This is a genomic window from Aliinostoc maniaoense, from assembly GCF_058172895.1.
The window spans coordinates 2305241-2420583 of sequence record NZ_CP187952.1; the positions used below are offsets into that span (position 1 = coordinate 2305241).

Annotated in this window: 94 protein-coding genes, 1 tRNA gene, 1 pseudogene and 1 riboswitch (1 of these 97 cut by a window edge); of the genes and pseudogenes, 46 read left to right on the plus strand and 50 right to left on the minus strand. The window is 40.8% G+C overall.

The annotated features are described in order from the left end of the window. The 4 genes from ACPZ3T_RS10300 to argF all read right to left on the minus strand — a co-directional run. Nucleotides 1–905 carry the 5' portion of a DNA phosphorothioation system restriction enzyme gene (locus ACPZ3T_RS10300; RefSeq protein ID WP_490275904.1) on the minus strand. The gene continues 574 nt to the left of window position 1, outside the view, so 905 of the gene's 1479 nt are visible here — the first part of the coding sequence; its start codon is at nucleotides 903–905; its stop codon lies off the left edge, out of view. 13 nt (nucleotides 906–918) lie between these two features. Continuing rightward, nucleotides 919–1170 carry a hypothetical protein gene (locus ACPZ3T_RS10305; RefSeq protein WP_490275906.1) on the minus strand — a complete coding sequence of 84 codons (252 nt, stop codon included), beginning with the start codon at nucleotides 1168–1170 and terminating at the stop codon, nucleotides 919–921. After that, nucleotides 1167–1772 (minus strand): transcriptional repressor LexA, encoded by a 606-nt coding sequence (gene lexA, locus ACPZ3T_RS10310; protein ID WP_490275908.1) that lies wholly within the window; start codon nucleotides 1770–1772, stop codon nucleotides 1167–1169. Before lexA ends, ACPZ3T_RS10305 begins: the two co-directional genes overlap by 4 nt. A gap of 326 nt (nucleotides 1773–2098) precedes the next feature. Then, entirely contained in the window at nucleotides 2099–3019 is a 921-nt protein-coding gene (argF, locus tag ACPZ3T_RS10315; RefSeq protein WP_490275910.1) for an ornithine carbamoyltransferase, read from the minus strand. A gap of 26 nt (nucleotides 3020–3045) precedes the next feature. On the opposite strand from argF, the gene ACPZ3T_RS10320 reads away from it, so the two are divergent. The 6 genes from ACPZ3T_RS10320 (at nucleotide 3046) to ACPZ3T_RS10345 (ending at nucleotide 9968) form a co-directional block, all read left to right on the plus strand. After that, a complete protein-coding gene (locus ACPZ3T_RS10320) occupies nucleotides 3046–3354 on the plus strand; it encodes a hypothetical protein (protein WP_490275913.1) in 309 nt (102 codons plus the stop codon). A gap of 54 nt (nucleotides 3355–3408) precedes the next feature. Next, a tRNA-Thr gene (locus tag ACPZ3T_RS10325) sits at nucleotides 3409–3480 on the plus strand. A 396-nt stretch (nucleotides 3481–3876) separates the two neighbouring features. Then, entirely contained in the window at nucleotides 3877–4800 is a 924-nt protein-coding gene (locus ACPZ3T_RS10330; RefSeq protein WP_490275916.1) for a DUF4007 family protein, read from the plus strand. Nucleotides 4801–4882: 82 nt separating this feature from the next. Further along, nucleotides 4883–8386 carry a hypothetical protein gene (locus ACPZ3T_RS10335; RefSeq protein ID WP_490275918.1) on the plus strand — a complete coding sequence of 1168 codons (3504 nt, stop codon included), beginning with the start codon at nucleotides 4883–4885 and terminating at the stop codon, nucleotides 8384–8386. A 269-nt stretch (nucleotides 8387–8655) separates the two neighbouring features. After that, complete coding sequence (locus ACPZ3T_RS10340; RefSeq protein WP_490275922.1) at nucleotides 8656–9312, plus strand: type I restriction endonuclease subunit R; 657 nt, start codon at nucleotides 8656–8658, stop codon at nucleotides 9310–9312. Nucleotides 9313–9335: 23 nt separating this feature from the next. Then, nucleotides 9336–9968 carry a Uma2 family endonuclease gene (locus tag ACPZ3T_RS10345; RefSeq protein WP_490275924.1) on the plus strand — a complete coding sequence of 211 codons (633 nt, stop codon included), beginning with the start codon at nucleotides 9336–9338 and terminating at the stop codon, nucleotides 9966–9968. 129 nt (nucleotides 9969–10097) lie between these two features. On the opposite strand, the gene ACPZ3T_RS10350 is transcribed toward ACPZ3T_RS10345, so the two are convergent. Next, a complete protein-coding gene (locus ACPZ3T_RS10350; protein ID WP_490275926.1) occupies nucleotides 10098–10994 on the minus strand; it encodes a DUF4351 domain-containing protein in 897 nt (298 codons plus the stop codon). Nucleotides 10995–11460: 466 nt separating this feature from the next. On the opposite strand from ACPZ3T_RS10350, the gene ACPZ3T_RS10355 reads away from it, so the two are divergent. Next, nucleotides 11461–11910, plus strand: a complete 450-nt coding sequence (locus tag ACPZ3T_RS10355; protein WP_490275928.1) for a phosphoadenosine phosphosulfate reductase family protein — start codon at nucleotides 11461–11463, stop codon at nucleotides 11908–11910. Here the strand turns inward: ACPZ3T_RS10355 and ACPZ3T_RS10360 are convergent. Next, entirely contained in the window at nucleotides 11907–12155 is a 249-nt protein-coding gene (locus ACPZ3T_RS10360; protein WP_490275930.1) for a hypothetical protein, read from the minus strand. The two genes, ACPZ3T_RS10355 and ACPZ3T_RS10360, sit on opposite strands and share 4 nt — an antisense overlap. A gap of 98 nt (nucleotides 12156–12253) precedes the next feature. Between ACPZ3T_RS10360 and ACPZ3T_RS10365 the strand changes: the two genes are divergently transcribed. The 5 genes from ACPZ3T_RS10365 to ACPZ3T_RS10385 all read left to right on the plus strand — a co-directional run bounded on the left by ACPZ3T_RS10365 (nucleotide 12254) and on the right by ACPZ3T_RS10385 (nucleotide 16778). Further along, on the plus strand, nucleotides 12254–13627 hold the full coding sequence (locus tag ACPZ3T_RS10365; protein ID WP_490275932.1) for an HNH endonuclease domain-containing protein: 1374 nt from the start codon (nucleotides 12254–12256) through the stop codon (nucleotides 13625–13627). A gap of 44 nt (nucleotides 13628–13671) precedes the next feature. Beyond that, nucleotides 13672–14199: a DEAD/DEAH box helicase gene (locus ACPZ3T_RS10370; RefSeq protein WP_490275934.1), complete on the plus strand. Its 528-nt coding sequence runs from the start codon at nucleotides 13672–13674 to the stop codon at nucleotides 14197–14199. Continuing rightward, nucleotides 14192–16015, plus strand: coding sequence for an ATP-binding protein (locus ACPZ3T_RS10375; RefSeq protein ID WP_490275936.1), 1824 nt, complete (start codon nucleotides 14192–14194; stop codon nucleotides 16013–16015). Before ACPZ3T_RS10370 ends, ACPZ3T_RS10375 begins: the two co-directional genes overlap by 8 nt. Nucleotides 16016–16155: 140 nt before the next feature. Then, entirely contained in the window at nucleotides 16156–16425 is a 270-nt protein-coding gene (locus ACPZ3T_RS10380) for a hypothetical protein (protein ID WP_490275938.1), read from the plus strand. After that, nucleotides 16395–16778: a hypothetical protein gene (locus ACPZ3T_RS10385; RefSeq protein WP_490275940.1), complete on the plus strand. Its 384-nt coding sequence runs from the start codon at nucleotides 16395–16397 to the stop codon at nucleotides 16776–16778. The genes ACPZ3T_RS10380 and ACPZ3T_RS10385 overlap by 31 nt, the downstream gene beginning before the upstream one ends. Nucleotides 16779–16817: 39 nt before the next feature. Here the strand turns inward: ACPZ3T_RS10385 and ACPZ3T_RS10390 are convergent, their stop codons facing one another. Further along, nucleotides 16818–17093, minus strand: a complete 276-nt coding sequence (locus ACPZ3T_RS10390; RefSeq protein WP_490275942.1) for a hypothetical protein — start codon at nucleotides 17091–17093, stop codon at nucleotides 16818–16820. A 161-nt stretch (nucleotides 17094–17254) separates the two neighbouring features. Between ACPZ3T_RS10390 and ACPZ3T_RS10395 the strand changes: the two genes are divergently transcribed. Next, nucleotides 17255–18403, plus strand: coding sequence for a cysteine desulfurase family protein (locus ACPZ3T_RS10395; protein ID WP_490275944.1), 1149 nt, complete (start codon nucleotides 17255–17257; stop codon nucleotides 18401–18403). A gap of 35 nt (nucleotides 18404–18438) precedes the next feature. Here ACPZ3T_RS10395 and aroH read toward each other — a convergent pair whose 3' ends face one another. The 3 genes from aroH to ACPZ3T_RS10410 form a co-directional block, all read right to left on the minus strand. After that, on the minus strand, nucleotides 18439–18852 hold the full coding sequence (gene aroH / locus ACPZ3T_RS10400) for a chorismate mutase (RefSeq protein WP_490275946.1): 414 nt from the start codon (nucleotides 18850–18852) through the stop codon (nucleotides 18439–18441). A gap of 235 nt (nucleotides 18853–19087) precedes the next feature. Beyond that, nucleotides 19088–19909, minus strand: coding sequence for a signal peptide peptidase SppA (sppA, locus tag ACPZ3T_RS10405; protein ID WP_490275948.1), 822 nt, complete (start codon nucleotides 19907–19909; stop codon nucleotides 19088–19090). Nucleotides 19910–20351: 442 nt separating this feature from the next. Then, nucleotides 20352–20591: a hypothetical protein gene (locus ACPZ3T_RS10410; protein WP_490275950.1), complete on the minus strand. Its 240-nt coding sequence runs from the start codon at nucleotides 20589–20591 to the stop codon at nucleotides 20352–20354. Nucleotides 20592–21114: 523 nt separating this feature from the next. Here ACPZ3T_RS10410 and ACPZ3T_RS10415 point away from each other — a divergent pair. The 7 genes from ACPZ3T_RS10415 (at nucleotide 21115) to ACPZ3T_RS10445 (ending at nucleotide 26061) form a co-directional block, all read left to right on the plus strand. Continuing rightward, the gene (locus tag ACPZ3T_RS10415; RefSeq protein WP_490275952.1) at nucleotides 21115–21249 is read left to right on the plus strand and encodes a hypothetical protein; all 135 of its coding nucleotides are present in this window, start codon (nucleotides 21115–21117) and stop codon (nucleotides 21247–21249) included. After that, complete coding sequence (locus tag ACPZ3T_RS10420; protein ID WP_490275954.1) at nucleotides 21246–22043, plus strand: MlaE family lipid ABC transporter permease subunit; 798 nt, start codon at nucleotides 21246–21248, stop codon at nucleotides 22041–22043. The genes ACPZ3T_RS10415 and ACPZ3T_RS10420 overlap by 4 nt, the downstream gene beginning before the upstream one ends. Nucleotides 22044–22104: 61 nt before the next feature. Then, on the plus strand, nucleotides 22105–22491 hold the full coding sequence (locus tag ACPZ3T_RS10425; RefSeq protein WP_490275956.1) for a DUF3119 family protein: 387 nt from the start codon (nucleotides 22105–22107) through the stop codon (nucleotides 22489–22491). 52 nt (nucleotides 22492–22543) lie between these two features. After that, a complete protein-coding gene (locus tag ACPZ3T_RS10430; RefSeq protein WP_490275958.1) occupies nucleotides 22544–23773 on the plus strand; it encodes a DUF3086 domain-containing protein in 1230 nt (409 codons plus the stop codon). A 140-nt stretch (nucleotides 23774–23913) separates the two neighbouring features. After that, nucleotides 23914–24564, plus strand: coding sequence for a Uma2 family endonuclease (locus tag ACPZ3T_RS10435; RefSeq protein WP_490275960.1), 651 nt, complete (start codon nucleotides 23914–23916; stop codon nucleotides 24562–24564). Between the two features lie 291 nt (nucleotides 24565–24855). After that, nucleotides 24856–25536, plus strand: a complete 681-nt coding sequence (gene plsY, locus ACPZ3T_RS10440; RefSeq protein ID WP_490275962.1) for a glycerol-3-phosphate 1-O-acyltransferase PlsY — start codon at nucleotides 24856–24858, stop codon at nucleotides 25534–25536. Between the two features lie 60 nt (nucleotides 25537–25596). Then, entirely contained in the window at nucleotides 25597–26061 is a 465-nt protein-coding gene (locus ACPZ3T_RS10445; RefSeq protein ID WP_490275964.1) for a DUF4189 domain-containing protein, read from the plus strand. Between the two features lie 3 nt (nucleotides 26062–26064). Here ACPZ3T_RS10445 and ACPZ3T_RS10450 read toward each other — a convergent pair whose 3' ends face one another. The 10 genes from ACPZ3T_RS10450 to der all read right to left on the minus strand — a co-directional run bounded on the left by ACPZ3T_RS10450 (nucleotide 26065) and on the right by der (nucleotide 37301). Beyond that, on the minus strand, nucleotides 26065–26739 hold the full coding sequence (locus ACPZ3T_RS10450; RefSeq protein WP_490275966.1) for a hypothetical protein: 675 nt from the start codon (nucleotides 26737–26739) through the stop codon (nucleotides 26065–26067). 74 nt (nucleotides 26740–26813) lie between these two features. Next, nucleotides 26814–29486: a DEAD/DEAH box helicase gene (locus ACPZ3T_RS10455; RefSeq protein WP_490275968.1), complete on the minus strand. Its 2673-nt coding sequence runs from the start codon at nucleotides 29484–29486 to the stop codon at nucleotides 26814–26816. Nucleotides 29487–29560: 74 nt separating this feature from the next. Beyond that, nucleotides 29561–29743, minus strand: a complete 183-nt coding sequence (locus tag ACPZ3T_RS10460) for a hypothetical protein (protein ID WP_490275970.1) — start codon at nucleotides 29741–29743, stop codon at nucleotides 29561–29563. Beyond that, complete coding sequence (gene proC, locus ACPZ3T_RS10465; RefSeq protein WP_490275972.1) at nucleotides 29694–30509, minus strand: pyrroline-5-carboxylate reductase; 816 nt, start codon at nucleotides 30507–30509, stop codon at nucleotides 29694–29696. Before proC ends, ACPZ3T_RS10460 begins: the two co-directional genes overlap by 50 nt. 99 nt (nucleotides 30510–30608) lie before the next feature. Continuing rightward, entirely contained in the window at nucleotides 30609–31202 is a 594-nt protein-coding gene (locus ACPZ3T_RS10470) for a cell division protein SepF (protein ID WP_490275974.1), read from the minus strand. A gap of 449 nt (nucleotides 31203–31651) precedes the next feature. After that, a complete protein-coding gene (locus ACPZ3T_RS10475) occupies nucleotides 31652–32320 on the minus strand; it encodes a YggS family pyridoxal phosphate-dependent enzyme (protein WP_490275975.1) in 669 nt (222 codons plus the stop codon). Further along, entirely contained in the window at nucleotides 32317–32595 is a 279-nt protein-coding gene (gene pipX, locus ACPZ3T_RS10480; RefSeq protein WP_490275977.1) for a transcriptional coactivator PipX, read from the minus strand. Before pipX ends, ACPZ3T_RS10475 begins: the two co-directional genes overlap by 4 nt. Nucleotides 32596–33309: 714 nt before the next feature. Then, nucleotides 33310–34860 carry an anthranilate synthase component I gene (locus ACPZ3T_RS10485; RefSeq protein ID WP_490275979.1) on the minus strand — a complete coding sequence of 517 codons (1551 nt, stop codon included), beginning with the start codon at nucleotides 34858–34860 and terminating at the stop codon, nucleotides 33310–33312. A 76-nt stretch (nucleotides 34861–34936) separates the two neighbouring features. Further along, nucleotides 34937–35857, minus strand: a complete 921-nt coding sequence (locus ACPZ3T_RS10490; protein ID WP_490277185.1) for an energy-coupling factor transporter transmembrane component T family protein — start codon at nucleotides 35855–35857, stop codon at nucleotides 34937–34939. Between the two features lie 82 nt (nucleotides 35858–35939). Beyond that, a complete protein-coding gene (der, locus tag ACPZ3T_RS10495; protein ID WP_490275981.1) occupies nucleotides 35940–37301 on the minus strand; it encodes a ribosome biogenesis GTPase Der in 1362 nt (453 codons plus the stop codon). A 225-nt stretch (nucleotides 37302–37526) separates the two neighbouring features. On the opposite strand from der, the gene ACPZ3T_RS10500 reads away from it, so the two are divergent. From ACPZ3T_RS10500 to ACPZ3T_RS10545, 10 genes are all read left to right on the plus strand, one after another. Further along, a complete protein-coding gene (locus tag ACPZ3T_RS10500; RefSeq protein ID WP_490275983.1) occupies nucleotides 37527–38444 on the plus strand; it encodes a metallophosphoesterase in 918 nt (305 codons plus the stop codon). A gap of 340 nt (nucleotides 38445–38784) precedes the next feature. Further along, nucleotides 38785–38991 (plus strand): hypothetical protein, encoded by a 207-nt coding sequence (locus ACPZ3T_RS10505; RefSeq protein WP_490275985.1) that lies wholly within the window; start codon nucleotides 38785–38787, stop codon nucleotides 38989–38991. Between the two features lie 185 nt (nucleotides 38992–39176). After that, a complete protein-coding gene (locus tag ACPZ3T_RS10510) occupies nucleotides 39177–39431 on the plus strand; it encodes a hypothetical protein (protein ID WP_490275987.1) in 255 nt (84 codons plus the stop codon). Between the two features lie 93 nt (nucleotides 39432–39524). Continuing rightward, nucleotides 39525–39752 carry a hypothetical protein gene (locus ACPZ3T_RS10515; protein ID WP_490275989.1) on the plus strand — a complete coding sequence of 76 codons (228 nt, stop codon included), beginning with the start codon at nucleotides 39525–39527 and terminating at the stop codon, nucleotides 39750–39752. A gap of 531 nt (nucleotides 39753–40283) precedes the next feature. Beyond that, nucleotides 40284–42434 carry a peptidase domain-containing ABC transporter gene (locus ACPZ3T_RS10520; protein ID WP_490275991.1) on the plus strand — a complete coding sequence of 717 codons (2151 nt, stop codon included), beginning with the start codon at nucleotides 40284–40286 and terminating at the stop codon, nucleotides 42432–42434. A 114-nt stretch (nucleotides 42435–42548) separates the two neighbouring features. Then, nucleotides 42549–43955, plus strand: a complete 1407-nt coding sequence (locus tag ACPZ3T_RS10525; protein ID WP_490275993.1) for an HlyD family secretion protein — start codon at nucleotides 42549–42551, stop codon at nucleotides 43953–43955. A 195-nt stretch (nucleotides 43956–44150) separates the two neighbouring features. Next, complete coding sequence (locus ACPZ3T_RS10530; protein ID WP_490275995.1) at nucleotides 44151–44801, plus strand: hypothetical protein; 651 nt, start codon at nucleotides 44151–44153, stop codon at nucleotides 44799–44801. A 189-nt stretch (nucleotides 44802–44990) separates the two neighbouring features. After that, nucleotides 44991–45668 (plus strand): response regulator, encoded by a 678-nt coding sequence (locus ACPZ3T_RS10535; RefSeq protein ID WP_490277186.1) that lies wholly within the window; start codon nucleotides 44991–44993, stop codon nucleotides 45666–45668. A 156-nt stretch (nucleotides 45669–45824) separates the two neighbouring features. Next, entirely contained in the window at nucleotides 45825–47723 is a 1899-nt protein-coding gene (locus tag ACPZ3T_RS10540) for a sensor histidine kinase (RefSeq protein WP_490275997.1), read from the plus strand. Between the two features lie 443 nt (nucleotides 47724–48166). Continuing rightward, entirely contained in the window at nucleotides 48167–48910 is a 744-nt protein-coding gene (locus tag ACPZ3T_RS10545; protein WP_490275999.1) for a DUF928 domain-containing protein, read from the plus strand. 95 nt (nucleotides 48911–49005) lie between these two features. Here the strand turns inward: ACPZ3T_RS10545 and ACPZ3T_RS10550 are convergent, their stop codons facing one another. Together ACPZ3T_RS10550 and ACPZ3T_RS10555 are read right to left on the minus strand one after the other, a co-directional pair. Further along, nucleotides 49006–49239: a hypothetical protein gene (locus ACPZ3T_RS10550; protein WP_490276001.1), complete on the minus strand. Its 234-nt coding sequence runs from the start codon at nucleotides 49237–49239 to the stop codon at nucleotides 49006–49008. Continuing rightward, nucleotides 49220–50410 carry a CHAT domain-containing protein gene (locus ACPZ3T_RS10555; RefSeq protein WP_490276003.1) on the minus strand — a complete coding sequence of 397 codons (1191 nt, stop codon included), beginning with the start codon at nucleotides 50408–50410 and terminating at the stop codon, nucleotides 49220–49222. Before ACPZ3T_RS10555 ends, ACPZ3T_RS10550 begins: the two co-directional genes overlap by 20 nt. A 506-nt stretch (nucleotides 50411–50916) precedes the next feature. Between ACPZ3T_RS10555 and ACPZ3T_RS10560 the strand changes: the two genes are divergently transcribed. Continuing rightward, nucleotides 50917–53079 (plus strand): beta-propeller fold lactonase family protein, encoded by a 2163-nt coding sequence (locus tag ACPZ3T_RS10560; RefSeq protein WP_490276005.1) that lies wholly within the window; start codon nucleotides 50917–50919, stop codon nucleotides 53077–53079. Between the two features lie 106 nt (nucleotides 53080–53185). Here ACPZ3T_RS10560 and ACPZ3T_RS10565 read toward each other — a convergent pair whose 3' ends face one another. From ACPZ3T_RS10565 to ACPZ3T_RS10585, 5 genes and pseudogenes are all read right to left on the minus strand, one after another. Further along, the gene (locus tag ACPZ3T_RS10565) at nucleotides 53186–53890 is read right to left on the minus strand and encodes a precorrin-2 C(20)-methyltransferase (protein ID WP_490276007.1); all 705 of its coding nucleotides are present in this window, start codon (nucleotides 53888–53890) and stop codon (nucleotides 53186–53188) included. Between the two features lie 2 nt (nucleotides 53891–53892). Next, nucleotides 53893–54519, minus strand: coding sequence for a precorrin-8X methylmutase (locus ACPZ3T_RS10570; RefSeq protein ID WP_490277187.1), 627 nt, complete (start codon nucleotides 54517–54519; stop codon nucleotides 53893–53895). Nucleotides 54520–54633: 114 nt separating this feature from the next. After that, a pseudogene (cobG, locus tag ACPZ3T_RS10575) lies at nucleotides 54634–56019 on the minus strand (precorrin-3B synthase); the annotation flags it as partial. A 129-nt stretch (nucleotides 56020–56148) separates the two neighbouring features. Continuing rightward, nucleotides 56149–56246, minus strand: a riboswitch (adenosylcobalamin-variant (AdoCbl-variant) riboswitch). 107 nt (nucleotides 56247–56353) lie between these two features. Continuing rightward, nucleotides 56354–56977, minus strand: a complete 624-nt coding sequence (locus tag ACPZ3T_RS10580; RefSeq protein WP_490276009.1) for a class I SAM-dependent methyltransferase — start codon at nucleotides 56975–56977, stop codon at nucleotides 56354–56356. A 199-nt stretch (nucleotides 56978–57176) separates the two neighbouring features. Beyond that, complete coding sequence (locus tag ACPZ3T_RS10585) at nucleotides 57177–58235, minus strand: SGNH/GDSL hydrolase family protein (RefSeq protein WP_490276011.1); 1059 nt, start codon at nucleotides 58233–58235, stop codon at nucleotides 57177–57179. Nucleotides 58236–58399: 164 nt separating this feature from the next. On the opposite strand from ACPZ3T_RS10585, the gene cbiE reads away from it, so the two are divergent. Next, nucleotides 58400–59611, plus strand: a complete 1212-nt coding sequence (cbiE, locus tag ACPZ3T_RS10590) for a precorrin-6y C5,15-methyltransferase (decarboxylating) subunit CbiE (protein WP_490276013.1) — start codon at nucleotides 58400–58402, stop codon at nucleotides 59609–59611. Nucleotides 59612–59638: 27 nt separating this feature from the next. Here cbiE and ACPZ3T_RS10595 read toward each other — a convergent pair whose 3' ends face one another. Then, nucleotides 59639–59767 (minus strand): hypothetical protein, encoded by a 129-nt coding sequence (locus ACPZ3T_RS10595; protein WP_490276015.1) that lies wholly within the window; start codon nucleotides 59765–59767, stop codon nucleotides 59639–59641. Between ACPZ3T_RS10595 and ACPZ3T_RS10600 the strand changes: the two genes are divergently transcribed. After that, nucleotides 59761–60147: a hypothetical protein gene (locus ACPZ3T_RS10600; protein WP_490276017.1), complete on the plus strand. Its 387-nt coding sequence runs from the start codon at nucleotides 59761–59763 to the stop codon at nucleotides 60145–60147. The genes ACPZ3T_RS10595 and ACPZ3T_RS10600 overlap by 7 nt on opposite strands. A gap of 104 nt (nucleotides 60148–60251) precedes the next feature. Here the strand turns inward: ACPZ3T_RS10600 and ACPZ3T_RS10605 are convergent, their stop codons facing one another. The 3 genes from ACPZ3T_RS10605 to ppsA all read right to left on the minus strand — a co-directional run bounded on the left by ACPZ3T_RS10605 (nucleotide 60252) and on the right by ppsA (nucleotide 65254). Further along, the gene (locus ACPZ3T_RS10605) at nucleotides 60252–61766 is read right to left on the minus strand and encodes a pyruvate kinase (RefSeq protein ID WP_490276019.1); all 1515 of its coding nucleotides are present in this window, start codon (nucleotides 61764–61766) and stop codon (nucleotides 60252–60254) included. 343 nt (nucleotides 61767–62109) lie between these two features. Next, on the minus strand, nucleotides 62110–62631 hold the full coding sequence (locus tag ACPZ3T_RS10610) for a universal stress protein (RefSeq protein ID WP_490277188.1): 522 nt from the start codon (nucleotides 62629–62631) through the stop codon (nucleotides 62110–62112). A gap of 169 nt (nucleotides 62632–62800) precedes the next feature. After that, nucleotides 62801–65254: a phosphoenolpyruvate synthase gene (ppsA, locus tag ACPZ3T_RS10615; protein WP_490276021.1), complete on the minus strand. Its 2454-nt coding sequence runs from the start codon at nucleotides 65252–65254 to the stop codon at nucleotides 62801–62803. Nucleotides 65255–65406: 152 nt separating this feature from the next. Between ppsA and ACPZ3T_RS10620 the strand changes: the two genes are divergently transcribed. Then, nucleotides 65407–65538 (plus strand): hypothetical protein, encoded by a 132-nt coding sequence (locus tag ACPZ3T_RS10620; protein WP_490276023.1) that lies wholly within the window; start codon nucleotides 65407–65409, stop codon nucleotides 65536–65538. A 406-nt stretch (nucleotides 65539–65944) separates the two neighbouring features. On the opposite strand, the gene ACPZ3T_RS10625 is transcribed toward ACPZ3T_RS10620, so the two are convergent. From ACPZ3T_RS10625 to ACPZ3T_RS10650, 6 genes are all read right to left on the minus strand, one after another. Beyond that, complete coding sequence (locus ACPZ3T_RS10625; protein WP_490276025.1) at nucleotides 65945–66070, minus strand: hypothetical protein; 126 nt, start codon at nucleotides 66068–66070, stop codon at nucleotides 65945–65947. A 626-nt stretch (nucleotides 66071–66696) separates the two neighbouring features. Then, on the minus strand, nucleotides 66697–66918 hold the full coding sequence (locus tag ACPZ3T_RS10630) for a DUF4327 family protein (RefSeq protein ID WP_490276027.1): 222 nt from the start codon (nucleotides 66916–66918) through the stop codon (nucleotides 66697–66699). Nucleotides 66919–67172: 254 nt separating this feature from the next. Next, entirely contained in the window at nucleotides 67173–69266 is a 2094-nt protein-coding gene (locus tag ACPZ3T_RS10635) for a hybrid sensor histidine kinase/response regulator (RefSeq protein WP_490276028.1), read from the minus strand. Continuing rightward, on the minus strand, nucleotides 69263–71155 hold the full coding sequence (locus ACPZ3T_RS10640) for a CheR family methyltransferase (protein ID WP_490276030.1): 1893 nt from the start codon (nucleotides 71153–71155) through the stop codon (nucleotides 69263–69265). The genes ACPZ3T_RS10635 and ACPZ3T_RS10640 overlap by 4 nt, the downstream gene beginning before the upstream one ends. A 308-nt stretch (nucleotides 71156–71463) precedes the next feature. Next, nucleotides 71464–72333, minus strand: coding sequence for a polyphosphate kinase 2 family protein (locus ACPZ3T_RS10645; RefSeq protein WP_490276032.1), 870 nt, complete (start codon nucleotides 72331–72333; stop codon nucleotides 71464–71466). A 346-nt stretch (nucleotides 72334–72679) separates the two neighbouring features. Next, nucleotides 72680–73141 (minus strand): hypothetical protein, encoded by a 462-nt coding sequence (locus tag ACPZ3T_RS10650; RefSeq protein WP_490276034.1) that lies wholly within the window; start codon nucleotides 73139–73141, stop codon nucleotides 72680–72682. Nucleotides 73142–73508: 367 nt separating this feature from the next. Between ACPZ3T_RS10650 and ACPZ3T_RS10655 the strand changes: the two genes are divergently transcribed. Continuing rightward, entirely contained in the window at nucleotides 73509–75404 is a 1896-nt protein-coding gene (locus ACPZ3T_RS10655; protein ID WP_490276036.1) for a DUF1565 domain-containing protein, read from the plus strand. Nucleotides 75405–75534: 130 nt separating this feature from the next. On the opposite strand, the gene ACPZ3T_RS10660 is transcribed toward ACPZ3T_RS10655, so the two are convergent. The 3 genes from ACPZ3T_RS10660 to ACPZ3T_RS10670 all read right to left on the minus strand — a co-directional run bounded on the left by ACPZ3T_RS10660 (nucleotide 75535) and on the right by ACPZ3T_RS10670 (nucleotide 78259). Further along, nucleotides 75535–76701 carry a helix-turn-helix domain-containing protein gene (locus tag ACPZ3T_RS10660; protein WP_490276038.1) on the minus strand — a complete coding sequence of 389 codons (1167 nt, stop codon included), beginning with the start codon at nucleotides 76699–76701 and terminating at the stop codon, nucleotides 75535–75537. Between the two features lie 715 nt (nucleotides 76702–77416). Continuing rightward, nucleotides 77417–77800, minus strand: a complete 384-nt coding sequence (locus ACPZ3T_RS10665; protein WP_490276040.1) for a protein tyrosine phosphatase family protein — start codon at nucleotides 77798–77800, stop codon at nucleotides 77417–77419. A 291-nt stretch (nucleotides 77801–78091) separates the two neighbouring features. Then, on the minus strand, nucleotides 78092–78259 hold the full coding sequence (locus ACPZ3T_RS10670; protein WP_490276042.1) for a hypothetical protein: 168 nt from the start codon (nucleotides 78257–78259) through the stop codon (nucleotides 78092–78094). A 980-nt stretch (nucleotides 78260–79239) separates the two neighbouring features. Here ACPZ3T_RS10670 and nifJ point away from each other — a divergent pair. Then, complete coding sequence (nifJ, locus tag ACPZ3T_RS10675) at nucleotides 79240–82950, plus strand: pyruvate:ferredoxin (flavodoxin) oxidoreductase (RefSeq protein ID WP_490276044.1); 3711 nt, start codon at nucleotides 79240–79242, stop codon at nucleotides 82948–82950. On the opposite strand, the gene ACPZ3T_RS10680 is transcribed toward nifJ, so the two are convergent. Continuing rightward, nucleotides 82947–83150 carry a hypothetical protein gene (locus tag ACPZ3T_RS10680; RefSeq protein ID WP_490276046.1) on the minus strand — a complete coding sequence of 68 codons (204 nt, stop codon included), beginning with the start codon at nucleotides 83148–83150 and terminating at the stop codon, nucleotides 82947–82949. The two genes, nifJ and ACPZ3T_RS10680, sit on opposite strands and share 4 nt — an antisense overlap. Nucleotides 83151–83248: 98 nt before the next feature. Between ACPZ3T_RS10680 and ACPZ3T_RS10685 the strand changes: the two genes are divergently transcribed. Both ACPZ3T_RS10685 and ACPZ3T_RS10690 read left to right on the plus strand, forming a co-directional pair. Beyond that, nucleotides 83249–84280 (plus strand): dihydroorotate dehydrogenase-like protein, encoded by a 1032-nt coding sequence (locus ACPZ3T_RS10685; protein ID WP_490276048.1) that lies wholly within the window; start codon nucleotides 83249–83251, stop codon nucleotides 84278–84280. A gap of 152 nt (nucleotides 84281–84432) precedes the next feature. Continuing rightward, entirely contained in the window at nucleotides 84433–85533 is a 1101-nt protein-coding gene (locus ACPZ3T_RS10690) for an ATP-dependent 6-phosphofructokinase (RefSeq protein WP_490276049.1), read from the plus strand. A gap of 138 nt (nucleotides 85534–85671) precedes the next feature. On the opposite strand, the gene ACPZ3T_RS10695 is transcribed toward ACPZ3T_RS10690, so the two are convergent. After that, nucleotides 85672–90162 carry a CHAT domain-containing protein gene (locus ACPZ3T_RS10695; RefSeq protein WP_490276051.1) on the minus strand — a complete coding sequence of 1497 codons (4491 nt, stop codon included), beginning with the start codon at nucleotides 90160–90162 and terminating at the stop codon, nucleotides 85672–85674. A 211-nt stretch (nucleotides 90163–90373) separates the two neighbouring features. On the opposite strand from ACPZ3T_RS10695, the gene ACPZ3T_RS10700 reads away from it, so the two are divergent. The 4 genes from ACPZ3T_RS10700 to ACPZ3T_RS10715 all read left to right on the plus strand — a co-directional run bounded on the left by ACPZ3T_RS10700 (nucleotide 90374) and on the right by ACPZ3T_RS10715 (nucleotide 96151). Continuing rightward, a complete protein-coding gene (locus tag ACPZ3T_RS10700; protein WP_490276053.1) occupies nucleotides 90374–92155 on the plus strand; it encodes a tetratricopeptide repeat protein in 1782 nt (593 codons plus the stop codon). Between the two features lie 531 nt (nucleotides 92156–92686). Then, nucleotides 92687–94462 (plus strand): sensor histidine kinase, encoded by a 1776-nt coding sequence (locus tag ACPZ3T_RS10705; RefSeq protein ID WP_490276055.1) that lies wholly within the window; start codon nucleotides 92687–92689, stop codon nucleotides 94460–94462. Between the two features lie 64 nt (nucleotides 94463–94526). Continuing rightward, nucleotides 94527–95990 (plus strand): D-alanyl-D-alanine carboxypeptidase/D-alanyl-D-alanine endopeptidase, encoded by a 1464-nt coding sequence (gene dacB, locus ACPZ3T_RS10710; RefSeq protein ID WP_490276056.1) that lies wholly within the window; start codon nucleotides 94527–94529, stop codon nucleotides 95988–95990. Further along, nucleotides 95984–96151 (plus strand): hypothetical protein, encoded by a 168-nt coding sequence (locus ACPZ3T_RS10715; RefSeq protein WP_490276058.1) that lies wholly within the window; start codon nucleotides 95984–95986, stop codon nucleotides 96149–96151. The genes dacB and ACPZ3T_RS10715 overlap by 7 nt, the downstream gene beginning before the upstream one ends. A gap of 45 nt (nucleotides 96152–96196) precedes the next feature. On the opposite strand, the gene ACPZ3T_RS10720 is transcribed toward ACPZ3T_RS10715, so the two are convergent. The 4 genes from ACPZ3T_RS10720 to ACPZ3T_RS10735 form a co-directional block, all read right to left on the minus strand. Continuing rightward, nucleotides 96197–96406: a hypothetical protein gene (locus ACPZ3T_RS10720; RefSeq protein ID WP_490276060.1), complete on the minus strand. Its 210-nt coding sequence runs from the start codon at nucleotides 96404–96406 to the stop codon at nucleotides 96197–96199. Between the two features lie 305 nt (nucleotides 96407–96711). After that, on the minus strand, nucleotides 96712–97014 hold the full coding sequence (gene rbp / locus ACPZ3T_RS10725; RefSeq protein WP_490276062.1) for an RNA-binding regulator: 303 nt from the start codon (nucleotides 97012–97014) through the stop codon (nucleotides 96712–96714). Between the two features lie 287 nt (nucleotides 97015–97301). Next, nucleotides 97302–97796: a peptide-methionine (R)-S-oxide reductase MsrB gene (gene msrB, locus ACPZ3T_RS10730; protein ID WP_490276064.1), complete on the minus strand. Its 495-nt coding sequence runs from the start codon at nucleotides 97794–97796 to the stop codon at nucleotides 97302–97304. 94 nt (nucleotides 97797–97890) lie between these two features. Next, a complete protein-coding gene (locus tag ACPZ3T_RS10735; protein WP_490276066.1) occupies nucleotides 97891–98982 on the minus strand; it encodes an FUSC family protein in 1092 nt (363 codons plus the stop codon). 320 nt (nucleotides 98983–99302) lie between these two features. On the opposite strand from ACPZ3T_RS10735, the gene ACPZ3T_RS10740 reads away from it, so the two are divergent. Continuing rightward, nucleotides 99303–102626 (plus strand): GAF domain-containing protein, encoded by a 3324-nt coding sequence (locus ACPZ3T_RS10740; RefSeq protein ID WP_490276068.1) that lies wholly within the window; start codon nucleotides 99303–99305, stop codon nucleotides 102624–102626. A gap of 144 nt (nucleotides 102627–102770) precedes the next feature. On the opposite strand, the gene ACPZ3T_RS10745 is transcribed toward ACPZ3T_RS10740, so the two are convergent. Further along, a complete protein-coding gene (locus tag ACPZ3T_RS10745) occupies nucleotides 102771–103847 on the minus strand; it encodes a hybrid sensor histidine kinase/response regulator (RefSeq protein ID WP_490276070.1) in 1077 nt (358 codons plus the stop codon). 12 nt (nucleotides 103848–103859) lie between these two features. Further along, nucleotides 103860–109100, minus strand: coding sequence for a PAS domain S-box protein (locus ACPZ3T_RS10750; protein ID WP_490276072.1), 5241 nt, complete (start codon nucleotides 109098–109100; stop codon nucleotides 103860–103862). Between the two features lie 500 nt (nucleotides 109101–109600). Between ACPZ3T_RS10750 and ACPZ3T_RS10755 the strand changes: the two genes are divergently transcribed. Further along, entirely contained in the window at nucleotides 109601–109930 is a 330-nt protein-coding gene (locus ACPZ3T_RS10755) for a hypothetical protein (RefSeq protein ID WP_490276074.1), read from the plus strand. Here ACPZ3T_RS10755 and ACPZ3T_RS10760 read toward each other — a convergent pair. After that, nucleotides 109830–111017 (minus strand): MFS transporter, encoded by a 1188-nt coding sequence (locus tag ACPZ3T_RS10760; protein ID WP_490276076.1) that lies wholly within the window; start codon nucleotides 111015–111017, stop codon nucleotides 109830–109832. The genes ACPZ3T_RS10755 and ACPZ3T_RS10760 overlap by 101 nt on opposite strands. Nucleotides 111018–111829: 812 nt before the next feature. Here ACPZ3T_RS10760 and typA point away from each other — a divergent pair. After that, nucleotides 111830–113623 (plus strand): translational GTPase TypA, encoded by a 1794-nt coding sequence (gene typA / locus ACPZ3T_RS10765; protein WP_490276078.1) that lies wholly within the window; start codon nucleotides 111830–111832, stop codon nucleotides 113621–113623. A gap of 298 nt (nucleotides 113624–113921) precedes the next feature. On the opposite strand, the gene ACPZ3T_RS10770 is transcribed toward typA, so the two are convergent. Further along, the gene (locus tag ACPZ3T_RS10770; protein WP_490276080.1) at nucleotides 113922–114209 is read right to left on the minus strand and encodes a DUF2470 domain-containing protein; all 288 of its coding nucleotides are present in this window, start codon (nucleotides 114207–114209) and stop codon (nucleotides 113922–113924) included. Nucleotides 114210–114543: 334 nt separating this feature from the next. Here ACPZ3T_RS10770 and ACPZ3T_RS10775 point away from each other — a divergent pair, with 334 nt between their 5' ends. Further along, entirely contained in the window at nucleotides 114544–115302 is a 759-nt protein-coding gene (locus tag ACPZ3T_RS10775; RefSeq protein WP_490276082.1) for a metallophosphoesterase family protein, read from the plus strand. The last annotated feature ends 41 nt before the right edge of the window (nucleotides 115303–115343 follow it).

The following is a 115343-nucleotide window of genomic DNA, read 5'->3' on the forward strand; positions in this document are numbered from 1 at the left end:
GCACCGATTAATCTAGCTCTTTGCATTAATAACGGCTTTAAATCTTCATGATTTTCAAAATTCCCTGAGTCGCCATTTTCCCGTTCTCGATATAGTAAAGACCTACCGATTTTTTTAGTTAACTTTAAATAGGCAATACTTTCAGCTTCCGTTAACTCTACAAGTATCGGATAATACAAATAATGTACCAAAGCCCCTTGAGAAATTGCATCTTTTAAAGTAAACTCTGGCTGCAAAACATTACCAAAATAATCAAATAAAGATTGCGTACCATCCTCATCAAAATATCTTTCTGGTGTAGCCGATAATGCCAACCTTAAACCCACACTTCTAGGCAAACTTTCCTCTAATTTCGGCGCGCCTAAATTATGGGCTTCATCACCAATAATGAAAGTTTTAGGCGGAAAATACTTGAGTTGTGACTGAAAACCATCACCAATTAATGTGGAGTTAGTAGTAATGACAGTCACAAAATTTTGCGAACGAGAACGCAGATTATATAGTTGAGTAGAAAGTTGACTTTGCCAATTGCGGACATTTTCAAAAGCTAAAATAGGTTGTAAATTGAACTTTTCACATTCCCTAGCCCATTGGGTGACAAGATGGCGATAGGGACACACCACCAACAACACCTGCAAATTAATTTGTTTGTACAATTCACAAGCTATAGCCAGTGCAGTGATAGTTTTACCACTACCAGTAGCCATTTTCAGCGTACCTCTGCCGTTATTTGCAAACCAATTAGTAATAGCTTGTCGCTGATATGGGCGCAATTGCAGAGATGTCGGCATCCTCGGACATCCTGGTAATGGTTGAGTTTGGTAACTCCCCCCACCTTCCTTAAGCAAAGGTAATTTTAGGCGGAAAGAGGGTATTGGCTGCACTGGATTTAGCGTCAGGTACATAAAAATTCAAAATTCAAAATTCAAAATTCAAAATGTAGGAATTTTGGGCATTGGGCATTGGGCATCGGGCATTGGGCATTGGGGTAAATATTTCTCCCTTGTCAGGGCAGGGTGTGCTTGGTGTGGGATGGTGGAGAACAAATCTTTCCCCCCACACTCCCCTCTCTCCCCACACTCCCCCTGCTCCCTTGTCTACCTTGTCTACCTTGTCTCCTTCTGCCCCCTGCCCCCTGCCCCCTGCCCCCTGCCCCCTGCTTCTATTCAAACGTAACCGCGCCAAACGCCGACGAGAGAACCTTGTACTTCGACTTGCATAGCTGAGACTTCGATGGGGTTGTATTTGGGGTTGGCGGGTTTGAGGGTGACGCGATCGCCACTGCGATAAAAACGCTTTAATGTATTACCGTAGCCCTCAACTCTAGCAGCGACAATTGTGCCATTTTTTAAATGTTCCGGTTCGGGAACTGGGCGCAGAAAAACTAAATCTCCATCACTAATTAAATCTTCAATCATGCTATCCCCAGCTACCCGTAAAGCATAGGTTTGGGGTGGTAGAGTGAAATTAGAAAAGTCAATATGCTCTACAGCATCGGTAAAAGGTTCTATTAAACCACCAGCCGCAATTGCACCTAAAACTGGCACACCTTGCTTGATAGATTGTAAAATTCTAATCGTGCGCGCTTTTCCTTCAGTCCATTCAATGTAGCCTTTATTGCGTAAATGTTCTAGACGGCTTTGAATTGGTGCTGGTGATTTTAAATTCATCGCTTGCATCATTTGCCGAATTGAAGGAGAATGCTGGTGAATTTTGATATATTCTGCCAGCCATTCATAAAGTTCTTGTTGTGCTTGTGTTAGCCTTTCCATAAAAATATAGGGGAGGTAAATATAAATGTCCCTAGAACATTAGTACTACAAAAAATCATTAATCACAAGATAAAAATCAAAATAATTTAATTCAGAAAAGAAATAGGTAATAGGGAAAAGGTAACTGAGGGGAGCAGGGGAGGAGGGGGAGACAAGGGAGACAAGGGAGACAAGGGAGACAAGGGAGACAAGGGAGACAAGGGAGAGAATTTTAGATTTTAGATTCTGGATTTTAGATTGAAATCTAATCCAAAATTTAAAATCCAAAATCCAAAATTGAATTGTCCGATGCCCAATTCCCAATTCCCAATTCCCAATCTCAATAATCAATATGCACCTAAAATACTAGCTAACAAAGCCTTTTGTGCGTGCAATCGATTTTCTGCCTGATCCCAAACTCGTGAGTGTGAACCTTCAATGACTTCTTCAGTAATTTCCTCACCACGATGAGCTGGTAAACAGTGTAAAACAATGGCATTTTTATCAGCCAAGCTCAATAATTGCTCAGAAATTTGATAAGGTTGGAAAATCGGAAAGCGATCGCCTGCTTCATCTTCTTGTCCCATACTTGCCCAAACATCAGTGTAGAGTACGGTAGATCCCTTTGTGGCTACCTCTGGATCGTGAGTAATTAAAACTTCAGTTTTATCACCTGCGATCGCCCGTGTTTTTTCAACAATGGTAGAATCTGGTTCATAACCAATAGGAGTAGCAATTCTGACATTTATCCCAGCTAAAGCACAGCCGAGCATTAAAGAATTAGCCACATTATTACCATCACCAACGTAGGTGACAGTTAACCCCGCCAGAGTGCCGAAACATTCTTGCACTGTTAATAAATCAGCTAATATTTGACAAGGATGCTCTAAATCTGTCAGTGCATTAATTACAGGGATTTTGGCATAATTAGCAAAAGTTTCTAACTCTTGTTGTGCAAAGGTGCGAATTGCCAGAATATCCAGATATCGATCTAATACCCGTGCTGTATCTTGTACAGGTTCTCCCCGACTCACTTGAGTGACATTAGGATTTAAATCAATCACTTGTCCACCCAATTGATACATTGCCACCGTAAAACTAACCCGTGTGCGAGTTGAAGCTTTAGAAAACAGCAAACCCAACACCTTCTCACAACGCAACTGTAAACGTTGTGATTTTAATTCCGTTGCCAATTGCAGCAGTTCTTGAAGTTCCCCAGGATTCAAGTCCGCCAAACCTAATAAATCTCGTCCAAATAATGCTGCCATAGTCTTAATATGTAAAAAATAATTATATGGTGATTAGGGACTGGAAACTGGGAATTGGGGGCAGGGGAGCAGGGGGCAGGGAGCAGGGAGCAGGGGGCAGGGAGCAGGGGGCAGGGAGCAGGGGGCAGGGGGCAGGGAGACAAGGGAGACAAGGAGAGAAGTCTGAGCGGAGGTTTCCTCCGATGGCTTCGCCAACGCCAAGGGCGAACAGAACTTCGGGGAGACAAGGGAGACGATGGAGCAAAAAAGTTTTGACTCATGCCCAATGCCCAATGCCCAATGCCCAATGCCCAATGCCCAATGCCCAATGCCCCAAAAAAATACTAGACAAATAATTTGCTTGTGATATAATTAAAAATCGGTGAGTGCTTGAGAGAAAGCAGTAACCTGCCAGCATAGCACAGTGGTAGTGCATCCGACTTGTAATCGGAAGGTCGTCGGTTCAAATCCGACTGCTGGCTTTGATTTTTCTAGAGTGAGTGTACAACAGAAGGGCGCGATCGCTTAAACTCATATTTCCTAGAGTATGCAAAAATTCTAGGCTGGATTGACAATGATTTCATCTATGCTAATCTTCCTAGTTGTGTGCGTTAATATTGCAATCATATTCATATAGATATAATGATAACTTTTGATTTTTAAAGCTTTATCTTTAACATTTTATTTTATGTAATTCTTTTTAATAATTCTATTTTTACCAACTGAGGCTGCTGTTAATCAGCAAACTTCAGGCAAAATTGGGATGGAATCATCTTTTTAGTATAATTCAAATTGCATTATTGATAAAGTTAATCAAAAAATGACTCTAATTTGAGCCATAATAAACAAAATAGTTGCTATTATATCGCCATCCTATCGTGATTCAAACTAAGCTCAACTTCAAACATCAGGAAAATCCAGTTAATCTAGTTAATCCTGTATTTGCCAACCATGAAACTTTTCACCCTCGTTTTGGATGGTTAAAAAAAGGATTTGATGCAGCTAAGAAAAATCCAGGTGTTTTCTTACAGGATGACGCGCCTGTGCGTTTAGGTGTGGGTAAAAATATGGTGCGTGCAATTCGTTATTGGTGTATGGCTTTCAAAATTCTTGATAAGAATAGCTTACCAACAACATTTGGGGAAAAATTATTAGGAAATAATGGCTGGGACTCTTATTTAGAAAATCCGGCTTCATTATGGTTATTACATTGGAATTTGTTAAAGCCTACTTGTGAAGCGGCTGCTTGGTATTATATTTTTAATATTTTTCGTGATGTAGATTTTACAAAAGAAGATATTTTATTAGGCTTAAAAGATTATATCAAAAGTTTCAATAAAAATATTGCAGAATCTTCTTTTATTAAAGATATAAATTGTATTTTAAGAATGTATGCAGCACAGGAATTTATAAAAGATAATAGCCCTATTGAAGATTCTATTGATTGTCCTTTCAATGAACTGGGTTTAATTCGTCATTTCGGCAAAAATTATCAATTTAAAATTGGTGATAAAGCTAATTTACCTGCATCGCTGATAGTAGCTAGTTGTTTAGAATATGCTAGTTGGGCTAATCAAGATAGTAATACAATTACTATTCGTAAGTTACTGTATGATGAAGGTAGTCCGGGGATGGTATTTAAACTGACGGAGAGTGTTTTGTGTGCAGCTATTGAAACATTAGCTAAAGAATTTGAGCCGATAGTTCTTTCTGATACTGCTGGGTTAATTCAATTATCTTTACCGGAAAATCCTGAAATTTTAGCGGAAGAAATTTTAGATAAATATTATTTTGGGGAATAGGTCATGGGGCATTGGGAATAGGATTGGAAATGCGTTAATCAGGATTATATCTATATATTTATTAATACACATGAGTGAAATTATGACTAACAAAAAGCTGTCACATTATTTTAGTCTTCAGCGTCGCTATTCTCGTTCTATTAATTTAGAAAGAGATTTAGATAGTGCGGAAGCTTTAGACGGTTATGTTTTGACTAAAAGAGCAATTGATTCTCTCAAACGGATTTTAAATAATTTTAATGCTGAAGAAGGCAATAGAGCTTGGACTTTAACTAGTGTTTATGGAACTGGGAAATCTGCTTTTGCTCATTATTTAATTTCCCTTGTAGCTAATTCTCAAACTAAAATACACACTCAAGCTTTATCAATAGCCGAAGATAAATTAGGTAAAGATAGTGATATTTATCAATTAATTCAAGAGAAGATTAACCCAAAAGGATTAATTAGGGCTGTAGCGACGGGACAAAGAGAACCGATTAGTCATACTATTATTCGGGCTTTATTAACTGGCGTTGATAATTTTTGGACTGCTAGCCAAAAGAACAAAATTAATGTTGTGCGTCAGTTGGTAGATTTAGAAGCAGAAATTAATGATGGTGGTAAGGTTGATAGTAGAGAAATTCCGCATTTGGTGTTGGAATTAGCTAAGGAATCAGGGACGGGTATTTTCCTAGTTATTGATGAGTTAGGGAAGAATTTAGAGTATGCGGCTCATGCTCAAGGAGATGAAGATTTATATCTTTTGCAACAATTAGCGGAATTACCAAGACATAGCAAAACTCCGATTTATATTTTAGGGATTTTACATCAAGCGTTTGCCGAATATGGTCAGCGTTTAGCTACTATTCAAAAAAACGAATGGGCGAAAATTCAGGGACGATTTGAGGATATTCCTTTTACGGAATCATCTGGACAAATGATGAGTTTGATTGGTGAAGCAATTGACTCATCAGCCGCAGATAATATCAAAAGTGCTACTAACACTTATGCTGAGGAATGGAATAAGTATTTAGCATCAATCATTGTTGATGAAGAAGTTACGGCTCAAGTTATCAAAAAAGTTTATCCCCTACATCCTTTATCAGCTTTGGTGTTACCGAGTCTGTGTCAAAAGTATGCTCAAAATGACCGTTCTTTGTTTACGTTTTTAACTAGTAGTGAGCCTTTATCGTTTCGTAATTTCTTAGAATCAGAAACGGTTCAAGATTATAATTTACCCTGTCTTAAAGTATATCAAGTTTATGATTATTTTATTGAATCGGCGGGTATGGGTTTAGCTTCTCGCCCAAATTTGCAAAGATGGGTAGAGGTGCAAGATTTAATTAATGATGCGAAACGTTTAGAAGAAGATAGTCTCAGGGTATTAAAAACAATTGGGATTTTTAACTTAATTACTATTACCGGTTCACTGCGGGCGACGAGAAACTTAGTTTGTTTAGCGATGTGTAATTTTCCGTCAGCCGCCGAGATTAATTATTGGCAGGAAATTATTGATAAACTACTCAAACAAAATCTCATTACCCATCGTCGTCAGTTAGATGAATTGCGGATTTGGCAAGGTTCAGATTTTAATGTTGACGGTGAATTAAGTAATTATATACAACAAGAGCGATCGCCTCTTGTCAAGCTCCTATCTCTACACCGTCCCCTCAAGCCCTTAGTCGCACAACGTCACAGTTACCAAACGGGGACTTTGCGTTATTTTGAACGCCATTATTTAGATAATTCCCAAGATTTAAGTCAGTTAAGTTGCAATAGCATAGATGCAGATGGTTTTGTGGGTTATTGGGTAGATGATGTAGTTCCGAGTGCTGTTCCCGCTACCACTAGTGATGGTAAACCATTGGTGATTTTGGGTGCGGCGAGCTTAGAGATATTGCGAATACGTACCCTGGAATTTGTGGCTTTAAGTAATATCAAAAAAACCGCCAAAGAGTTGCAGACTGACGGGGTGGCGAGAAAAGAGGTAAATTATCGCCTACAAGAAGCAGAAGAATTTTTAGATGAAACCCTGAATCAATGCTTTAGTATTGGGGTAAATCAGCAATGTTGGATTCAGGGACAAGTCGAGACATTAAACAACATTACTGACTTTAATAGTAAGCTGTCCGAGATTTGCGATCGCACTTATCATCACAGTCCCATTTTATGGAATGAATTAATCAACCGCCGCGATTTAACCTCCCAAGGCGCAAAAGCTAGGCGCGAATTAATTCAGGCGATGTTAGAACATCAACATGAGGAAAGATTAGGCTTAGAAGGATATGGCCCCGAAGTCAGTATGTATTATTCTCTGTTAGAGGAAACAGGGATACACCGTCAAGAAGATGAAGACTGGGACTTTTACCCACCATCGGAAAATTCTGGTTTAAATTCTCTGTGGGAAGCGGTTGAAGATTTTTGTCTAGCAGCAACCGAGAAAAGCCAAAGTTTTGATTTACTCTATCAACATTTATCAGCACCACCATTCGGGGTAAAACAGGGTGCAGTTCCCGTAATTTTAGCGGCTGTGTTGTTGTATCACGCCGATGATTTGGGGTTATATCAAGACGGAACATTTATTCCTGTCTTGGGAACAGAACATTTTGAATTGTTAGTTAAATATCCCGAACGATTTGCAGTTAAGTATTTTGCAGTTGTGGGATTAAGGGCGGAAGTATTTAAAGAATTGGAAGTGATTTTACGAAATCCCCAGTTAAAGAAATTAGGTAAAGTGCGTAACGCAACTTTGTTAACAGTGGTGACTCCGCTTTATCAATTTGTCAAAAAGTTGCCGAAATACACTCAACAAACTAAAAGACTTGCAGCAGAACCGAGAGCCATTTTAAAAGCATTACAAACCACTGTTGAACCGGATGAATTATTATTTAAAGCTTTACCCGCAGCTTGTAATTTACCTGCAATTGGGACGGAAACTGGGGATGATGGCGTAACAGCGAGAACTTTACGGACTAAGTTAGTTCATGCTTTGAGAGATATTCATACAGCTTACGATCAATTATTAAGTGATTGTCAAAAACTGATTTATGAAGTCTTTGGGGTGAGAAGTCCAGAAACAAAACTGCGGGAAGATTTGCGAGTCAGGGCGAATTATTTAGCCGGAAAATGTATTGAACCTTTACTCAAACGCTTTATTCGGGCTGCATCAGATGAAACTAAAACTGATGCTCAATGGTTAGAAGCTTTGGTGATGATTGTAGCAGATAAACCGGCAGAATCTTGGACTGATGATGATGCAGTTGCCTTTGAGATGAAATTAGCCGATTTGGTGCGGCGGTTTAAGAATTTGGAAGCTTTGCAAAAAGAAGTCGCCGCCAAAGGCGAAGGTTTTGAAGCGCGACGCATAACGATGACTCGTCCCGATGGTCAAGAAATCCATCAAATGGTATGGGTAGATCATGGGAGAGAGTCGCAAGTTGAGCAGATTGTTGACGACATTTTAGCAAAATTACCTGATGATCAGCAGTTAAGACAGGCGATTTTAGCAAAGTTAAGTGAACGCATTTTAAATGTGGATTTACCTGAGACGGTGGCACAAATTGGCGATAAGGGGAATGATGAAATAGCAGGGAAAAATGCTGGTTAATGGAAGTATTATGATGAGAAAGAGAACCTAACACGAGAACTGCATAATGAGCGTGAATTAGAGGGTGTTTGAAAAGTCGAAAAGTATACTAGAAACCCCTCTCCAAACCTCTCCCCGAAAGGTCGATAGGCTTTGAAACCCCCATTCCCTTGTAGGGAAGGGGGGCTAGGGGGGTTAGGTTTTAAAGATTTTGGTGTTAGGAATGATACTTTTCAAACATCCTCTTAGATATAAATCATACCGTATGAGCAGCTAAGGGAAATCAAAAGATGATCCAAACAGCGATTACTAAAAGAATTACCACAATTAATGAAGCAGAAAGGCAATTTAATTTAGTTCGTACTGCTGATATTAATTTTTTTCCAGAGTGGAGAGAAAATTTAGCTGATTTAACTGATAAGGAAAAAACAGTATTAGATAGAATCAAAGCTAGATACCGCTATCATCGAGCTAATGGGCATCTAGCAGAAGGGTTAGTTAATTTAGTGGTTTTATCGCCCTTACTGGAGTTAGCAGGTTTTTATGATCCCCCTTTTCAAATGCAAGGGGAAGTTGCTGTTGAAGTTAGTGCATTAGTTCCTCTAGATGAAGTTAACGAGGAAATTTTAAGGGGAAGAATTGATTTTTTAGTAGTCTCAAAAGAACTGTGGATTGCAGTTTTGGAGTCTAAGGGAACAGCAATTAATCTTGATGTGGCAATTCCTCAAGTTTTAGCTTATATGATGGTTAATCCTAATGCAGAAAAACCTGTATTTGGGATGGCGACTAACGGGGGAGAGTTCTTTTTTATCAAACTAAATCGTCAGGGAACATCTCAATATGATATTTCGCGTATTTTTTCCCTTTTACCTTTACAGAATGAACTTCATGATGTGCTAATGATTTTGAAAAAATTAGGAAGTCAGATTGAAGATGATACAAACTAAAAAGAGATTTGGGAGTAGTGACAATGTTAGGTTTACTAGCCAAATTGAGTCTATGGGAAGAATTAACAAGTCACTCAGCACTACAAAACGTTGATTCTGACCAAATTTTGCTGATGAATGGGATTAGCTGGGATATATATGAAACACTATTGCAAAGCTGTCAAAATAATTCTCACTATCGCTTTAAATATTTAGAAGGTACTTTAGAAATAATGTCACCGAGTCGCCGCCATGAGGTGGATAAAAAGATTATTGCTTTATTGTTAGAAACATATTTTATAGATAAAGGTATTGATTTCTATCCTTTAGGCTCAACTACTTTTAGAAGAGAAGCAGCCGCTAGGGGTATAGAACCAGATGAATGTTATTGTTTTAATTCTGAAAAACCTGTTCCTGATTTGGCGATTGAAATAGTTGTCACCAGTGGGGGAATTGATGATTTATTAATTTATCAAGGTTTAGGTGTACCAGAAGTTTGGTTTTGGCGGAACAATCAATTTTTATTATATTATCTGCGTGGTAATCAGTATGAACAAATAACGAAAAGTGAACTTTTACCGGATTTAGATTTAGAATTGTTAGCCAATTTGCTTATGTCTGGTGGGAAACCAAAAGATTTAATTGCTAAGTTTCGGGAAAGTTTTAATAGCCAGTAGGGTGCATTGAAGCAAAGCATAACGCACCGTATGATGGTGGTGCGTTACGGCTATATATGATTTGCTCACACTTCCAAATGCTTTCACAGCCGTAACACACCCTACAATTTAAGTTTGATTTTTGATGGTTTATTCTTGTTGTTGGTTTAACCAAGTTTCTAAATCAGTAACACTAGAAAAATCTAGTAATGCTTCTCCTAGATTTTCTAATTGTTCAATTGATAATCCTTGAATGCGCTCGATTAATGATTGGTTAATTTCCCCAAGTCGGCGATTGAGTAAACGTAGAACTAAGCGTTCTTCTCCTTGTTTATTTCCTTCCCATATAGCTTGTTCTCTATCTCTTTGATAAAGTGGTTCTAATCGCATAACTAACTCCCTATCGTCTGTTTCTAATTCTTGATTGATTCTTAAGTTTTCCCGCAGGTTGTAAACTAATTCGAGGGTGGCTTGTTGGTATGGATGATTTAATGGTAACGCTTGCAATTCCATAATTGCTTGGGATTGTACGTTTCCTCTACCTAAAAGCCTCAGCCATAGCGTTTCGGGTGTTTGTGGTAGTTGATGTATGGCGACAATGGCTGTGCGTAGTGCATCTGGAAGAAAATGTACTCCTGATATCCAATTGGGTTTTTGGATAGTTCCAAAGCTAGATAGTCTAGTTTCGGATATTGTGGGAGTCAGTACCCATAATTGGGGAATTTCTGCGTCTTGAAGTTTGGTTTTGTTGGTTTTAGCTTCTCGTCGCAGTGAGGCTTTAACTTCTAATAATTTGAGTATACAATCACAGATTTCATCGGTGGATGCTGGATTGCGGAAGGGTTCTATGATGGCTGGATTTTCGGCAAATCTTCCTAGTAAACCCAGGATTTCTAAGTTAGGTGTTTGCTGTTTGTTGGGTGTGAAGAATACATCTATTTCTTTGATTTCTCCTGAGACTTTTTCTGATGCTTTGACTTCTCCATAGTCTTTTAGTAGTTCTTCTAGATAGTCTTTGGCGAATTTGTCATGTATGAACCGTGTCATCTAATTTGAATATTATTGATTTTTCTAGTTTTTAAAATTATAAAGAACTGGTGCGATCGCTTTACCATCTACTCCCTAAATCTCTATAAGTTTAGATAAAAACCTAACCCCCCAACCCCCTTCCCTACAAGGGAATGGGGAGCAAAACTCCCTTCTCTTTGCAGGGGAGGATTGCTTCAAGGTGGTAGCAATAGTGGGATAGATGATAGGAATGAGGAGCAAAACTCCCCTCTCCTTGCAGGGGAGGGGTTGGGGGAGGGGTTCTTATAGTGACACAGCCTACTAAATGTAATTGAACCGTGCTGAGGTATAAAAGCTTAATTGGTTAGTTGATCAAAGGCTAACTATAACAGTGATATTACTAGGCAATTTTAAAATAAGTTTAAAAATGCTACAGATTACCTTTACACATTTGCTAAAATATTAGCATGATTAATATAGTTGCCTAAGCGCACTAAAAACCAGCATGGCGGAGAAAAAAACTAGACACATACTCGGGCTTTCTGGGGGGAAGGATAGCACGGCTTTAGCGGTGTTACTGCATAGGGAAATTCCAGAGATGGAATACTTTTTTTGTGATACCCATAAGGAATTACCGGAAACTTACGATTATCTTGACCGCATTAAGGCACGTCTGAAAATTAAAGTTCATTATCTCAGTGATAAAGGCGGTTTTGACCATTGGTTAGCGATTCATGATGGTTTGTTACCTTCTCCCCAAATGCGGTGGTGTACGGTGAAGATGAAAATTAAGCCGTTGGAGGATTTTGTGGGGGATGATGAGGCTATTAGTTATATTGGTATCCGTGCTGATGAAAACCGTGAGGGTTATATTGTAATTCTCACCAATATTAAATATTTTATTTTGACAAGAGCTAGTGCGATCGCTCTAACTCCTGTATATTTTATTTCCTAACCTTGCTGTCTAATTAATACACTCACTACATCGCCTAATTCACCTAAACTTCCTGCTATGACTGGTTTTGACCAAGAACCCACTTCTGCATAACCTGTAGTATGTAGCTGATAAATTGTTCTCCTGACTAGTTCAGGACTACCGACTAATATGTGCTTTATCTTTTCTCGCCTCACCTGGACTTGATTGCTACCGCTATCTTCTAATCTCATAAATTCTTCCGCCATAACGCACCTGTTTAACATTATCTTTGTTTCGTTATCATATATGATAACCAGTGCGTGACAAAAGTTATCATAAAAGTTAACAAGATTGCGATCGCTATGCTGTGATAATGGAAATCATGGGAAAAGCAGGACAAGCACTCAAACAGGTTTTAGAGTCTTACAACATCAGCCAAAGCCAACTGGCGACGGGTTTAGGTGTTGAGCGTCCGATTGTCTTCCGTTGGTATCATGAAAAAATTGATCCTACGGCTGAAACTGTTGCAGAAATTGTCAAGGCGTTAAATAAGATTAATCAATCAGCCGCAAATGATTTTATTCAAGTATATTTAGGAGATTTAATTTTATTTAGAAATCCCATCATGAATCAGGATTTACCACTATCAGATAAAGTTAACGTTACAGTTTTATCCCAAATATTTAACAATATTACTAACTCATATAAATATCTTTACTTTCTATCAATATTAGATATTCTCAAAAGAAGAAATTTTGATATCTTATCGCCTATTAGCTTCCGAGAAATAATTGTGGAAATGTTAGCTAATGCTTGGTATCCCCATAATTATTTTAAATTGTCTTTTGGGAAGCAAGACCAAATTGCTAATAAATTAGATGCTCTTGAACTTGAAATTACAGAACCGATTTTAAAGTTTAGAGATACAGATAAAAAATTTTTGCGGACAGCTATTAATAACCAAAATCTCGATGATATTGTTATTTCGATTAATCGCTATGTCTCTTATCGTTTAATTCGTCCTTTCTTTGCCCAAGAAACAAGAGGCTTAAAAGATTATGATGTTAATCCCACTATTATTAATTTAGCTAACAATCAATTTGATACGAAAAAGCCTTTATATTCCTTTGATGCTGAAGACCAGAAAAATTGTAACGCCATTATTTTACATCCAGATTGGATTCAGTATTTAGAGGAAAACTACACAATAGTTAGGGGTTGGGCTTCCTGGGAATGGTTGAATTATATGCAGCAGAGAAACCCCAGCACCCCTAATGTAGTTAATAAATTATTTATGCCACAAGAGAGAGATTCTCTAGGTAATCAAACTAAATATTGGAAAACGATTTTAGAACATCGAGAGATTGAATGTATTTATTCTAAAATCAAATTAAATAAAAATGAAATTTCTTTAGATCATTATTTGCCTTGGTCTTTTGTAGCTCATGATCAGTTATGGAATTTAATCCCTACTACAAAATCTGTTAATTCTTCCAAGTCTAATAATTTACCATCAGAAGCATATTTCCGTGATTTTGTATCATTACAGCATTTAGGCTTAACTATTTATAAGCAAAATGTCTCTCAAACAAAATGGTTAAATGATATTGAATCTTTTGTAGCAGAGTTGAAAGTTGATCAACCAGATGATTTATTAAATTTAGAAATTCTGATGAATGTTTATACAAAAACTATCCAACCTTTGATTTCTTTGGCAACTCTGCAAGGTTTTAGCCCTAATTGGATTTACACCTGAAATTCTTAATTTTGAATTTTGTAGCTTGCTTCCCGCAGGGTATTTTGAATTTTGAATTGGTATTAGACATTCCCCCCTATATCCTCAATCGGTTAGCCGCAGACGAACAACGCAACCTCCGCATCATCCTAGAACTAGAAGCCCTCGCCCCACATCATCAACGCATCATAGTATTTAATACCTCCGTCGAACACGCGAAACTCATCGCTTCCATTTTGCGTTTACGCGGTTTCCATGCTGATGCTGTCACAGGGGAAACCCCCAAATCCGAACGAGAAAGACTGATTCACAGCTTTAAAGACCAACAAACCCAAACCAAGATTTTATGTAACTACGGCGTATTAACCACTGGTTTCGACGCACCTAAAACCAGTGCTGCTGTTATCGCCCGTCCTACCAAATCCCTTGTCCTCTACAGCCAAATGGTAGGACGCGCCATCAGAGGAATCAAAGCTGGGGGTAATGCTACCGCCGAAATAGTCACCGTTGTCGATAGCCAACTTCCTGGTTTTGGTTCAGTTGCATCAGCCTTCCACAATTGGGAAGACGTTTGGAGGAAAACCCATGAATAACGCCCATGATATCGTTCCCACACACCTCGCAGTCCAAGCCATGCGGGATAACGGTTATAAAAACGCCGCCTACGCTTTAGCCGAATTAATGGATAATGCCATTCAAGCTGGTGCATCGCAAGTAGAACTGCTGTGTGGGGAACGGAAACAACTGGTAGAAGGGAGGAGGCGATCGCGCATTGAACAAATCGCCGTGTTAGATAATGGTTGTGGGATGGATGCGAATGTCTTACGTCTCGCCCTGCAATTTGGTAACGGGACATATTTAGATGAAGACAAACACACCGGAATCGGTCGTTTTGGCATGGGTTTACCCTCGTCTTCTATTTCCCAATGTCAGAGAGTTGATGTCTGGTCATGGCAAAATGGCATAGAAAATGCACTGCATAGTTACCTAGATTTAGATGAAATTAAAACTCGGCGGATAACCGAAGTACCAGAACCGAAACCTAAAGCCATTCCCACAACTTGGACAAGAATTGGTCAACAATTTAGCGAAAGTGGCACATTAGTAGTATGGTCAAACATCGACCGTTGCATTTGGCGGACGGGAAAGGCAATTATTGAGAACTCAGAATTTGTGATTGGCAGAATGTATCGCAAATTCATTAATAGCGGCGATGTCAAAATCCGCATGGTAGCGTTTGATTTAGATGCTTTATATAACCTGATTTTAGAAAAATACGCCCTACCTAATGACCCCGGTTATTTAATAGAAAAAACCTCCTGTCCCGCCCCATTCGATAATCAAGCCATGTTCCGTCCCTGGGAAGGCGATACATCGTATGAAGCCACTTATAAAATTAACTTTAAAGACAAAGAACATGATGTAAAAGTGCGTTTCTCCTACGCCAAAGAAGAAGCGCGTCAAGCTGAACCTGGAAAAAACCCTGGTAGTTTACCACACGGACAACACGCAGCTAAAAATGTTGGTGTTTCCGTTGTCCGAGCAGGGAGAGAATTAGAACTAGACCAAAACTTAGTAAATAATTATGACCCTACAGAACGCTGGTGGGGAATTGAAATTGAATTTAATCCATTACTTGATGATATTTTTGGCGTTACAAATAACAAACAATCAGCCCGGAACTTTGGTGAGATTTTACAACTAGATATTGAGTCTTTATTAGAAGAAGGAAAAACAGTTACCCAACTAAAAGAAGAATTACTCCAAGACGAAGATCCAAAATTTCCTTTATTGGAATTAGCCCATAAAATCAGCAGTCAACTAAGTTTAATTCGTCGCTTAATTAAAAACCAAACAAAAGGTACTCGTAGTAACTCTGAAAAACGCCATGACCCTTATAAACCTGAGAAAGTTGCAACTACTGTAACTCAAGAGCGTAAATCACAAGGTTATAAAGGTCAAAGTGATGTAGATGAACAATTACCTAAAGAAGAACGCAAACAAGTAATTAAAGAAACTCTCAAAGAAGAAGGGGTGACGGAAACTAAAGCCGAATTATTAGCCGCCACAACAGTAGATGATGGCTTGAAATATACCTTTGTTGAAGCACCCCTTGATACTCCTGCTTTCTTCTCCGTTAAACCGAGAGGAGGGGCAATTATTGTGACTCTAAATACTAATCATCCAGCTTATCAAAACTTAGTGGAAATCTTAGAAGAGGATGTTGATAAAGCTGATGTAGATACTTTACGTTCTCGGTTAGTTAATTCTTTGGATGGGTTAAAGTTACTCTTGATGGCATGGGCTAGATATGAAGATGAGCAGCCAGATGGTAAATTTAAAGAAAATGCTCAAGATACGCGCATTGATTGGGGGAGGGTTGCTAGGAGGTTTTTAGAGAATGAATAAGAGTAAATCTCACGCAGAGACGCAGAGGCGCAGAGAGTTCGGGGAGTTGTGATGATTATTCTCTGCGTTTATTGAGAATGATAAAGTGCGATCGCTGATTAATTGAGGCACAATAGAATCAAAGACGCTATCAACACACAATGACTACTCAATTGATGGTTCAACCCTCATCTTTAATATCTTCTGGTGTTAAGATGAGTGAATTTGGTGATATTTATCTGTTTAAATTTACTGATGAGCTACAGTCTCGTTTTGAAGAACTGTTAGAGAAGAAAAAAGCTGATGCGCTCACTCCTGAAGAAGAAGCCGAGTATATAGGTATCTCCGAATTAGAGCGAATCTTGACCTTGATTAACGCTCAACTAGCAGCAAAAAGTAAATGGTGTCCGAACCAACTCGAAAACTCTTAAGATATATCATTCAACTGTTAGCTCAGTTAACGATTGACTACCAAAATAGTAAATCAGAAAGACACGCGATCGCTAATCAATTCCCTGTGTCAGAAACAGAATTTACATTATTAGAAGAAATTGAACTATTCACTACAGATATTCGCGGTTATGGCAGTCAAATTAAAGCTAGAGGATATATAGAAAATCCACAGCAAGCAATTGAACAATTAAAACAAAAACGAGTGTTTGATGTTCCGAGTATTTCCCAATTGTATTTGCATAACTCTCATGAATACGAAAATATTAAATCATACCTAAGAATGTTAGATTATTTAAGACTATTAATTTTAGAATATTTAACTTCTCAGTAAAAGTGATGAAATTAAGAATTTGAATACACGCATTTGTATCTAGGAGGTAGGCCATTGAATCTCCTCCCGATTCTCAAAGGGAAGTTGTTCTACTCTTTCCAGGGGTTCACCTTCCCAACTACCTATGACATTTTCTAAAAACCTATGAGAATAACCTAATTCTTGGGGTGTTTTGTTTGTAGTCTGTGATGGTTCTGGACTCACAGGCTGAAAGACAATTACTACATCTAATTCTTGGTTTGCAATCTCAGGTGGAAGTTGGATTTGCAAAATTCCATCATTACCGATATGTGTTCTAATCTTTATGCTTTCCATAACGTGACTCGCTAACTAGAACCCGATAACCCTATAATACCGAAACCATGCTTAATTAGGGTGATGAAATCTCACGCAGAGGCGCAGAGACTTGAGAGAGTTGTTATCATAATTCTCTGCGTTCCTTTGCGTCTCCTTAGCGTTCCTCTGCGTTAAAAAAAATGACTAACATAATCTATCTAGACTACCACTCAACTACCCCCGTTGACCCCAGAGTAGCCAAGAAAGTCATGTACTATATGACTACCGCCTTTGGTAACGCCAATAGTGTAGATCATGATTATGGCAATATAGCAGCAAAAGCAGTTAAACAAGCCCGTCAACAAATAGCAGAATTAATCAACGCCTCACCCAAGGAAATTATCTTTACATCTGGCGCAACAGAAAGCATTAATTTAGTAATTCAAGGACAAATTGCACAACAAAATACCCCCGCCAAAATCATCGTTTCCCCAGTGGAACACAAAGCCGTTATAGATACCTGCAAAGCCTTAGTTAAAAAAGGACTTGTTGAAATTATTTGGTTAAAAGTTAATCAACAAGCACAGATTGATTTAGAACATCTGGAAAAAGTCTGTGCTGATAGTGCGGCTTTACTTTGTATGATGGCGGCTAACAATGAAGTCGGGACAATTTACCCCATCAAAAAAATTGGCGCGATCGCATCCTCTCACAATATCCCGTTTTTATGCGACGCATCCCAAGCCGTCGGCAAAATTCCCCTCAATTTCCAAGACTGGGGGATTACCTATCTAGCAATGTCAGCACATAAACTCTACGCACCCAAAGGTGTGGGTGTATTAGTCGTGAGAAAAAATCATCCTCTCCCACCAATGATTTACGGTGGGGGACATCAACAGGGTATGAGATCCGGTACACTCAACGTCCCCGGAATCGCTGGTTTGGGGGAAGCTTGCAGATTGAGACGCTTGGAAATGGAACAAGATGAAAATGCGATCGCTATTTTACGAGATCAGCTACAAAACCAACTCCAAACTGCAATTCCCGATTTAGTAGTGAATGGAGACTTAAACCACCGTTTATCAGGTAACTTACACATTTCCATCCCTGATATTTCTAATACTGCCATCATTGCACGAGTTCGCCACCATTTAGCCATTTCCACAGGTGCAGCTTGTTCATCGGGCGCAATTGCACCATCACACGTTTTACAAGCAATGCACCTCCCACTAAATATCATTGAAGGAGCATTGAGAATTGGTCTTGGTAAATTTACAACTGCGATAGAAATTAACAAAGCATCATCTTTGATCATCAATGCAGTCAAAGAAATTCAGCAGTTTCTCTAAGAGAGATTAGGTTATTGAATAAATTAACCGCTTTTCTAAACTTTTGACTCTACCACTGGCTGCGGTGCTGGCAACACCTGGGGTAAACTCCAATCAGGACGCAGTTTTTTCGCTTCACGCAAATAAATATGATGAATGGGGGTAGAGGTAGGTAGATAAGCGTGGATTAAAAACCGGATACAACGCTGTAAACTACCCTCAACGTACATTTGCTGCACATCTAGCATAGCTACATTATCCCAACCTGGCCGCGGTCTAGCGATCGCCGCCGGAAAAACCGCATCCAAATCACGCGTCACAGAAAACGTCACACTAATCATGTCTTCTGGCTGGAGTCGATTTCGTCTTTCCAGTTCGTCTAGCAGTTCCGTCACCGCTTCCCGCATAGCTTCCACTGTATTTTCCGAAACGGTTGTTGCTCCACGAATAGCCTGAATTCGCCACTCCACGCCAAAATCCTCCTGAATTAGTTAATTGTTAATAGTCATTGGGCAGAAAAATTCAAAATTCAAAATTCAAAATTCAAAATTTAAGAGTTTTTCTCCCCCTGCCCCCTGCCCCCTGCCCCTTGTCTCCCTTCCCTTCCCTTGTCCCCCCTACACCCCTACACCCCTACACCCCTACACCCCTACACCCCTTACACCCCTACACCCCTACACCCCTACACCCCTACACCCACTCCCCTCAAGGTCTATATAACCACAAAGGCAACCCACTAGTAGACATTTCAAATTCGAGCCAATCAACACCTGCACCTAATTTAGAAGAAACTTGACGACTCCCTGGGAGAATCCTACTCAATAACGGTTTGCGTTCTTCTAGGGTATAACAGGGGGTTTTTTCAGGATCAAGTCCTACTAACTCTGCTGTCCAACGACGGGCTTCTTCTTCTGTGCCTAAGCGGTCTACAATACCCAATTCTAAGGCTTGCTGCCCAGTGAAAATCCTGCCATCGGCAAAAGTTTTCACTTTTTCTACAGCTAAAGACCTCCCCTCGGCTACTGTCTGCACAAATTGCTGATAACTTGTATCAATCAACTCTTGTAAGATGTCTTGTTCTGGCTCGGTTAGTTCCCGGTCAAATGCCAAAATATCTTTGTAAGGGCCGGACTTAATCACCTTGAAGGAAACACCAATCTTATCTAGCAGGCGTTCCAGGTTATTCCCCCGCAAAATCACACCAATGCTACCTGTAATTGTGCCAGGGTTCGCCATGATGTATTCCGCACCCATACCAATGTAGACACCACCAGAAGCAGATATATTCCCAAAACTAGCAACAATTTTGGTTTTTTCTCGTAACCGCTTCAGCGCACTGTAAATTTCTTGAGAATCCCCAACTGTACCTCCAGGGCTGTCGATGCGTAGCAGTAAAGCTGGAAATTTCTTTTCCTCGACAGTTTTTAATGCTTCTAGTACCCGTTTGCGCGTAGCACTAGCGATCGCACCTGTAATTTCAATTCTAGCAATTTGTTTTTGAAACTTGGACTTGAAAGGCCAAACCATGAGCAACCAATAAACCTAGTAATAATCTCAATATAAATTGTCTAGTGACCAGTTGACTTGACTAGAAAAGCCAAAACTGTATCACCTCTAGGAATTTTAATCAAATTTTTCTGGTTGATATGGATGCTTGTTTGCTATTCTCTGTTCATAGCCGTTAAATCTAGGCAGAAAATTTAGTACCTCTGAGCCAAGTTCACTCAGTGCTAATTTGGCACAATGATTCTTAGCCCTTAACATTCCAATCAAGAGCAGGACAGAAAATATATTCTTGAGTAACTTAAAGACTTTAAAAGTAATACTTATTAATAAATGCAATTAATACTAGCTTACTAATTCCTAGAACAAAATTTGGTCAGAAGCAAGAGTACATCAAACTTGCCAGCAGAAATCAGCTTACATCTTACCCCGAACCTATTTACACCTGACGATCGCAATTCCATCGCTAAGAGTCCAGACGCAGAATTTGATAACGATAGTAAACATAAGTATCGAATAGCCCTCCCACAAAACCACAGGTAAGGCTGATAACCAAAATTCCGTTGAAAATAGAACCGCTACCAAAGATAGTCAGGAAATTCAATATTCCAGTAGCCGCAATCTCCGCTAACTCTTGCAGCAGAGGAATATAGCCACTGACTCCTAAAAATAGTAATACACCGCCGATGAAGATGAACGGAGTCACAAAACTAAAAATCATCGCCAGGATCAAAGATCGAAGATAGTGAGTAAAAGTAGTCATTTCAGACCAACTCCTAAAATCTAGTCAACAATAGCTAATTAGCTATCTGTCCTCTTCTACAATACGTGCGATCGCTCCCGAAAGGTCAATCTGTCAAAAATCTTAAGTTTTCATTAAAAAAAGCAGTGACCTGCTACACTCAGTGCATGAGACAGAAAAAGTATAAGCATCCCTAAAACCCTTATTAAACCAAGCTTATATTTCCAGAAAACCGGATTTTACAACTTTTAACGTGTTCATGCAAAGCTATGTTTCCTGAGAAAAACATTACGATAAATTAATATTTATCGGGACTGGGGCAAGAGGCAGGGGAGCAGGGGAGTAGGGGGAGCAGGGGGGCAGGGAGACAAGGGAGACAAGGGAGACAAGGGAGACAAGGGAGACAAGGGAGACAAGGGAGACAAGGGAGACAAGGGAGACAAGGGAGACAAGGGAGACAAGGGAGGAATTTTTACCCCAATGCCCCATGCCCCATGCCCCATGCCCCATGCCCAATGCCCAATGCCCCATGCCCCATGCCCAATTCCCCATAACTATTGACTATCCCCCGTTCTCTTTCGCTATTCTTAAGGCAGTCACCGAGTTAGCTACAAAACATTGAGTGAAACTACATCCAAATCCGGGTTAGGAACGTGGAGTCAGCGACTGCTGGCGGCGGTTTTTCTGGGTGGACAAGCGATAGTTCACCTACTGAGGGGCAAAATCCATTGGCACAATACTAAAGAACAAATGGCAGCAGTGGGGCCAGATTCTCTGTTTATTGCTTTGTTAACTGCTGTGTTTGTGGGCGCAGTATTTACAATTCAAGTGGCGCGAGAGTTTGTGAATTTTGGCGCGGGAAATCTGGTGGGTGGAGTTTTGGCGGTAGCTTTAACACGAGAGTTATCACCCGTGTTGACAGCCGTGATATTAGCAGGGCGCGTTGGTTCTGCATTCGCCGCAGAAATCGGTACTATGCGGGTTACAGAACAAATTGATGCCATGTTAATGCTCAGAACTGATCCTATTGATTATTTAGTCATTCCTCGCCTACTCGCTTGTTGCTTGATGCTGCCGATTTTAACTCTCTTGTCTTTGGTGACAGGAATGTTAGGCGGGTTAATCATTGCTTCTAATATGTATGGTATCTCCGACACCATGTTTTTAGATTCTGCCCGTAACCTTTTAGGGAGTTGGGACATTTTGAGTGCGATGATTAAAGCCTGTTGTTTTGGGATGTTAATTGCAGTGATTGGTTGTAGCTGGGGATTAACTACTACAGGAGGTGCTAAAGGTGTGGGACAATCAACCACAACAGCCGTTGTTACAGCTTTGCTAATTATCTTTGTCAGCAACTTTTTCTTATCATGGATTATGTTTCAGGGAACGGGTAGTGCATTGTTGCAGGGATTTTAATAGTTGACTGATGACTTTTACAATAGATTACAGTGTTTAGGAAAAAACAGGATAAAAAACGGTGACTAGTTCAATTGCTCCCAAATTTACATCTACGGTAGAACTTAAGCCTAGTTATACTATCCCTATAGTGCTGGTAATTACTGCTGTTCCACTCATGTTTTTTCAACCCGTGCTAGGAGCAGTATTGGCACTGTTCGGTTTATTTCTGTTATTTCAAACGGTGACACTGCGGTTGCAATTTACCGCCACGGACTTAGATATTAAAAGAGGGGAAACTCTGATTCGCCGTTTTCCTTACAGCGAATGGCAGAACTGGCGGATTTTTTGGTATCCAGTTCCTATACTGTTTTATTTCAAGGAAATTAACAGTATTCACTTTCTCCCGATTCTGTTTGATGCCAATACCCTCAGAACTTGCTTGGAAGAACGTTGTCCCAGGATTTAGACTGTATTTTGGAAAGTTATTTATTTGTCTTATAGCGATCGCATTATAGTTTATGAACCCAGAGGAATCTCAAACCCCAGAACCGATTGATGAGTGGTTAGAACAAATCCAACCAGAAAACCCTCAGCCGGAAAATCCCCAAACCCCTGCTGAAGAATCTGTTGCGGAAATCGAAGCCCAAACTTCATCCGTTGAGCTACCTTCAGATGATACTCATCCTGAAGTTGTCTCTGAGGCAGAAGTTGCAGAGGTGTTGGTACAGCAGTCAGAAGGGGAAGCGACAGCACTGGGTTCACTCACAGAATCAGAACCACGTATCACCGAATTACAAAGTGAAGAAGCAGCCCTCAAAGCAGAAATAGCTAACCTACAAAAGACATACGACACCCTTCAAGCACAAATCAAGGAAACTCAAACTGCACTAGGAAAGGTAGTGCAAGAGTCTCTAGCACAACTAGAACAACGCAAACAAACCCTACAAATTTCTATAGAACAACTAGAACGCCGTCAAGAACGCATTCGCAACGAGATGCGAACTACTTTTGCTGGTGCTTCTCAAGATTTGGCCATTCGGGTACAAGGTTTTAAAGACTATCTCACCGGCAGTTTACAAGATTTGGCCGCCGCCGCCGAGCAATTAGAATTAGTCCCCCCTGTCACCGCCAGAGAAAAACCGACTGTAGTTATCAAAGAAGCTAGACAGGCTGAACCCCAACCGGGAACTCCCCAATTTGCAGCGCAACAGTTTCAAGACACAACTAAGCAAATTCGTCGCTTAATTGATCAATATCGTAACAAACCCGATTATTATGGCCCACCTTGGCAATTGCGCCGCACCTTTGAACCAGTCCACGCCGAACGAGTTGCCAATTGGTTTTTTAACCAAGGGGGACGGGGTGCTTTGCGGACAATGGGTAGCCGCTTGCAGAATGTGTTGATTGCTTCGGCAGCAGTTTCGATATTACATAAACTGTATGGCGATCGCCTACGTACCCTGGTTTTAGCTAACACACCTGAGCGTCTAGGTGAATGGCGGCGCGGTTTACAAGATTGTCTAGGCATAGGTCGTCCAGACTTTGGCCCAGATAGGGGGGTAGTATTATTTGAAACAGCAGATACTCTAGCACAAAAAGCAGACCGTCTCGTCAAAACCAATCAACTACCCTTAATTCTCATTGACGACTCCGAGGAGCAAATCAGCTTAGGACTACTACAATTCCCCTTGTGGTTAGCTTTTGCCCCTGATCCTAAAGCTATGAGAAATTATGATGATGACTTTTAGGTTAGTCATTAGTCAGTAGGGGCGGGTTATGTGAGATATTCATGGGAAAACATATACATTGCTAAACCCGCCCGTACAACAGTTAACAGTTAATGAAAGTGTGGAGCTAGCCCCGAACAGTAATCAGTACGGAGGATGCAATGGTTGTTACACTGCAACTGCGTCAAATTGATGTTCAACCAGGACAATGTTTGACATTGCGAGATATTAGTTGGACTGAGTTTGAAGCCATCTTAGACGAAATCGGAGAACACCGCGCCGCACGAGTTGCTTATTATCAAGGGGTGCTAGAAATTCGGATGCCGTTACCAGAACATGAAGTTACGAAGGAACTCATTGGTGACATGGTAAAGCTGTTACTCGATGAGCTAGAACTTGATTGGGAAGGTTACGGTTCAACCACATTTAAGCGTTCAGAAATGTCAGCAGGTATTGAACCAGATACCTGTTTCTACATCCAAAACGCCAGTAAAATGATTGGTAAACGACGAATAGATTTGTCAGTTGATCCACCACCAGATTTAGCTATCGAAATTGATATTACTTCCAAGACTCAGCTTTCAGCTTATGTAGCGTTGAAAGTACCTGAACTTTGGTGTTATGCAAATGACAAGTTACAGGTTTTTCTGCTGGAGCAAGGGGAGTATATTGAGGTAGAAAATAGCTCTATATTTGCCGAATTGCCTATTATTGAGGGCATATTACAATTTTTACAATTGAGTCTGACACAAGGATCTAGTACAGGAAGACGAGCATTTCGTCAGTGGGTACGTGAAGTTTTATCCAAGTAAAAAGCCTTACAAGTAGAACGAGTTGAAAAAACGAAACGATGTGAAGTAATGTTAAAAAACTGGTATCTAGTTAGTAGTAAGGACTTTAGTCCTTATGAGAGGACTAAAGTCCTCTCTTCTCTACGAGACGCTTACAGCGAACGAGACGCTGCGCGTAGCTTGCTTCCCCGCAGGGGTACACTACAAACTTTTAGTTATTGACACCGTTTTACTTAGATTGATTCATAAGATTAACTTGGACGACTCAATATAGACTAGGGACTATAAACTATTGACGCTTGTAAATTTCCTATGGCTGTTTGGTTAAGTTTGTGTGGTGTAGTTGTACTTTTAGCTTACCTGTTGGGTTCTTTTCCCACAGGCTATATTGCGGTGAAACAACTTAAGGGTATTGATATCCGGGAAGTCGGTTCAGGTTCAACAGGCGCAACCAACGTGTTGAGAACCTTGGGTAAAGGAGCAGGCGCATTTGTTTTATTAGTAGATTGCTTCAAGGGAGTATTAGCGATCGCTCTAGTCTATTATTTATTTAACTTCGCCTCTACTCAAAATCTGCTTCCCACCACAGTAGACGTAAAACTTTGGCAACCTTGGCTAGTAACTTTAGTAGGTTTAGCCGCCATTTTGGGACACAGTAAGTCTATCTTTTTAGGTTTTACAGGTGGTAAATCCGTCGCCACCAGTTTAGGAATTTTATTAGCGATGTCTTGGCAAGTGGGTTTAGCTACCCTGGGCGTGTTTGCCGTAGTTGTGGCGATATCGCGGATTGTATCATTAAGTTCCATTACTGGGGCGATCGCAGTCTCTATCCTCATGGCAATTTTCCACCAACCCTTACCCTATATCCTATTTGGTGTAGCTGGTGGGTTGTATGTAATTTTGCGTCACCGAGGTAATATTGAGCGTTTATTAGCTGGTACAGAACCGAAAATTGGACAGAAGTTAACCACCGAAACAGAAACTAATACATAAATTGCGGAATGCCTACATAAAGATACTGTAGTTCTCTAGCACACAGTTCAAACAAAAATTATGTTGGCAAATAAATTACAAAAAACTTTCTTAGCAGCCGCTACCTTATTAGCTACTTTACCAGGATTTACCCAGGTTGCCCAAGCTCAAACTCCAGATTTGTTTGGTGCGATCGCTTATTCCCCATCTACAGGAGTTTACACTTCGGCAACTGGTTTGTCACGTCGAGAAGCTGAACGCGGTGCTTTTTATTATTGTCAACAACAATCTCGTGCCAATGATTGCTCAGTTCCAGTGTGGTTTAAAAACGCTTGGGGAGCTTTAGCTGTTGGGTCTAACGGTGCTTATGGCACAGGCTGGGGTTATGATACCAGATATCCTCGCCGGGGTCGTGCGATCGCTGGACAATATGCTGTGCAAACCTGCAAAAAATATGGCGGTGTCAATTGTCGGGTTGTGTATACACGAGAAGCTAGATACCAAGTCATAGATAATGGGACTGTGTTAAACCCGGTTAATGATTAGACTTCAATCGGGATTGAGGATAACAATTACTTCAGATACCTTAATTCCTAATCTTTGCCAGTGACGATTAGTAGAAGAAAAAGTGCTATCTCCTGACACTGCTTGGGAATCTTGAGGATATCTTTCGGCAGCTTTAGAATCTGCGCTGACTCTTAAAATCAGCTTTCCTTGATAGCGAGATAACTTACTACTTTCTAGAAGAATAGTTCCGCCGTAATCCCAACCTAATCCGAACAGTTTAAAATTTCCTAATTTTTTACGTAACTCACTCCAGGGAGTCCCGACTCCAATACCTTCACGGGTTTTCCAGGCATAACCTAGATTACGCACATCTAGGGGTTTTGTCCGAGTGTTATCACTCCAGACTATCAAAAATGAGCGTCCCTGATTTAAATTGACTTGGGTAGCTGCAAAACTACCTATCCCTTCAGCACCAGGAATTGTTTTATCAACCAGACGAGATGCACCAAAAATTTTGGTTAAATCCTTCCTGGTGGTTGTGGGTGTTACCGGGCCGACTCTTTCCCCAGGCACAATTAAGGTATCTTTTAAAGTTGCTGCTTGAGCAACTGTCACTTCTGGATAATTGTTTTGGGGTAGTGTAACTATTCTAGGAATGGAGTCACCCAGTAACACAGCTAAGGTAGCCGCAGCCATAGTTGGGATAAATGTTTTCATACCTATCAGCCTGAAAATTTTGTGAGCAGTAACCTCATCAACCATTCAAAATTTTATTTTGAATTTTGAATTAATTACTCTACTACTTCATTGACGGGGAATCGGTCAATGAGTTGCATGGCGCGATAGGCGTTACGCTGTAAGGAATCTGGTAAATGGGGGACATGGGGTATTTGTGATAATAAATCCAGTGTGCGGCGTAAAATTCTGACAACATCACCTTCATCTAAGGTAGTGTTTTCACATAATTCTACCCATTCTGTACCTAAAGCCCACTGTTCAACTAAGGCAATTAAGCCTATGTATCGATTTTCTAACCCTACGGGCAAGGTTACGCCGTGACGATACTGCACCTTTAAGACAGAACGACGGATTTTTTGTAAACTCGACCACCCTGCGTCTATTTCTGGAGACAGATTAAAGTTAACTCGGCTATCAGGACGGGGGGTTTCTGTCACTAAGGCGGCGATGACAGCCGCTAAATGCTGAGGATCTAAGTTGTTCAATTCACCACTAGCTAAGGCTAAACCTAACCACAGTTCATTTTCTCCCCGAATGGCGGCAGCAACTTGTCCTAATTGGGTGGGAACTAGGTTATCTAAACAGTCAAATTGCTGCAAAATGGTGATTAAATTGAGAAATTCTTCCCAGTAACGTTGAGATTGTTGCTCTACTAACCCCTGCAATTCTTCTAGTTCTGCTTCAATTTCAGCGTAGCGTTCCCGACGTTTAAAAACCTTGGCAATATTTCCTGATTGATACAAGGGATGGGCTTCTAACTGAGCTTGTACAGCCGTGACACGACTGAGTTGTTCTGCTACTTCTGGAGCAAGATGCAAAGATTGATCCGGTTCTGGGATACTTTGAGCGATCGCATCTGTAATATCATCTCCCCGATAGGATTGTCCAGGCTTAAAGACTAACTGTTGGGGTGGAACTATGGTTTGTGGTATGTCTATGCGAGGTATTTCAGCATATAAATCTACTACATCTTCACTAGTTGCTACATACCAGCGATTATCTTGCCCTAAACATACCAAGTAACTAGATTGACCCGCCGTCGGAGACTGACCTACTAAAACGGCTGTTATAGGTGTAGAAACCGTAGTATTTTTGCCTTTAAGACTCAGTAATGTACCGGAAACAGCAAAGTCCAGAAGCATTTTAATTTGTTCTTTGCGCGCTTCTTGGGCTTGTTGTTGTAGTGTTTTCAATAACTGGCGTTCTACTTTATGACGTTGCCACAATTTTTCATAAATCGCTACTTCATGTTGACTGACGGAAGCGATTTGCTCCTGTAATGTGGCTAATTCAATTTGTAGTTCTTCAATGTATTCATAGTCTGGTCTTAAGTGTAGTGTCGCCATGTACTGGCCAAAACTACGCTCTATCAGTTCCTTAGCTTCCTCTATCGTGTGGGTTTGTAGTAAGTTTAAAACCATACCGTAGCTAGGGGTAAACTGACTCACTAGGGGGTCTGGCTTAGAGGTAGCTAAATAGGCCGCTTCTTTTGCGCCTTCAAAGGGAGTTTGCACGGTGACGACATGACCTTGTTTATCCATGCCTCGCCGCCCTGCCCTACCCGCCATTTGCAGAAATTCGGAAGCGTTTAAGAGGCGGTGTCCGGTGTCAGTACGCTTGGAGAGGGTGGAAATCACGGTTGTCCTAGCGGGCATATTAATGCCTGCTGCTAGGGTTTCGGTGGCGAACACCACTTTAATTAAACCTTGTTGGAATAATTCTTCTACCAAAACCTTCCAAGCTGGTAAAATTCCGGCGTGGTGAGCCGCAATGCCACGATATAGGGGGGCAATTTGTCCTGAACGCCCTGCTTCGGGGTTACGGGTTAAAAAGTCGTCAATTTGTCGCCGCAGCACTTGAGACTCATCATTATCTACCAACCACAAGTCACCTACTTCTGCTACAGCTTTGTCACATCCCCGACGACTAAAGATAAAGTAAATCGCCGGCAGCATATCCCGTTGCTGGAGATGGTTGAGGGTATAGAGGATGCTGGGGGCTTCTGGTCTACCTTTTTCTCCTTGTCGCCTTTTACCTCGGTTGGCGAGACGGGGGTTAATTTTGGTTTTGCTGTCATTGAGCAGGGGAAACAGTCCCTTGGGGCTACAGTAATGAAATTCTAAAGGGACAGGACGAAAATCCGAGTAAATTAAGTCAGTAGGGCCGTGAACACGATTTAACCAGTCGGTGAGTTGGTCACTATTGGCAACAGTAGCGGATAGGGCAACTAGTTGGACTTCACGGGGACAGTAGATAATCGATTCTTCCCAAACTGTACCGCGTTGGCGATCGTTCATGTAGTGGCATTCGTCCAACACTACTGCGTCCACATCCACCAAGGAAATCCCAACCTGCCCGATTGGTGTACCGTAGAGCATATTACGAAAAATCTCGGTAGTCATCACCAAAATTGGGGCATCCCTATTAATGGAGGCATCCCCCGTTAACAAACCTACCGAATCAAAGCCAAATTTCTCCCGAAAGTCACGTAATTTTTGATTCGACAGTGCCTTTAAGGGAGTGGTGTAAAATACCCGTTTTCCTCGTGCTAGGGCGCGATAAATAGCGTATTCACCGACTAAAGTTTTGCCCGAACCTGTGGGGGCGCATACAACCACGGAGCGTCCAGCATTTAGGGACGCGATCGCATCTTTTTGAAACTGATCTAGCTCAAAGGGAAATATCAACCCTAAGTCTAGCTCTGGAGATGGTGCGGGATAATTCACTCAATCACTTTTACAACCGAACTGTTTACTATATTAACGAGTCTTTTGTCAACTTCGATAGTGGGATTGGGAATTTAATATGGGGCATAGGGCATGGGGCATTGGGCATTGCGGTAAATATTTCTCCCTTGTCTCCCTTGTCCCCCTTGTCTCCCCTGCTCCCTGCCCCCCTGCTCCCTGCCCCCCTGCTCCCTGCCCCCTACCCCCTCATTTCCCCAATTCTTGCGATCGCCATGCAGCTGCTTTAACTGCTTCAATTAAAGCAGAACGAAATCCTGCCTGTTCTAATTTGGCTACCCCTGCAATAGTTGTACCGCCAGGACTAGTGACGCGGTCTTTGAGTTCGGCGGGGTGCATTTTGCTCTCTTGTAATAATTTGGTTGTCCCCAGGACTGTTTGTAGGGCTAGTTGATTAGCAATTGATCTCGGTAAACCTGCGGCAACTCCTCCATCAGCAAGGGCTTCTACTAAAATGGCGACGTAAGCCGGGCCACTGCCAGATAAACCTGTGACAGCATCCATCAAGGATTCATTTACTTCTACTACTTCCCCAACGGCTGAAAATATTTGCTGTGCTAGCTGTTGGTGTGGGGGATGGGTGTATGCTCCTAGACACATGGCAGTCATACCTGCCCCAACTGTGGCGGGGGTGTTGGGCATGGCTCGAATTACTGGTAATTCGGGGAATGCTGCTTCTAGTTGATGTAAAGACACTCCTGCCAAAATGGAAATGACTAGGGGTGAGTTGTCTGTGACTAAAATGATATCTGCTAATTCTTGAGCGATCGCACTAAATACCTGGGGTTTGACTGCCAAAAACAAAACTTCTTGGGCTTGGCTAAATACCCGACGGTTATCTGTGGTGACACTCACATCATATTTTTGCTTTAAAAAAGCTTGTCGCGTTGGCTGGGGTTCGCTGACTATGACTTCTGAGGGGTGATAAATTTCTCTTGCAATAAGGCGGGATAACAGCGATTCTCCCATTACCCCACCACCAATTAAACCAAATTTTATAGTCATTAGTCACTTAGTCATGAGTCATTGGTCAGTAGTCAATAGTCAATAGTCAAAAATTAGCAACTTTGGACTCTTGACTATAGACTAATGACTAATTTAACCTTATTGTGCCATCCGATTACCTTCATTACCCCAGGTACTTGGACTGGGGGTAGCAGGACGAGGACGGGCTGGAGGTTGGGGTACTTCATGGATAACTCCACCTTGGGTGCTGACTTGCACACAACTGGGTGTAAACAAAAAGATACTTTCGCCAATGCGTTCTTGATGCCCATCTAATGCGTAAGTCCCACCAGCAACAAAATCAACTGCACGTTGTGCTTGATCTGGATCCATGATTGTCAGATTCAACACTACTGACTTCCGCTCACGCAATGCTTGAATTGCCTGGGGCATTTCTTCAAATGTCCGAGGTTCTAGTACTAATACTTCAGAAATCCCGTTAATTGCTCCTGGCATACCAATCACATTCCCCATCGTCGATTTTGTTCCTGTTACTACGTCATCACCCATTGTAGTCACTGGTTCTCGCCAACGTCGATTAGGTGGGGTGGCTTCTGCTGGTGCTGGTTGGGGATTTTCTTGTTGATACAGATTTTGGTAGTTGTCTGTATCTGCTTCTTCTTCGTAGTATTCGTATTCTACTTGCTCGTTGAGACCTACAAAGTCTCGTAGTTTAGAAAATATATTATTCATTTAGCGACGCTCCTGCTGATAATTGCCTTTATTGATTTTGCTTCATCAAATGATGTAGCCAATGGGAACGCTACAAAGGGCAGACAATCCCAATAATTTTATCGCTATTTGTAGCATCTACTACTGTTATTGGCAATGGACTGACGTTGTAGCAATTGAAAATTCAGAAAGCTAGATATCACAACTGTTTAGGTATGTGTATCTCTGGCATTCTTGTTTCAAATTGGTATTGTATCGAACGTCTGTACATTAACCTAGATACAATAATTGAGTCAAGATTATATCTCAACACAGATCCGAACGTAAGTTGATTTTAAAGCTTTTTTTGATTATTTATTTTGTTTAAAAGTAAAACTTATGTAAAAAACGGCATACGTATATAGCTTGAGTCTCCGTAGAACATACTGGACAACGGCACATAATATCAAAAAATCACAGGGGTGTTTTACCTAAGTGCGCTTACCAAACAAGATAGTTCCTAATCTTACCATTGTTGCCCCAGCTTGTACGGCCAGTTGGTAGTCCCCTGACATACCCATTGACAATTCTTGCATTTTGATGTGATCCCAGTTTTGCTCAGAAATTTCTTTAGCCAATTTGCAAGTACTATTAAATACATAAAGTATCTCCGCATCATTTAGACCGAATGGCGGAATTGTCATTAAACCCTGAATTTGTAAACTTTTACACTGATTAAGGTCGGGCAAATTGGCTAGTAGTTCCGGCACAGTCCAACCCGATTTACTAGGATCAGGCAGAATTTTCACTTGCAAGCAGATTTGAGGAGTAACTCCTAGCTGTTGTGCCACTTGATTTAAACGTTGTGCTAGCGGCAAACTATCTACAGAGTGAATCCAAGTAAATTGTTCCAGGGCTTTTTTGACTTTATTACTTTGCAAATGACCGATAAAATGCCAAGTAATATCTGATAAGTCTTGTAACTGTTCTTGTTTGGTAGCAGCCTCTTGAATGCGATTTTCGCCAAAATCACGGATACCAGCTGCATAGGCAGCACGGATAGCTTCAGTTGGCATTTGCTTAGTGACAGCAATTAACCTGACTGAATCTGGAAGAGATGCACGAATTTGAGTAATACGTTCGCTGATGGAACTAGTCATTGGAAGGTGCGTTGGAAAACACTCTGAAGCTGATCGTACTCCTGTGACTGACCATTACGACGTAAAGTTCGTAAACGATTTTCCAACAACATTCTCGCCTCTGTACGCCCTATGGGTTGAAATTTCAATGCTTTCATATCATTCACCACCAAAAAAAACAGGCGTTGGGCATAAAGTGTAGTGAACAGATCCTGGGCTTCATCAACCATGCAGATCCGATATAGTAAACCCCAAGTGGGATGATTGATGTAAGTTTCTGCGTTTTCTGGATTCATCTAGGAGTCAAGTAGGAGAATAATATATTTTTTGGCAGTGAAGTACAAACATTCAGACGATAATATCCGCCTTTCGCCAGAATATTTGTAGAAATTAAATTGGGAATCAGCAAATTCTACCCTTTAATGAAATTAACGACGACCTTGATCTGTTGGTGATGAGGTAGATGAAGCTAGTAAAACAAGACAAAAAGCAAAAGAGAACAGAGTGAGTATGTAGGCTGGGGAATAACTTCTACAATTCTAACTATGATGGGATGCGCCCGTTGAACTCGTCCAGGGCAAAAGCCGACTCTCATACTGCTGTTTACTCTTACATCTCTCTATGTTGCCATAATTATCGCTCGTTAGAGCAAAATAGCCAACAGGGGAATTTTCCTAAACAATTGCTCTTTTTAACAGTCTGTATTGTTACAGTTTTGGGAATTGGTTATGGGGCATTGGGCATGGGGCATGGGGCATTGGGCATGGGGCATGGGGCATTGGGCATTAGGCATTGGGCATTGGGCATAAGTTATTCTCTACCTTGTCTACCTTGTCTACCTTGTCTACCTTGTCTACCTTGTCTACCTTGTCTACCTTGTCTACCTTGTCTACCTTGTCTCCCCTGCTCCCCTGCTCCCCTGCCCCCTGCTCCCTGCTCCCTGCCCCCTGCCCCCTACACCCCTACACCCCTACACCCCTACACCCCTACACCCCTACACCCCTACACCCCTAATTAACCATTTTCAACGCTGCTAATTGCGCTTGGGCTTTGTGCAGAGATTCGTACCATTCTCTTTCGGGGTTGCTGTCGGCAACTATTCCCGCGCCTACTTGTCCCCAGACGGTTTTGAGTGCTGAGTGGGAAAGGCGATAAATCGCATCTGTAACAGATGGGGGAGTGGAGATATGGTTGATGTTATTTGGGGAGGTATGGGGGGTTAATAGTAAGGTACGAATGAAGATATTTAAGTCTAGATTGCCACGCCAATCGAGATAACCACATGAACCGTAGAATAAGCTGCGGCGTACTGGTTCTAGTTCTTCGATAATTTCCATGCACCGCACTTTAGGACAGCCTGTAATTGTACCACCGGGGAATAAGGCGCGAATTAAATCAATGGGGGTTGCTGGTTCGCCGCCGCAGGCATCGCTCCTTAGTTTCCCTGTAATATTGCTGACGAGGTGCATAACGTGACTATATCGCTCAATGGTGAGCAATTCATCAACGGTGACTGTTCCCCATTCACAGACTCGCCCTAAATCATTGCGTTCTAAATCTACGAGCATGATGTGTTCTGCTCGTTCTTTGGTGTTGCTGAGGAGTTCTTGAGCTAGTTGCTGGTCTTGTTCCTCTGTTATACCACGCGATCGCGTCCCGGCTATGGGTCTAGTTTGGGCTTGCCCATTTTCTAACAGTACTAATCTTTCTGGGGAACAGCTAATTACTTCTCCCCAAGGTGTACACCAATAACTAGCAAAGGGGGAAGGATTAATTTTATGTAAAGCTTGATAAATTGACCAACCACTAGCGCAGGTAGTGGCAGTAAATCTTAAAGATAAGTTAGCTTGAAAAATATCTCCGGCTTGAATATATTTTTTGGCACGGTTGACGGCAGTTTCATAATCTACCTGAGATGTCACAAATTCCGGCGCGATAGGATAATTAGTGATGGGTGTGATCTGCTGTACTGAGTTTTCTAGATTTGTTTTTGTTACACGCACTTCCATCCCATCTAGTTCAGCTGCATCACTTGCTGCTAACCATAAAACCTGTTCAAAATGATCCAACACTGCAAAAGCTTCTGGTTCATACCAAAAAGCCACAGGAAACGGTAAGGGATCAATTTTCGTTTGGGGTAACTGTTCAATTTCCCAAGCTGCATCATAACCCAGCCATCCCAACCATCCGCCGGTGAAGGGGAGGTGGGGAGGGGGGGAGGGGGGAGACAAGGGAGACAAGGGGGACAAGGGAGACAAGGGGGACAAGGGGGAAGTTATATCTTGTCTAGTTTGTTGAGGTTGTCCCCGATTTAGTAATAACTCCTCTAGGAAAGGGAAAATATTTCCTAATCTTGGTGTCCACATTTGGGGTATGCCATTTATTACCCTCGGCGCGCCTGCACAAATAGAATAGCGACTTAGCTGGGGTTGGTTGGTTGGTGTGGGGTAGGGACTTTCGAGGAGGGTGGCTATTTCAGATGTTGTCTGGGGATAAAATAGGGCAGAGAAAATTTCTGAACCAGTACGATTTTCTAATGGAAGCGATCGCCAATACCACATAAAAATTTATTTAGTTATTAGTTATTAGTTCTTCCCCCACACCCCTACACCCCTACACCCCCACACCCCTACACCCCTACACCCCTCCTAAAACGATTCTGATCCCCCAAAATAGGGTGAGAATTGCGATCGCTAACCAATCCCATGATTTTAACCTTAAGTCATACCAGGGGACTCGGTGTTCGTTGGGACTGGTAAAACCGCGTACCATCATCGCACTAGCCATTTGTTCAGCACGTAACAAGAGATTTTCTAATAATCTTTCGGCTACAGTCATCCAAACTTTAAAACTACCTTTTAAACCCAGCTTTTTCCAATTAATTGCCCTAGTCATGACAGAACGGACTAAATTCTGGATTTCTTCTAAGACTAGGGGAATAAACCGCAATGATAAAGTTAAGGTCAAGGTAATTTCTGTAACGGGTATCTTCAAGCTTCGTAGGGGTTGCAGGAGGCTTTCTATACCGGCGGTGATTTCCTCTGGTGCAGTTGTGAGTAAGTACAAGTTGGTACTATAGATGACAGTAAACAAAATCGTACTCAAGCGCGTTCCTAAATCAATAGAACGGCGAGTGATTTTTACAGGGCCTTGATGGAATAGGATATAGTGATAGCTTTTGCTAGTTTTTACTGGTTCTTGAGCAACTGGGGGTTTATCTTTAACCAGTGGTGCTAAAACTTGAGAGTTAGCTGGCAGACGTGGCTGATAATCTACACCCAAGCCATCGGGACTGATAGCGGCAATCATAAACACTAAAAATGTTAGTGTTAGTAACCAACCCATTTGTTGTTGCCAGACTCGCCGGGGTATTCTAGCAGTTAAAGTAAAAAGAATTAAGAGTGCTACTAGTAGTATGCGCCATTGATTATTAGCAAAGCTATAGCTAGTCAAAAAACTCATTAACCAGATAAACTTAACCCGTGGATCAAGTTTATGTAACCAAGTTTGCGGCTGTTCTAGATATAGTCCTAATGGTAGCGATCGCAGTAAATCCATAATATCAGGCAAAAGTTAAAAGGCATTCATACAAAATAAAAAGGTAAAGTTTGTGACTTTTACCCTTTTACTTTTTACCTTATTAAACGCGAGTTGCACGGTTGACACTGCCAAGTTCCATTTCTCGGACTTTTTTACTGCGCCAAAGTAACCGCAGGGGAGTACCTTTAAACCCTAGTTGTTGGCGGAATTGTCTTTCGATGTAGCGGCGATAGTTGTCGTTAAAGCGTTTAGCATCATTGACAAATAGGGCGATGGTTGGCGGTTGGCTGCTGACTTGTGTACCGTAATAAATTTTGCCCTGTTTTCCACCCCGTGAAGTTGGGGGAGAATGCCATTTCACTGCATCTTCCAACACTTCATTAATTACTGATGTACTAACACGGCGTTTGTGTTCGGCGGCGGCTTTATTAACTAATTCTAAAATCTTTTCGACTCGTTGTCCGGTTAAGGCACTGACAAAAATAGTATCAGCCCATTCGGTAAAATGTAACCTAGCTTCGAGATTTTTTTCGTAGTCGTAAATAGTATAGGAATCTTTTTCTACAGCATCCCATTTATTGACAACAATAATACAGGCTCTACCTTCTTCAATAACGCGCCCTGCTAATTTTTGGTCTTGCTCTGTAACTCCATCTAGGGCATCTAATACTAATAAAACCACATCGGCGCGACGAATGGCTTTAAAAGACCGATTAATACTGAAAAATTCCGTTCCGTATTCGACATTTTTCTTTTTGCGAATCCCGGCTGTATCAATTAGCCGATAAGCTTGTCCATCTCTTTCTAAAAAAGTGTCAATTGCATCACGAGTTGTCCCAGAAATTGGGCTAACAATTGCTCTTTCTTCCCCGACAAAAGCATTTAATAAACTAGATTTACCAACATTAGGCCGCCCCACGATCGCAATTTTAATTTCATTGGTTTCTGGTACTTCTGTCACAACTGGAATGTGCTTAATGAGTTCGTCTAGTAACTCTCCTGTACCGTTGCCATGAATTGCAGATATGGGGTATGGTTCTCCTAACCCCAGTTGCCAAAATTCCGCCGCCTGCATTAACCCCTGTTCTGGGGATTCGCATTTATTCACGGCGAGTAATACGGGGACTGGTTGTTGACGTAACCATTCGGCTATTTCTTCATCTGCCGAATTGGGGCCTGTTTGACCATTAACAACAAAGATAGCAGCAGAAGCTTCTGTCAAAGCTGCTAAAGCCTGTTGACGAATCAGGGGCAGAAATTCGGTGTCATCATTAAATACCAAACCGCCTGTATCTACTACTAAAAACTCACGATCATTCCAGTAAGCTGGCATATAAGTGCGATCGCGTGTCACCCCCGGTTCATCATGGACAATCGCCGTTTGTTCCCCGGCGAGTCGATTAACCAGGGTAGATTTGCCCACATTGGGGCGACCGATAATTGCAACAATTGGCAGTCCCATAAACCAAGGGTAATTGAGAGAAACGGCTATTATATCACATTTCTCATTATAGGGGAATGGAGGAAAGAAGGCAGGGGGGCAGGGAGCAGGGGAGACAAGGTAGACAAGGGAGCAGGAGGAGTAAAACTCTTCAATTTTGAATTTTGAATTTTGAATTTTGAATTGATTAGCCCAATGCCCAATGCCCAATAAAGCTTCTACCTTGTGGGTGATTTACCGCCCAATTTGAAAAAATACCATAGCAAGGGAACTGGCAGTTACTTCACAGGAGACTATATCTTGAGAAATCGCAAGTGGCTGCTAGGAGCCAGTCAAATTGTCTTGCAATATTTTCGCTGGTTGTTTTTATTAATATTCTGCATCATACTATACGCCAAATTTATTGAACCAAATTGGATTGAGATCAAAACTTTACAACTGACTCTCCCCCATCTCCCAGCAGAATTTAATGGCTATCGCATAGTGCAGATTAGTGATATTCATCGAGATAGATGGATGACTACACAGCGTTTACGGCATATTGTGGATTTAGTGAACGAACAACACCCCGATTTAGTAGCGATTACAGGGGATTTAGTCACTCGTAACTTACCGCACCTAATCCCATCACTCAAGCCAGCTTTAGAACAGCTTACACCACGAGATAGAACTGTAGCTGTCTTAGGTAATCATGACCATGAAAACGACATCAAAGTCCTAATTAGAACCCTCAAACAAAGCGGCGTATTTGACTTAAATAATCACATCTACACATTAAACAGAGATAACGCCACACTTTATATAGCTGGTGTTGACGATGTGGGTATGGGTAAAGCCCGCATGGATTTAGTATTGCAGCAAATACCCCCAAAGGGTGCAGCCATATTACTAGCCCACGAACCAGACTTTGCGACTACCAGCGCAGCCACAGAAAGATTTGATCTACAACTATCAGGACATTCCCACGGCGGACAAATCCGACTACCTTTCTTAAGACCATTAATTTTACCGCCTTGGGGTGAAAAATATTACGCTGGAGAATATCAAATCGGAAAAATGCTCCTATACACCAACCGAGGTGTAGGAATGACAGGCTTACATCTGCGTTTATTCGCCCGTCCTGAAATTACCATAATTACTTTAGCGTCTCCCAAAAAAGTATAGATTTTACATAGTCTCTCTAGATGAATCTCAAGCCCTGATTGTAGTCTTTCGATACTGATAAAAGTTAACTAGAGGTGGTTGGAGTCTTTTTTGGAATGATGGCTAACTAGCTCTAGGAAAGGATTTCAGTGGCTATTATGTATTTTTCGGAAATGCTCTTGGCGTAATTCTGTAATCTACTTTACCGAATTTAGCAAGCAAATTTGCAGGAATTTGACATGACTTAACCTAGTATTTGCACTTAAAGTCTTAATTAAGCCAGGAGTTGAAGGGAAACAAAAATCACTTTTAACTCCCAGCTAATACTAAATGCAAACATTCTCATTGTAGGTTAAAAATCATGCAAGATACATTATTCTCTCAAATCTCTGCTGAAGAATCCGCACTTGTTAACGGTGGTGAAACATCATATACACCTGCACCAGTTTACACAGCTTTTGCTTTTGATTGGAACAATCTGTTCTACACACTGGGAGTAGGTGCATTCTTCGGTTTAGACTTGTTCCGCGATGCTGTAACCTCCTCCATTTTCCGCAAATACTACTAAAAAAGTCGTACCAGTCTGACAAGTTCATGGCATTTAGCCAAACTTGTCAGATTTGTAGAGCTTTAATTCTTGCTGACTCAAGCAAGGATGATTAATCTAAATACTGGATTGAAATAAAATTTAGTATTTAGATTATTCCCTGCGGTTAAAGGTAAGTTGAGATATCAATAGCAGGTATACAAGTGATGTCAGAAACCAAGGAATGCTCGCTGTTTAGGGAGCTAACAAAGGAAGAATGTGTAGCTGTCAACGGTGGTAATAATAACATTCTTGACCTACTACAGATATTATTACCACTTATCCCTACCTCTGCTAATTCTCCTAGTCCCACTCCTCCACCTCCTACACCTTATTCACCATTTATTTCATCACAATATACTGGAGGATTTACTTCTAGTTTCGAGCCAGTTTCTGGTCTGATATTCTCCATGCTTTCATAAAATGTTTGGCTCTATCTACAGATAAAATAGAGCCACTTTTTTGAATTTTACATTTGTTGATTTTAATTTATTCTTTAACAATAGATTGGTAAAATGGCAACTAATAACGAACTCTTCACAGAAATTAGTTCAGAAGCTGCTGCTGCTGTGAACGGAGGCTTAAGAGTAAGTTTTGACTGGAATACTTATTTCTTCATTTTAGGTGCTGGCGTTTTATTAGGTAATCCTGGACTAACTCCAGAAGAAATTCAGTTTGCTTGGGAATCAGCCTTTGTATTTAATGATCCGCCACGCTCTCACAGAAGAAGACGCAGTAGATAAAAAACTGAGTTTGTAGTAAGGGCTTTAGCTAGGGTGTTGACTTTGTTAGTTTTTAGTAAATATGTACCATGTACTTTGTGTTTCGTTAAAAGCCAAGCCATTACAAGGTTTTAGGCATTGTGGAAACCGACAAAAAAGTGCATGAACCACACCCCAAAAAAGCCACAGAGTCAACAGCCTAGGCTTTAGCCCTGATTACAAAGTTTTTATGGTTAAGGGAACATCAAAAAATAAATTATCCCACCTTACGGACTGGTAGGGTGTGTCAGGTTGACAAAATCAAGTTATACCCAGAAGTTATTCATACTGGCACACTCTAGTAATTAATAGATAAGTAGAACGGCGTGAATAATTCAAGGTTTGTAGTAGGGACTTTAGTCCTCTCTTAAGGGCTAAAGCCCTTACTACAAGCCAATTTAATTGAATTTTACATTACTTAATGTAGTTTGTTTTTTTCTCGCCGACTTACTTAGTTATATCTGCATTATTAGAAAAAGTTTTGGCTCAAATTAATATGAGCATTTCTGCTTTATGAAATACCATTACATCCAACAACACAGCGAAGAAGATTGTGGTGCTGCTTGTATTACTGCAATTCTCAAACACTATGGCCGGACTGTTACTCTTTCTCGTGTGCGTGAGGCTGTAGGTACTGGACAATTTGGCACAACTTTATTAGGTCTAAAACGGGGTGCAGAAACACTTGGTTTTAATGCTCGTCCAGTGAAAACTTCGCCAGAATTGTTAAAGCGGATGAATGAAGCACCTCTACCAGCAATTATTCACTGGCAGGGTCATCATTGGGTAGTTTTATATGGTAAAAAAGGCAAAAAATATATAGTTGCAGATCCGGCTGTTGGTTTGCGTTATATCTCTCCACAGGCTTTAGCAGAGGGGTGGAGTGATTGGTTAATGCTGTTGCTTGAACCTGATCCATTGCGGTTTCATGGGCAAGATAATGATAAAATTGGTGGTTTTTGGCGTTTCTTTAAGCGTATCTGGATTTTTAGGGGCATTTTAGCCCAAGCTTTACCGCTAAATTTATTGTTGGGGTTGCTCTCTTTAGCTTCTCCGTTCTTACTCCAAATTCTTACGGATGATGTGCTAGTTCGGGGTGATACTAAACTACTAACTACGATGGCGATCGCTGTCGTAGTGATGAATGTAATTTCTAGTAGTCTATCATGGGTGCAATCTAACTTAATTGCTCACTTTGCCCAACGTTTACAACTAGGGTTAGTGTTAGAATTTGGGCGGCAAATCTTACAATTACCACTTTCTTATTATGAGGCGCGGCGTAGTGGTGAAATTGTCAGTCGTCTGCGAGATATTGACCAAATTAATCAACTAGTATCACAAGTTGTTGTCAGTCTGCCCAGTAAATTTTTTATTGCCATTATTTCCTTTGGATTTATGGCTTTTTATAGCTGGAAACTGACGCTAGTTGCTTTGTTTATTTCGGTAATAATGACGTTATCTACAGTCATATTTCAGCCGACTTTGCAACAAAAAACTCGTGATGTTTTAGTCACGGAAGCTGAAGCTCAAGGTGTTTTAGTCGAAACTTTCAAAGGCGCACTCACCCTAAAAACAACCACAGCATCACCGCAATTTTGGGAAGAATTACAAGGCAGATTTGGCAAAATTTCCACCTTAACCCTCAGCACTATTCAAATTAGCGTTATTAACGGTACATTTTCTAACTTTGTTTCTGCGGTTGGTAGTATTGCTTTGTTGTGGTATGGTGGCAATTTAGTTATTAATCCCCAAGAAAATTTGAGTATTGGACAGTTATTAGCCTTTAATTCTATGAATGGTAATTTTGTAGGTTTAATTGGCACTGTCATCACCTTTGTAGATGAATTTACACGAGCAAAAACTGCTACTCAACGCCTCACAGAAGTCATAGATGCTACACCAGAAAATCAAGGAGATGGGAAAAAAGCATTTGCTAAAATTCCTGGTGATGCTGACATTATTTGTAGTCATGTAAATTTTCATTATCCTGGGCGAGTAGAATTATTAGAAGATTTTTCTCTAACTATTCCTGGGGGTAAAGTTGTGGCAATTATTGGCAAATCTGGCTGTGGTAAAAGCACCTTAGCTAAAGTCATTGCTTCCCTATATTCTCTGCAATCAGGTAATATTCGTATTGGCATTTATAATTTAGAAGACCTTTCTCTTGATTGTCTACGTCAACAGATAGTTTTAGTTCCTCAAGACGCTCATTTTTGGAGTCGTTCAATTGTTGAAAACTTTCGCTTAGGTGCGCCTCACGTTACATTTGAGCAGATTGTTAGGGCTTGTGAAATTGCAGAAGCTGATGATTTTATCAGTAAACTTCCTGATAAATATCAAACTATTTTAGGAGAGTTTGGTGCAAATATTTCTGGTGGACAAAGGCAAAGATTAGCAATAGCAAGAGCAATTGTAACTGATCCGCCAATATTAATTTTAGATGAATCAACTGCTGGACTTGATCCAGTCAGTGAAACCCAACTCTTAGATAAATTATTTCAACATCGTCGAGGTAAAACTACTATTTTAATTAGTCACCGTCCCCAAGTAATTAATCGGGCTGACTGGGTAATGTTGTTAGATCAAGGTAAGTTAAAAGTTGCAGGTTCTTTAGAAAAATTACGCTCTATATCTGGAGAACATTTAGATTTTTTAAATACTTGATTGGGGATTGGGGACTGGGGAGACAAGGTAGACAAGGTAACAGATGAGAAAAACTGTTCTCTGTTCCCTGTTCTCTAATGACTATTAACTATTAATCCATTTGAAATTGTAAGTATGCTGTACACCCATAACCAAAAAGTTTTACCACCTGTTCATAGTGAAGATTATCTTCCTCCTGTTAGTCCTTGGACATCCTTAGCAGGAATTTTTCTAATTGCTAGTGTTGCTAGTGGAATTAGTTTATCTTCATGGATAAAATATAATGTCACAGTGAAAGCGGCGGCGGCTGTACGTCCTACAGGAGAAATTCGATTGGTACAACCGAAAGTTGAAGGTACAGTTAAAAGTATTTTGGTGAAGGAAAATCAGCTTGTCAAACGGGGTGATGTGATTGCTTATTTGGATGATGAACAATTGCAAATTCAAAAAAGTCAACGTCAAAATAATATTGAGCAAGGTAAGTTACAACTGATTCAAATTGATGCTCAAATTAGAAATTTAGATAGCCAAATCTTGGCAGAAACTACAATAGCCCAGCGAGCCATTTTAGCTGCTAAGGCAGAATTAACACGCAATCAAAGAGAATATCAAGAGAAACAAGTAAGTACTAATAGCGAACTAATAGCAGCACAAGCTAATTTAGAAAAAGCACAAGCTGATTTGCAAAAAGCTCAAGCTGATTTAAGTTTTGCGAAAGTAGACCGCGATCGCTATGAGCAATTAACAAAAATTGGGGCGATTGGCGGACGTGAATTTGAACAGAAAAAATTGGTTGTTGAGCAGAGTAAAGCTATTTTAGAAGCTACAAAAAAATCTGTTGATATTGCCCAAGCTAAAGTCAAATCAGCTAAAGTTACGATCAATCCCACAGATGCTACAGTAGCGATCGCCCAAGAACGTATTGCTCAAGAAACGGCTAGAGGTGAGGCTACTATCGCTACTTTAAAAAAAGAAAAACAAGCTTTAATTCAAAGGCGGATAGAAATTGAAAATCAAATCGGACAATCCCAAAAAGAACTACAACAAATAGTTAACCAACTGCAAGATACTATTTTACGAGCTAGTAGTGATGGTATTATCCTGAAATTGAATTTACGCAACCCTGGGCAAGTTTTACGTGCTAGTGAAGCTGTAGCAGAAATAGCTCCTAATCATGCGCCTCTAATTATTAAAGCAGTTATTCCCACCCAAGAAATTAAAAATGTCGCCCTCGGTCAAACAGCACAAATGCGAATTGATGCCTGTCCTTATCCTGACTATGGCACGCTCAAAGGAGTAGTCAAAGCTATTTCTCCAGATGCTATTAAACCTAATAATAATACTAATACTTCAACATCTGGTTCAACTAACTCCAATACTAGCTATTTTGAAGTGACTATTCAACCCGATAGCCTCACTTTTGGAAATGGTCGTCAGTGTAATCTGCAAGCTGGTATGGAAGCTCAAGCCGATATTATTTCTAAACAGGAGACAGCACTACAATTTATTTTGAGAAAAGCTAGATTAATGACTGATTTGTAAGAGATGATTTATGCAGCATACCTGAAATTTTTAGGGTGCATTAAAGCAAAGCGTAACGCACCAATATCATAGGATGAATTACGGCTAGATATCATTGCTCACGCGCCCAAATCTTGACATAGCAGTAACACAACCTAGCTAATATTTTTGAATTTTGTAGCCAGATACCCCAGGGAATTTTGAATTGACCCAACCATGATTATGTTTGTTAAATCCTATCATACAATTCAACAATCATTTCAATGGTGGTCGTTTCGACAATCTCTAAAATTATCAATGGAGGCTGATAAAATTAGAGAAGAACTATTGCAAGAATTATTTATAGTTCGCCGCAATTTAGAACTATCAGCAATAGATGAAGACTTATCTATTGAAAAAGCTCAAGCTTCTTTAAAACAAATTGATCATTTACATCGCGCCTTAGCACAGTTGAGCGATCGCTTATTTCCATCCTACCTGCAAGATAACTTGCCCTTGGCTATTGAATGCCTCCTAGAATCCTGGATTGCCTCCCATCCCCATCTCGATTTTCATATTACTATGCCCTTAAGTTGGCGATATGAATCGGCGGAATGTAGTTTGATAGTTTTAAACGCTTTAGAACAATTACTACTGATCACTTTACCAAAATTATTAACTACATCTACAATTAATGTAAGTTTGCAACAACAACACAAGTTATCACAGTTAATTGTTAAAATTACCCATCTAGATATATCAATGCTAGTCTCTCATTCTAGCTTGAGAGAATTAGATTATCTGTGTGAAAGCTTTCGAGCCTTAACGTCAGGAAAATTATTTCATCGTAGAAATAAATTTGCTATTGCTTACTACTTTTATTGGTAAGTCAATTCTCATACCGTCGTAATTGTAGTTATCCGAGATGATTCACTGGGTTTGTAAGTATTGCTATATAAATCGTACATAATTATGCTGATTTCATTAAAAATTAAAGATATTTTAGTATAATACTTAAGTATGTAAAATTATAGTGAAGTTCCCAAGTTCCAGCATTTAAGGAGTATCAATTTGATGATGCAACAAATTGTAACAGAGAATAATGTCCTGGAAATTCTAGTAATTGATGACCATGAACTGGTGTTATCTGGAACTGTTAATGTACTGCGAAAACATTTTCCTCATGCTAACTTAAAAACGGCTGTAACTGCTAAAAATGCTTTGCATGAACTGACAATTTCCCAGCCGGATCTTGTAGTCATGGATCTTTCTATTCCTGAGCATCAAGAAAAACCAGCCAGACCAAATACAGGTGTGCAGTTGCTACGAACTTTGATGAAAAATTACCCTCGTTTGAATATCGTAGTTCAGAGTGCTAATGTCAGAACTTTAGTAAGAATTAGACCAGATATCGATAGCCATGAAGGAGGTTTTACAGTCGCTGATAAAAGTCTTTCTACTCAGGAAATGTTGACTAGAGTTGAGTGGGCATTACAAGGATTAACTCATACAAAAGATATTAAAGGTATTCATTCTGGTTTGGAAGTTAAACCAGAGTGGCTGAGGATGTTAACTTTAGCGTTTGGAGAAGGATTACAAGATAAAAAGATTGCTGAGAAGATGTGTATATCTGAACGCATGGTACGTCATTACTGGAGTAAGTTGCAAGATGCTTTAGATATTTATCCTCAAGAGGGTAAAAATATTCGTATTCAAACTGAAATGCGAGCTAGAGAAGAAGGATTGATTGATTAGTAATTCGTAATACTCGCAAAGCGAGTTCGCGGAGCGTTACGCAGTAAAGCAAGCTACGTAATTCGTAATTAGGTGAGATTGTGTCGTAATATTTAAACCATATATCCCTGACTTACTCAGGAATCTGGGGATCTGAAGTCTCATACATCAACGCTTATGCAGCCTGGACTTTGGAGAAGGATTAAAGAAGAAATTAGTGTTTGGCGTGTAGGTGCGTTACCAGCTATGGCAGTGATGGGACTGGTGATTTTAGCTCGTCTAACTGGTGCAATGCAATCTTTAGAGTGGCTAGCTTTTGATCATTTTCTGCGTTTACGGCCTCAAGAATCTATAGATGAAAGAATTTTGCTCGTGGAAATTAATGAAGATGATATGGGTACTCGCAAAGAGTATGCTGTAAATTCTGCCATATCAGACCATGATTTAGCTCAACTACTATTAAAATTACAAAATTATCAACCAAGAGTGATTGGTTTGGATATTTATAGAAATTTACCTGTTAATCCTGGCCATCCTGAATTAGTTGCAGCTTTTCAACGCCTCAAAAATTTAATTGCTATTGAAAAAGTTTTACCTGATAAAGTTGCACCACCTCACACATTACCGCCTGCACAAATTGCTTTTGCTGATCAAATTTTAGATAGCGATGGTAAATTAAGGCGCAGCTTGTTAGGAACACCATCATCTAAAGGATACAAATTTTCTTTGTCTTTACGTTTGGCAGAAATTTATTTAGCGGAGAAAGGGATAACTTTGGGTAATGGTATCCGCGATCGCGCTACGATGATGTTTGGCAATACTGAGTTACCCCGCTTTTTCCCCAACTCTGGGGGATATGTGGCAGCAGATGCAGGTGGAGTTCAGGTACTGCTCAATTTTCGTAGTGGCGGAAGCAGATTTAGAACCATATCTTTTCATGATTTGAAAAATGATCGATTTAATCCCAACTGGATACGCGATCGCATAGTTATTATTGGCATCACTTCCCCTAGTCGTAAAGACTTTATCACAACTGCCGCCATTGCATCTATTAAACCTGCCCCCGGACGAGTTTACGGTTTAGAAATTCAAGCACACAGTGTTAGTCAAATTATCAGTGCAGTCCTAGATTCTAGACCACTTTTAAAAACTTTGTCAGATGGATGGGAATATCTCTGGATTGTAGCTTGGGGTATTTTAGGACTTGCTAGTGCTAGACTTACTAAATCTTGGTTGAGCAATCTTTCTGTTGTAATTTTAGCAAGCTTTAGCTTGATATTTTTGAGTTATTTACTGCTGCTTTGGGGTTGGTGGCTACCAGTTGTACCAGCACTTTTAGTATTAATTTTGAATGGCATAGAACTCACTGCATTATACGCCAATGACCAAGCAAGAAGGTTAGGAATAAAAGCGCACCAAGCAATAATTGAACAAACATTTGAAACTATTCACAACGGCCCGTTACAAAACCTCTCTCAAGCCTTAAAAATAGTTAGAGATCAAGATAAACCAGCTAGCGAAATATTACCAGAAATAGAACAAAAACTAGAAAAATTGAACCGAGAATTAAGAGAGATTTATGAATTTTTACAACGAGAACCCCCCACCCACAATACTAGTCTTTATCTCGGAAGAAACCTGTTACTGAATTTACAAGACCCTCTCCATGAAATTCTCTATCAAGTATATACATATACCTTAGAGCGAGAGTTTCCCTGCTTCCAGAGTATCAGAGTTAAAATTTGTAACTTTGAACCGATAGATGAGCGATATTTGAAAATTGAACAAAAACAAAGTTTGTGTCGATTTCTAGAAGAAGCCTTATGTAATGTAGGAAAACACGCTACAGGCGCAACTCGTTTAGAAGTTACTTGCTCTTTATCAGAGGGTTGGTATACTCTGAGCATTGTTGATGATGGATTGGGTCTAATTTCATCAATAGCAGGTCGTGGTACTCACCAATCTAGAAACTTAGCAAAACAATTCAAAGGCAAATTTCGGCGCGTTTCTCTTTCACCTAGAGGAACTCTTTGTGAGTTTTCTTGGCCTATACCAAAATTTTGGTTTTGGAGGTAATAGCAATTCTCTATGAAGTTGCGGCAAATATAATGATGTAGAGACGTTGCATGCAACGTCTCTACAGTACACTAAAGTGCATCTATGGCTACGCCAGGCAAGCTACATCAAGAAACGGTATAAATAGTTCGTAGTTATGACTTCAGTCATGAGATGAGAAATAAAGTCCTCTCTACAAACTTCATTCTGTTTAAATATTACTCATAAATATAGAAAATTGTATCTTTTATATATGGTTTGAGGTTATGAAATAGTTAACTTATTTTTTTGAAGTTTTTATTTATTCAAAAATTAATCTTACTAATCTTAATTATAACACTATTTAGTGCATGATTACCTAAAATATGGGATTCCATTTAATATAAATAAATGTAAATAAAATGCAAAAATAAAGATATTTATTCCGTAAGTTAATTAGTACACTGAACAGTGAAATACACCTAATGATGACTAACAAGAAGAAATTCGCCGATAAACTTTGGCCTACCAGAGTTTTAACAAGTTGTCTTTTAAGTGGGATTCTAGGTGTAACTCAGACTGCATTGGCTGGGTATAAACCACCCAAAGATCAAAAACCTCCCAGTGGGTATTCAGACTCGTCAGGAGTCAGAGGAAAGTGTAGTGCTAGCAATTCTCAATCCCTCACACTACTAGCCCCTATTACCCATATAGGACAAACTACTTCAACTCATCCGACGTTTGCTTGGGTTGTATTTGATGATGAGCCTGTAGCTATAGAATTTACCCTCTACCAATTTGATGCTAATCTCCAACCCACAAAGCTCGATCGCTATACACAGATATTCCCCAGTTCTCCAGGATTGATGAAGCGATCGCTATCTAAAGACTTACCAGGTTTGAGTGTAGGTAAAAGGTATCTTTGGCAGTTACAAATTTTGTGTAATCCTAATCGTCCTTCTCGTAATCCCATTGCTAGGGCAGAAATAGAAGTTGTACCAACCCCCCACACTCTTTTAAATAACTTGGCTATGACCGATGATCCATCCCTGAAAGCCAATCTATACGGGAGATATGGTATATGGTATGACGCTATCAAAGAAGCTCTCTCAACCACTACCAAAGAAGGAATTAGTCAAACCTTAACTGATTTAGTAGCCAGCCTTGCCCAATTAGAAAATCCCGTAGAAATTAAGAAGCTCTTGAATATCGCCTTGATAAAAAATTAAGTATTGGGAATGGGGCATTGGGCATTGGGCTAATCAATTCAAAATTCGTCTTGAAAAGTTTCCTACGGCGGGAAACCCGCCTTCAGAACTTTTGTCTACGACACGCTACGCGAACGCAAAATGCAAAATACCCTGCGGGAAGGCTTGCGCCTACAAAATTGAAGAGTGTTACTCCCCCTGCTCCCTTGCCCCCTTGTCTCCCTTGTCTCCCCTGTCTCCCTTGTCTCCCCTGTCTCCCCCTGCTCCCCTGCCCCCTGCTCCCCTGCCCCCTGCTCCCCTGCCCCCTGCCCCCTGCCCCCTACCCCCCTCCTAGAGCCAATTACCCACAAGTATAAATGCTGCCCAGTAGGCAGGATGAGAAGCTACTCCATGACTAGAAATTAGCGATCGCTGTGCTATCTGTAAAGCCTCTGCTTTACTCACACCAGAATTACACCAAGCTTCGTAAAATTTAGTTACTAATTTGACAGTAGAAGCATCGTTAATTGACCATAGGGAGGCGATAGTAGTTCTGACACCAGCCCTGAAAGCAATTCCTGCCAAGCCAAGGGCAGCACGATCATTACCAATGGCAGTTTCACAAGCAGTTAGCATCAGTAAATCTATGGTTTCATGATCGTAATTTAAACTACGCAGGATACGGTCTAAGTCAGTGATGGTCAGCTTTTGATTGTCACCGGTAATCAAGAAAGTATCATTGGGAACTTCGCCAAATTGACCATGTGTAGCAATGTGAATAATCGGATAAAAACTTTGACCGAGTTCTGATTGGAGGCGATCGCGTGTAAAATTTTCATCTAACAATTCTGTGCTACCTGGAATCTGTTGTCTAACTCTACTAATTTCTGCGGCGACATTTTTTAAAGCCGGATATTTGCTCCCACTTACCATAGCCTCTTTAGTCACACCAACAGCTAATGCTCGCAATTGTTTGCGCCTTGATGTTTCTGCATTGGTGATAGTTAGACTAGGACTAGTGGCGATCGCATATTTTTCAACCAAAAATTTCTCGCCATCATGGAGTGCAGCCATTGGTACAGTCCGAAGAATGCCATCTTGGATAAACACTAGGGTTTTGATTGGCAATGACTCTAAATCATTGACAAACGGTCGAATAATCCAGTTATATAGTTTTTGTGCTGGTTCGGGATTGTAAATAATGTTGGCATAGTCTTCTAAGCCTATACGAAATTTGTTGACTTCTGCTCGTAAAGCTTCTTTATCGAGGTTAATCCAATGCAATTGCAATTTTTCTTTTTCCCTAGGAAAACTAACTATAATTGCAGTCCGTTTTTCTAAAATGATCGAGTAAAAAATTGCTGATCCTGCTTGGTAATTATTTGTATTATCAACCTGAGCTAATACCTGGGTTGTGTTAACTAAAGTTCTTGCTGCCGCTAATTCCATTGACCAATTTATGAGAAAAATCTGATTTATGACTAAGCAAAGAATCAGGCTAGCTAGAAATAACCATCTAAATAACTGATGTCGCCTTAGCATAATAAGGTGTGATTAAGGATTGGCAGAACGATAAGTCCGTCAGTGTGATAATGATTGTTGCGATAACGCAGGGGGTAGGGGGCAGGGAGCAGGGAGCAGGGAGCAGGGAGCAGGGAGCAGGGAGCAGGGGGAAAAGAGTTTGAGCCTTATTTACTTTTATTTACATAGTTTGGCTTTATTACATCGACTTACTTAATCAGAGGCTCACTTTCCATAAATATTTTTTCCTTATCTATACTGTTTTGCAAATTAGGATAGGCGGAAAGTTACAAGAGAAACTAGGCGAATGATAATTTGTGAAAGCAGTCTACTCTTTACTATTCAGTGGTAAAAACTTAATATAGCACTTAAAATCATTAAATTTTAACAATTAGTCAGATCGATAATTGTTATGATTTTTCAGTTGAATAATTTGAATATTTTGATTTTTGGGAATGAAATAACTGAATTAATTGCTGACTCATTTTGAAAATATATTGATTAAAGAAGTATTAGTATAGATAAGTATGTCAAACAAAATTCTGAATTTCGTAGAAGTCCAAAAGAACCTAGATTTTGCTAGTTCTGTAACTATTAGTGCTGACGGCAAGTTTCTGTATGCAACAGCCTCAGATAATCCATTTACTACAGCAGTCAACGAATCTGCGATCGCAATTTTTCGGCGAGATGCTCTGACAGGTAAACTAATTTTTGTAGAAGCTCAACAGGATGATATCGGTGAGATTGACGGGCTGGGTGGTGCTTATGCTGTCACGATTAGCCCTGATGGTAGATATGTGTATGTAGCGGGATTTAATGACGCTGCGATCGCTCAATTTCAAAGAGATGCAATCACAGGGCAGTTAAGTTTTATTGATTTTGAACAAGATGATGAGCTGCTGGGTGGTGTCAGTGCGATCGCTATTAGTCCCGATGGGGAATTTCTGTATGCGATCGCTTCTCAAGAGGATACTTTAGCCATATTTAGACGAGATACTATTAGCGGCAAACTAGTTTTATTTCAAGTTCTACAAGATGATGTAGACAATATAGACGGATTAGGGGGTGCATATTCTCTCATCCTTAGCCCTGATGGTAAATTTTTGTATGTAGCGGCAATTAATGATCAGTCCATAGCAGTATTTGGCTGGGGTAGTAATCAACTGGATTTTGTCGAGCTTCAAACAGGTTACATAGATAGTATTGATGAGCCTGTGATTCCCTACTCCTTGACTATTAGTCCTGATGGTAAATTTCTTTATGCTTTGGGAGTTAGTGGTGTCATCGCCGTATTTCAGCGAGATATCACCACAGGTAGCTTAAGTTTAATTGAAATTCAAGAAGATGCTGCCAGTGATACTGAGGGATTAGGTGGTGTTAATACTATTACAATCAGCCCTGATGGTAAATTTCTCTATGCTGGGATCTTTCAAGATGACGTAGTAGCTGTATTTCTCAGGGATACAACTACAGGTAAACTCACTTTCAGAGAATTTCAAGAAGATCATACCGACGGTGTAGACGGATTAGATGGTGTTTTTTCTCTCACCACTAGCCCCGATGGTGAATTTATCTACATAGCAGGAATTGCTGAGGCGGCTGTAACGGCGTTTAGTCAAAATTTCCTGATTAATGCCGGAGGAAGCATCAGCATCATCCTTAATCCAGGAACAATCATCCTTAATGTCAAAGAAACAATCATCAACAACAGTAAAGATGATATCTTGACAATCAAAACTTCAGATGTTGATACCAAACCCAAACTTCAATTACAACTAACAAGAATTAGCACCAATACCATCTATGAATTAGGAGTATTTACCGTTGATGATATAGAAGGTAATATTAACGGTATAGCTCCCGGTACAACTGATTACATCCCCACAGCATTAGCCAGAGCCAAGGTAGTTTTATTCTCTCTAGGTGATACACCAAATGGTTTTAATCCCCTTGATTTATCAAGCATAATTGAATTTAATTCGGGGGATAATTTCAGATTTTATTTGATACCTAACAGTACAACTGATGAGGTATTGTCAGGCAAAACGCCCTTATCACAAGTGATGTTTCTCTCCCCAGAAAATATTAGGGTAGAAAATGATGGTTTATTTTTTAATTTCCCCGATTTAGGAGTGAAGATACAAACTACACAACAAGACTTACCTCTGGGTATAAATCTGCAAGGAAAACATCAGGGAGAAGTGATTGATTTGCGGGGGGTGACACAATTAGTCAAAGCTGAATTTATCGTGAATAGAGAAGCACGTTTTGATAATTTTGTTGGTTTTTATCCAGTGGTAGATGAGAATGGCGGCATTGATATTAATGGTGATGGTACAGCAGATATTTTAGTAGGGCAGCCTGGTTATACACAAGCGGCAGTGCGTGGGCGGGTGAGTGGCATTGATTTGAGTGTAAGCAATCAAGATACAGCAACTTACACCGGGGTTTTTCAGCCTGGGGCTATTTTTGTGCCATTTATGATTGTTAATAGTAATCCTGATCCAGTTCTAGATGCAAATCCAAATAATGATCCGTTGATTTACTTTCCCTTTTTAGGTGCTAACCCTGACAAGTTAGATCATATACATTTATTGGGTAATAATATTTTTGGTTTTGAAGATTTATTCAATGGTGGAGATAGAGATTACAATGATGTAATTGTCCGCGTTAATTTGAGCTTAGTTTAAGTTATTAAATAGAGTAGTGGACTGTCTACATTTAAGTGGCACTAGTTTATTTGTATTTTACAGGTGACTACCGTTGGTGCAAGATTTGAGTTTAGCTACCATATTTTTACAATCGATTTTTAGTAGGTATAACAATCATGGCAAAATAAGGTACTTCCGCAGGATCAACTTCATCTATGGGTACAATTCTTTGCTGTGCGCTTGTTGCCCGTTCAATATATAATGCCCGTGATGCTAATCCTATTTTATGCAGGATATCTCGCACCTTGGTAAAGTGGCGACCGAGTTTCATAATGGCGGCTGCATCGGTTGTCAGCAATTTTGTGGTGAGTTCTTCGGCTGGGAGGGGTGCGGGTAAAACTGTGAGAATATCGTTGTAGTAGGTGAACGGTACACCCAAGGACACGGCACAGGCCATTAATGAAGATACTCCGGGGACGACTTCCGTTTGGTACTGTTCAGATAGCCGTGTGAATACATACATAAATGAACCGTAGAAAAATGGATCACCTTCACACAGTACCACTACATCCCGTCCGGCTGCTAAATGTTCAGCGATGGGTGCAACTTCTCTGTCGTAAATATCCTTGGCTTTTTCTGGTTCTAAGGCGCGGGGCAGATGATAGGCGACTTCAATTTGTGTACCTGTGAGATATTGGGAAACGATCGCTCGTGCTATGCTCTGTTTATCTGTGGCTGATTGATAGGCTATGACAGGGGCAGAACGCAATAACCGCAAGGCTTTCAGGGTCAATAGTTCTGGATCTCCTGGCCCTACACCGACTCCATAAAGACGACCTTTAGCTGTCATAATTATTCTTCCTCCGTGGCGAGGGCGTTAACGGCGGCGGCAGCGATCGCACTACCACCACGCCGACCATGTAAAGTTAAAAATGGTACATTGCGGCTATCTGCTGCTAATGCGGCTTTTGATTCGGCTGCACCCACAAACCCGACGGGAAAACCTAAAATCACTGCTGGTTTTGGACATCCTTGATCTAACATTTCTAGTAATCTAAATAATGCTGTGGGTGCGTTGCCAATGGCGACTACTGCCCCCTCTAAGTAAGGTTGCCATAATTCCAACGCCGCCGCAGACCTAGTATTACCCAATTTTTTTGCTAGTTCTGGGACTTCTGGCTCGTTGAGGGTGCAGATAACTTGGTTATTGGCTTGTAGACGTTTCCTGGTGACTCCATCGGCTACCATGCGACAATCACACAAAATCGGTGCGCCTGCTGCTAATGCCTTCCTAGCTGACTGTACTGCCGTTGTTGAATATCCTAAGTCGGTAACTATATCCGTCATTCCACAGGCATGAATGAGGCGGACTGCAACTTTAGCTACATCTGTGGGTAGTATATCTAGATTAGCTTCCGAGCGAATAATGGCGAAGGAATTACGGTAAATCTCATTGGCATCGCGGATGTAGTCAGGCATGGAGTTGGCAGGAGAGAATAATTGTTGTAGTTGTGGGGGTGCGTAGCGGTGGGCAAATTGCCCGAAAGATTCCTGGGGATTTAGACGTTGGTTTTGATACACATTTAACATCTGCGCCATGAGGGCGGGTAAGTCGGTGAAACTGACATCATCATAGAGTTCTCGACCAAATTTTTGATGAGTGTCACCCTCTCCCACATATACTTGATAGCGATCGCCACTCACACCAACTAAGGCAATATCACTTTTACCATGTTGGGCGCAGGATTTATCACAACCGCTCAAGTGAATATTGACAGGATGTTCTAACTTAACATGGGATGTCAGATACTCTGCTAATGCTAGGGCATGAGTTTTGGTATCTGTCGCCGCCGATGCACACCCCTGATTTCCTGAACAAGCGACTAAGGCACTTTTAATGTTAGTTGCTGAGGTATCTAAGTTTAAATCAGTGATGGCTTGCTGCACATCGGTAAGTCTGTGGTGGGGAATGTCTGTTAGGAGTACATTCTGCCAAGGGGTAAGTCTGAGTGTTCTACTACCATATTTTGTGGATAAGTCGGCTAAACCCCTGAGTTGATAAGTCTCTAGGCGACCTAGGGGTAATACTAAGCCAATGTAATATAATTCTGGTTGGTTTTGGGGATGAATACCAATGTGATGATATTGGTTGTTTGACCTCTCCCCTACAAGGACAGGGGAGAAATGCTTGTCTTGCTCCCCCTTCCCTAGTAGGGAAGGGGGTAGGGGGGTTAGGTTTTTCCTCTCCAAAGGAAATGGTAATTGCTGCTTGACTTGTTGGAGATAGTTATCTAAGCCTAGGTGATTAATTATTTGTCTGAGTCGTGGTTTGCGCTCAGTATTAGTTTTAATTGCTTGAGAGTGAGTGAGATAAATATCGGTTAAGGCAGTTAGGACTTTTAGGGATTCTTCAGGGAGTAAGATAATGCCGGTGTCGGTGGGGGGTGTGTTTTGTGCGCCTGTGCTGAGATAGAGGCGGAAGTAGATTTTGTTATCTATGCTGACGGCTGCTAATGTGATATCGTTGGGGCGATCGCATACGGAAATTAATCCACCACCATCAAAACAGACGCTAAATTTCGGTGATAGTGCTGATAATTGGGAATTTTGGGTAATATAATTATCCCAGCTTTCGACGAAGGGGCGGGTGTCAATTATTTCTTGGGGATCAATGCCAGCCGTGGGACTGGTCATGATATTACGGATTTGGTCTACACTGGTGTTATTTGAGCCTATGCCTAAATTCTGGAGTTGTTGCAAGGCTTCGATATCTAGCCCTTGGCGAATTTCTCGGATTTGTAGGTTAGCGCGGTTAGTTACGTCTATGTAGCCGCCACCATATTTATCAGCGATATCTGCGATCGCTTGACATTGTTTACTATTAATTATGCCCCCTGGTATTCTGATGCGTGATAAAATTCCATCTTGGGCAGGTGTGGCATAAAATAAACCAGGACAAGGTGTAGAACCGGACAGCAAAACTCTAACTCCTTCCCCGTGCGACGCAGGGAGTAGACGACAATATCCTGAAATAATTCGTATTACGAATTACGTAGCTTGCCTCCGCGTAGCGGTATTACGAATTACGAATTACGAATTACGAATTATCCTGAAGTTGGCATTCTGACTCAAAAACTTTGTTGTTTTATTACAGCTGCGGCACAGTCCCGGAATCTCACCAGAGTTTCCCAACTTCAAGTTCTAGTAATTTAACACGAGACGATAGTCAACAAATTGAATACTTCATATTTTTCATCTATTCCCTGGTTTGTCTGAGTTTGTCTTAGTTTTAACCGACACGATATTATGGTTCTTACTCAGGCTTCTTTGCCACGATAAATATTGCCTTATCTTGACTCGGTTGCCATTGATAATCGATCGCAAAACCAGCATCAGTCAGACTCTCTAGTAAATGTTGTGCGGTAAATACCTTGACTAAAGGGAAAAAGCCCAAAGCTTTACCAATGGGGGCAATTAATTTAAACCAACTATAAGCATCCCCCATACAGGTGGTACTAGTAACAAAAATTCCCCCTGGTTTGAGTATTTTATAAACCTTGGCGATCGCATTTTCTTTATTTTTCAGTAAATGCAAAATACTCAGTCCCAACACTGCATTATAGGTGCAGTCTTGTGCCTCTAATTCTTCAATAGTTAATTGTTCAAAAGTAACGTTATCGATACCTTGAGCTTCTGCCTTACCTTGAGCAATTTTAATCATTTCTGATGAGATGTCTATCGCTCTCAGATGTTTAACAAAAGGTGCATGAATAATGGCAGTTCCTCCCGTACCGCAACCAAATTCCAACACCGACCAATCTGGTTTAAAGTAACCTTGGGTAACTTGCAATTTTTTCTGATACGATGCCTCGTCAGCAATCGGTTGTTTTGAATATTTATCGGCAATTTTGTCCCAAAATTTAACAGATTGACTCATGTTCTTCTCCTCTATTTTGTAGATGCTTTTTATTGGAGATAACAAATAAGATTGAGGGAACAGTTTTACCCCTGCCCCCTGCCCAAAATCGTGTAATTTTGAATTTTGTAGGCGCAAGCCTTCTCTTCGAGACGCTACGCGAACCCGTAGGGTATTTTGAATTTTGAATTAATTAGCCCCCTGCCTACAAAGAGATTGATTATTTTTTCAATTGCAAGTTCTTTTTCTGTTTCCCCTTGCGAACTGCTATAGATCCTACAACAGCACCAACTGCTAGCTGAGATAAAATCATAGATGGCTCAGGCACTAATGTTTTATAAGCTAGGTTGCCAATAAATCTATGTGTAGCACTGGTAGGATGCAGGCTATCCCAAAATAGATACTCATCTGGATTGTCACAGATTTGGGGTGGTGGTAAGGTAGGATCATTAAGTAGAGGAGAGTTCATTAAGCAAGGAGCTTGGACATTTGTAAAATTAAACTTTGATGGTGTAGCAATGGTTTGTTGAAAAAAAGACGCTACATCCAAAGTTTTGAGCTTAATTCCAGGCTGGTTAGGATTAGCTTTCCCAAAAGCCTGAGAAAATAAGAAATTATGCCCTAAACTTAATTGATTGAGTCCCTCAGAAACTACTGCACCTTGGCTGGTAGCAAGTGGTGTCTTGCCTAAAAGTGGTAAATTGGCAACTAAAAAATTACGTGCGCCGACATTATAAAGTGTATTAACCGCACCAACTAAATTAGCAACTGGCTGGCTAGGATTTGTAACTCCACCACCTACGTAATCGTTTGCACCTGCCCATAATATATAAAGTGCTTGTGAATCAGCGATAGGGTTTGCTTGTATAAATTGAGTAACTTGTTGTGTTAATCCTACATAACCAGAAAAGCCAGGAATAGGAAACGTGTTCTGATCGCTAGTGGTAGCATTAGTCACAGCAAAGTTAATCCCTGTAGGGCTATTTCCCCCGGCAAGTTGAGATACTGGGGGTACGGGTAAGCCTAATTTCGATGCTAGTTGATCTAACCAGATGGGGCCGTTAGAAAATCGCCCGTTAAAGTAGCCAACCTGACTCGGAGGCAGGCCTGGTATGATGGCAAAGGAGTTGCCTGTATCGGTAAGACTATCACCAAAGGCGTATATCTTGCTGAAGTTGGCTGCTTGCGCTGCGGTGGGCATCACAGCTACAAGTGTTAGGGGTAGGGAAGTAAAAACGATGGTTTTGTATATTTGATTGATCAAGTTTTGTAAGTGCATGATCTATTTCCGGTACTACTTAAGTAGATATAATTAATTCCATTTGACACTAATCTCGGTAGTTTTCAGGAAATTTATGGTTAAATTTCAAGATTATAGTTTTGAGACAGGTGGAAACGCAGAGGAACGCAGAGGTTAACGCGGAGGTGCGCTAAGAAGAGGTTATGAGGGGAAAGTGGCTGGCTGTTGTGGGTGTTGGTGAGGATGGGTTGGCGGGATTGGGTACGATCGCTTGTTCTCTGGTGGCTGGTGCTGAGATAATTGTGGGAGGCGATCGCCATTTGGCTATGTTACCTACTGATGATACAAGGGAGAAAATATCTTGGTCTTCTCCTATTGGTGATTCTATACAGGCAATTATTCAGCGTCGCGGTAAGTCGGTGTGTGTTTTGGCTAGTGGTGATCCTCTGTGTTATGGGGTGGGTGCTACTTTGATACGCCACGTTCCTATTTCGGAAATGACGATTATCCCTGCACCGTCAGCTTTTAGTCTCGCTTGTGCTAAGTTGGGATGGTCTTTAACTGAAGTGGAAACTTTGAGTTTATGCGGTCGTCCGCCGGCTTTGCTGCAATCTTATATTTATAGTGGTGCGCGGTTGTTAATTTTGAGTGCCGGGAAAGATACGCCGGGGGTGGTGGCGGAAATTCTCAGACAGCGCGGTTTTGGTGATAGTCAGATGACTGTTTTAGAACGCCTGGGCGGTGTTCATGAACGGATAATTACAGGAACAGCCGCAACATGGCAGGAAGAAGATATTGCAGATTTAAATGCGATCGCAGTAAATTGTATTGCAGATCCTGGGGTGATTTCTTTATCTAGGCTACCAGGATTACCAGACGACGCTTATCACCATGATGGACAGTTAACAAAACGGGAAGTTAGGGCTGTGACTCTTTCAAGCCTCGCACCCACACCAGGACAATTACTTTGGGATGTCGGGGCAGGCTGTGGTTCAATATCTATAGAATGGATGCGAACTCATCCCAGATGTCAGGCGATCGCTATTGAACAAAATGCCACGAGACTGCAATATATTGCTGATAATGCTGCCGCTTTAGGTACTCCCAATTTAAAAATTATTGCCGGCAAAGCACCATCAGCCCTCAAAGACTTACCCCAACCCGACGCTATCTTTATTGGTGGTGGAGTCACAGCCGATGGATTATTTGATATTTGTTGGCAAGCCTTACGCCCAGGCGGAGTTTTAGTTGCTAATGTCGTCACCCTCGAAGGTGAACAAACCCTATATAAATGGTATGAACAACTAGGCGGCAGTTTCACCCGCATAGCCATTCAAAGAGCAGAACCCATCGGTAAATTTTTAGGCTGGAAAGCAATGGCAAGCGTGACGCAATTTGTAATTCGTAATTCGTAATTCGTAATTCGTAATTCGGGATGAAAATTAAAACTTCTCCCTTGTCTCCCTTGTCTCCCTTGTCTCCCTTGTCTCCCTTGTCTCCCTTGTCTCCCCCTGCCCCCCTGCCCCCCTGCTTTGGTAAACTAAGGAAAATTGAGGAAGCGTTGATGGCAAAAACAACTGAGGTTAAACATGAAACTGAAACATCTGTAGAAGAATTGCCTGTGGTTTCAGATATTGAAGATACGGTGACAACTGAAGATGCACCAGAATCAGTGGAAGATGTTCAAGATATTGATGAAATATTGAACTCCCTCAAAAGCTTACTCAGTGCTTTAGAAAAGCTGCAAAAAGTTCGGCAAGACGTAGGCGACATCAAACCTTTAATTGGGCGGATGTTAGATGGTGAACTAGTTGCCGGTGAAGAACTAGACCAACTTAAAGCAGGTGTAAATAGTTTATCTCGTTTAGTTCGTGCTTACAGCGACCATCAAGCAGCACTAACAAAAGCACAACCCGCCAGAAACTTGCTAGATCAAGTATTAAAAGTGTAAGCGTTGGATAATACCCCTGCCCCCTGCCCCCTGCCCCCTGCCCCCTGCCCCCTGCCCCCTGCCCAATTACGAATTACGAATTACGAATTACGAATTAATTCCCATTACCAAGAATGTAATGCACGCAATTGCGGGGTTTTTTTAAGCTGGTGGGCTTGCATTCTAGTTAATACATCGTCTAAAATTCCTACTGCTTCCACGATATAAGCACCTTTATTCAACATTACACACTCCGCCCGTTCTGCCATTGCCGCATCTGTCATTTCTGCCCGTGATGGCATTCCGTTTTTCACAAGGTTTTCTAAGACTTGGGTAGCCCAAATTACTGGTACATGGGCGGCTTCGCATAACCAAAGAATTTCTTCTTGAATTTCTGCTAGGCGTTGGTAGCCAATTTCTACGGCTAAGTCTCCTCTGGCAATCATAATGCCAAAGGGTTGTCTGCCGGCTGCCTGGACTATTAATTCTGGTAGGTTGGTGACGGCTAAGGGGGTTTCAATCTTGGCAACGATCGCGGGGATTTGATTATGATTAGGTATTCTTACTGCTAATTCTTGTTGTAATATCTCAATATCTTCTGGCTTCTGCACAAAAGAATAGCCGATAATATCAATATTATCGGCGTTAGCAGCAATAAAGTCTAAATCTTGTCTATCTTTATCAGTTAATGGACTGAGATTTAAGTCTGTGTAAGGAAAGTTAATACCTTTATCGGGACGGATTTTTTCGCCTTTTGGTCGAGTATGGGTAATTCTCAACCATACCCCCTCAGGTGCGATCGCCTCTACAATACCACCAATATGACCATCATCAATCCATACACTAGCACCAACTTCTAGGCGATCTAATATTTCTGGTAAGGTGCAGTTAGCCTGGAAACAAGTTGAACCAATGGTAGTTGGTAAGTCATGGGTTAATAATAAAGATTCTCCACGATAAATCCGTTGTTTGGCTTGGGGTGCGATCGCACATTCAATGCGAATTTTCGGGCCACTTAAATCCATCAGCACTTGACAAGCACGACCCATTTCTGCTTGTGCTAAACGCACATGAGTAATCATCTTTAACCATTCTTTCGGGGTATCATGGGCGCAGTTAATTCTTACACAATTCGTCCCTTGATGAATGAGATCCCGCACTAATTCATAATTACCGGCGGCTTCTGTTGGTAATGTCACCATGATTCTCACCCGGCGATGATTTAAAGTTTTACCAAATAATTCTTCGGTATTTTGCTTTAATAGGCGATCGCCATCAAAAAATGCTTCTAAGGGTGGATGACTATATCCTGTTTCTTGACAAACTGCTGCTAAAGTGGCAATCACAGCATCTAAATTGGGCATGACTCTAGCTTCAATTCGTCCCAAAGAAGATAAACCCCACGGCATTAAAGCAGCTTGTAAGGGTCTTAAATCATGTCGTCGTAACGCTAAGTAATAAGCTAAGTTTAAACCACTATCAACAAAAGCCAATCGTTGAATATGCGATCGCCATTCATGAAATAAGTCTTGTCCTTCTCTGTATACCGATTCCCGCAATTGTCGTAAAGTAGCCAGTAAAGTTTTTGGATCTGATAACTCTGCTGCTAAATATGGTTGCTGTAAGCTATTGGATGACATACATTTATTCCTATTTGCTATCAATTGATGATCTTGATGCGTATTTGACACTTAACATTGCACCGTTTCTACATTTATGTTTAGGTTTCGAGTTAAGCAATTTAAAGTTGAGCCTCACAACCACAACGTTTTCATTCAGAATTGCAACGTTCTCATTTAGACCGAAAACATTTTCATTCAGAATTGCAACGTTTTCATTTAGAACGAAAACGTTTTCATTCAGAACCGCAACGTTTTCATTTAGGACGAAAACATTCTCATTCAGAACCGCAACGTTTTCATTTAGAACGAAAACATTCTCATTTAAAATCCCAAATTTACTGACTTTAGCCTAGCCAAACTCTCATGTAGCTGATGTAGTGGCGAGTTCATCAGCAGTCACAGCAGTTACACCTTGAACAGTTAACACAGAACAAGGAGCATGATGTAACACATAATTGCTGACACTGCCTAAGAAAAATTCACTAAATCCACTCAGTCCCCGACGACCTAAAATTATTAAATCGGCGTTCCAATTCCGGGCAATATCACATATAATCCGGCTAGGTTCGCCGAGTTCTTGAGTAAAATCTGCGGTAATGCCTTTAGCGATCGCTTGATTATTCAACAGTGTTAAAAATTCAATTCCCTCTTGTTTTAAATTTTGCCATTGACTTAGATAATATTCCACACCATGAGTCTGAGAAGTCCCATAATGAGTTTGTGTTTCCATAGCCGAAGCATTGAGATAATCATCATCAAACGGTGAAATAACGTGTAACAATAACAATTCGGCATTGTTTGCAGTCGCTAAATTCAGGGCGTGTGCAAACACCTGCTGTCCCATTTCATTGTTATTGAGTGCGACTAAAATTTTGTTAAACATCATGCCAATTCCTAAATCAAGAATAGAAACGCGATTACTTCCGTCTGTAAATAAATCTCAAATTGGATTGTTCCTCCCCTTCCCTAATAGGGAAAGGGAGTTATATTTACAAGAACTTCAAACAGAGAGTCCATCAATAATTCAGTAATTACGAATTACGAATTACGAATTACGAATTATCTTCTGCTGCGGCAATTTCTAACATAGTTTTGAGGACAGAATCAGGATTGAGACTAATAGAATCAATGCCTAGTTCTACTAAAAACCGTGCAAATTCAGGGTAATCGCTGGGTGCTTGTCCACAGATGCCAATTTTGCGTCCGTATTCTTTGACAGTAGCGATCGCTTTTGCTATCATTCGCTTCACAGCTTCGTCTCGTTCGTCAAATAAATGGGCGACTAATTCCGAATCTCTGTCTAATCCTAGTGTCAACTGTGTTAAGTCATTAGAACCAATGGAGAAACCATCAAAAACTTGAGCAAATTCATCTGCTAACTGCACATTACTGGGCAACTCGCACATTACGTAAACTTGCAAGCCGTTTTCTCCGCGCACCAAACCATGTTTTTCCATCTCGGCTAACACCCGTCGTCCTTCGTTGGGGGTGCGACAGAAGGGAATCATTAAAATCACGTTGGTTAAACCCATGTCATCCCGTACCCGCTTCATGGCTTGACACTCTAGAGCAAAACCTTCACGGTAACGAGGATCATAATAGCGAGAAGCACCACGCCAGCCAATCATCGGGTTTTCTTCTAAAGGTTCAAATTGCTTACCACCCAACAAATTGGCGTACTCGTTACTCTTGAAATCAGAAAGACGCACAATTACAGGTTTTGGATAAAAAGCGGCGGCGATAGTAGCAATACCTTGAGCAAGTTGATCAACAAAGAATTGAGTTTTATCTGTGTATTGGGACGTTAACTCCGCAATTTTATATTTTGCTAGTTCGTCTTCTAACTCATCATAATGAATCAATGCTAAGGGGTGCGCTTTGATGTGATTATTAATAATAAATTCCATCCGCGCTAATCCCACGCCATCGTTAGGAATATTCGTTAAACCAAACGCTTCTTCGGGATTACCCAAATTCATCATAATTTGGGTGTGGGTGCGGGGCAATTTCTCTAGGGGGATTTCTTTAATTTCGTAAGGTAATAACCCAGGATAAACTTTCCCCGTTTCTCCTTCAGCACAGCTAACGGTGACTTCTTGCCCGGTTTTAATAATTGTCGTGGCATTTCCACAACCAACGATCGCGGGAATACCCATTTCTCTAGCTATAATGGCGGCGTGACAAGTTCTCCCACCAGAGTTAGTCACAATCGCGCTAGCACGTTTCATAATGGGTTCCCAATCTGGGTCAGTGCGATTTGTTACCAACACTTCCCCAGCTTGAAACTGACCGATTTGATGGACATCCAGAATTACTCTTGCTTTCCCCTGTCCAATCATTTCCCCAACACTACGGCCAATTACCACTGGTTTTGGTTGTTCCTCTGGTTTCCCTTGCAGGCGATAATTACGTAGTACGTTCTTGGTTTTTTGAGACTGCACTGTTTCAGGACGGGCTTGGACAATAAATAATTCATTAGTCAAGCCATCTTTTGCCCATTCAATATCCATTGGTGTATAGACACCACGCACTTGAGAATAGTGTTCTTCAATAATGCAAGCCCAGTTGGCTAATTGTAAAATTTCGTCGTCATTGAGGGCGAAAACATTGCGTTCTGAGGGTGCAACAGCCACATTTTTAGTTAATTTTGAGCCGCCTAGGTCATAGACCATTTTAATTTCTTTTGTACCAAGGCGTTTTTGAATAATGGAACGATATCCCTGTTGCAGAGTTGGTTTAAATACTAAATATTCATCTGGGTTAACTGCGCCTTGGACAACGTTTTCACCTAAACCATAGGCGGCAGTAATCAAAGCTGCATCTTTAAAACCGGTTTCTGTGTCGATGGAGAACATCACCCCAGAGTTAGCCAAATCAGAACGTACCATTTTTTGTACGCCCACAGACAAGGCAATATTAAAATGATCAAATCCTTTAATTTGGCGGTAAGAAATAGCCCGGTCTGTAAAAATAGAAGCAAAACATTTATGGCAAGATTCTAGAACAGCTTGCAAACCGTGGACATTTAAATAAGTTTCTTGTTGTCCCGCAAAGCTAGCATCAGGTAAATCTTCAGCCGTCGCGCTAGAACGTACAGCCACATCAGTATCTGCACCATACTCTTGACATAGAGTAGCGTAAGATTCCGCGATCGCATCCTGTAAATCTTGCGGAAATGGAGTTTGCAGCATCAATAATCTAGCTTGCTTCCCACACTGGCGCAGATTTTTCACATCCTCAACATCTAAATCTGCAAAAATTTCCCTAAGTTGTGCTTCTATCCCAGCCGCAGAAATAAAATATCTATAAGCATAAGCAGTTGTCGCAAATCCTGTGGGAACTTTTACGCCTTTGCGTTTCAGTTGTTGAATCATTTCCCCCAAGGATGCGTTTTTACCTCCAACGAGCGGGATATCTGCAATCCCCACTTGATTGAAAGGTAATACCAAAGCTTCATCTCTGGAGGGTAAATTAGCTGTTGGAGGATTTAGCAGTGTGTTTACCATGTCTGATATTCCTAATAACATCAAGAAATACTTAAGAAAATGTAGTCAAATCAACTACTCCTAAGTCTCACACTCTGTTTATAGAAAGATAATTTGAGGATCTTGTGAGGATATTAGTCCACTTTTAACAATCTTAATTAAAGGGAACAGGGTTGGGGGAACGGGGAACGGGGGGCAGGGGGCAGGGGGCAGGGGAGCAGGGGGCAGGGGGAGACAAGGTAGACAAGGGAGACAAGGGAGACAAGGGGGCAGGGGGAGTAACACTCTTCAATTTTGAATTTTGAATTTTGAATTTTGAATTTTGAATTGATTAGCCCCATTCCCAAAAGGAGATGAAGTTTCCTACCGCTTTTGATGATTAAACACTTCAAATTTTATATATAAAAGTTACAAACTGTTGCTAATTATTGTTTTAGTCACACAAACCTGATAATTGCTCAGTATCCTCTAGATAGAAATACTTATTTTATCAAAACCTCTATTCCCTAGAATTACGTTATTTCCGATCAATAACGATTTAATAAAAGGATTTACGGTTATGATTAGCTGTCCTTGTTGTTCTGGGTTACTTTTACCGCATATCCGTGGTTCAGAAATTCACTGGTTTTGTCGCCACTGTTGGCAAGATATGCCGGTATTCTACAGGGAAACTCCTAGTTCCTTTGTTGAACTGCTTGTTAGTAAATTCTCTTACCATTTTGAGTCACAAGAATCTGGTAATACAGTATTGACAGTTGAGAGTTGATGGTTGGTGCGTGACGCTATAACTTTCATGACTAATACCGTTTCTTGATGTAGCTTGCCTGGCGTAGCCATAGATGCACTTTATTCTGTACTGTAGAGACGTTGCATGCAACGTCTCTACATCATTATATTTCGTGCAACTTCATAGAGAATTGGTATTAAGTCTAGTTATTAGTTTTCCAGTCAAATATATTCAAGTTTTAACAATAAAACTCAATGAACTGGCTATAATTAAGTTATGAGCCTAGCAATACAAGCGACCTCTCCCGTTGGATGTTCAAAGCCTCTGTGACTAGATAACCTCATATTTTAAAGTAGTCTAGAACATTGAAAATCAATAACTAGATAGAGCGGCTCGTAGTTAGTCCAGTAAGGTGTAAACCTTACAAAGCTAGAAATATTTGACTATATTTTTAGTAACTATAAGTTCCAATACTTTCGCAGCCTCACACACCCTACTTCTACTCATTACTCATTACTCATTACTCATTACTCATTACTCATTACTCATTACTCATTACTCATTACTCATTACTCATTACTCATTACTCATTACTCATTACTCATTACTCATTACTCATTACTTACTATATAAATAAACTCAACCCTCGAATCACTCCGAGGGCTTTAATTTTATGGTGAATTTTCAAAGGTGAATATATCAAGGATGCTATTAACAGGGATGACAGATAATTGGTTTAATCTTCTTCCCATTTCTCATGACTTAACAAGTCAATAATTCTATCCCTGAGCAAAAATTCGTTTTTTTCTAACTCTAGCTCGAAGAATGGCCAATCACGATCTGAAATATATTTACAGAGAGCATAAATTGGCTGTTGTCGGTTCACAAGTCCTTTGGAGACTAGTTCACGGGCTTCATCCTTGATAACCTCAATATCATATTTGACAGCAGTATTCATCGCTTGTTCCTTCGCTATTGATCAAGGAATTGGGAGTTAAAACAATAAATGCCTGTACTCCACTCTCAATTTATCAAAAAATAGTGTACATTGTGATGACTGTAAAGATTAAACCTTATTTGGTTTAGTTTGTTTTCATCCTTAAGATAGACTCATTCGTAAAATATTTGTGATAGTGTCAACATGATGTAAAAGTAATGAAGAAGAAGCAGCACTGCCTTGATTAATTGTCAACAGCCCACTGCTATAGCTGACTAAGCATTAAGTTTAATTAATTCCTGAATTTGTGTTAATAATTCTTCAGGGCTAAAGGGCTTGGGTAGGAATTTTGTAGCTCTAGACTGAGAGTCTTTTGCTAAGTTTTCTATGGTAGCTATGCCACTCATGGCAATTATTCTAATCTGGGGATTAATCATTTGTAAGGCACTTATAGTCATGTTACCTGCCATTTTAGGCATCATCATGTCTATGATCACCACTTGAATTTCATCTTTATATTGATTGTAGACAGATAAAGCTTCGATGCCATTGGCGGCTGTTAATACTTTATAGTTGTGGGTTTCTAGTATATTTTTAGTAATTTGATTAATTGCTAATTCATCATCTACAACTAAAATCAATTCTCCATTGCCTGTTGATGGTGTTTGATGAGATGGAGAATTATTGCAAGGTAAATATATTTCAAATTTACTACCAATTCCTACTTGACTGGATACGGTGAGAAAACCGCCATGATTCTTTACAATTCCAATGACAGTGGATAAACCTAATCCCGTGCCTTTACCTATAGCTTTGGTGGTGAAAAAGGGGTCAAAAATTTTATCTAGATTGTCAGGGTGTATACCTGTACCTGTATCTTTAATTTTAATTACTATATAATAACCAACTTCTGCACCTATGTGCTTTGTGGCTAATTCTTCATCAATGAATATATTATGAGCAGATATAGATAATTCACCACTAGTAGGAATGGAATCACGGGCATTAATTAACAAATTCATTAATACTTGATTTATTTGGGTTCTATCTCCTGTGATTGTGGCTAAATCTGTGGCTATATCTGTTTTGATCTCAATTGATGGGGGAAATGTCCGTTTGACGACCTGTTCAATATCTGAAATGATACTACCAATGTTGAGGTTTGTACTTTTGCCTTCAGAGTTACACCCAAATTGGGCAATTTGCTGGACTAAATTAGCTCCTTCTTTAGCACTAGTAGCTAGTAAATTTAGCATTTGTTGGGAATCTTCTGGCAGTTGAGGATGTTTTAGGGGTAGTAGTTGGGCAACTGTGACAATAGGTGTAAAAATATTGTTGAGGTCGTGAGCAATACCATTGGTGAGATTTGCTAGACTTTCTAGGCGTTGCATACGCAATAGTTGAGTTTCGAGTTGCTTTTTCTCGGTGATGTCAGTATCAATACTGAGAATGGATTGCGGTAAGCCTAAAGGATCACACATCAGTGTCCAACGACTAGCAACGATGATTTTTTTACCATCTTTGGCTACTTTATATAACTCCCCTTGCCATGCGCCGTTTTCCAGTAGTATTTGCTTGGCTTGTTCGAGTTGTGGATCATTTTCTGTAGATAAAAGTGTATCGCCGTTATTGCCGACAGCTTCCGTTGCTGTCCATCCGTAAAGATTTTCCGCGCCTTTGTTCCAAAACAGGATTTGACTTTGCAAATCTTTGACTAAAATGGCATCGGTTGCAATATCGAGCAAGGCGGCTTGTTGGCGGAGTTGTTGTTCTATGCGCTGGCGATCGCTAATATCTCTAAAGAGCCAGCGTAAACTAGTGATTTTGCCTGTGATATCCCTTTGTGTAACGGCGGTGAACTCGGCTGTAAAGTCTGTTACACCTTCTTTATGAAAGATCGGGACTTCTGCATTCCGAATATGACCTTGTTGTTGTAAAGTTAAAATTAACTGCCGAAACTCTGGCTTTGCGTCTGGATGCACAAACACGGAGATAGGTTTAGCGATGAGATAAGATTGACGCACTTGCAGTAATTGGGCAGCAATGTGGTTAGCTTCTTGGATAATGCCAGTAATATCAGTGACTAAGTAACCGTCGGGGGCAAAGTGAAATAAATCTTGGTAACGTTGGCGTTCGGTTTCTACTTGTTGACGAGTAGCAAGTAATTCTTGATTTTGTAATTGTAGTTCTTCTGCTAAGACGTTTAATTCTTCTAGGGCAATAGAAATTTCTGATATTGCTTCTGTTAACATCACTACAGGGGAATCTTGCCACCTGGAGAGATCCTGGGGTTGACTAGCTCGCTGCAAGAGGTTATCGAGTCTTTGGTTGGCTGCGTCAATGGCTTGTGTCCAGTTATCTAGTGTCATTTTTGTCTCCTAGCCTCAATATCCTGACTAGAAATCATACTATTCATTATTTCTATATCCGCCATCATCAACACTGCCCCTTGCATTTCTGTTCCAGATAAAGGAGTAATAGCAACATAACATCTAATTTGTCTACCCCGACGATTGATAGCCTCTAAAATCATTTCTTGAAATGGTTGTTGATCTGTGAGAGCATCTCGAATAGGCGATCGCAATTGTTCAATGGGTAAACCAATATCTAAGCTAAATAAGGAATTACCCACAACCTCATCGGCTTTAAGTCCCCACATCTCTTCAAGCATATAATTCCACACTAAAATATTGAAGCTGTTATCAATGACTACTATGCCTATTTGCAGACTCTTTAAAATACTTACTAAAACAATATTAGTGCGGTTAAGCTCTTGAGTACGCTGACTGAGTTCGTTATTGATGGCATATAATTCTTGATTAGTAGCTTGCAGTTCTGTGTTGGTAGTCTCCAATTCTTGATTAGTAGATTGTAGTTCTTCGTTGATGGTTTCTAATTCTTCATTAGTAGATTGGAGTTCTTCGTTGGTAGTTTCTAATTCTTCATTAATTGACTGGAGTTCTTCTTTGGTAGTCTCTAATTCTTGTTGAGAACGTTGTAGTTCTTCTTGGAGGTGAATGTAGTGAGTAACATCCTGAAAAACAATACTCACACCCAGGAAGCTGTTGTCAGTATTTTGTAAAGGTGTGATTCTGACATCAAAGTATTGAGTTTCTGCATGAGAGAAATACCGTTCAACGCTGGTAATGTTCACCGGGCGGCGTTCTAAGTAGGCTCTTTCAATTAGCGATCGCAGTTCTAAAGGACGGTAAGATATTTCTAGATCATGAAAGGGACGATTTAAATCTCTAGGAGACAAAGCAAATAAATTTCTTGCCTGTTCGTTCATCATGACTAATCTACCCTCAAAATTCACCACTATTTGAGCGGTAGCTGTGCCATCAAAAGCTAAATCTCTGAGACGCATTTGATAGGATAAACTATTCCTCCCGATGGCATCTCCTGAAGTGGACATAAATAAGAGGCGATTTCTTAAATTATTTTCTGATACTTTGAGAAAGAGGCGATTTTTTAAGTCTAAGGGAGTAAAAAAATTAGGATAGCTCAATAACATTTCTGCCTTACCCAAAAACAGATAAGCCATATCTTTCAGAGCAAAATGAAACCGCGTTAAAATCCGTCCCTGGGTTTCAGAGTTAAAGTACATTAAAGTATTACGGCAGATCAACAAATCTAACCGAGAAATTGGGGCATCTTGCAGTAAATCATGACGGCCAAAAATCACACAACGCCGCAAGTCTGCTTGAAAAATATAACGGTTATTAATAACTTCAAAATACTTTTCCCGTAAATGCTGGGGTATGAGATGCACATCTTTATCAGAATAAGCTGCTTGACGCGCCTGGTTGAGAGCTTCTTCATCTACGTCTGTGGCATAGATTTTTACCTGTTGGCGAAATTTCTCAGCACCCAACATTTCCGCCATTAATATCGCAATAGTATAAGCTTCTTCACCAGAAGCACATCCCGCACTCCAAATGCGAATTTGCTCACTATCTTTTTTGCCTGCAACGATATTAGGTAATACTTGCTCAACCAAAGCTGCCCAAGGTGTAACATCTCGAAAGAAGTTAGTGACATTAATTAAAATAGTATTGAAAAGCTGATTAAATTCCTCTGGATCAACTTCTAAATAATCTAAATAATCTCCAAAAGCTTCTACATTTAATAATTGCATTCTCTTGCGTACACGGCGCATTAAAGTAGAACGCTTGTAGCCTGTAAAGTCAAATCCCCGATTTTTGCGTAAATAAATCAGTAGATTTTCAAATTCAGGGTCTTTTTCTGTAGAAGTCACGCCACTTTACTCCGCATTTAAGATAAAAAAAGTAAAATCTCCATACATAAATTCATAAATCTTAACTGATGACCAAGCCCCTAGTTTTAAATATGGGTTTCACTACACCCCACACCCTACCCCTCACAAGTGTAGGTTTTTAATCTAGTAGTGAGTAAGGACTCTAAAACTAACCAGAACATCATTCTTTCATCCACCCCTACACCCCTATACCCTTACACCCCTACACCCTAAAACCAACGTTTTTGGGACACGACGTAAAAAACCTACACCTGTCAGACACCCTACCCCCTACACCCTGTTCATTGTTATTCCTCTTGTTCTAAAATATATTTGGCCTGCATCAATTCTTGTTGATGTGCCTCGCTGACAGTAGGATATTTTAGATTGAGTTCTTGTAGCTTTTTACAGATAATATCAGCGACTACCAGACGAGTAAACCATTTGCGATCGGCTGGGATAATATACCAAGGCGCATAATCTGTACTCGTATGCTGAAACACCGCCTCATAAGCTTCCATATAATCATCCCAAAAAGCTCGCTCTTTGACATCATTAACAGAAAACTTCCAATTCTTCTCAGGAAATTCAATTCTTTCTAAAAACCGTTTTTTCTGCTCCTTTTTAGAGACATTGAGAAAAAACTTCAGCACTATTATCCCATTATTTACCAAATATTTCTCAAAATTATTAATTTCATGAAAACGCTGTTTCCATATCTCATTGCCTTTGCCAATATGGGGTAATTGCTGCTTGTAAAGAATTTCTGGATGCACACGCACCACTAATACTTCTTCATAATATGAGCGGTTAAATATGCCAATCCTTCCCCTTTCTGGTAATGATTTTGTGCTTCGCCAGAGATAATCATGATCTAATTCTTCGTCACTGGGTGCTTTAAAACTAAACACTTGAAAACCCTGGGGATTCACACCAGACATAACGTGTTTTATAGTGCTATCTTTACCAGCCGCATCCATTGCTTGAAAGATAATTAACAATGAATAGGTATTTTGAGCGTAAAGTACATCTTGATAAGCTGCTAATTTTTCAATGTTCTGATGTAATTTCTGCACAGATTCAGCTTTGTCATGATACCCATCATGATATGCTGGGTCAAAGTTTTTTAACAAAGAAAGCTTTGAGCCTGGGGGAAAAATAAAAGCATCATGCTTCATGTAAATTCACTACCCTAAAAAACATTTATTCTTAAAATAAGGACTAAAGTCCTTACTACAAACTTAAATTATTATTGCCCTACTTATTTTCAAGAAACTTATTTTTTAATCTAGGTGCAAGCAATTACTTTCAAATATCATACCAATATAATTAATCATTGTGCAACAACTCATTTTTAAATGTATTGGTTCTGTATAAACAGAATATTAGAATTTTTATTTCTATCTATTTTTGTTTAAAAAAATTAATGAAATTTAAAATATATATCAAAAAATTCAGCGAATTTAGATATACAGTAAATTGTTTGGTAATTAGTTGAGGTGAAAAATTACAAAGATTTACTATTTAGGGTTTTTGTGATTTTTGCATTTTAAGTTGATGAGAGCGCATAGCTTCACGCCCTAAAAGAAACATTCCTGTAACACCCAAGCAGACAAACCAAATATATTGATACCAATATTGGTGTATTTGCTCAATGGTACTCATTTCCGGGTGCAATGTATTGCAATACAGTAACAACACCAAAATCATCAACGCCCCAAACCCAATAAAGCTTAAACCGACTAAGATTCTTGCGGGTTGTAATTCTATATCGCTAATTGTGGCTAAGTCAATTTCTGCAAGTTCCTGTAGGGAATCATCAGCTACATTGGAGGCTACTTGCAAGCTATTACTTAACTTTGGCGGCAAAATAGGGGCGAGGGTAGCGACTGTAGGGCGACGTATTAACGCTTCAGTATCGCGTAATAGTACTAATGGCTTACGTACTGTAGCAGTCTGGGCAGTGGGTTTAGTGTCAAAATCCATAGCACGCCAGAGAAATCAGAACATACATTATATCAATAGCCTAGCGAATGACTAGAGACAAATCAATTCAAAGTTCCAAATTGACGCGATGTGCGACTTATTCTTATAAACCCCTCTCCAAACCTCTCCCCTGCAAGGAGAGAGGCTTTAATTCTTGCCCCCCTTCCCTTGTAGGGAAGGGGTTGGGGGTTAGGTTTGAAAAGAAGTTGCACACGGCGTAAATTGCGGACTGGGGGAATTTTTCCCAGTCAATACCTTTCTGGAATATGTGGTGTCGATTTAGTAGTCTATGTTGCAAATGTTAGCGATCGCTAGCTATTGTCACAGTTAGCGTTAGTATGGCTATGTATTTTTTTACAGTATAAATATGACTCAAAATCTTTACGTAAATCCAGTTATAGGCAGCGACACCAACCCCGGTAGCCAACAAGCACCTTGTAAAACAATTACCCAAGCTCTCAAACTCGCTTCACCCAATACCACCATTCAACTAGCAGATGGTAATTACAAAGCTGATAACGGTGAAGTTTTTCCCCTCACTATCCCCTTTAATGTCAAAGTTATCGGTAATGAAGCCAACAAAGGCAGCAATATCTTAATAGAAGGTAGTGGTACTTACCTCAGTCGGACTTTTGCAGGACAAAATGTTACCTTTGTGATGTTAGATGGCGCGGAACTGCGAGGGGTGAGTGTTACTAATCTCGCTAGTCGTGGTAGCGGTGTATGGGCAGAATCAACTACCCCCACCATTGCTAATTGCACCTTGATTAATTGTAAGCGCGAGGGTGTATTTGCTACAGGTGATGCTAACCCAGTGATTATTGATAACGTATTTACCGAAAATGCTGCCAATGGAATTGCGATCGCTAAAAATTCCCAAGGTAAAATTCAAGGTAATGCCTGTTTTAAAACAGGTTTTGGTATCGCTATTAGTGACAGTGCATCACCAACACTGATAGATAACAAAATCTACGAAAACCGTTCCGGGATAGTCGTCTCCGGTACTGCTCGTCCCATATTGCGTAATAATCTCATTGAAAACAATACTGACGATGGTTTAACTGTTATTGTCAACGCCCTACCTGATCTTGGCAATACCAATACCCCAGGTGGTAACATCCTACGCAATAACGCTAAGTTTGATATCCAAAATGCTAGTGCTAATAAGTTAGTGTCTGTTGGTAATCAAATTGATCAAGCTAAGGTTAAAGGAAACATAGAGTTTGTAGATATTCAAGTTATTACCCCAACACCAACACCTACCCCAACGCCAACACCTACCCCAACCCCAACACCTACCCCAACACCAACACCTACCCCAACGCCAACACCTACCCCAACACCCGAACCTGAACCTGAACCTATACCCGAACCTGAACCAGTACCCACACCAACACCTACCCCAACACCTACACCTATCCCTATACCCATACCTATCCCAACCCCAACGCCTACACCAACCCCAACGCCAACCCCAACGCCTACACCAACCCCAACGCCTACACCAACCCCAACCCCAACGCCTACACCAACCCCAACCCCAACGCCAACCCCAACCCCAACGCCTACACCAACCCCAACCCCAACGCCTACACCGACACCAACGCCTACACCTACCCCAACACCAACGCCTACACCTACCCCAACACCAACACCTACACCTACCCCAACACCAAAGCCTATAAACTTAAAGGATATTGGTAATCATTGGGCAGCACCATTTATTCGAGAATTAGTACAACAGGGAATCATTAGCGGTTTTCCCGATGGAACATTTAAACCTGATGCAACAATGACACGGGGACAATATGCAGCCTTATTAGTGAAAGCTTTCAACCCACCACCAAACCGGGCTGTAATTAGATTTAAAGATGTACCCGAAAACTTCTGGGCATTCAAAGTTATTGTGCAGGCATATCAAGGTTTATTTTTATCTGGATATCCAGATGGAACATTCAAACCCAACCAAAATATTCAGCGTGTGCAAGTGATAGTTTCCTTAGTCAATGGACTAGGATTAGGGTTATCTAACAATGTTGCCAACGCCATCAAAGTTTTTGACGATGCTGCTAAAATTCCTGATTATGGTAAAGGTCAGGTAGCTAAAGCTATAGAAAAGAAAATTATCGTTAACCACCCCAATATCAAACTACTTAATCCTACCCGTGATGCTACACGGGGAGAGGTAGCAGCGATAGTATATCAAGCTTTAGTCGATGCTGGTCGTGTAGCGGCAATTAATTCACCTTACATTTTTAGTTAGGGAGTGTGGGGCAGGGGGCATATCAATTCAAAATTCAAAATTCAAAATTCAAAATTAGGGAGCAGGGGGCAGGGGGCAGGGGGCAGGGGGCAGGGGAGACAAGGGAGTTAAATTAGCCAACTGTCTAATCTCAACTGTCTCCCAATATCATGTGTTTTTTTGCATCAAAACGGATGAATCCTTGTTGTTGCAATTTGCCCATTAATCTTGTAATTGTGACTCTAGTAGTACCACAGGCGTTAGCAATTTCTTCATGAGTGAAGCGAACATTTAAACGAGTTCCTTGTGGTACTGGTTCACCGATTTCTTGTTTTAAAAACTGTAAGAGATGATATAACCTATCTTCTACTCTGCGCTTGCCAAAAGTAACTAATAATGATTCAGTTTGCTTGAGTCTTTGATTGAATTTTAGTGACAGAATTTGGCTAAGTCTAGGATTCAAATTTATTTCAGTTACATGAATAGATACTAACTCAACATCTGATATAGCTGTAGCTTGATACACAGGTAAAGATGTCATACTAGAACCAAATATCATTTGTGGCGTTGCTAAACCTACTAAGATTTCCTCTCCTGTTTCACAGAAAGTATTTAATTTCACTAAACCTTGACAAATATAGTAAATAATTAAAGGATTGAGGGGAATATCCTCACCTTTTTGATATGTATATACTGGGCGTTCTTGCCTCAGATATTGTTCAGGATTAATTAATTCTAAGTCCTTGTCATTTTGTTGACTAACAAGACGTAATAACCAATTCAAAGATGTTGGTTTACCATGTTGATTGCGAACTACTGTTACTGTCAAAGCAACATCAAAAGGTTCGCCATTATCTGGCTGTAAACGCAATACTAACTCTTTAGTGCGATCTGACTCAAATAGTTGATTTAGTTCGTTGCGAAAACTTTCTCGTTCTTCAATGCGGATGAAGTTAATCATCGGTTGAGTTACTAACTTCTGTTGAGAACTATTCAGCAATTTAGCTGCGGCTAGGTTAGCTTCTTGAATAATGCCTTCTGAACTAGTAACAACATAGGCATCTGGTGCAAATTCAAATAAATTGTAATAATGTAGGCGTTCTGTTTCTAAATGATTTCTTGTCTGTAAAAGTTGCTCATTTTGTTGATAAAGTTCTTCTGCTGCTAACTGCACCATCTTAGAGTTACTGTAGAGTTCCTTAAAAGCTTGTGGTAGTAAATCTGGTGGAATCCACGGTAAAACGCTAGCAGTTTGGTATAAATCTGCTAACTGTTTATGTAGTGCTTCGGCTCGTTGGATAAATAATTCTATATTCACTGTAGATGCTCACGACTTAGTTACAGCCCTGCAATAAACACAATCAACTTAATTAATAAATTAAGGAATTGCATCTATCTTCAAGCTGCCAATGGTCAAACTTGAGGTCAGTCCAAATCTACATTTATCCTGAGACTAATTGCTTAGAAAAGAGTCATTATTACCATTAAACCACTAAAAATACCTATTAAATCAATATAATTAACGCCGTGTGTAAGTAGAACGGTGTAAATAATTAAAGGTTTGTAGTAAGGACTTTAGTCCTTATGAGAGGACTAAAGTCCTTACTACGAACTAAATGCAATTTTTTTTACATTAATTTACATAGTTTGGTTTTTTCCAGTCGTTCTACTTATTGCTATTGTGTTAGCAGCGAGAGTACGACACCGCCCAAAGCTTTCGGTGCGTTACGGCTTACGCCTAACACACCCTACTGGCGTGGCAAGCCTTAAATGTTGCAAAAAAATTGTAGGTTGGGTTGACGCGAGGAAACCTAACACCAGCATCTATATTAAGTTTTCGATATTTATGTTGGGTTACTCTTCGAGAAGGCTGCGCCTACGTTCCTCAACCCAACCTTGTATATTGAGGGAAGGCTTGCGCCTACAAAATTCAAAATTCAAATCCCCATAAATGAATTTAGAGGCTTATACCATCAAGAAATAATTGGGTATAAAAAAATTATTAAATATTTTGGGAAAATCGACAAATAGAATTATATTAATCCTAAGTTAGTTGTTAATTCGACAGCTTTTTCAAAGGTGATACCCTGTTTAGTAGCAATATACAATAATGCTATTACGGCTGAACGTATAGAGTTATCACAATGAATCAGAGCAGGTTTAGGTAGTTCATTGATGATTTGCAAGACTTTGAGTGTGGTTTTGCAATTAATTTCATCAACTTTAGTAGGTAAATTGAGATAATGAAATCCTAATAATTCCAATTTGGATTTTTCATCATCTAGCCAGCCTTTTTCATCAGGCGATCGCAGGTTAAGTATAGACTTATAACCATCAGCAAGAAGTTGGGGAAATTGCTCTGGGGTAATTTGCCCTGCGACAGATAATTCATGGTTAATTTTTCTGATGATATCCATATCACCACCTTGCTAATAGTGAGTCATCGATTTTGCAGATAACTCTCATAAGTAGAACAGGGTTAATCAATTTTAGATTTTGGATTTTAGATTTTAGATTCAATCTGGCAATCCAAATTTTAAAATCTAAAATTTGGAGGGTTAATAATTAAAGGTTTTTAGTCAGAACTTTAGTTCTTAAAAAAGGACTAAAGTCCTTACTACGAACTCACACCTAAGATAGTTTTGTTTTTTCAAGTTAGAACGACTTAAAAAAGGTGTTTAGGGGTGTAAGGGAAAGATTTTTTCAGTTTAAAAATCTTGTTTTTCTGGTATATCACCCTCAAAAGGTTGAACTCCTGTTGTGGGGTAGTCATCGTCTCTTACACCAAAAATTCGAGAAACTGCACCTGAGAGATAGTTAATTACTTGTTGACCTAGGTTTTGAATGTTTTGTACTAACTTTTTAGAGGTAGACATAAATTTTGCTCCTTTTAAATTGGTTTTAAACTGAGTTGATATCATCCCTGATGGGTGAAATACTTTCTCCAGACAACCAGTTATCAGATAACTAGATTGTCATTAACATTCCAACATCTCTCGAACCACTGAATTAAGTCATACTTCCAACACTCCTCTAACCTCTGGCGATTTTGGTAAATGTGCCAAAACTTGATAGGGTTCAAAACTGTTTCCGTATTCACAAGTGGTTGATTAAAAAAATGGCACATTGCTAAAACAATTGTCTTTAAATGATTCTGAGTCAACATTGAAGATATCGGTAGTAAATGCGATAAACTATGAAATTTTGAGATTAAATCTAGTAGGTAAGTAAAGCCAGCATCGCCTTTCGATGAACCCAATAGCGATGTTGGATGCTCATAGCTAACTTCTACAACTTTTTGACTACAAAAATTACTTCTTTGTAAACAAGACCTTGTCTTAGGCAGGACAAGCGATAGATGTTTGCGGAAGTATAGTTATAACCAGTGTGAGTATGAAGCAAGCTCTTGAGGTTGTCCAATTACTGCTGGCATTTTCTACACTTTTAAACTTATGGCAACAATTTGAGGAACTTGTGAGGAAATGACTAAAAACGCAAATTTTTTTTAAGAGACAAGAATCTATGACAAGACAGGGGTGTAGGGGTGTAGGGGTGTAGGGAAAGAAAATATATCTATTTTTTAGTGATCTCAACAACATCTCCTCACAAGTTCCTCAAATTTTCCCCTTAACTTCAAAGAGGAATATACCAAAACTCCCTACTCCCCACTACCTTTTTCAACGTAAACCGTCGTGTGATAAATCACGCTAGGAGGGCAGGAAAATGTCTTTACTCTCATCTTGCACCTCGGTTAAAAACCGGGTTTCTTGCAAATTCCTCAGCTTAAAACCTTAATCTTTCGTTCAAAAACCGGGTTTTTTAGTTTAGCAATTTCCCAATCTCTAAGGAAGATCAAATGAACAAGAGAAACTTTGCAACTATAGACGGTAATGAGGCTGTAGCTCATGTTGTCTATCGGCTCAATGAAGTCATTGCCATTTATCCAATTACGCCTTCTTCCCCGATGGGAGAATGGGCGGATGCTTGGGCTAGTGAAAATCGAGCCAACATTTGGGGTACAGTACCGAGCATCATTGAGATGCAGAGTGAAGGGGGGGTTGCTGGTGCAGTTCATGGGGCTTTGCAAACTGGCTCACTGACAACAACATTTACGGCATCCCAGGGATTATTGCTGATGATCCCAAATATGTATAAGATTGCCGGGGAACTCACACCTACAGTATTTCATATTGCGGCGCGATCGCTAGCGGCTCAAGCCCTGTCAATTTTTGGCGACCACAGCGATGTCATGGCTTGCCGTGGTACTGGCTTTGGGATGTTGTGTGCTGCTTCTGTGCAGGAAGCCCATGATTTTGCTTTAATTTCTACAAAAATATCCTTAGAATCACGTATACCTTTCCTCCACTTCTTTGACGGTTTTCGTACCTCCCACGAAGTGAATAAAGTTGAAATATTAACAGAAGCAGACTTACAAGCATTTATTCCCAATGAATTAGTTATTGCCCATCGTTCACGCGCCCTCACTCCCGATAAACCAGTATTACGAGGCACAGCCCAAAACCCCGATGTCTATTTCCAAGCTAGAGAAACCGTCAATCCTTATTATTTAGCTTGTCCAGACATTGCCCAGAAAGCTATGGACGAATTTGCCCAAATGACTGGGAGACAATATCAACTATTTGAATATCACGGCGACCCCAAAGCCGAACGCGTCATAGTTCTCATGGGTTCTGGTTGTGAGACAGTCCATGAAACCGTAGATTATCTCAACGCCCAGGGGGAAAAAGTTGGTGTAATTAAAGTACGGTTATACCGTCCCTTTGACAACCAAAGATTTCTCGCCGCCTTACCACCTACCACCCGCAGCATCGCCGTTTTAGACCGTACCAAAGAACCCGGTGCATCTGGTGAGCCTTTGTATCAAGATGTCATCACAGCCTTACATGAATTTAGGGGTGTAGGGGTGCAGGGGTTGCAGGTAGTAGGGGAAGAAAATACTTCCTCATCTCCCTTGTCTCCCTTGTCTCCCTTGTCTCCCTTGTCTCCCTTGTCTCCCTCATCCCTCCCTAAAATTATCGGTGGTCGTTATGGCTTATCTTCCAAAGAATTTACACCGGCAATGGTGAAGGGAATTTTTGATAACTTAGCCCAAGGTACACCAAAAAATCATTTCACTATTGGCATTAACGATGATGTTACCCACACCAGCTTAGATTATGACTCTGATTTCAGCATTGAACCTGACAATATAGTCAGAGCCATTTTTTACGGCTTGGGTGCAGATGGCACGGTGGGCGCGAATAAAAACTCAATTAAAATTATTGGCGAAGAAACCGATAATTACGCCCAAGGCTACTTTGTTTACGACTCGAAAAAATCCGGTTCTGTTACCGTTTCTCACCTGCGCTTTGGTTCTCAACCCATCCGTTCTACATACCTCATCACCAAAGCCAACTTTGTTGCTTGCCATCAGTGGGAATTTTTAGAAAAATTCTCTATCCTCAAAGACATCGTACCAGGAGGTACATTCTTATTAAATACTCCCTACGACAAAGAACAAGTTTGGCAGCAGTTACCAGATACCATCAAAGCCCAAATTCAAGAGAAACAGCTAAAAGTTTACGGCATTAACGCCTATAAAGTAGCCCGTGAAGCCGGGATGGCTGGGAGAATTAATACAGTGATGCAGGTCTGTTTCTTTGCCTTGTCTGGTGTATTGCCAAGAACAGAAGCCATCGAGGAAATTAAAAAATCCATCCGCAAAACCTACGGTAAAAAAGGCGAACAAATCGTACAAATGAATATCCAAGCTGTAGATAGTACCTTGGATAATTTATATGAATTGGAGACTGGGGAAGAACTATCCTCTATGCCCCATGCCCCATGCCCCATGCCCCATGATGCCCCAAAATTCGTGCGTGATGTTCTAGGTAAAATCATTGCTCGTGGGGGGGATGAGTTACCTGTGAGTGCTTTACCTGTAGATGGCACATTTCCCACGGGAACGGCGAAATGGGAAAAACGCAACATTGCCCAAGAAATCCCGGTGTGGGATACCAATGTCTGCATTCAATGCGGTAAATGTGTGATGGTTTGCCCCCACAGTGTGATTCGTAGTAAGGTTTACGAGCCACAACAATTAGAGAATGCGCCGCCCACGTTTAAGAGTGCCAATGCTAAAGATCATGATTGGCATGATTTGAAATTTACCATCCAAGTAGCAGCCGAAGATTGTACAGGGTGCGGTATCTGCGTTGATGTTTGTCCGGCGAAGAATAAGGCTGAACCCCGCAAAAAAGCCATCAATATGCAGCCGCAATTACCCTTACGGGAAACAGAACGGGAAAATTGGGATTTCTTCTTGAGTCTGCCGAACCCTGATAGAAGGGAATTGAAGCTGAATCATATTAATCAGCAACAGATGCAAGAACCATTGTTTGAATTTTCTGGGGCTTGTGCTGGTTGTGGTGAGACACCCTATATTAAGTTAGCCACACAATTGTTCGGCGATCGCATGATTGTCGCCAACGCCACCGGCTGTTCTTCGATTTACGGCGGTAATTTACCCACCACCCCTTGGACATTCAACGCCGAAGGACGGGGGCCTGCTTGGTCTAATAGCTTGTTTGAAGATAACGCCGAATTTGGTTTGGGTTTCCGTGTTTCTATTGATAAGCAAACACAATTCGCTGCTGAATTATTACAAAAATTGGCTACGGAAGTAGGTACAAACTTAGTAGACGATATCCTCAATAATCACCAAAAAGACGAGGCGGAGATTTGGGAACAACGCGATCGCGTTAAAATTCTCAAACAACGGTTAACAGCAATTAGCACCCATAATCCCCAAGCCCAACAACTCTTAAGTCTTGCTGATTACCTAGTCAAAAAGAGCGTCTGGATTATCGGCGGTGATGGTTGGGCTTATGATATCGGTTTTGGCGGACTAGATCATGTTATTGCCAGTGGACGCAACGTTAATATTTTAGTTCTCGACACCGAGGTTTATTCTAATACTGGCGGCCAAATGTCTAAATCTACACCCAAGGGGGCTGTAGCTAAATTTGCGGCTGGTGGTAAACCTGCGACTAAAAAAGACTTGGGTTTAATTGCCATGACCTACGGTAATGTTTACGTGGCAAGTGTGGCTATGGGCGCAAAAGATGAACATACCCTGAAAGCATTTTTAGAAGCGGAAGCTTATCCCGGCCCCTCATTAATTATTGCTTACAGTCATTGCATTGCCCACGGCATCAACTTAACTACAGCCATGCAAAATCAAAAAGCAATGGTTGAATCTGGTAGATGGTTACTGTATCGCTACCATCCCGACCTCGTGAAACAAGGTAAAAATCCCCTACAACTTGACTCACGTACACCAAGGCGACCTGTAGAAGACTCAATGTATCTAGAAAACCGCTTCAAGATGTTAACAAAAATTAACCCACAAGTAGCTAAACAATTGCTAGAAGAAGCGCAAAATGATGTCAATATCCGGTGGCAAATGTATCAATATTTAGCAGCAAGGCAGGTAGCCAATGCTACTAATAATATGTCAGAACGAAACCATCAAGATATATCGAGTTTAAACGGTGTAGGAGTTTAATTAGGGTATTGGGTATGGGGCATGGGGCATTGGGCATGGGGCATTGGGCATGGGGCATGGGGAATGGCGCAGGGTGTGCTTGGTGTGCTTGGTGTGGGATGGTGGAGAACAAATCTTTCCCCCCACACTCCCCTCTCTCCCCACACTCCCCCTGCTCCCTTGTCTCCCTTGTCTCCCTTTTCTCCCCTACACCCCCACACCCCCACACCCCTACACCCCTACACCCCCACACCCCCACACCCCCACACCCCTCTTACCTGTGTCGCTGTCTAATGAAATTTAAGGAAAGATATTAACAATGGACTTAACAACTAGTTATATGGGGATGCAGTTGCGATCGCCACTTGTGCCGTCAGCATCCCCCCTCACCGGAGAAGTAGATAACATTGTGTGGATGGAAGATGCTGGTGCAGGTGCGATCGTACTTCCTTCACTGTTTGAAGAACAGTTAAGTATGGAAAGTTACGAACTACACCATCATCTTACCTACGGTACAGAAAGTTTTCCTGAGTCTTTAACTTATTTCCCCGAACCGGAAAACTTTCGTCTTGGCCCTGACGAATATCTTGACTTGATTTACAAAGTTAAACAAAAGGTCAAAATTCCCATTATCGCTAGCCTCAACGGTTCTTCACTAGATGGCTGGACTGACTACGCCAGAATGATTGAGCAAGCCGGTGCAGCAGGATTGGAATTAAATATTTACTCTGTACATACTGATCCAGAACTGACTAGCGAACAGATAGAACAGAGTTATATCAATATGTTCAAAGCAGTCAAAGCTAGCGTATCTATTCCTGTAGCGGTGAAACTCAGCCCCTATTTTACAAATATGGCCAACATGGCCAAGCGTTTAGATGATGCAGGGACTGATGCTTTAGTCTTGTTTAACCGTTTTTACCAGCCAGATATTAACCTCGAAACCCTAGAGGTAGAACCTCACGTACTTTTAAGCACTCCCCAAGCCATGCGTTTACCTCTGCGCTGGATTGCCATTCTTTACGGCCACCTCAACACTGACTTAGCCGCTACCAGTGGCATTCATAATGCCCATGATGTGTTAAAAATGCTCATGGCTGGTGCTAATATTACCATGTTATGTTCAGTGTTACTACGGCATGGAATTAATCATCTGCGATGTATAGAGCAAGAAATGCGTCAATGGATGGAAAAGCATGAGTATGAATCTATACAACAGCTTCAAGGCAGCATGAGTCAGAAAAACTGTCCTAACCCCAGTGCCTTTGAACGCGCTCAATATATGCGAGCCTTGCAAAGCTACAAACCAGAATGGGGGAGAGTTTACGAACCTTCTCATTATCACGGTTAGGGGAGGCAGGGGGCAGGGGAGCAGGGGAGCAGGGGGCAGGGGGCAGGGGGAGTAAAACTCTTTAATTTTGAATTTTGAATTTTGAATTTTGAATTGATACGCCCAATGCCCTAATTACGAATTACGAATTACGAATTACGAATTAATTTACTATGCGTAAACGAATTGGTATTTTGACTAGCGGTGGTGACTGTCCGGGACTTAATTGTGTGATTCGGGCAGTTGTGAGTCATGCGACACTTACTTATGATTGGGAAGTATTGGGGATTCCCTATGCCACTCAAGGGTTACTTGAGCGTCAAGCGATCGCTCTCAATCTTCATGGTTGGGATTTGCGGGGAATTGACCCCTTACTAAATATGGGTGGCACAATTTTAGGGACAATTAATAAAGGCGATACTCTCACTCGTGTAGATGAGATGTTGGCTAGTTATGAGGCCTTGGCTTTGGATGGGTTGATTGCTATTGGTGGTGATGGCAGTTTAGGTATTATCAATCAACTGGCTAACCAAGGTAATTGGAATTTAGTGGCTATCCCCAAAACTATTGATAATGATGTCGCCCTCACTGAACGAGCTATTGGCTTTGATACGGCTGTAAATACGATTGTCGATGCTTTAAATCGGCTCACGTTTACAGCAGCTAGTCACGATCGCGTCATGATTGTGGAAGTCATGGGACGCACAGCCGGACATTTAGCACTGCACTCTGGCATTGCTGGCGGCGCAGATGTAATTTTAATTCCAGAGCTTCAATACACAATTAAGGGATTATGTCAACATATAGCAGAATTGCGCGATCGCTGGCGGCGTAAATTTGCGATCGTTGTAGTCGCTGAAGGAGCAAATTTGTGCATAGAAGATATGTGCAATCAGCCAAATGATGTTCCTGATGCCGACTCCCCAATCCCGACTCTCCCCTCTCCCAAATGCGGCAAGGGTCAATACATTGCCGAACAGATTGCCCTTTGTAGTGGTAATATTATAGATACGAGAGTTTCTGTATTAGGGCATATTCAGCGAGGTGGCATACCATCCGCACTTGATCGCTTAACAGCCACAGTCTTTGGCAAAGCGGCAGTTGATTTAGTCGCCAAAGGTCAATTTGGCCAGATGCTAACTTGGCAACATGGGCAAGTTGTCCCTGTTCCCATCTCAGAGGCCATAGGGCAAAGTCCCTTACACGTAGATCCCGACGGGTACTTAGTACAAAGTGCGCGCTCTTTAGGTATTTATGTAGGTGAAAAGACTTAGGGCGGGAGAGCAGGGGGGCAGGGAGCAGGGGGCAGGGAGCAGGGAGACAAGGGAGACAAGGTAGATTTTACCCCAATCCCCAATCCCCAATTCCCCATGCCCATTCTTAATTACGAATTACGAATTACGAATTACGAATTACCAAGGGTTGCCAATCATGGTAAATGCAGACCAAAAATAGGGATGGTTGATGTTTTTGTTACCAAGTTTAGCTAAAACTGGGGGTAGGGTGACATCACCTCTAGTAGTGGCTAGTTTACCATCTTCTAGCCTGATCTCGCCTTTGAGGGCGGCTACTTGGGCTTGGCGGAGGGCTTCGGCTTTGATGGGGGCTGTTTTTAAGCGATCGTAAAATTCACTGATGAAGCCTAATGTGCCTTCGTCGGAAACGTACCATAAACTTGCTAATACTGACTTTGCACCAGCTTGCACGGCAAAACCAGCAAAACCTAACTCTGCGGTTTCATCTCCGAGGGCAGTACGACAAGCACTTAATACTACTAATTCTACAGGGGGGTTATTCCAACTAAGTCTGCGGATTTGATCCATTTGTAGTTGACTGTCCCAAAGTTGAATGTAAGAATTACTGGGTGCGCCGGGTTTAAATTCGCCGTGGGTGGCGAGGTGGATAATTCCAAAGGGTGTCTGTTGGCGTTGGTTTTGCAGGTTTTTGAGGGTAAAGGCTTCGTTGAGGAAGGCTTTACCAGGCCATAGGCGCGGTGTGATGGTTTTTAGTTCTGTGGGTACGGCTGGTAAGGGTTGCTGAGTGGTGAATTGAGATGCACCCATACCCAAAACTTTGGCGTTTCTAATATCTACATATTGGGTATCGGTGAGGCTGAGACTGGGCATTAAGCCGACACTATATTTTTCAACTAAATATTGTTTACCATCATAAAGGGCGGCAACGGGTAGCGATCGCAATCCACTATCCATAATAAATACGAGGTTTTGAATTTCTCTGGCGGTTAAATCAGTCTCGATGGGTTGAATTAACCAGTCATATAGTTGTTTGGCTGCATCAAAATAATCCCGTCGCAATGCGGGATCTGTAATGCGGCTTTTGAAAGTTCTAGAAACTCCTAAAATTTGCGATCGCGTAATCGGTAAAACTTTACGAATTGGTGTACCATTACTAGTAACTACGAGTAATTCTAAGCGATCATCTGGAGATATAACATCTAGTGCTTTTGTCTTGGTGACTTGATTAGATGTAGTGGTGAACTTGGGAACAAAACTAACGTATATTAACGCAGGTTTTACTCCCGTAGCCTTTTCAATATCCTGTAAAATAGTCTGGGCTGTGTTGGTAGTGGCTATTTTGGTGGGGGTGTTTCTGCCTAAATATTGTTGAACTTTATCTGTAAATTTTTCTTCAACTTCTCCGACATTTGGATCAATTTTGACTCCGGGAATTATCGGAGTGGGGATAGGATTAGGAATATTATCTAAGGTGCTGGGGTTGGGAGCATTATCAGGAACGGCTACTTGAATAGTGATATCTTGGGGGGGAGAAAAAGAAACGCGATCGCTAGCATTAATACTAAAAGCTGTAATATTACCTTTGGCATTATTAGGCGGTGTGTAAACTAAAATTGTATTCGGTTGAAGTATTGTTCCTGGTGTGACTGGTGTACCATCTGGGAATGTTAAACTACCAGCTTTTAATTGTGTGAATCTAATAGTTAGATTATCTTGATTCACATCATTTTGCCCAACATTTAAATTACTTAATGTAAATGTTATAGTCTGACTCCCTTGAGTTGTGGGGATATTATTGTTAGCTGTTAAAGTGGGTGGTGTATTAATAGAATTAATGACTATATTATTGGGAGTATTCGGATCTGTTCCCCCATTGGGTAAAACTGGAAATGTATTAATTGGTGAAGTCGGTGTAATTTGAGAACTACCTGTATTAATCCTACCTTGAGTACCATTGGCACTAGCATTACCCACTATAAAAGGAATATTATCAGCACCACCATCATGCTGAATTGTCACCACACCTGATATAGTATCTCCAGCAGTAAAAATCGTACCAGGAGATATACCCTCACTGGGAATTTGTCCTAATCCCCTGACAACTCCATTAGCGAGAATATTCACATTACCTGCTTCCGCGTCACCAAAACTAAATACACTAGCATTAGTGTCAATGGTATCAAAAGTAATATTTTTACCTGCATTTAAATTGACATCACCACCAACAGCACTACCATAAGAACTCAAAGCGAAAGCGTTAATTTCACCTGTAGTAATATTTCCTGGTGTAGTAATGTTAACTGAGCCAGCAGTCGCATCATTAAATTCAAAGTTTGTAGCGAAGGAATCAATATCACCTGTAGTAATATCACCGCTCAATGATTGTAAAATAACTCGTCCCGCTACACCAGTACCAGGAAGACTAGTTTGAATATCTCCCACTTGAATATTCCCAGGGTTAGAGGCTGTTGCACTACTATTAAATCCAGTTCCTGATGCTGTTACCGGAAAAGTGTTAGCAGGTAACTCTAATACACTCAAACCTGCTCTTAAAATTAAAGCAGGCTCAGTGGCTAAAATACCTATATCCCCTGTACAAATAGTATAAATCGAACAAAGTGTGGTGTCTGCACCAATAATTTCAATATCACCCGCAGTAATACTACCTGTAGATTCTACTTTTAAAGCTGGGCCTGTATAATCATTAAAGCTGACATCTCCATTGGCACTAATGATGGGGTCATAAAGACTAATAAAACTACTTCTATCGCCAGCATTATTGAGAATAGAAAATTTACCACCACTAGCAAAATGAGTATCGAGAGAAATTTTACCATTACTCACTAAAGTTAAATCACCACCACTAATAAAAGTAGTTCTATTAATATGATTAATTGCTAAAATATCAATACCTTGATTACCTTGTAGATAGAGATTTTTTCCCGCCGTAATAGCAACAGCAGAATTTGTACTATCACGCACTAGCAAAGTATTGTGAGCAATTAAATTTAAATCACCAGTCGTATTAATTTTGCTTTCCGGTAAAATTAAATTTTGGTGAGCATAAACATTAACTGTATCAGCATTCGCTGTTTTAACTACCACATCACCATGATTAACCTGCAACCCAGAACCAGTTAATTCCACTTCACCATTACTATTCACTATAAATTGTGTGGCGTGATTTCCTGTGCCACCTGTTAATAATTGTGGCAAAGCATAAGATGAATGATTATTAACATCAGAGGGATGAATAATTTCCAGACTTAAGAGATTGCCAGGAATGCTCAAACGCACTAAGCTAGAACCGGGGACACTAGCCACAGTAATACTACCCCCCGGTGCAGCCAAGTTTCCGGTGCTGGCGACAGTACCACCTAATAAAGTTAAGTTATTCCCTGGGTTAACCGTAAGATTTGCAGCATTAAAAATTGCCCTTGGGGAGTTAGCATCAAATGCAAAACTTTGGGGTGTCCCCATCAATGCAGCATAATTATTCCAGCCATGAGCCTGAAAATAACTATTACTAAAACCAATGCGGTTAGCAGTAGTCGCTGTAAATGATGCGGGGACATTTAAACTTGCGTTATTGCCAAAAATAATGCCATTGGGATTGATTAAATATAAATTGGAGTTACCACCAGTAACTTTAATCATGCCATTAATTAATGACGCATCATTACCTGTCACCCTGCCTAAGATATTTTGAATTGATGGCTGAGAAAGAAAGTTAGCTGTTTGCTGGGCATCTAGACCAAACTGTGAGAAACTATGAAAAAGATTAGCGCGATCGCTACTTAAACTCCCGCCACTAATCTCAATATTATTACCTTGAGTATTGACGATAGTTCCCGTACCATCATGCGCCGGGATAATTGATTGTGCTTGTGCTAGATGGGGAAATAACCCAAACAATAAACAACCAGCAGCTACACTAATTGATTTAATCTGGGAATTGCGTCTTTTTTGGGCTTTCTTAACAGCCTGGTTAGCAAATCTAGCCTGTAAAAGTTTATATTGATGCGATATATTTTCAGTATGTTGGCGATAATAATACAGTGGCTGAAAAATATGCTTAACTTGAGCAACTTCTGCCAGACGCAAGCATAAATCATAGTCTTCCACATATTTAAAAGACTCATCAATTCCCCCGGCTAACAGAAACGTTTCCCGTCTGATGAGTCGGAAATGAAACGTCATAAATTTATGCAAAAGTTGATGATGGTTATAGGGAATCAAACAACGATAACCATAGCTGAGAATTTGATTGTCAGCATCAATATCTAAATAATCAGTGTATACCCAACCAATATCTGACTGTGCATCTAACACCGCAGATGTTTCTTGTAAAGCTGTCGGTGCTAACAAATCATCACTATCTACCCAACCAATATATTTACCACAAGTTTGAGCGATCGCGTTCTTTAAAGCCTTTGTCGTTCCTTGATTTTCTCCTACCACCACCCGCACCCGATGATCAAGTTTCTCATAGCTACGGGCAATAGCTACAGAATTATCACTAGAACCATCATCCCAAATTAGCAGTTCAAAATCTCGTCGAGTTTGCGCTAAAACACTCTCAATCGCAGCACCAAGATAACGTTCTCGATTATAAACTGAAATAATAATAGAAATTACAGGCTGCATAAATTAATTTTTCCAAAAGTCTTCTGAACTTGAAACTAATAGGCATTTGGCAGCATTTTGTCATGATTCAGGTATAGTAATAATTGATGTTTGCAAATGTTTGCATACCATCAATAAGCTGCCTGATTTTTGCTATATTTCTATCCGTATAGACTTTACCCTTTCCTAACCGTTAAAAAAACTTCATTAAACTTAAATTTTCCTAATTTATATGCAAAAAATATTCACCAAAAGTCAAAAGCCTGCCTTAAAACTCCGCGCCACTCGGCGTAAAACTCTGGGTAACTTGGCGTTGCCAAAAATCAGCTTGAATAAAAACTACTTATTCATCTTCACCTTATTAATTACCACTTGGCTAGTCCCCAAAACCTTATTAGCTCAAGAAAAACTCGAAATTAAAGACTTTGATTACTGGGCAAGTTTTTGTAAATTACTAGCAGAAGAAAAGAAATATGAAGAAGCGATCGCAGCTTGCAATCAAGCTATCGCACTTAAACCAGAAAACGCCGACATTTGGGTACAAAGGACAGAAATCTTAATCAAACAAGGCAATAATACCGAAGCTTTAGTCTCCGCCGAACGCGCTTTAAGACTCCAACCCAAATATTCTTTAGCCATAGCCCAACGTTGTCAAGCATTATTAAATTTAAATAAATATAGTGAAGCTAACGCCGCCTGTGATTTAGCCTTACGTAGTGATGGTAATTGGGGTGATAATACAGCAGGATTAGCATGGTATAATAAGGGATTATCAGAAACTAAATTAGGACAATTTAACGAAGCGATCGCCTCATTTAATCGAGCCTTAAATCTCGATGCTAAAAATTCCTTAGCCTTAGTAGGTAGCTGTCAAGCATTAACAAATTTAGGCAGATTATACGAAGCGATCGCCGCCTGTGATGCAGCCATCAAAGCTAATAGTAATTGGGGTGATAGTTCCCCGGCAATTGCTTGGTATAATAAGGGTTTAGCACAGCAAAAAAATGGTCAAATCGAAGAAGCGATCGCCTCATTTGATCAAGCCATTGCCACCAATCCCAAAGATGCAGATATCTGGGTAACTCATGGACAAGCTTTAGCCTTAGTAGGGAAACCAGCACAAGCTAGTATTTCCTTTGAATTTGCAGTCAAATTAAGCCCTAATTACTCTTTAGCCTTAGCACATCAAAGTGCCACATTCAACAAATTAGGCAAATATAAAGAAGCTCAAACAGCCAGTGAACAAGCCATCCAAGGTGATAATCGCTGGGGTGATATCACTCCCGCCTTAGCATGGGAACAGCGAGGAATAGCAGTAGCTGGAATGGGCAATTATGAAGAAGGATTAGCATCAATAGAAAGAGCGATCGCCCTCAATCCCAACCACGCCGAAGTATGGAATAATCGTGCTGTAAGTCAATGGTATTTAGGCAGATATTCCGATGCACTTGCTAGTAGCGATCGCGCCACTACAATTAATCCCAAATATGCCCAAGCCTGGTTTAATAAAGGTAGAATCCTCAAATCATTAGAACGCTATTCACCAGCATTAACAGCATACAATCGAGCCTTAGATTATAGTCAATCTACTGACAATACATTACTAGCAAATATTTGGGCAAATCGCAGTGTAGTTTTATGGCATTTATCACGCCATCAAGAAGCCTTATCCTCAGCCGATCGCGCCATTGGGATCAATCCTCAATTCTCCCCAGGATGGTACAATCGCGGAGTAGCACTATTAAATTTAAGACGCTACGAAGAAGCAATTACTGCCTACAATCGCGCCGATACTCTCACCCCCAATGATGCTAATATTTTGCTAGGTAAGGGAATAGCCCTATTAAAATTAGGCAAATTACCAGATGCGATCGCCGCTTTTGAAGCTACCTTAAAAATAGATCCACAGAATACCTTAGCCCAAAACAATAAAACTATTGCTGAAGCACAATTGCCAAAACAATCAGAACAGCAAACACCAAATTTACCAGTAATTCCACCTAATAAGCAATAATTGCAGTAAATGTAGGGTGTGTTAGGCGTAAGCCGTAACGCACCGCAACTTTGGAAATGGGTTAGTAAAACAACTTACCTATCTATTCAAAAATCAAATATGACTCCTATAGCTAGTAGGGTGTCTTAGTAAGCCGTAACGCACCGCAACTTTGGGAATGCGTTATTAACATACTTCCTCGAATTTAGATTTCCTCAGAATTTCCTCAGAATTATTGTTTAACCTAATAATCAGTTAGTTGGGTTAGGGAGAAAAGCGGGGACAAAAAACGTGTTGGCTGACTATCATGTCCCCATCTCTCCTCATTTATGATCTAATTTTCCTATTTTGGCTGACTTTTTATTTAGGGATTGTATTTTTCAGAAATTTTAAATACAACTGATTGACTAACCAAAATCATTATCAGCTAATGCACAGCTAAATTGTATCACTACTCTTTAGCCTCATTAACTGTCAACAGTCAAATCCACAGTTAATTTAATGTACAAATCATACCAATCACTAAAATCCTTAAAATCCTCAGTCAATACCGTGCTATCAAAAATTGGTTTCAAACAATGGCAAAATAACCTCAAAGTTTCACAAAAAATCACCTTGGGTTATTTTGTCGCCATTGGTACGGCTGTAATTGGCACAACAGTTGGTATTATCACTAGTGAAATATATCAGCAAATTGCTGATCATGAGCGAGAACATATGCACCAAGAAGTAGAGATGCTGACTGCATTGCAAGTAAATATATTGCAGTCTCGAACTCATGAACAAAAGCTGATTTATTTAATTACCGAACCAGCCAAACTTCGCCAAGAACATATTCATTTAAACCAACATTTAGCTATTGTTAATGAGAAATGGCGTGAATTGCAATTATCTCTGTCTCAAGATCACCGTGATAATGAAATGCACACTCATGCTTATCCCCGTTTTTTGCAAACATATCAAGGTGTAATTGAACAATATACCCAATCACTAGAAACATTACTCCAACAGATAGAAAGCTCTCATCAAAACACAGCAGTAATTACCAAGCAGAGAAATTTATTAGTTCACTTTACTAACAGCAATGCAGCAATTAAATTTGAACAATTATCTGATGAATTACAAGTTTTAATTAATGATTCCCATCAAGAATATACAGTTGCATTACAGGCTGTAGAAAATAGCCACATAATTCGCTTTTTAATTATCGCTGTAAGTATGGTGTTTTCCCTAGCGATCGCCTCTATTATAGCTAAATATAACAGCCATACCATTACTCGCCCTTTAGAAGCAATCACCAAAGTTGCTCAGTTATCTGCCTGGGAAAAAAACTTTGATTTACAAGCATCAGTCACCACTAACGATGAGTTACACTTTTTAGCCGAGTCTTTCAATCAACTCATCAATACTGTCAAAGAATTGCTACAAAACCAAGAAAGTAAAAATGAATATCTACAACAAAAATTAATTGAATTAAAACACACACAAGCACAGTTAATTCAAAGTGAGAAAATGTCCAGCTTAGGACAAGTTGTCGCCGGATTAGCTCATGAAATTAATAATCCTGTCAACTTTATTCATGGTAATCTCAAATACACTAAAGAATATACTAACGAGTTACTAGAATTATTACAAATTTATCAAAAATATTATCCACACCCTCCACTAGAAATTCAAACCAGACTTGAGGAAATTGAACTTCCATTTCTGACTCAAGACTTAAGCAAAATTCTGCAATCTATGCAGGTAGGTACAGAACGCATTCAAAAAATCATCCTAGCACTTAGAAATTTTTCCCGTCTAGATGAAGCAGAATTAAAAACAGTAGATATTCATGAAGGAATCGAAAGTACCTTAATGATTCTCCAAAGTCGTTTGCAGGCTACATCACAACGCCCAGCCATAGAAGTAATTCAAAAATACAATCCCTTACCTTTAGTAGAGTGTTATCCTAGCCAACTAAATCAAGTATTCATGAATTTACTCAATAATGCAATTGACGCATTAGAAGAAAAAGCCATCAAAAATCAATTAGCTATTCAAGATCATCATTATACAATTCATATTCATACTCATAAAATTGATATCAATCGAGTAGAAATTCGCATTATTGACAATGGTTGCGGTATTAATAATGACATTCTACAAAAACTTTTTGATCCCTTCTTTACAACTAAACCAGTCGGCAAAGGTACAGGCTTAGGCTTATCTATAGGCTATCAAATTATTACTGAACAGCATAGAGGAAAATTAACTTGTAACTCTGCACCAGGTGTAGGTGCAGAATTTATCATGCAAATTCCTATCCAACAAATCCTCACTTCATAGTTAGAATTTTATTAATCAACAGTTATCAGTTATCATCAACCAGTAGTGTTTATAACTCTCAAGGATGTTAAAAAAAGTTCATATTGGCTTACTCTCACTGTTAGTTAGTGCAAATATTGGCGTAACACCGCAAGTTGTTAAAGCCCAAGCCCCAACTTCAGTATCAAATACCACCACATCAATTTGCCCGGTTCAAATAGCCACAAAAATAGATGCAATAGTTAATCGTCCCCTATTTAAGCGAGTGCGTTGGGGCATTTTAGTCCAACCATTATCATCTCAACAAACTGTCTATAGTCGAGATAGTCAGAAATATTTTATTCCTGCTTCTAATACCAAGCTGCTAACTACAGCTGCTGCTCTAAAACATCTAGGAGTAACCTTTCGCTTTCGTACCTCAATTTATCAACACGAAAACGGTATTTTTAGCATTGTTGGTAGAGGAGATCCCAGCCTCACTGATACCCAATTACAATTACTTGCCCAACAGCTAAAAAAGCGGGGTATTTCTCAAATTCAGCAGTTAATTGCCGACGATGGTTATATTCAAGGAGATATTGTTAACTCCACTTGGCAATGGGAAGATGTACAGTCAGATTATGGTGCGCCAGTTAATAGTTTTATTCTCAATGAAAATATTTTTGGCTTACAAATTAAACCCCAAACTGTTGGTCAAACTACTCAAATTCTATGGGATGATAATAACGAGGCTAGACGTTGGTTATTAGTTAATCGTTCTGTAACAGTTGCTGAAAAACAACCCAGTTATATTAATATCAGTCGAGATTTTACAGGTAGAATCCTACGAATAGAAGGACAAGTAGCAGCCAATTCTCAACCGTATTTAGTCAATTTGCCTGTGATTGATCCTAATTATTATTTCTTAAGGCGTTTGCGGGCAGCTTTAGCCACAGAACAAATTAGTTTAGGACAAACATTAGTTGCTCATAGCAAGAATAATCAACGGGAAGTAGCATTTGTTGAGTCACCACCTTTATCTGAATTAGTGATGCAAACTAACCAAAATAGTAATAATCTCTATGCAGAAGCTTTGTTAAGAGGTTTAGGCGTAGAACAAACCAAACCAACAAATAAAAACACTGCTGATATAGGTTTGGAAGTTATTAAAAATAGTTTAACTCAGTTAGGAGTTGACCCCACAGGTTATAAATTGATAGATGCCTCCGGTTTATCCCGACGCAATTTAATTACCCCTGAAGCATTGGTACAAACTCTACAAGCAGTAGCCAAAAGTCCATTTGCTAATTTATATCGTGCATCTTTACCCACAGCCGCCAAAAGTGGCACTTTACGCAACCGTTTCCGTAATACCCCCGCCGAGGGAATTGTTCAAGCTAAAACAGGCACATTAAGCGGTGCAATTTCTCTTTCAGGATATATAAATCCACCTCAATATGAGCCTATGATTTTTAGTATTATGGTGAATCAATCTGAACAGCCTGCAAGTGTTTTACGGCAGGCAATGGATGAAATAGTTGTCTTGTTAGCGCAATTACAGCGTTGTTAAACAGATACCTCGTAGGTTGGGAAGCCATCATCTTGAGTGGGTTTCCCGACTTGGGGCGAGTGGTGTTTGATGCAAGGAAACTCAACACCAAAAAACCTGGCTATGATTGGGTTTCACTCCGTTCTACAGAACCTACATTTATTTTTCGATTCCCAGCGTGAAATGACAGGGTTATGTTGACAATCAAGACTGAAGTTAGGTAGTTTTTAGCTTACCAAGTCAACTAAGGCATCATCCCGAAAGCGAACTACACTTGAGACTAGGCAACCACGATAATGTTGCGATGTGAATACTGAAAGAGTGATATTCATCTGCTCACTAGTTGAAATGCTTTTAACTTTGCAGATTTGCATTTTATTATTACAGTAGGCGACTATGCGATCGCCAACTTTGACATCTAATGCTTTAATTTTCAAGTGAGCCTCAAACTAATTAAGGAGTTTACTTAGTGGAAGTTAAATATATAACTATACTTAACTTAACTAAGTAGTGTCTACTTTAATTATAGCAGTTTTTAATCAATTCTAGAGCCAGTCAATAGCAGGTGAAAGGGAACAGACAACAGGAATGTCTGTGACTCTTGATTTTAAAATTCCCCCAGGAAACGTAGACAAGGGAGTTGATGTGATGCGAAAAAGGCTCAGGAAAATATCCCTGAACCTCGACTAACTCAAATTAATTTTTTGCCAAGAGATTAGCTTACATGGCGAAATATGTGAACTTAGTAGCGATTATTTCTACCGTAGCCACCACGATTTCCACCACCAAATGAGCCTCTTTCTTCTCTAGGTTTAGCCTTATTAACTTTGAGGTCACGTCCCATCCATTCTGCACCATTGAGGGCATCGATAGCAGCTGTTTCTTCAGCTTCTGTACCCATTTCTACAAAACCAAAGCCGCGTAAACGGCCTGTTTCACGATCAACAGGTAACTGAACACGCTTGACAGAACCATATTCTGCAAACACAGCGTTTAAATTTTCTTCTGTAACTTCGTAAGATAGATTTCCTACATAAACTGACATAAATTTCTTCCCAAATCATGAGTGTGGAGAGATTTAGATTTCGGAGAAAAGTTTGTCAATACCAAAAACAAAAAGCCTGTCAATACTAAAAACAAAAGCTGTTAACCGAATCAATTCTCAAGCCTCATTATTACATACTAGATAACTTTTAGGGGATAACTGAGAAAAAAAGTTATATAAAGTTATATAAGCGTCCAGGAAGGTGCGTAAGCTTGTGGAAATATCCAAACGAGGGGAAGAACTAGTACACATGGTATACTTGTTCTTCCCCAGATAGGACGGTTGATTTAAGCAGGAAGGAACTTCAGGGCTACGCCATTCATGCAATAACGCTGGCCTGTGGGTGCAGGGCCATCTTCAAAAACATGGCCAAGATGACCACCACAACGGCTACAATGTACTTCCACCCTGGTCATAAAAAAAGACCGATCTACAGTAGTAGCAATCGCACCTTCAATGGGGGCAAAAAAGCTAGGCCAGCCAGTACCACTGTTAAATTTAGTATCAGATGTAAACAAGGGCTGTTCACAGGCAGCACATACATAAGTACCCCCACTATATTGTTTATCTAATGGGCTAGTAAAAGCGCGTTCTGTGCCATGTTGACGTAAAACGCGAAACTGTTCTGGCGATAAAATCGCACGCCATTCTGCGTCAGTTTTAGTAATTTCAAACTCTGTATTAGAAGTTGCCATGATATTTGACCTCTTTAAAAGCATCGGCGGGAGTAAAGCTGTGCTAACTAATGCAGCACTAGTTTGGAGAAAATAGCGTTTGTGCATATATATATATTAAGGCAGGGGGCAGGGGGCAGGGGAAGGGAGACAAGGGGGACAAGGTAGACAGGGGAGACAGGGGGGTTAAATTTATCAGGTGTCAGGTGTCATTTAATATGCTTGCCATTCTTTGTAGTTTTCTCCCTACTTCTTCCATTGTGTAAAAAAAGGTGAAAAATCGCAGTAATTCATCTATTTCTTGGTCTATTTGAGGAAGTACTGGCAGTTGGTGTAATTTTTCTGTGGCATGATTCAAGGCAACTTCTATTTCTGGCCAAGAGATTGGAGTGTGAGGGGATTTAACGGCCATTGCTAAAGTTAGCATTGCATTTTGACTTTCTTGTGCTAGTTCGCTAATCTGCGGTGAGAGCATTTGCCAGAAAGTATCTTGCTGTCTAGCTAGTACGGTATGTTCCATTGCTAAAATATGTTCCCAAATCCTGCGAATGAGAAATTCCCAAGCTTCATTGATTTGTGTTCCCGGGGGTTCGCTGGTTTGTCCTTGTTTGACTTCTTGCCATAGTTCTCGCCCTGTCCGCAGGGATGTGATAATACTAAGTTTGAGAACATCTATCGCCGGACGGTCGTATGTGCCTGTAAATGCACAGTTAATCACTAGCGTGTAAAATTGTTCTAAATTGACTAGGGTTTGAGACAGACAACGCCGCAGTTCTTTGCTAGCACGGGCAGGAAATATCAAATTATTAACTAGTAAAGCTACGCCAATACCCAAAAGTGTTTCTAAAAATCTGTGCCAAGCGTATAGCCAGGGTAACTCACCATAACTCAAAATCACGATCGCAGATACATATCCCGCTAATTTAGTAGCTTCCTGAAATTTATCATGGGAAGCTAGAAATATCGTCAAAAATACACATATTCCCAGTGACCAAAAATTACTGCCTAATGTGGTAACAAATACTGCACCAGTAATCGCACCAATGGCTGTGCCAATCAAGCGCGCAATGCCCAGTTTGAAGGTACTACCGTGGGTAGATGACATGACAATAATAGCAGCAATCACGGCGTAAAATGGGTAATGGGATTGTAACCTCTCGGCAATGACAAAAGAGATGGTGGCAGCGATCGCCATTTTCACTGCCATTTTACTGCGTAAAATTAATGATAACCCTTGGGGAGTAGCTGCCCACACTGGCAATTGAGAAATAATTCGAGCAAAAAGCGATCGCACCTGAGCTTTGACCCTCCAAATTTTAGATTTATTTCCCCCACTGTCTTGCAGGGCATGAACCGAAAAACCTCAATCCAAAATCCCCAATTTAAAATCCTAAATTGGTACGGTCAAGATTCTCTTGCTCACATATCCACCATTCTTAATTTAAGCGCAGATATACAAATCTATATTGTTACTTATTGCGTTGAATCTCTCAGGATTAATAACATTTTTTAAGCTTAAAAAAACCTGAATTTTTACGTAAAATATCGAATGTATAATTATCAATAATAGCTTAGTCTATACTCAATCAGTTTGTATTCCCTAGGGCGTTTCCAATGAACTCAGCCAACGAGCAGGATGCTCAAAGTAGTATTCAGGAATCAGGCAATCTGACACAGCAGTTAATGCTACATCGCATCAGCAACCGGATTCGACAATCCCTAGAAATACAAGAAATCCTGTCTGCTACTGTGGCCGAAGTGCGGCTATTTTTGGGAACTGATCGAGTTAAGATTTACCAGTTTCAACCTGATGGTCACGGTTTAGTGATTGCCGAATCAATTTGTGACAATCGTCTCCCTTCTCTTTTAGGCCTGCATTTTCCAGCTGATGATATTCCTCCCTATGCCCGCGAACTGTATTTAAATGCAAGGCAACGCACAATTATTGATTCGGACTCCCATCAAATTGGCATTAGTCCCTTAGACTGTGTAGAAACAGGCGAATTGCTGGAAAATCAAGATATTCGTTATCGTCCTGTAGATCCTTGTCATCGGGAGTACATGAATGCAATGGGAGTTAAATCCTCGGTGGTAGTACCGATTGTCATTGAAGCGACAAATTCCGGTCAAGCTGCACTAGCAGATACGCTCAGTAATAAATACCTTTGGGGTTTGCTAGTCTCCCACCATTCCCAAGCCAGGGTGGTGACAGAAGAAGAACTATTATTTATTCAGTCTGTAGTCGATCAGGTGTCTATTGCTATTTCCCAATCAATTTTGCTGGAGCGTGTGCGGGAACAAGCCAAACAAGAAGCCCAGATCAACCGCATCACTACATTACTTTACACTACACCCACAGTCCAACTCAAAGCCGCACTTGAGGAAGTTGTTAATGTCTTTGAAGGCTCTGGTGGACGCTTATATCTGTGCAGTCAAAATCACACACAAAAAGCTGAAATATATGTCTGCGGTACACAGCCACAACCTATTGATCACAAAACTGGTAGACCAATTGAAGAAAATATCCTCTGGCAGAAGTATCTCAAATCAGTAGTCACAAAAATTGATCACCAAGAAAGTACAAATATAGCCAATAAACCCTGGTCGGTGCAATGGATGCGGGCGATGTATGCTTTGAAAGAAGTACCAGCGACATCAGAAATAGAAACAGATATTTGGGCGATCGCTGACATCTATCAAGAATCGCTATTGCGTACCCTCGCTTTTGCCTTTGAAGCCACCCAGATTCGGGGTGTGCTGATTATCCCACTTTATTTTGGTCAGGAAGTCCTAGGCAGTCTCAGTATTTTCCGAGATGAAGTTGAACAAAAACTGACATGGGCAGGTTATCACCAACCAGACACCCGCCAATTGTCCCCCCGCAAATCCTTTGAGGCCTGGCAACAAATTAAAAAAGGTCAAGCACAAGCTTGGACAGAGGCAAATATCCGCCTAGCTCAAGCTATGAGTGAGCGATTTTCCTCAGCTGTCAAACAATATCAACTATATAATCAAGTGCAAGTCCTCAATGCCAATTTAGAGCAGCAGGTACAACTTCGCACATTAGAGTTACAACAATCAACTATCATCGCTGACCAAAAGCGAACTTTAGCAGAAAAACTCGCCAAGGATCTGTCGGTTTTTGCCGAGCAACAGCAGACATTAATGGGTGTGATTACCAAAATTCGTGAGTCATTAGACCTCAGTAAGATATTTAAAGCCACCACTCAAGAAGTCCGCCAACTGCTGAATGCAGATCGCGTAGGGGTATTTCGCTTTGAACCTGACTCTGATTTTACATTAGGGGAAATTATCTCCGAAGATGTACGTCCCGGTTATGCTTCTGGTATAGGTATCCCCATCAGAGATGATTGTTTTCGTAACCAGATCAGCCAACAGTCCGACAAAAAATCTTACGCTCTTAATGACATCGACGCAGCCGAACTAGCACCTTGCTATGTAGCAACTTTAGCTCAATTTCAAATCAAAGCCTACCTGATAGCACCGCTATTTATTGGCGAAAAACTGTGGGGTTTACTGTGTATTCACCAGTGTTCTAGTGCGCGTCATTGGGGGAGAAAAGAACAAGAATTTATCACTCAAATTGCTACACAGTTAGGTGTGGCAATACAACAGGCCAAACTGCTAGAACAAGCAGAGAACATGAAAACAGCCGCAGATGCTGCCAACCAAGCCAAGAGCGAATTTTTGGCGAGCATGAGCCATGAATTACGCACACCCCTGAACGCCATTTTGGGAATGTCGGAAGGTTTACAGGAAGATATTTTTGGGGAATTAAATCCACTCCAAAAAAAAGCGATCGCCACTATAGAAAGTAGCGGCCAACATCTACTAGCATTGATTAATGACATCCTCGATCTAGCCAAAATTGAATCAGGAAAGGTGGAATTGCAAATTGCTCCCGTTTCAATTCATCACTTGTGCAGTTCTAGTATGAGTTTTATCAAGCAAATAGCTATTAGTAAAAATATTGAACTAAGTTTAGATATTCCCTGTGATGTTGATGACATCGCCTTAGATGAATTGCGGACTCGTCAAATACTAATCAATTTATTAAGTAACGCCGTTAAATTCACTCCATTAGGAGGAGCAGTCACACTTAAGGTTTGGCTAGAGGGAGTAGAGCAGGCAAGGCAGCCGGGATCTGGGAAAAAAGGAGACATTCCTCTCTCTTGCCCCCTAATCCCAGTCCCTGATCCCCCATCCCCTCAAATTAAATTCTCTGTGAGCGATACTGGTATTGGCATTGTGCCAGCAGATATACCCAAACTGTTCCAATCTTTTGTACAACTTGATAGCAGCCTCAATCGTCAATACGCTGGTACAGGTTTAGGGCTATCCCTAGTCAGCCGCCTAGTAGAATTGCAACATGGCAGTATCGATGTGGAGAGTGCTGTGGGAGAGGGTAGTTGTTTCACCGTCACCTTACCTTATTTTCCCATAGCAGAAAGGGAATACCAAACATTACAACCACAGACAACTTCCCAGCACAAACAATCTACCCCACTTGCTAGTTCTCCCCCCACCGATTATCTACCGCAAAAATTTTTGATTCTGCTAGCAGAAGATAATCAAGCTAACATCGATACCTTTTCTGCATACTTAACTGTACGGGGGTATGAGGTAATTATTGCCAAAGATGGCCAAGAGGCAATTAACCTTGCACAACAGTATAAACCTCAGATTATTTTAATGGATATCCAAATGCCGGGAATTGATGGACTAGAAGCCATACAACGTATCCGCAGTATATTAGAACTCGCCCACGTCCCGATTATTGCCCTCACAGCTTTAGCTATGCCAGGCGATAGAGACAAATGTTTGGCAGCCGGAGCTAACGAGTATCTAGCCAAACCAGTACAATTAAAAGAACTGCAAGCTACAATTGACCAATTTTTAGCAATTCGTAATTCGTAATTCGTAATTCGTAATACTCTAATAAAAGGGTTATACTTAATGATAAATTAGGAAATTTAGGTATTATATTGGTTTTAGGATTTGAATGTTTTGCCACATTTTAAATTATCAGTATAAAGTATCACTTTTAAATTTTAATTGGTATCAAACAGCCCCCAGAAAAATTGTAAAAATAGTGCCTTGGGGATGATTATCTTCGACGGTAATATTGCCGTGATGTGCTTCAATAGCCATTTTGCAAAAAGCCAATCCTAAACCAATTTGGGAAACTTCTGGCATTCGTTTGCCAATCTCATATTTTTCAAAAATGCTTTGGCGTAACTTCTCAGGGACTCCTGAACCAGAATCAACCACCTGCAATTTAGCACCTGTGGTTAAATACTCGGCTTTGAGGGTAACTTGAGAATTGGGTGGGGAAAACTTAATGGCATTGGAGATTAAATTATCTAGGAGACGGCGAAATATGGGTGCATCGACTTTGATCATGCCCCCAGGAGGGGGTAAGTCACTGACAAGATTGAGGTTTTTCTGCACAGCGATCGCTTCAAAATCTGCTAATGTGGAGATGCAAAGCGCACGCAGGTCTAGTTCTGTATAGTTAAGAACCATTTTACCAGATTCTAACTTGGCCATGATCAGCAAGCTATCAATCAAAGATTGCATTTGTTGAGATGCCAATGTGATTTGATCTAGCTTGCGTTGCTGTTGTTGGGGTGACAAGCCAGGTAATTGCAGAATCTCATTGGAGAGTACAATACTGGAGAGTGGATTTCGCAGATCATGAACAATCATATTTACCATGTCTTCTCGCAGATTTAGCAAACTCTGTAAATTATCGTAATGCTGCTTCATCCGCAACATAGACTGAACTCTAGCCCTTAACTCGATACCGTTGACGGGTTTACTAATAAAGTCATCAGCACCTGCGGCTATACACTCAGCTAAGTCTTCCTTAGCAGTTAATGCTGTCACCATAATAATCGGTACGGCTTGCCATTGTGAGTCAGCTTTGATACGTCGGCATACTTCCATACCGTCTAAATCAGGCATCATCACATCCAATAAAATCACATCTGGTTGAAAAGTATGAAGCCGATGAATTGCTTGTTGACCACTAGGAGCATAATGTAATTGATAATCTAGATTATCTAGCAGAGTTTCAATTACATCAAAGTTATCCGGTTCATCATCAATTACCAAAATAGAGGGTTGATTATTCATTGAAAATTTCCACTACCTCGTTAAAAGTTGTTGAATGGTCACTATCAGCTGTTTGAGTTTTACAGGTTTGGTCAAATATTCATTTGCACCGGCGGCTAAACAAGTTGCGCGATCGCTGGTCATGGCTAGTGCTGTTAAGGCAATAATGGGAATATCTACGAATTGTGGCTGCTCACGGATGCGGCGGATAGCTTCTAAGCCATCCATTTCCGGCATTTGAATGTCCATGACAATTAAGTCAGGATGTTGAAGATGAACTTGTTCAATGGCTGCTTGGCCATTATGAGCGATCGCTAAACGATATCCTCGACTTTCTAGATAGCCTGACATGGTATCAATGTTAGCTTGATTGTCTTCTACCACCAAAATCAAAGGATTGACCAATGTAGGTTTGTTGACTATCTTGATGGCAGAGGACTCAGATCGCCGTGGATATTGCAGTTGTTCTACGGTAGCTTGCAGTTGAGCGCGAGTAATCGGTTTCACTAGATAGGCAAATGCTCCTTGAGCTAATCCTTGCAGGTGTTCATCCACAACTGAGATGATCACAACGGGAATTTCTTGGGTTTGTGGGTGCAGTTTGAGTTGTTTGAGTACATCCCAGCCTGATAGGTTTGGTAGTAGCAAATCCAAAATCACTAGTTTTGGCTGTACACGTATCACTTCTTCTAATGCTCCTTCACCCATTGTATGGACGATACATTCCATACCCATTTCCTGAAGGTAGCGAGTAATTTGATCAGCCGCAGGTGTCGAATCTTCAATCAGCAACACAGGAGCATTTTTGCTCAGTAAGCTATCGGGGGAAAGTTCCGGGATGATTTGCTGGGAGAAAACACCATCACTTGTGATGTAGGGAATACGGACAGTAAAACAACTACCCTCTCCAGTTTGACTGCTGACAGTAACTGTTCCCCCATGTAAGGTAGCAATTCGTTTTACTAGTGCTAAACCTAAACCTGTACCGTTATATTGACGATTGAGGCTACTGTCTAACTGTATAAAAGGCTGAAATAGCTTAGTAATCTCCTCAGCCGCGATACCGATGCCGGTATCAGTGACGCAAAAACAAATGTGGGGGGATTGGGGATTGGGAGCAGGGTGCAGGGTGCAAGGGGGAGGAATTTCTGCTTTTCTTCCTTCCTCCCCTGCTTCTAGCCATACTTGCAGCATTACCGTTCCCCCTTCTGGGGTAAACTTGACAGCGTTGCTCAGGAGGTTGATGAGTACCTGACGCAAACGGCGATCGTCAGCTTGCATACTGCCAAGATGATCGGGAATATCAGTAATGAGGCGAATATGTTTTTTCAATGCCATCTGTTTAATCAAGGCTAAACTGGCATGACAAAGGTTGTGGATGGCAACTTCACTTAGTTGTAATTCCAGTTTGCCTGATTCGATTTTGGATAAATCCAGAATGTCATTGATCAGTTCTAGGAGATGTTTACCACTGCGCTCGATAGTAGCGATCGCTCTTGCTTGCTGTTGATTAATGTCTCCAAATACACCTTCCTGAAATCCCTCAGACATCCCTAAAATGGCATTTAAGGGAGTTCGCAATTCATGACTCATATTCGCCAAAAATTCATCTTTTAGGCGAGTGGCACGGGCTAGTTCGGCGTTAGCATTAGCTAGTTGTTCATTGGTATACCGTAGTTCTTCTTCTGCTTGTTTACGCTCTGTAATATCTTCGTAAGATCCCAAGATGCCAATCACTTCCCCTGTGTAATTAGTCAGGGGAATTTTACTAGTCCTCAGCCAAATGGGTGAACCCTGATCGTTTTCCATTGGTTCTTCGTAGCCTAGTTTGGCTGTGCCTGTAGCGATCACACTAGCATCGTCTACACGGTAATTCTTTGCTTGTTGTTGCCAAGGTAAGTCAAAGTCACTCTTACCGATGATTTCGTCAGGATGTGATAATTTGGCATCTCGCGCAAAGGCGGGATTACAACCCATATAATTAAGCTGACAATCTTTCCAGAACACACGTTGGGGAATTGTATCTAAAACTAATTGCAGCATTGTCCGCGATGCTTGCAATTCTTGTTCAGCTTGTTTGCGTTCCCGGATATCGAATAGGGTAGCGCGATTGTATAAATAATTGCCATCTGCATCCTTGACGGCAGTAGCACTCATCATCACTGGCAAGATTGTGCCATCTTTGCAGATCATTTCATACTCTAAATCTTTCACCCACCCCCGATATTTGAATTGAGGATAGTTTTGTAGAAAAGCCAAGCGACTGGCTACCGTAAAAAAGTTGACTAGGGGTTGACCAATCATTTCCTCACGGCTGTAGCCCAACCATTGTAGTGCCGTCTCATTCACCCGCATACATCGGCCTTCGTTGTCCAGGGAATGGTAGCCGCAAGGAGCTTTGTCGTACAAATCCTCGACTTCACGGGCATATTTAGCCAGTGCGGCTTCAGCTTGTTTGCGATCGCTGATATCAGTAATCCGCACTAAATTCATAGTATTTTCAGCTACGCTAATCGGCTTGGCGGCAGTGTTCCCCCAAAAAAATTTTCCTTGCAGCGTCACATATTGAATTTCTTGACTCCAAAATCCTTTGCTTTCCATTTGAGCAACGATGTTGGCCATTTCATCTGGAGAAAACTGGCGGTACTGGAGTGAATGTCCAGCAATCCCCAGTAGTTCAGCTTTATTAGCTGCTTCAAATAATTCTACGGCGCGCTGATTACAATCGAGGGTGAGTAGAGTTTGTGGATCAATAAGAAACAAAGCATCAGCCGATTCATTAAAAATGATCTTCAGTAAATCCCTATGACGAATTAGTTCTTGTTCAGCTCGTTTGCGATCGCTAATATCAAAGTTAACTCCGATCATCCCTAAAGGTTGACCTTGTTGGTCACGATTAAGCAAACCATAACCTTTAATGTAACGAATTTCTCCATTCGGTTGAATAATACGGAAGTCAACATCATATTCTTTGTTGTTTTGCAACACTTCTTGCATGGTGTCCCACATATAATCACGATCATCTGGATGGAGGGAATTAAACCAGATATCAAAGGTACAGGGAAAATTGGGGTCGCTGAAACCATAGAGTTCATACATACGCTGATCCCAAATCTGCCTGTTGTGGAGAAAATCATATTCCCAGATGCCAAACCCCCCTGATCTGATCGCCAAAGTCAAACGCTGGGAGAGTTTATGCAGCTTGGCCTCTGCTTTTTTGCGCTCTGTGATATCGGTGAGTGTGCCAACATAGCCAATAATGATGCCTTGGGGGTCAGTTTCTGGTTGGACATGGCAATAAAACCAGTTGATACTCCCATCTGGCAATAAATGTCTGCCTTCATTTTGATAGAGTTGTGGTTGGCTAAATCCTGTTTGCGACCAATCCCCGACAATGCGATCGCGGTCTTCTGGATGTAAGGCTTCTAACCATCCCATACCTAATGCAGACTCGATTGGTCTACCTGTCATTTCTCCCCACCACTCATTGACATAAACACAATGTCCCTCGGTGTTTAAACGAAAAATAGCCACGGGAGCAGTTTCAGTCAAGGTGGCATAGCGGTGTTCACTTTCTCGTAAGGCTGATTCTACTTGCTTTTGCTGGGTAATGTCATAGTTAATGCCTACCATGCGTTGCGGTTGCCCCTGCTGATTGCGTTGCACAATAGCCGAGGCATGAATATAGCGAATACTGCCATCGGCTCGGACAGTGCGAAACTCTACCTCAAATTCCCGCTTGCCTGCAATTGCATCTTGCAGAGCGGTTTCCGCTTCTGCCCGATCTTCGGGATGAACGGCGTTGACCCAATCTTGGTATGTGGCTGGACGAACAGACCGTTGTAAATCATACAATTCATACATCCGGTCATCCCAGTGGGCTTCGTGAAGCATATCCCAATCCCAAGTCCCAATATTCGCTGACTTGAGTGCTAAAGTTAATCGATCAGAGAGGTTTTTGAGCTGTTGTTCTGTTTGTTTGCGCTCAGTAATATCTAAGATAGTGCTAATTAACTGGACTGCATTTCCATTACTATCAAGTATGACTTCCCCCCGTGAGAGTAAATAACGTAAACTCTGATCTGGGCGATAACAACGATACTCTAGCTCATAACATACCCCTTGCGCGATCGCCTGCTGTACCACAAAGTCTTGATGTTGGCGATCGTCTGGATGTATGCAATCTAGCATTTCTGCGTAAGTCGGCATACCCAATTCAGGATTGCGCCCAAAAATCCGAAATAATTCTTCTGACCAAATAATCTCTTGGGTTGATAAATTCAGTTCCCAGCTACCTAAATGAGCAATTCTTTGAGCAGCAGTCAAGTTAGCAGTATGTTTGCGGAGTTGAGTTGCTATCTGTTTTTGCTGGGTAATATCTTTGGCAATACCCACACCGCCAATTATTTCTCCTTGGTGATTGTATAACGGTTTCACTGACAAAGATACAGGAAACCGCGAGCCATCTTTACGAATCAAAGTCCACTCCTCTTCTTGACTTTGATTTGTCAACACCAACTCTTTACCTGGGGTGATTTCTCTGCCTAATGCTTGTGAGCGTGCTTGTGCCTGTTGTTTAAGTTCCTCTGGATCATGGAACATTAAAGGAGTTACCCGATCTATGACTTCCTCAGCTGTATAACCCAACATTTTCTCGGCTGCTGGGTTAAAGGTTTGAATTATGCCCTCAGAGTTGGTAGAGATAATTGCATAATCTATACATTCGAGGATTGCTTGTTGCAGATTCATTAAGTCATATAATTGGGCTTGTGCTTGTTGATCAAAAAAGGTATGACTCATTCCCACTGCTGCTGGCTTCAAGCTACTGGAGAATCTCGTTTCACTCTCCCGCAAAGTTTTTGCAGCACGTTTGCGTTTTCTCAGCTGTCTTTTTTCCCGACTTTGTTTGACTGCATCATGAACTGCCTGTTGCAGACTTTCAGCTGTCATCTCATCTTTAATTAAATAATCTTGCACGCCGCTTTTCATTGCCTGGACTGCAATCTTGATATCCTGCTGTTCACTTAACAAGATGATCCCAGATGATGTATCGCTGACTAGTTGCTGAAATTTTTTCACCAACTCCAACCCTTGCCCATCGGCAAACTGAAAATTCAGTACAATCACAGATGGTATCCCCTGCTGACACCATGCCATTGCCTGTGCTGCTGTCTCAAACTCTAAAATATGATAGGTATATATTGTATCCTGTTGTAAAAATTGCCGAAGTTTTAAGCAATCTTCGCTACAATTATCAATTAGGAGTATGGTCACACAGGCGGGATTGTTCATAACTATAGCGATTGACAGGTGACAGGTGAGTCGGTGCGGTCTTGGGGTTTCCCCCATCAGCGACTGATGAACCCGAAGGGTGACAGTTGAAAGGCTTAAAAACCTTGTATTATTAGGGTTTTATCTTGGCTTGGTGTCCTAATCTATCTAGCTACGGCTATAGCTGTTAATCTTGCTCCTAACTAGTATGTTTAGTTGGTCAACTCTTCAGGGGGTGTATACTTTTCTAGTATGTTAAAAAATTTACTCCTATTGAGTCTGTCATCATAAAAAAGCCCACACCTATCATTCTAACTCTCTAGCGAAAAAAGTAACAAATTTTACCTATAAATAAGAATAAACTTGTGTAAAAATTGCTTGAAGTAATTGCAGAGATACGCTTATATTACCTGCAACTAATACTGATTTATAAGTTAAATTACTAATAAAAACACTGTATTTAATACATAGGTTACGCAAGTATCACAATTGATGCTTAGTGCGTGACTAGGTTCAAAGGGAGACAAGGGGCAGGGGAGCAGGGAGCAGGGGGCAGGGGAGCAGGCAGGGGGCAGGGGGGCAGGGGAGCAGGGGGCAGGGGGAGTGTGGGGAGAGAGGGGAGTGTGGGGGGAAAGATTTGTTCTCCGCCATCCTACACCTCCCACACCTCCCACACCTCCCACACCTCCCACACCCTGCCCAATGCCCAATGCCCCATGCCCAAATTATTAACTAATCTGTTGTCAATACTATATTGCTGGTATCAGCTTGTAGTTTCACCCAAGCAAAAAAGACAATTGCTAATAGTTGAGTTGCAGAAGCAAAGACTATAAGTGTAGTAATTGTGTGGTCATATAAAACACCCATCAAGGTACTACCTAAAAACCAAGCTAGCCCGTAGCCAGTGCTGAAAATACCGTAGGCTGTGGCGCGTTTGTGCTTGGGAACAATGCTGGCGATCGCTGCTTTTAAAACCGATTCTTGCGCTCCCATGCCAATACCCCAAAATGCTATACCTAAAAGTGCAACTTGGGTATTTCCTAAAAAAACCAATGGTGCAAATAAAGATGATAAAACAGCCGCAACAATTAACACAAAAATCCCTATGCGATCAAAGAAATAACCAAATATCAAGGCTGCGATCGCATCTACTCCCATCGCTAAGGCATAAAACAAAGGTATAGTCTGCCCAGTAGCAATTCCTTGCTTTTGAAAATGAAAGGCAATTAACGGGAAATCGGCATAGCCTGCGGCGATAATTGCCACAGCCGCCAGATAAATCCAAAATATACGGGGCAATCCTTCCTCTTTGGGAGTTTCTTCAGTTTCTACTTCAAAATCACTGGGATTGGGATAGATCAATTGCAAGATTCCTAAGACAATTAATCCTAAAACAGCAGGCACAATCAGCACTGTAAAACCGTTGCGATACTCTCCCTGAAAATAAACCATTGCCGCTACAGCCAAAGGCCCCATCACCGCACCAGTTTGATCCATTGCTTCATGTAAACCAAAGCCAAAGCCTCTGCCAATTTGACTGACACCGTGGGAAAGCAAAGCATCTCGTGGAGGAGTACGAATTGCTTTACCTGTGCGTTCCACCATCATTAAACCTGCCGCTATTTCCCATCTACCAGCTAAAGCTAAAAGTGGCACAACAGCAGTATTAACAAAGTAACCGAGAGTTGTGATTCCCCAATACTTCCCTGTTTGGTCACTAAGATAACCAATTACTAAGCGCAAGCCATAGCCAATCAGTTCTCCAAACCCAGCTACCAAGCCCACCACAGTGCCGCTAGCTCCCAAAACCTCTAAATAAGCCCCTGTGATACTACGCGCTCCTTCATAAGTAGCATCAGCACAAAGACTCACAAAACCCAACAAAATTACAAACCTGAAAGCGGCTGCTCGCTGTGCCATACTCCATCACATCGTTAAAATCGCTTTCATATTCAAGCATAGGTTCTGGGGAGTGGGAAGTAATGGGGGTAAGGATCTATACTCAAATCAAGTTGCAGTCAAAGATAGTAACCTGGGGTGGGGAGTGTGGGGAGGGTGGGGAGCGTGGGGTGTAGGAATACTATTTCTGAAAGCAACTTAGTATCAAATCAATTTACACCTCATATGAATTAGGAAAATCGCCTATCCAATAAATAGTAGGGGCGGGTTAACAAACATCATTCATGATTAACTTTTGATCTCGGTGAACCCGCCCCTACAAATATCTAGGTAACGCGATGTGCAACTTATTTTTGAAACCCCTCTCCAAAGACGCGGAGCGGCTACTCTACGAGAACGCTAAAGAGCGAACTCGTTAGAGTACCTCTTCCCTGCAACTGTAGAGACGTTGCATGCAACGTCTCTACTTTTATTCTTGCTCCCCTTCCCTTGCAGGGAAGGGGTTGGGGGTTAGGTTTTAGAGAAAGTTGCACACGGCGTTAGGTATTCGCAAGATTTGAATTGACATTAGACGTAATTTGAGATTTTGCTTTGCGATCGCACATTAAATTAAACCATTCATCTGCTTACACCCCTACACCCCTACACCCCTACACCCCCACACCCCTTTTTCATTCTCAGCCACATATAGAAAGCTCCAACAATTGTGACAATTACGCTAGAATTATTAAAGCTTCTTTACAGAATTTGCTGATCATCCCCAATTCTGTTAAAACAGCCTAGACCAAAATGTAAATTGTAAAATTTCCTCTAAACTTCACTAAAAAGTTTCTATGACGCTCCCAATTCGCAACGTCGCCATTATCGCCCACGTAGACCACGGCAAAACCACCCTGGTTGATGCACTCCTCAAACAATCCGGCATTTTCCGCGAAGGCGAAGACGTTCCGGATTGCGTCATGGACTCCAACGCTTTAGAGCGAGAGCGGGGTATTACTATCCTGTCGAAAAACACAGCTGTTCGCTACAAAGAAACACTGATCAATATTGTTGATACCCCTGGACACGCTGACTTCGGTGGTGAAGTTGAGCGCGTCCTCGGCATGGTTGATGGCTGTCTGCTGATTGTCGATGCCAATGAAGGCCCCATGCCCCAAACCCGCTTTGTGTTGAAAAAAGCTTTGGAAAAAGGCCTGCGTCCCATCGTTGTCATCAATAAAATTGATCGCGCCAAAGCCGATCCTCATGTTGCCGTTGATAAAGTCTTGGATCTGTTCTTAGAATTAGGCGCAGACGAAGATCAATGTGACTTCACCTATCTGTTCGCCTCCGGGATGGCAGGTTACGCAAAAGAAAGCATGGAAGCAGAAGCTGTTGATATGCAGCCGCTATTCAATGCGATTTTGCAACACGTCCCACCACCAGTAGGTGATGTGAATAAGCCTCTACAGTTGCAAGTTACCACCTTAGATTACTCTGAATATCTAGGACGGATTGTCATTGGCAGAATCCACAATGGCACAATCCGCGCTGGACAACAAGCGGCTTTAGTAACAGAAAGTGGTAGCATTGTCAAGGGCAAAATTACCAAATTAATGGGATTTGAAGGTTTGAAGCGGGTAGAATTGGAAGAAGCTACCGCAGGTTATATTGTTGCCGTAGCTGGTTTTGCGGATGCTTACATTGGTGAAACCATTACTGATCCCAACGAACCCCAAGCCTTACCACTAATTAAAGTCGATGAGCCTACCTTACAAATGACCTTTTGGGTAAATGATTCACCCTTTGCTGGTCAAGAAGGTAAACTAGTCACATCCAGACAAGTACGCGATCGCCTATTCCGCGAACTAGAAACCAACGTTGCTCTGCGGGTAGAAGAAACCGACTCTCCCGACAAATTCCTAGTTTCCGGGCGTGGAGAACTACACTTGGGTATCTTAATTGAAACCATGCGCCGGGAAGGTTTCGAGTTTCAGGTATCCCAACCACAAGTAATTTATCGAGAAATCAACGGGCAACCTTGCGAACCTTATGAATTGTTGGTGTTGGACGTTCCTGCTGATGCAGTTGGTAGCTGTATCGAACGCCTCGGACAACGCAAAGGCGAAATGCAAGATATGCAGCCCGGAAATGGCGATCGCACTCAGCTAGAATTTGTCATTCCCGCCCGTGGTTTGATTGGTTTTCGTGGTGAGTTCATGCGGATGACTCGCGGTGAAGGCATCATGAACCACAGTTTCTTAGATTACCGTCAACTTAGTGGGGAAATTGAAGCCCGTAACAAAGGCGTGTTGATTGCTTTTGAAGAAGGTGTTTCTACTTTCTACGCCATGAAGAATGCCGAAGATAGAGGCGTTTTCTTTATTCATCCAGGTACTAAGGTATACAAGGGTATGATTGTTGGTGAACACAACCGTCCCCAAGACTTAGAACTAAATGTTTGTAAAACCAAGCAATTAACTAACCACCGTGCATCCGGTGGCGATGAATTGGTACAGTTGCAAGCACCTGTAGAAATGAGTTTAGAACGTGCATTAGAGTACATTGGCCCTGATGAGTTGGTGGAAGTAACACCCCAATCAATTCGCTTACGCAAGATGGCGACGAAAAAGTTAGCCAAACGCTAATACCAAGTCACTCAAAATAATTCGTAATTCCCATCAGTGGAGGTTTGAAACCCCCACTGATTTTTGTTTTCAATCCCCAATAGGGATCTGACTTTTCACGTTTCTTGAGGAGTCTTTGATCGTAATTTAAGTAGAACGACTTGAAAAAACCAAACTATGCAAAGTAATGTAAAAAAATTGAATTTAGTTCGTAGTAAGGACTTTAGTCCTCTCTTAAGGACTAAAGTCCTTACTACAAACCTTTAATTATTTACACCGTTCTAATTAGCTAATAATATTTGCTGTCATTCTGTTTGCTCTAACCCTTAGCCCCAACTCGTGCTTGCTTCACCATTGCAATCAAAGTATGATGGGCATCTTCTGAGTCTGCCAAAACATGATCAAACTCGATGCGAACAGGTAGACTTTCACTATCAACTTGTGCAGCTAAGTCCATACCTTCAGCATCAATGGCTAGCATTTGTGCTGCCGTCGCCTGGGAGACTCCGCCGAAAACTTGTGCATAAAGCAGAACAGCATTAGCATGATCTTCATTCATGTGACTGCAAATGCGGGAGCTAACTTCAGGAGAAAATTGATCTGACATACTAAAGTAAAGAGCTATAAACAAAACAACTTGATAAATTTTAGGCTAACCCAAGGCAAATTTCTATAGCCTGTGTTGAAAATAGGGGTGTAGGGGTATAGGGGTGTAGGGGTGTAGGGGAAGAAAAAAGTGTTGATTCTATATTTTGCTAGTAAACCCGTTTGCTACTTGGAGGCTTTCAACTGTCAACTGTCAAGCTTCGAGCAAATTTACCAAATAAAAAATACAATAATTTTACCGTTGTCAAGTAATTATTACCTTATATTGACGGAAATATGACCGTTTAAACTGTAACAACAGTATTCAGCTAATTTTTTATCGTAGTGAAGATCCGATGAGCGAAACTAGGGAACGTCAAATAGTTATTGGGGATGTGCATGGCTACTATGAAGGATTAATAAGATTATTAGAAGCGATCGCCCCTGGTGGGAATGACCAAGTATATTTTTTAGGAGACTTAATTGATCGTGGCCCCGATAGTTCACAGGTAGTTGATTTGGTCAGACAAAACAATTACCAATGTCTACTAGGCAACCACGAGCAGATGTTATTAAATATAGTTACTAGTGAAAATGTACCTGTAGCCTTAATGCAGGCATGGTTACATAGTGGTGGACAAGCAACTATAGCCAGCTACCCAAATACTACTATTTCCCCAGAACACATAGATTGGTTTCAGACTCTACCTACCTATATTGATTTGGGTGATATATGGCTAACTCATGCCGGGGTTGATCCAAAAAAAGCCCTTACAGAACAAACAGCCGAGCAATTCTGCTGGATTAGAGGAGAATTTCACAGCATAGAACAGCCATACTTTACTGATAAGCTGATTATTGTTGGTCATACTATTACTTTTACTTTTCCTGGTGTAAATCCTGGCCAATTAGCTCAAGGTAGGGGATGGTTAGATATAGATACTGGTGCTTACCACCCTCGTAGCGGTTGGTTAACTGGACTCGACATCACAAATAATTTAATTTATCAAGCTAACGTTTTTACTAACTGTTTACGCACCCTACCGCTATCAGAAGCAGTAGTTGAAGTTGAACCAGCCAAAATAATTGCCCGCCGCACTCAGCAGCGAGCGTAATTCGTAATTCGTAATTCGTAATTCGTAATTCGTAATTCGTA

Excerpts from the sequence above, each read along its gene's own strand:
- lexA (WP_490275908.1), bottom strand. The coding sequence starts at position 1,772 with ATGGAAAGGCTAACACAAGCACAACAAGAACTTTATGAATGGCTGGCA.
- argF (WP_490275910.1), bottom strand. The coding sequence starts at position 3,019 with ATGGCAGCATTATTTGGACGAGATTTATTAGGTTTGGCGGACTTGAAT.
- ACPZ3T_RS10320 (WP_490275913.1), top strand. The coding sequence starts at position 3,046 with ATGGTGATTAGGGACTGGAAACTGGGAATTGGGGGCAGGGGAGCAGGG.
- ACPZ3T_RS10335 (WP_490275918.1), top strand. The coding sequence starts at position 4,883 with ATGACTAACAAAAAGCTGTCACATTATTTTAGTCTTCAGCGTCGCTAT.
- ACPZ3T_RS10340 (WP_490275922.1), top strand. The coding sequence starts at position 8,656 with ATGATCCAAACAGCGATTACTAAAAGAATTACCACAATTAATGAAGCA.
- ACPZ3T_RS10345 (WP_490275924.1), top strand. The coding sequence starts at position 9,336 with ATGTTAGGTTTACTAGCCAAATTGAGTCTATGGGAAGAATTAACAAGT.
- ACPZ3T_RS10350 (WP_490275926.1), bottom strand. The coding sequence starts at position 10,994 with ATGACACGGTTCATACATGACAAATTCGCCAAAGACTATCTAGAAGAA.
- ACPZ3T_RS10355 (WP_490275928.1), top strand. The coding sequence starts at position 11,461 with ATGGCGGAGAAAAAAACTAGACACATACTCGGGCTTTCTGGGGGGAAG.
- ACPZ3T_RS10360 (WP_490275930.1), bottom strand. The coding sequence starts at position 12,155 with ATGTTAAACAGGTGCGTTATGGCGGAAGAATTTATGAGATTAGAAGAT.
- ACPZ3T_RS10365 (WP_490275932.1), top strand. The coding sequence starts at position 12,254 with ATGGGAAAAGCAGGACAAGCACTCAAACAGGTTTTAGAGTCTTACAAC.
- ACPZ3T_RS10375 (WP_490275936.1), top strand. The coding sequence starts at position 14,192 with ATGAATAACGCCCATGATATCGTTCCCACACACCTCGCAGTCCAAGCC.
- ACPZ3T_RS10380 (WP_490275938.1), top strand. The coding sequence starts at position 16,156 with ATGACTACTCAATTGATGGTTCAACCCTCATCTTTAATATCTTCTGGT.
- ACPZ3T_RS10385 (WP_490275940.1), top strand. The coding sequence starts at position 16,395 with ATGGTGTCCGAACCAACTCGAAAACTCTTAAGATATATCATTCAACTG.
- ACPZ3T_RS10390 (WP_490275942.1), bottom strand. The coding sequence starts at position 17,093 with ATGGAAAGCATAAAGATTAGAACACATATCGGTAATGATGGAATTTTG.
- ACPZ3T_RS10395 (WP_490275944.1), top strand. The coding sequence starts at position 17,255 with ATGACTAACATAATCTATCTAGACTACCACTCAACTACCCCCGTTGAC.
- sppA (WP_490275948.1), bottom strand. The coding sequence starts at position 19,909 with ATGGTTTGGCCTTTCAAGTCCAAGTTTCAAAAACAAATTGCTAGAATT.
- ACPZ3T_RS10415 (WP_490275952.1), top strand. The coding sequence starts at position 21,115 with ATGCCCCATGCCCCATGCCCCATGCCCAATGCCCAATGCCCCATGCCC.
- ACPZ3T_RS10430 (WP_490275958.1), top strand. The coding sequence starts at position 22,544 with ATGAACCCAGAGGAATCTCAAACCCCAGAACCGATTGATGAGTGGTTA.
- ACPZ3T_RS10435 (WP_490275960.1), top strand. The coding sequence starts at position 23,914 with ATGGTTGTTACACTGCAACTGCGTCAAATTGATGTTCAACCAGGACAA.
- plsY (WP_490275962.1), top strand. The coding sequence starts at position 24,856 with ATGGCTGTTTGGTTAAGTTTGTGTGGTGTAGTTGTACTTTTAGCTTAC.
- ACPZ3T_RS10445 (WP_490275964.1), top strand. The coding sequence starts at position 25,597 with ATGTTGGCAAATAAATTACAAAAAACTTTCTTAGCAGCCGCTACCTTA.
- ACPZ3T_RS10450 (WP_490275966.1), bottom strand. The coding sequence starts at position 26,739 with ATGAAAACATTTATCCCAACTATGGCTGCGGCTACCTTAGCTGTGTTA.
- proC (WP_490275972.1), bottom strand. The coding sequence starts at position 30,509 with ATGACTATAAAATTTGGTTTAATTGGTGGTGGGGTAATGGGAGAATCG.
- ACPZ3T_RS10470 (WP_490275974.1), bottom strand. The coding sequence starts at position 31,202 with ATGAATAATATATTTTCTAAACTACGAGACTTTGTAGGTCTCAACGAG.
- ACPZ3T_RS10475 (WP_490275975.1), bottom strand. The coding sequence starts at position 32,320 with ATGACTAGTTCCATCAGCGAACGTATTACTCAAATTCGTGCATCTCTT.
- pipX (WP_490275977.1), bottom strand. The coding sequence starts at position 32,595 with ATGAATCCAGAAAACGCAGAAACTTACATCAATCATCCCACTTGGGGT.
- ACPZ3T_RS10485 (WP_490275979.1), bottom strand. The coding sequence starts at position 34,860 with ATGTGGTATTGGCGATCGCTTCCATTAGAAAATCGTACTGGTTCAGAA.
- ACPZ3T_RS10490 (WP_490277185.1), bottom strand. The coding sequence starts at position 35,857 with ATGGATTTACTGCGATCGCTACCATTAGGACTATATCTAGAACAGCCG.
- der (WP_490275981.1), bottom strand. The coding sequence starts at position 37,301 with ATGGGACTGCCAATTGTTGCAATTATCGGTCGCCCCAATGTGGGCAAA.
- ACPZ3T_RS10505 (WP_490275985.1), top strand. The coding sequence starts at position 38,785 with ATGCAAGATACATTATTCTCTCAAATCTCTGCTGAAGAATCCGCACTT.
- ACPZ3T_RS10510 (WP_490275987.1), top strand. The coding sequence starts at position 39,177 with ATGTCAGAAACCAAGGAATGCTCGCTGTTTAGGGAGCTAACAAAGGAA.
- ACPZ3T_RS10515 (WP_490275989.1), top strand. The coding sequence starts at position 39,525 with ATGGCAACTAATAACGAACTCTTCACAGAAATTAGTTCAGAAGCTGCT.
- ACPZ3T_RS10520 (WP_490275991.1), top strand. The coding sequence starts at position 40,284 with ATGAAATACCATTACATCCAACAACACAGCGAAGAAGATTGTGGTGCT.
- ACPZ3T_RS10525 (WP_490275993.1), top strand. The coding sequence starts at position 42,549 with ATGCTGTACACCCATAACCAAAAAGTTTTACCACCTGTTCATAGTGAA.
- ACPZ3T_RS10530 (WP_490275995.1), top strand. The coding sequence starts at position 44,151 with ATGATTATGTTTGTTAAATCCTATCATACAATTCAACAATCATTTCAA.
- ACPZ3T_RS10535 (WP_490277186.1), top strand. The coding sequence starts at position 44,991 with ATGCAACAAATTGTAACAGAGAATAATGTCCTGGAAATTCTAGTAATT.
- ACPZ3T_RS10540 (WP_490275997.1), top strand. The coding sequence starts at position 45,825 with ATGCAGCCTGGACTTTGGAGAAGGATTAAAGAAGAAATTAGTGTTTGG.
- ACPZ3T_RS10545 (WP_490275999.1), top strand. The coding sequence starts at position 48,167 with ATGATGACTAACAAGAAGAAATTCGCCGATAAACTTTGGCCTACCAGA.
- ACPZ3T_RS10555 (WP_490276003.1), bottom strand. The coding sequence starts at position 50,410 with ATGCTAAGGCGACATCAGTTATTTAGATGGTTATTTCTAGCTAGCCTG.
- ACPZ3T_RS10560 (WP_490276005.1), top strand. The coding sequence starts at position 50,917 with ATGTCAAACAAAATTCTGAATTTCGTAGAAGTCCAAAAGAACCTAGAT.
- ACPZ3T_RS10565 (WP_490276007.1), bottom strand. The coding sequence starts at position 53,890 with ATGACAGCTAAAGGTCGTCTTTATGGAGTCGGTGTAGGGCCAGGAGAT.
- ACPZ3T_RS10570 (WP_490277187.1), bottom strand. The coding sequence starts at position 54,519 with ATGCCTGACTACATCCGCGATGCCAATGAGATTTACCGTAATTCCTTC.
- ACPZ3T_RS10580 (WP_490276009.1), bottom strand. The coding sequence starts at position 56,977 with ATGAGTCAATCTGTTAAATTTTGGGACAAAATTGCCGATAAATATTCA.
- ACPZ3T_RS10585 (WP_490276011.1), bottom strand. The coding sequence starts at position 58,235 with ATGCACTTACAAAACTTGATCAATCAAATATACAAAACCATCGTTTTT.
- cbiE (WP_490276013.1), top strand. The coding sequence starts at position 58,400 with ATGAGGGGAAAGTGGCTGGCTGTTGTGGGTGTTGGTGAGGATGGGTTG.
- ACPZ3T_RS10600 (WP_490276017.1), top strand. The coding sequence starts at position 59,761 with ATGGCAAAAACAACTGAGGTTAAACATGAAACTGAAACATCTGTAGAA.
- ACPZ3T_RS10605 (WP_490276019.1), bottom strand. The coding sequence starts at position 61,766 with ATGTCATCCAATAGCTTACAGCAACCATATTTAGCAGCAGAGTTATCA.
- ACPZ3T_RS10610 (WP_490277188.1), bottom strand. The coding sequence starts at position 62,631 with ATGTTTAACAAAATTTTAGTCGCACTCAATAACAATGAAATGGGACAG.
- ppsA (WP_490276021.1), bottom strand. The coding sequence starts at position 65,254 with ATGGTAAACACACTGCTAAATCCTCCAACAGCTAATTTACCCTCCAGA.
- ACPZ3T_RS10625 (WP_490276025.1), bottom strand. The coding sequence starts at position 66,070 with ATGGCTACGCCAGGCAAGCTACATCAAGAAACGGTATTAGTCATGAAA.
- ACPZ3T_RS10630 (WP_490276027.1), bottom strand. The coding sequence starts at position 66,918 with ATGAATACTGCTGTCAAATATGATATTGAGGTTATCAAGGATGAAGCC.
- ACPZ3T_RS10635 (WP_490276028.1), bottom strand. The coding sequence starts at position 69,266 with ATGACACTAGATAACTGGACACAAGCCATTGACGCAGCCAACCAAAGA.
- ACPZ3T_RS10645 (WP_490276032.1), bottom strand. The coding sequence starts at position 72,333 with ATGAAGCATGATGCTTTTATTTTTCCCCCAGGCTCAAAGCTTTCTTTG.
- ACPZ3T_RS10650 (WP_490276034.1), bottom strand. The coding sequence starts at position 73,141 with ATGGATTTTGACACTAAACCCACTGCCCAGACTGCTACAGTACGTAAG.
- ACPZ3T_RS10655 (WP_490276036.1), top strand. The coding sequence starts at position 73,509 with ATGACTCAAAATCTTTACGTAAATCCAGTTATAGGCAGCGACACCAAC.
- ACPZ3T_RS10665 (WP_490276040.1), bottom strand. The coding sequence starts at position 77,800 with ATGGATATCATCAGAAAAATTAACCATGAATTATCTGTCGCAGGGCAA.
- ACPZ3T_RS10670 (WP_490276042.1), bottom strand. The coding sequence starts at position 78,259 with ATGTCTACCTCTAAAAAGTTAGTACAAAACATTCAAAACCTAGGTCAA.
- nifJ (WP_490276044.1), top strand. The coding sequence starts at position 79,240 with ATGAACAAGAGAAACTTTGCAACTATAGACGGTAATGAGGCTGTAGCT.
- ACPZ3T_RS10685 (WP_490276048.1), top strand. The coding sequence starts at position 83,249 with ATGGACTTAACAACTAGTTATATGGGGATGCAGTTGCGATCGCCACTT.
- ACPZ3T_RS10690 (WP_490276049.1), top strand. The coding sequence starts at position 84,433 with ATGCGTAAACGAATTGGTATTTTGACTAGCGGTGGTGACTGTCCGGGA.
- ACPZ3T_RS10695 (WP_490276051.1), bottom strand. The coding sequence starts at position 90,162 with ATGCAGCCTGTAATTTCTATTATTATTTCAGTTTATAATCGAGAACGT.
- ACPZ3T_RS10700 (WP_490276053.1), top strand. The coding sequence starts at position 90,374 with ATGCAAAAAATATTCACCAAAAGTCAAAAGCCTGCCTTAAAACTCCGC.
- dacB (WP_490276056.1), top strand. The coding sequence starts at position 94,527 with ATGTTAAAAAAAGTTCATATTGGCTTACTCTCACTGTTAGTTAGTGCA.
- rbp (WP_490276062.1), bottom strand. The coding sequence starts at position 97,014 with ATGTCAGTTTATGTAGGAAATCTATCTTACGAAGTTACAGAAGAAAAT.
- msrB (WP_490276064.1), bottom strand. The coding sequence starts at position 97,796 with ATGCACAAACGCTATTTTCTCCAAACTAGTGCTGCATTAGTTAGCACA.
- ACPZ3T_RS10740 (WP_490276068.1), top strand. The coding sequence starts at position 99,303 with ATGAACTCAGCCAACGAGCAGGATGCTCAAAGTAGTATTCAGGAATCA.
- ACPZ3T_RS10745 (WP_490276070.1), bottom strand. The coding sequence starts at position 103,847 with ATGAATAATCAACCCTCTATTTTGGTAATTGATGATGAACCGGATAAC.
- ACPZ3T_RS10760 (WP_490276076.1), bottom strand. The coding sequence starts at position 111,017 with ATGGCACAGCGAGCAGCCGCTTTCAGGTTTGTAATTTTGTTGGGTTTT.
- typA (WP_490276078.1), top strand. The coding sequence starts at position 111,830 with ATGACGCTCCCAATTCGCAACGTCGCCATTATCGCCCACGTAGACCAC.
- ACPZ3T_RS10770 (WP_490276080.1), bottom strand. The coding sequence starts at position 114,209 with ATGTCAGATCAATTTTCTCCTGAAGTTAGCTCCCGCATTTGCAGTCAC.
- ACPZ3T_RS10775 (WP_490276082.1), top strand. The coding sequence starts at position 114,544 with ATGAGCGAAACTAGGGAACGTCAAATAGTTATTGGGGATGTGCATGGC.